Here is a 112,813-nt window from a genome sequence, read left to right on the forward strand (position 1 = left end):
GCAATACGTCGCCGAGGTCTGGGAATACCTGCGTCAGTTCATGGACCACGGCCCGGACAATCTCCCTCCACCCGGCCCAGCCAACTGGTGGCACAAACCCCTTCACGCGATCTGCCTGACCCCGGCTGAAGCCTGGCGCCATTACGCACCCTGGCGCACCGGCGAGCCTGGCGAAATGCAAGGCAAAAAGAATTGGCAACTGCCGTTCTGGGCGGTGCTGTTTCCCTACAACCTTGCCGTCGCGATCTGCTGGTACGGGGTCTGCAAGCTGTTCAACGTCAAAGCCGCGCCGCCGCCGCCAGAAGCGCTTGAGGAACTGTCGACCCCAAAAAACGGCGGCAGAATGAAATGAGCGTCTGGGCCTACTCCGTACATCCCAACAAGTTGGCATCGTTTGCCAGATGCTCAAACCAGAATGCATCGCGCTATCCAGCCCGGGCGGATGTAGCCCAATCACCGCCGCAACCAGTTAATCGCTTGAGGAAGGTCGCACTCACCAAGCCTGAAAATTACCTGGTTAGCGCCTAAATGATTCTTCATTTTTTCGCCACAACATCAAACCAAAGAGATGCCTCTCTATGCCTCAGCTACAACGCCAATCAAAGGCAGGCCGAAGACAAGGCTATATTTTCAAACTTTCCACTGGAGCGTTAAAATGGCTACGCTATGGATGTTCAATTCACATTCGGACGCTGGTAGAAAACCGGCGATTAAAGGGCAGGTTTCAACCCTAGCCAATAACACCATGCTGCTTAACAACCCATGGGTCATTGATTCGGTTTTCATGGGCAAGCTGTACTGCGCTGCAATCTTGTTCTTAATGATCCCTGCTTGCCCATACATATTCTCAGGCGAGAACTGGATAGCCCGGGCACCTGAGATAACTCTCATGTTACTCATGATATCGTTCCCGCTCATACCACTGCCGTTTCTTATCTATAGAATTTGGCTAATCAAGGGTCTTTCTTCCGTTTACTTCAACCGCTCCACTCGAAAAGTCTACTACAGGCGCTTCCGCAAACTATATATCTTCGACTGGGACAACACTGCAGGCGGTTTAATGCGAACAACCGAGTTCGGCGGCTCATCCTTCAGCACCTCCTACGCCCTAGCCTTCGCCCCTTACCGCGAAGACGGCACCCTCCACCAGAAAGACTGCCTCTGGGTCGACAGCAACGAACCCACCGAATCCGACGTGCAATACGTCGCCGAAGTCTGGGAATACCTGCGTCAGGTCATGGACCACGGCCCGGACAACCTACCTCCACCCGGCCCCGCCAACTGGTGGCACAAACCCCTTCACGCCATCTGCCTGACCCCGGCCGAAGCATGGCGCCATTACGCGCCCTGGCGCACCGGCGAGCCTGGCGAAATGCAGGGTAAAAAGAATTGGCAACTGCCGTTCTGGGCGGTGCTGTTTCCCTACAACCTCACCGTCGCCATCTGCTGGTATGGGGTCTGCAAGCTGTTCAACGTCAAAGCCGCGCCGCCGCCGCAAGAAGCACTTGAGCCGGTAGCTCTCGAACGCACGGAGGGCTCGCGTCCATGAAACCCATCGTACTGGTCGGGCATGCGCACAGCTGTCCGATTCACGGCGCAGGCACCGTCGAGACAGGCTCCGGCGCCACGCTGGTTGATGACAGGCCCGTTGCACGTGCAGGCGACCGCATCAGTTGTGGTGCCGTGATCGAAACCGGCGCTGCCTGCACGATCATCGAAGGTCGAGCGGTTGCTCGAGAGGGCGATACCACCAGCCATGGGGGCACGTTGGTGGAAGGAGACTCAGGTTGGCTCGTGGACTAACGAAAAAGAGAAAGCATCGCTCATGACTAGACAATCCAACCTGCGCTACAGCTTTCAGCCGTTGCAGGGTAACGCTCAATTCGAAGTGGTGTCGTTCGAACTTCATGAGGCGATCAGCACACCCTTCCAATTGCAGTTGAAACTGATCAGCTTCGAGAACGACATCGACTTTGCGCAACTGCTCGATAAACCTGTGTTGTTTACGATCTTGGATGGCGCGCGACCGCTGCGCTATGTGCATGGTCTGGTAAGCCAGTTCAGCCAGGGCGAGAGCGGCTTTCATCGAACGTATTACCATGCGCTGATCGAGCCGCAGTTGGCCCGTGCCGAGCTACGCTCGAACTGGCGCATCTTCCAGCACAAGACGGTTGTGCAGATTCTCGAGCTGATGCTGCAACGCCAAGGTATCAGCCACTATGAAGTGCGCGCCAGCATGCCCCACCAAAGCCGTGAGTTCTGTGTGCAGGCCGGCGAAACGGACCTTGCCTTCATCGCGCGTCTGGCTGCCGAGGAAGGCTTCGTTTACCGCTTCGCGCACAGCGCCACGCAGCACACGCTGATCCTCACCGATCGCCTGCAATCGCTGGGACTGATCAGTCTGGGCGCCATCAAACACCCAGGTGAAGAGCAGGATGCGTTCGACCAGGACCCTGAGTTCGATCCGAACAGCGTGCTGTATCACGCCAACAGGGGTGGCGATCAGGTTCAGCCCTGCCTGCATCGCCTGCACTACAGCGAACAGGTGCGCACCGCCCGCCAGGTGCAACGCGACTACACCTTCACTCACCCGGCCTATCGTCAGGAGCACAACGCCGTAGGTCACGGCCTGGAGCATCAGTCCAGCGACTACGAGCGCTTCGATTATCCCGGCCGTTACAAACGTGATGCTGTCGGTAAGCCGTTTACCGAAAACCGCATCACCGCCCTACGTCATGACGTGCGTATCGCGCAGGTGCAAGGGGATGACGTGCGTTTGCAACCGGGCCTGAGTTTCAACCTCACCGGCCACCCGCGACACGACCTCAACACCCACTGGCGGGTGGACAGGGTCAGCCACGAAGGCAGTCAGCTCACCAGCCTGGAGGAAGAAGCCACAGGCCTTGATCGCGGCACGCGCTACGCGCAGAGCGCACACCTGGTACCCGGCAGAATCGAGTGGCGCCCTGCTCCACTGCCCAGGCCGCGGGTCGACGGGCCGCACATGGCCACCGTGGTCGGTCCGCCTGGTGAAGAGATCTATTGCGATGAGTGGGGCCGGGTCAAGGTCAGCTTTCCGTGGGACCGCGAGAGCCGCGACAACCAGTTCAGTTCTTGCTGGATAAGAGTGTCACAGGGTTGGGCTGGTGGTAGCTGGGGGGCGATGGCCATTCCGCGGATAGGTCAGGACGTGATCATCCACTACGTCAACGGCGATCCCGACCAACCCATGATCACCGGGCGGACCTATTGCGGCAATCAGCTACCGCCCTATGACCTGCCCGAGCACAAGACCCGCATGACCATCAAGAGCCAGACCCACAAAGGGCCTGGATTCAATGAGCTGCGTTTCGACGATGAGCTGGGCCGCCAAGAGGTGTTCATCCATGCCGAGCGGGATCAGAACAATGTCGTCAAGCATGATGAAACCACTCAGATCGGCAATGACCGCACCGAGCAAGTGGGCAACGACGAGTCCATCACCATCGGCAACGACCGCGACAAGATCGTTGGCAACGACGAACGCATCACCATCAGGCACGACGCCTTTGTCGATGTAGAGCGAAATCAGACGATCAACATCGGCAAGGATCGCATCGAGTCGATCGGCAATCATCGCCATGACAGCATCACCGCCAATCACCACAGCCGCGTCGGCGGCAACTTGCAACAGCAGGTGGAAGGTTACGCCGAGCTCAACGCCAAAGCCGAGATCCGCAGACAGACGCGCCACTACGCGTTGCGTTGCGGCGAATCCTTCACTGTCCATGGACCAGGCGGCTCGATCCGCATAGACGAAGCGGGCATTACTCTGGACGGCCCAACGATTCGCATCAACGGGCAACTGCTCAAGTCAGCCAGCGGTTCGGCCAACTCACTGGCCATCACCAGCGCGCCAACCTCGGGCAAGCTTGTCGATCCGCAGTGCGGACTGCGCGCCGACGGTACTTGTCCGTTGTCCGACTGTCATTGCATCAAGAGGGCGAAGAAATGACCCCACACCCTCTGCAACACCACTGCGCGCTAGGCCTCGCAAACGAATGCCGGTATCTGCTGCTGATGACCGAAACGCTGGAATACCTGGCCTATCGACCGACGGCCTTGGTGGACGGCGAATGGAAGCTCGCCTACGTTCCCAGCGTGCTCGATCTGGCCAAGGATGTGAGCAGCGACTTCTGGCACGCATGGCCGTGGAAACGCAGCGTGCTGGATGAGCAGCATGACTTTGGCCCGGTGCTGATCGATACCGCCCGCGCGCCCGAACTGCGTGCTCACGCGCTCAACACCTGGATGCCGATCAACGGTGCGATCGCGTTGGACGCTGAGGTCGAGCTTGACGTGTTGAACGAGCACCTCACCAGCCTGGTACAGATCACCCTCGCCGATCAGAGCGATGGCATCCATCACCTCAATCCCAACCACCTCAGCGCGTGGCTGGATGCGCTGGATGAACCCAATCGAGATCGCTGGCTGGGGCCGATTTCACGGCTGGTGTGGCGCACCAATTGGGGACCTGCGCACCAGTGGCACTCGCTGCAACGGGCGCCTACGACAACCCGCGCGCTGAACGATCCTGCTTGGTGCCTGAGTGCACAGGAGCAGCAGCGTTTGGACGACCATCTCCACGAGCACTTCGTGTTGACCTTGATCCACGACATTCTGGCCGTGCCACACCCTGCAGAGGATGAACGCAGCGCTGTGCGTCGGTGGGTCGAAGAACTGTTACCCCAGCTCAAGGCGCTCAACTTCCATAGCGAGGAAACCGCGGGTTCATTCATCCGCCTCGCTGCACAGCACAAGTGGTTGCTCAGCGATAAACGGGCGGCAGAGATCTTCACCAACGTCAAAGAAGCCCCGGAAAGCCGTCTGTACCAGTTGCAGGAATTGGTCGACAGCCGGGAGATCCGCCATGACTGACGCCCGCGTAAGCAGCGCAACCTCCAAACGCGCCTGCAGCGTGCGCGTGCCGATTCTTCCGGTGCGCTACGCCATCGTTCCACGCAGCGGCGATGCCCCCGCAGTGCGTTACGCCGAGGCCGGTTTTGCCCTCGAACGACAGTTTCCATCCCTGAAGCATTCTGCCTACACCCTGCGTGCCCTTCGCCATGGCTACATCTACGTCTTCATGAAGGGCACAGAAGGCAACAAGCTGCTCGTCCACGAGTACGACGGTGAGGGCAACTACAAGGAACTGCGCTACCGCGGCCTGGAAAACTACGACCAGCGCAGCAGCTACCTGCCCGGCCGTGCCATGGGCTGGGTCTGGGCCGAGACCGACAAGGACATCGCCAGCGAGGTGTGGATCGGCTACAGCCCTCACTTGTGGACCAATGCCGTCACCGCCCGCATCAGCGAATCGCTGACACTGCGCAAACGGCACATGCGCCAGTTGAACATCGCCGAGCTGATCGACGGCAAACCGGATCACTCCAGCCAGCCTCACGTGCTGCCAGTCACTGCCCTGCAGCGCTGGGTGGAAGACTTCAAACCCACCGATCAACGTATGCCATTGAGCTGGAGCAGCCATGCGCCAGCCGATACGTTGCACATCGGCAACCTTATGGGCATGGCCAAGGCCTACCCCTAGACCCGCCCGAAGGTGCCGGCCGTAGTGGTACTAACCGATGCCGAAGGCATGGCAATGGACCTGAGCCTCTCAGCATCAGCCTTCCAGCATCAACTGCGCGACCTGATACCCAACGAGCAGCTGGAACACACCGTGCCTGCGCGCAGCGCCGAGAACGAGCAGGTGCCGATGTGCTATCGGCAAGATGTGGAGCGCATCAGCCAAAAGAGCCAGGACTTCCACCACCGAAACCTCATCGCCCTGCTACTCAACAAAACCCTGGAGAGCCTCTACCCACCCAAATCACAACCCCCGCAACTGGCAAGCCGCAGACTCAAACCGACCCACGACAACCCCATGCACTCCCCCGCCGCAGCACGCTACCGCGCCCTTACCGATGAAGACTGCTCACCCGATGGCGCACGCCTCGGGCTGCGCATCGACACGGCCAAATATCTGGCCTATCTCGATGAGCGCGACGCACTGGAGGCGCAGTTAGCGGCCCTGCGCACACGGGCCCTGGAAGCCAGTCGTGACCACGACCTGTGGCTGGCCACCGCCGAGCCACGCTACATCGACAACCCGTACAGCCTGGCAGCAGCGCTGGCCAGCTACGACCGCGACAACCAGCGCTCGGCCCTGGGCCTGGAAATCACGTTGTCGCTGATGATTCTGCCCATGAGCCAACCCGCCATCGGCACCGAAGAGCAGGACAGCCGCTTCAAACGGCTCGAACAATGGCTCGACCAACACGACAGCCCGCTGTACACCGCCGTCGCACCCTTCAACCCGTTCAAGGACAAGGCCGATGCCGTGGGAAGCCTGCTGGGCGCGACCGACAGCCTGATCGCAAGCCTGGCCGGACGTTTCCCCGCCCATGCCGGAGTCACCGATCTCACCGCACAAGCAGTCAATACCGTGATCTCCAAGCGCCTCAAGGGCAAGACGCGCTGGGACAAAAGCCAGGGGTTGAAAAATCGGGTGCTGGCCGCTGCTGCCGAAGCCAACTCCGAAAAAATCATAGGGTTGCTGGCTGCGCGCTATCGCATCACCGATCAGGCCATCAAAGCCGATGCCTTCAGTCAGGAAGTTGAGGAATTCCTGAAAAAGGGTATGACCGAGGTTGAAGAGCTGAAACAGGTGCGTGTGACGGGGAGCAGGAAGGTCGCCGTGGAAACTACCACGACGACACGGGTGAAGCCCAAGTTCATTGCGCTGCTGACCTCAGGGGCGGGTAGCGCGCTGAATGCAGGGATGTTGTGGTTCAACCTCATCTCTTTGAGAGTCGCATACGAGAACTTGCAGAATGAAAGGTCATTTGAAACTGGAGCTGGTTTTGCCGCATCAGTCTTCGGAGTAATCGGTGCAACGGCGGCCGCTTTGGTGAGTGGGCGGGCCATGCATAAGGTCGTGATGCTGAAGCTTAGACCAGCGGCGCCAGGAATCGCGTTTGGTAATGGGATCGTCAAGTTTTTGGGAAGTAATTTATTCGCCCGAATAATGGGGTATGGGTCAATATTTTTCGGAATCATATACGATGCGACTAAAGTTTGGCGCCAAGGTAGAAATGGCGGAGGAACGGAAGCTAACTACACAGCGCTGGGGGGCATCCTCAGTGCTCTAGGATCATTCATCATCCTCCGGACGACGTTAAGTGCAGCAGGATCTGTACTAAGAGCTTTGGGGGGAGGAGTAATCATAGCAGCGATAATAACGGGTGCAACACTCATTGCCGGCGGCATGTATTTTTCTTTCAAAGCCCAAGAAAGAATTCACAGCCCAATCGAGCTATGGGCTGCACGTGGCATATTCGGCAACAAACGCAATGACGGTGAAAGTCGCGCTGGCGTCGAGCTGAACAAAAACGGAGAACTTCCTGATCTCCCTTCCTATATCGAAGAGATTAAATCTTGGCACCAGGAATACTATCGACCGAGATTACTCGCAACGCGAGATGCGGTAGCGATGGGTGCTGAGTCAGCTAAAACTCAACGGGCTAACCTATCGCCCCCAATACATGCCCCTCTGACATCTATAATCTATTACGCAGACACAACATCTTCAACAACAGTAGATTTAGCCGTCTTCCTACCTGGTTTTGTGATAGGCCTAAGTCAATGGTCAGCAAGCCTAGTTGACCTTAGAGAAAATACAACTGGGATTATTGCTGAACTGCCTAGCGTGCATGCGGCCGGGACTGGCTTGATCGTGCACTTCAAGTATCGATTCAAAAATCAAAATCGCAGCGTGCTCAGAGTTTCCTACACCGCCAATCAAGGGATAGTCGAGAGCCATACGATCGATGAAAATTTCGGTCTGGAGCAAATATAATGACAACGCTATGGCTGCTGTATCCGGGCAAGCGAACCGTCTATAATCCGAGAATCAATGGACAAGTCTTTGCTTTCTCTCAGAACTCTCTAATTTTACGCAACCCAGTGATTACAGACTCCGTATTCATGGGGAAAATGTACTGCGCCATGATGCTGGGCTTCCTCATTAGTCTTGCCATGATCATTGACCCTCAAGAGGCTCAGGAGTTTTTCATATACGCTCCAATAGCACTAATCCTTATATTATTCTTACCTTTCATCCCGCTGCCTTTTCTTCTGCTGGATATCTGGCTGATCAAATCCCTTTCTGGCATATGCTTCAACCGCTCCACCCAAAAAATCTACTACCAACGCTTCAGCCAAGTCCTCATCTTCGACTGGAAAAACACCGCCGGCGGTTTGTTCAAGCGCAGAGAGTTCAGCGGGTCATCCTTCAGCACGTCCTATGCCCTAGCCTTCGCCCCCTACCGCGAAGACGGCACTCTCCACCAAAAGGACGCCCTCTGGATCGACAGCAACGAACCCACCGAATCCGATATCCAATACGTCGCCGAAGTCTGGGAGTACCTCCGTCAGTTCATGGACCACGGCCCGGACAACCTCCCACCACCTGGCCCTGCCAACTGGTGGCACAAACCCCTTCACGCCATCTGCCTGACCCCGGCCGAAGCCTGGCGCCATTACGCACCTTGGCGCACCGGCGAGCCTGGCGAAATGCAAGGCAAGAAGAACTGGCAACTGCCGTTCTGGGCGGTGCTGTTTCCCTACAACCTTACCGTTGCCATCTGCTGGTACGGGGTCTGCAAGCTGTTCAACGTCAGGGCTGCACCCCCGCCGGCTGAGGCGCTTGAGGAAATTTCTATCCCAAACAAGGGCGGCAGAAGGAAATGAGCGCCGGCACATACTCGGCAAATCCCGACAAGTTGCTATCGCTTGGCAGATGCTAAAACGCGCTTGCATCACGCTATGCACCGCTCGCGGATGTACCCCTACCGTAATAGCAACAGTTGACTGCTTGAAAGTTGAGTACCTCAAGGCCAGTACACATTGAAACAAAAACCAGTGACCGAAAATCGAGTGCTGCCGGCTACCGCCCAATTCAATTCCGAAAAAGGCTTGCGATTACTGGCTGCGCGCTATCGCATCACCGAGCAGGCCATCAAAGCCGATGCCTTCAGTCAGGAAGTGGAGGAATTCCTGAAAAAAGGTATGGCCGGGGTTGAAGAGCTGAAACAGGTGCGGGTGACGGGGAGCAGGAAGGTCGCCGTGGAAACTACCACGACGACACGGGTGAAGCCCAAGTTCATTGCACTGCTGACCTCAGGGGCAGGTAGCGCGCTGAATGCAGGGATGTTGTGGTTCAACTTAATTTCTTTGAACGTTGCATACAAAAACTTGCAGAACGATCGTTCGTTGGAGACAGGCACGGGGTTTGCTGCATCGTTTCTTGGATTGGCAGGTGCAACGGCCGCCACGTTAGTGAGCGTTCGGGCTGCACATAAATTAGTGATATTGAGATATAGACAAGCGGCGCCGGGAATGGCATTTGGCAATGGAATTATGAAGTTCCTAGACAGTGATATTTTTGCGCGAGCTGCGGGTTACCCAGCAACTGTGCTTGGATTCATTTCAGACAGGTCCAGAGCTCTAAATCAAGAGACAAATGGCGATCAGACTAGAGCTAACTACACTTTTACCGGAGGTCTAGCAACAGCCACTGGATCAATCATTACCCTTGAGACAGCACTTGCGCTGGCTGGACCTACAGTAGTTGTGCCATTCGCTGGGTGGGCCGCGATGGCACTGATTGTGGTGGGCGTAGCAGTGATTGCAGGAGGGGTGTATCTTCATGCAAAAGCGAATGAACGCGTTCATAGTCCGATAGAGCTCTGGGCCGCACGAAGCATTTTTGGCAATCGTCGAAATGATGGGGAGGCCCGCCGCGGTATAACATTGGATCACAATTACATGCTACCTGCATTTGCATCATTACAATCTGAAGTTAAGGAGTGGCACTCTGACAACTATCGACCAAGACTAATCACGGCCAAAGAGGCTTTGCATTTGGGGGTGCCTTCGATAGGCACTCAGTGGCATAAAGATACCGATTGGTCGTATGTGGCCCCAGAGACGATAACTCCCTCCGGCACCGCGAAGTCTAACTCGAAAGTCGAACTATCTATACTTTTACCGGGTTTTATTTTAGGGGCCAGCCAGTGGTCAGCAAAGCGAGCAAGCAAGATCGAGCCTCACGAACTTGATATTTCTTCAATCATGCCTACCCCACACCTGATCAGCGCGGGTTTAATCCTTCATTTTGAGGCCATCACATCTCACTATCAGCATGCATCGCTACACCTTGTTTACACTGTACATCACCGTTTATCTGAAACTACTGAAATCAACTCAACCTTCCGACTGGAGCGTTGAAATGGCAACTCACTGGCTATTCAAACCGACCTCGACCTCTGGATATAAACCTGCAATCAAGGGTCAAGCCTCAAGCATATCCGAAAACACTTTACACCTCCACAATCCGTGGGTAATAGCATCTGTATTTATGAGCAAAATGTATTGCGCCATGATTATCATCTCGACAATCACACTATACCCATTTTTATCATCAGGCGAACTCATCAACAAGCTTACAACCCATCCGACATTCACGATTGGAATTATAACTTCCCCTCTTATATTTCTCCCCTTCCTGATCTACAGGATTTGGCTAATCAAAGGTTTATCAGAGTTCAACCTAAACCGTTCCACCCGAAAGATTTACTACAAACGCTTGCGCAAATTATTCATTTTCGACTGGGACAGCATCGCCGGCGGCCTGATGAAGCGCACCGAATCCGGCGGCTCCTCCTTCAGCACGATGTACTCACTCGCCTTGGCCCCATACCGCGGAGACGGCACCTTGCACCAGAAAGACTGCCTTTGGATCGACAGCAACGAACCCACCGAATCCGACATTCAATACGTCGCCGAGGTCTGGGAATACCTGCGTCAGTTCATGGACCACGGCCCGGACAGCCTACCTCCACCCGGCCCCGCCAACTGGTGGCACAAACCCCTTCATGCGATCTGCCTGACCCCGGCCGAAGCCTGGCGCCATTACGCGCCCTGGCGCACCGGCGAGCCTGGCGAAATGCAAGGTAAAAAGAATTGGCAACTGCCGTTCTGGGCGGTGCTGTTTCCCTACAACCTCACCGTCGCCTTCTGCTGGTACGGGGTCTGCAAGCTGTTCAACGTCAGGGCCGCGCCGCCTCCGCCAGAGGCGCTTGAGTCGGTAGCGCTCGAACGCACGGAGGGCTCGCGCCCATGAAACCCATCGTACTGGTCGGTCATGCGCACAGCCGTCCGCTTCACGGCCAAATGGATGAAAGCGATACCATCAGAAAAACTCTACAAATGGCGCATACATGATGGCAATCTCTTGGCTATTTCGCTCGAGCACACCTTCACCCCATACACCAGCGATAGTTGGACAGTTGCTAAAGCTCGACGGAATCACGCTGCACCTGCGAAACCCCATACTCACGGACTCGGTATTCATGGGAAAAATGCACTGCGCAATGACTCTTTTACTAGCAGCAGGTCTGTACTCAAATCTAACAACCGAGAGCATACTCAGGAATTTTTCATATGCGCCCGAGCTGATTATATTTAAGCTACTCATGCCATACATGCTCATCCCATTTTTACTTTATGAAGTTTGGCTAATCAAGCGCCTATCAAACATTTGCTTCAACCGCTCCACCCAAAAAATCTATTACCAACGTTTCAGCCAAGTCCTGGTCTTCGACTGGAAAAACACCGCCGGCGGCCTATTCATGCGTAGGGAATTCGGCGGCTCATCCTTCAGCACCTCCTACGCCCTAGCCTTCGCCCCCTACAGCGAAGACGGCACCCTCCACCAAAAAGACGCCCTCTGGATCGACAGCAACGAACCCACCGAATCCGACATTCAATACGTCGCCGAAGTCTGGGAATACCTGCGTCAGTTCATGGACCACGGCCCGGACAACCTCCCTCCACCTGGCCCCGCCAACTGGTGGCACAAACCCCTTCATGCGATCTGCCTGACTCCGGCCGAAGCCTGGCGCCATTACGCGCCCTGGCGCACCGGCGAGCCTGGCGAAATGCAGGGTAAAAGGAATTGGCAACTGCCGTTCTGGGCGGTGCTGTTTCCCTACAACCTCACCGTCGCCATCTGCTGGTACGGGGTCTGCAAGCTGTTCGACGTCAGGGCTGCACCACCGCCGGCTGAGGCACTTCAGGAAGGGTCTGTTCAGCCGGACGGTCGTGAGGGTAAAGGCGGTCGTCGGGGCTGACAGAGGTCTGGGCCTTGCGCGGTGTTTGATACACCGCGCACGCCGAGGGTGGAACGCACCGTGCTGCGCAGCCGGATCGATGTTGCGCGATCAGAGCGTTGCCTAAGGAGTGTAAGGCGTTCAAGCGAGCGGAAACGAAAAAAGACGCCGAAGCGTCTTTTTTCGATGGCGTACAGACTTCGATGAAATCTGTACGCCTGTAACTGGAGCGGGAAACGAGACTCGAACTCGCGACCCCGACCTTGGCAAGGTCGTGCTCTACCAACTGAGCTATTCCCGCGTCGTGATGGGTTGCCATTCTAGCGATCTCGCTGCTGACGTCAACCCCTTGATTCAAAAAACCTTTATTTGGATTCGCTGCCTTCGCGCAAGTGCGGCCAGGCGGCGACGAGGTAGTGGACCATCGACCACAAGGTCAACGCCGCAGACACCAGCAGCAAGCCATAGCCGAGCACGACCCAGACGCTGAGCACCGGTGGATTACCCAGCAGGATGACCAGCGCAAGCATTTGCGCTGCGGTCTTCCACTTACCCAGGTTGGAGACGGCGACGTGGGCGCGCGCACCGATTTCCGCCATCCACTCGCGCAGGGCCGAGACCACGATTTCGCGGCAAATGATGATCGCAGCAGGCAAGGTCAGCCAGAAGTTGGCGTGCACCTGCACCAGCAATACCAGCGCCACCGCAACCATCAGTTTGTCGGCCACCGGGTCGAGAAACGCGCCGAACGGCGTGCTCTGTTGCAAGCGGCGGGCAAGATAACCGTCGAGCCAGTCGGTTGCGGCGGCGATGGCGAACACCGTACTCGCTGCGCTGTAGCTCCAGTGATAGGGCATATAGAACAGCAGGATGAAGATCGGGATGAGCAGAACCCGTAGGACGGTGAGCAGGTTTGGAATATTCATCGGTACGACTGGCTGCGAGTTGAACCCGGCATTCTACTCGCTATGCAGGCTGGCATAAATCGACTCGGCGAGCTTTTTACTGATGCCCGGCGCTTTGGCAATTTCCTCGACGCTGGCGCGGTTGAGCTCCTGCAGGCCGCCGAAGTGCTTGAGCAGTTCTCGGCGACGCTTTGGCCCCACGCCCGCAACGTCTTCCAGGCTCGAGGTGCGCCGGGCCTTGCCACGCCGGGCGCGGTGGCCGGTGATGGCGAACCGGTGCGCTTCATCGCGGATCTGCTGAATCAAGTGCAGCGCCGGCGAATCGCCCTTGAGGGTGAATTCGTTGGTGGTGTCGTTCAGATAAAGGGTTTCAAAACCGGCCTTACGGGTGACGCCCTTGGCCACACCAAGCAAGGTCAGGTCGCTGAATGCCAGCTCCTGCATGACCTCGCGGGCCATGTTCAGCTGACCCTTGCCGCCGTCGACCAGCAACACGTCGGGTAACTTGCCCTCGCCGTCCTTGATCCGCGAGAAGCGTCGAGTCAGGGCCTGCTGCATGGCGGCGTAGTCGTCGCCGGCGACCACGCCTTCGATGTTGAAGCGGCGGTAGTCGGACTTGATCGGCCCCTCGGGACCGAACACCACGCAGGACGCCACGGTAGCCTCGCCGCTGGAGTGACTGATGTCGTAGCACTCCAGGCGTTGCGGCACTTCATCGAGATCGAGCACCTGTGCAAGGGCCTCGAAGCGCGCTGCCATGTGCTGACGGTTGGCCAGGCGCGCATTGAGCGCCAGCTCGGCGTTGGTCACCGCCATCTGCTGCCAGCGCGCGCGGGTGCCACGCACTCGATGACTGATTGCCAACTCGCGCCCGCGCAGGCTGTCGATGGCCTCGATAAGGGTCGGAAAGTCCTCGTGCACGACGTTGACGATCAGCTCGTTTGGCAGCTCGCGCTCCGGATTGCCGACATAGTACTGGGCGAGAAACGCCTGCATGACCTCGGTCACGTCTTCCTCAATGCCCACCTGCGGGAAGAAATTCTTGCTCCCCAGCACTCGCCCACCGCGCACGCTGATCAGGTGCACGCAGGCGCCACCGGGGTTGACGAACGCGGCGATCACATCGACATCACTGGAGCCGCCCTCCATGTGTTGCTGATCCTGCACGCGGCGCAACAGTCCGATCTGGTCGCGTAACTCGGCGGCCTTCTCGAAGTTGAGGCTCATCGCCGCTTGTTCCATTTCAGCGTTCAGCTCGTTACCCAACTGCTGGCTACGCCCCTCGAGAAACATCACCGAGTGCCGCACGTCCTCGGCATATTCCTCCTGGCTGACCAGCCCGGTGCAGGGTCCTTTGCAGCGTTTGATCTGGTACTGCAGGCACGGCCGGGTGCGGTTGGCGTAGTAGCTGTCTTCGCACTGGCGCACCGAGAACGTCTTCTGCAGCACGCTCAGGCTCTCACGTATCGCCCCGGCACTGGGATAGGGGCCAAAGTAGCGGCCTTTGGCTTTTTTTGCGCCACGATGAATGCCCAGACGCGGGAAAGGCCCGTCAGACAGAAACACGTATGGGTAGGATTTATCGTCACGCAGCAGAATGTTGTACGGCGGGCGCCATTGCTTGATCAGGTTCTGCTCGAGCAGCAGCGCCTCGGTTTCGTTGCTGGTGACCGTGGTCTCGACCTGAGCGATACGCGCGACAAGGGCCGAGGTCTTCGGAGCCAGACCGGTCTTGCGGAAATAACTGGCCAGGCGCTTCTTGAGGTTCTTGGCCTTGCCCACGTAAAGCAGGCGCGACTCGGCGTCGAACATACGGTACACGCCCGGACGACCACTACAGGTCGCCAGGAACGCGCTGGCATCGAAGGTGTGAGGCATCAGGGTACTTCGCAAGCGGGCGGCTAAAGGCTGGCGTCGACCATTCCGTGGCGGACGGCGAGTAATGTGAGTTCGACGTCACTGGTGACGGAAAGTTTTTCCAAGATGCGGTAGCGGTAGGTGTTCACCGTCTTCGGTGACAGGCACAGTTTGTCGGAGATGATCTGCACCTTCTGGCAACCGACGATCATCAGGGCGATCTGGATTTCGCGCTCAGACAAGCTATCGAAGGGCGAGGCCTGGGGCTGGAACGATTTGAGCGCCAGTTGTTGAGCGATCTGCGGGCTGATGTAGCGCTGCCCGGCGAAGGCCAGGCGAATCGCCTGGACCATTTCGTCGAGCGCGGCGCCCTTGGTCAGGTAGCCTGCGGCGCCGGCTTGCAGCAAGCGGGTGGGGAATGGGTCTTCCTCGCACACGGTGACTGCCACCACTTTGATGTCCGGGTAGCTGCGCAACAGTTTGCGGGTCGCCTCAAGGCCGCCGATGCCGGGCATCTTCACGTCCATCAGCACCACGTCTGGCTTAAGCTCACGGGCCTGTTTGAGCGCCGACTCGCCAGAATCTGCCTCACCCACCACCTGCAAGCCCTCGATGTCGCTGAGCATGCGGGTGATACCTGTGCGTACCAGATCGTGATCGTCGACCACCAGGACCCTAATCAAGCAGATACCTCGTCATTGGGGCGATGTTGGATGACGCCACCTTATCAAAATTTTTCAACGCCAGCCTAACGTTACGCGCCACAGAGGTTGCTGACGTGTCGCGCTAACCGGCCAGACGGCTGAGTACATGCCACAGCGCCGCTCGGTCGGCCTCGGGCAGCCGGCGAAATGCCGCAAGCAGGCGGTCTTCGTCGCCGCTGAGGCTGTCGAGCGGCAGCGGCGTGGGCAAGCCGGTCAGCACATACAGCGGATCCACACCCTTGGCCGCGACCGCGGCCAGATAATCAAGGCGGGGTGTGCGATCGCCGTTTTCATACTTGCCCTGGGCGTTGGGCTCGACGCCGCCGATATCCCCAAACACGCGCTGGGTGAGGCCCAAACGCTCACGCTCCTGGCGCAGGCGCATGCCGAATCCTTTCATCTGGCTTCCTTCCTGTAAGCATTATCAAACAAGGATGTATCCCACATCCGCAGATGAAATCACTCCTGCAATCACGGCACTATGCCGATTGCCTCAAGGGCAGGCAAGCCTGAACTGGCGTGCATCTGGCGCAGTGCGACACATGCCGAGCGACGCCCCTCATTGGCTTGGGCCAAGCGTGCGTTGCATGCGCACGAAACAGCCGTCGCTGCCCATCTCTACGAAGCCGGCGCGCTGATACAGTTGCCGCGCAGGGTTGCTGCTGAAGACCATCAGACGCAGCAGTGGAAGATTGCGCTGCGCAGCCCATAGCGCCAGCTGCTCCAGCACCCAGCCACCGACACCCTGCCCGCGTCGCTCGGGCAGCAGGTGCAGCTCACGGATGAACAATGCCTGACGATCCTGGCTGAGGCTGCAATAGCCCAGTCGCTCGCTGCCAGCCATCACCCGCCATTGCTCGCGCCAGCCCCAGGCTTCGTCGAAAGCCGCTTCCACCCAGCGCAGACTGAACTGCTGGTAGTAGCCCAGCATGGCGCGTCGGGTCAGGTCGCGGGCGAAGGGCAAATCTTCACCGCTGGCGGGCTGCAGGCTCAGTCGCGGCGCAGCGGTGTCAGCGTGCATGGGCGACCCCGCTCGGCGACGGCAATTGCGGCTTGAACAGGTGCTGCATCGGATCACTCCTGTGAGGGCGAACAGGCTCTGAGCCTAAGGCGATCGCCGAGCCCAGTCACCTCCCCGCCGCCCTCACCCGGCTCGCGGTACTGGATACCCCACGCCAGAGGCTTTACCATGCTGCGTTTTGCGCGACCTTTTGTCGCGCTCTGCCTTGCAAGATACTGCCAAATGCCTTTCGAACTGACCGTAGAGCCGCTCACCCTGCTGATCCTCACGCTGGTGGCCTTCGTCGCCGGTTTCATCGACGCCATCGCCGGCGGCGGCGGCCTGCTCACCACCCCGGCCCTGCTTACTGCGGGCATGCCGCCGCACCTGGTACTGGGCACCAACAAACTGAGTTCGACCTTCGGCTCGGCGACCGCCAGCTTCACCTACTACCGACGCAAACTGTTCCACCCGATGCAGTGGCGCCAGGCGCTGCTCGGCACCCTGATCGGCGCGCTGCTGGGCGCGGTGGTGGCGCACTACTTGCCGGCCGAATGGCTGAACAAGATGCTGCCGGTGGTGGTGTTCGCGTGCGGCATTTACCTGCTGTTCGGCGGCACGCCCAAGGCCCCGCTGGACGCCGATGCGCCGATCAAGAAGACCTGGCAAGCGCCCCAAGGCTTCACCCTGGGCTTCTATGACGGCGTGGCCGGACCAGGCACCGGCGCGTTCTGGACCGTCAGTACCCTGCTGCTCTACCCCATCGACCTGGTGCGCGCCAGCGGCGTGGCACGAACCATGAATTTCGTCAGCAACGCGGCTGCATTGACCGTGTTCATCATCTCCGGCCAGGTCGACTATCTGGTCGGGCTGGCCACGGGCGTAGCGGTGATGTTCGGGGCCTTCTTCGGCGCCCGCACGGCGATCAAGGGCGGCAGCAAGTTCATCCGCCCGGTGTTCATCGCCGTGGTACTGGCGTTGACCGTACGTCTAGCCTGGCAGCACTGGTTCGGCCAGGCCTAAGCGCCGCGCCACATAGAGGTCGATCAGGTAGCGGGCGATGGAACGCGGCGCTGGCAGCGGTGGCAAGTCATGCACGCTGAACCAGCGCGCGTCCTCGATTTCATCAGGCTGCATGACGATCTCACCACCGGCATATTCGGCATGAAAGCCCAGCATCATCGAGTGCGGGAACGGCCAGCACTGGCTGCCCACGTACTCAATGTTGCGCACCTCTACCGCCACCTCCTCGCGCACCTCGCGCACCAGGCACTGCTCGGCCGACTCACCCGGCTCGGCAAACCCGGCCAGCGTGCTGTAGACACCAGTGACGAAGCGCGGCGAGCGTGCCAGAAGAATCTCGTCACCGCGGGTCACCAGCACGATCATGCTCGGTGAAATGCGCGGGTAATTGCGCAGGTCGCAGGCCGCGCAGTGCATCGCGCGCTCCCAGCGAACCTGATTCATGGCCTGCCCACAGCTGCCACAGAAGCGATGCTCACGGGCCCAGGTGCCGATCTGCGCAGCATAGGCCAGCACCGTGTAACGCAGAAAATCCTCTTCCAGCATGAACTGGCGCAGGCCTCGCCAGCTGTAGCCGGGCAGCTGTGCGGCGCTGCGCAACTCGTAGAGAAACACAGGCTGCCCGTCCAGGTAGCCGATGCCATGCTCTGCCAGCACCTCGAAATCTTGCCGAGCCAACCACTGCCGGGGAAACATCACCCCGTGCTCATCGGCCAGGAAGCCCTCCGGGCTACGGGCGATGGCAAGGCCGCCCGGGGTGTTGGGATCAAGTACTGCTGTGGTCCAGCGTGCTGACATAGCGAGCTTCCTTCACACGTTCGGCAACTGCGTCAGTCGGCGAACGTCGGTTTCTGTTTGCCCAGGTGCGCGGCCATGGCGATGCGCAGGTCTTCGGACTGCAGCATGGCGGCGTTCCAGGTGGCGATGTAGTCCAGGCCGTCATCGACACGGTGATCGCGCATGTAGGCCAGCATGGCCTTGGTGCCGCTGACCGCAATCGGCGATTTGCCCGCAATGTCGGCCGCGATCGCCAGCACTCCCTGGCGCAACGCCTGTGGGTCGTCGTACACCCGATTCACCAGGCCCAGGCGCAACGCTTCGCTGGCCTCGAACATCCGCCCGGTGTAGGCCAGTTCGCGCAGCGGACCGTCGCCGATGATCCGCGGCAGGCGCTGCAAGGTGCCCACATCGGCAGCCATACCCATGTCGACCTCTTTGATCGAGAACTGTGCGTCCAGGCTGCAATAACGCATGTCGCAGGCGGCGATCAGGTCCACTGCGCCACCGATGCAATAACCCTGAATCGCTGCCAGCACCGGCTTGCGGCAGCTGTCGACGGCATTGAACGAGGCCTGCATGCGCGTGATGGTGCGCTTGAGCAGGCGCGCATTGCGACCCACATCGGCGCCCAGTTGCCCGGCGATGGAGGCCAGCAGGGCGAGGTCGATACCGGCCGAGAAATGCTTGCCGGCGCCACTGATGACCACCACGCGCACGGCGTCGGTGTCGTCGATCCAACGGAAAATGTCGACGATCTCTTCCCAGAACGCCGCATTCATCGCGTTGGCTTTTTCCGGGCGATTGATCTGCACGTGGGCAATGTGCTCGGTCAGTTCGACCGTGAAGGCACTGTAGTCGGACACAGGCGGTGCTCCATCAGGCGGGGTCAGCGCCGAACTATAGCGCAGCCTGGCGGGCAAAATCCGCACAGCACGACGCCGCCAGGCTTACGCGAGGCGGCGTCGTGGCGGGCGGCGAACGACTCAGGCCGGCGCCGAGGTGCGGATCAGGTGATCGAAGGCAGCCAGCGAGGCCTTGGCGCCCTCGCCCACGGCGATGACGATCTGCTTGTATGGCACAGTGGTCACATCACCTGCGGCGAACACGCCAGGGATGTTGGTCTGACCCTTGGCGTCGACGATGATCTCGCCACGCGGCGACAGCTCCACCGTACCCTTGAGCCAATCGGTGTTGGGCAGCAGGCCGATCTGCACGAAGATTCCTTCAAGGGCCAGCTCGTGCTCGGTATCGCTGGTGCGGTCCTGGTAACGCAGACCGGTGACTTTCTCGCCATCGCCAAGCACTTCGCGGGTCAGTGCGCTGGTGATGACCTTGACGTTGACCAGGCTGTGCAGCTTGCGCTGCAGCACCGCATCGGCGCGCAACTGGCTGTCGAACTCGATCAAGGTCACGTGGGCAACGATGCCCGCCAGATCGATCGCCGCCTCGACGCCCGAGTTGCCGCCACCAATCACCGCCACGCGCTTGCCCTTGAACAGCGGGCCATCGCAGTGCGGGCAGTAGGCAACGCCCCTGTTGCGGTACTGCTGCTCGCCAGGCACGTTCATTTCGCGCCAGCGCGCACCGGTCGCCAGGACCACGGTCTTGGCGCGCAGCGTCGCGCCGCTGGCCAGGCGCACCTGGTGCAGGCCGCCGTCGGTGGCGGGCAGCAAGGCCTCGCCGCGCTGCAGGTTCATGATGTCGACGTCGTACTGTTTGACGTGCTCTTCCAAGGCGGTGGCAAGCTTCGGCCCTTCGGTTTCCTGCACCGAGATGAAGTTCTCGATGGCCAGGGTATCGAGCACCTGACCGCCGAAGCGCTCAGCTGCCACGCCGGTACGAATGCCCTTGCGCGCCGCGTAGATCGCTGCGGCAGCGCCTGCAGGACCACCGCCAACCACCAGCATGTCGAACGCTTGCTTGGCATCGAGCTTTTGCGCCTGACGGCTACCGGCATTGGTGTCGAGTTTGTTGACGATCTCTTCCAGGCCCATGCGGCCCTGGCCGAACGGTTCACCGTTGAGGTAGATGCTCGGCACCGCCATGATCTGCCGCGCCTCGACCTCGGCCTGGAACAGCGCGCCATCGATGGCGACATGGCGCACGTTGGGGTTGAGCAACGCCATCAGGTTCAGCGCCTGGACCACGTCCGGGCAGTTCTGGCACGACAGCGAGAAGTAGGTCTCGAAGACGAAATCACCCTCCAGCCCCTGAATCTGTTCGATCAGTTCGGCACCGGCCTTGGAGGGATGGCCGCCTACTTGCAGCAGCGCCAGCACCAGGGAGGTGAATTCATGGCCCATGGGGATACCGGCAAAGCGCAGGCCGATGTCAGCCCCGGGGCGATTGAGCGAGAACGATGGGCGACGGGCATCTTCGCCGTCTGCGCGCAGCGTGATCAGCTCGGACAGGCTGGCGATTTCCACCAGCAGGTCGTGAAGTTCGCGGGATTTTGCGCCGTCGTCGAGGGACGCAACGATCTCGATCGGCTGGCTGACTCGCTGCAGATAAGTGTTGAGTTGCGATTTGAGGGTGGCGTCCAACATACGGGCGTTTCCTTTATTGACTCGGTAGTAAGTTCACACGCTGTAAATGAAAACGCCCAGGCAGGTTCGCCCGGGCGCTTCAACGGGACGGGGCAACACTAGAAGTGGCGGTGGTGCACCGCCCGCGTCCGACTCACGGATTCAGATCTTGCCGACCAGGTCCAGCGACGGGGCCAGAGTGGCTTCGCCTTCTTTCCACTTGGCTGGGCAGACTTCACCTGGGTGAGCTGCAACGTACTGGGCGGCCTTGACCTTGCGCAGCAGTTCGCTGGCGTCACGGCCTACACCACCGTCGTTGATTTCAACGATCTTGATCTGACCTTCGGGGTTGATCACGAAGGTGCCACGATCCGCCAGACCGGCCTCTTCGATCAGCACGTCGAAGTTGCGCGAGATGACGTGGGTCGGGTCACCGATCAGCGGGTACTTGATCTTGCCGATGGTGTCGGAAGTGTCGTGCCAGGCTTTGTGGGTGAAGTGCGTGTCGGTAGACACGCCGTAGATTTCCACGCCCAGTTTCTGGAACTCGGTGTAGTTGTCAGCCAGGTCGCCCAGCTCGGTGGGGCAGACGAAGGTGAAGTCTGCTGGGTAGAAGAACACCACGGACCACTTGCCGTGCAGGTCGGCTTCGCTCACTGGAACGAACTCGCCGTTGTGGTAGGCGGTGGCGTTGAACGGTTTGACCTGGCTATTGATGATAGGCATTAGAGGTTTCCTCGGATGGGTTGAAATCAGTTGACGGAGGGAATCCTATCCAAGGCAGGCGCAGAACGCTCATTGGCAAAGCTGATTCGAGCAATTGGTTTTCGCTATAAAGCGGTTGATAGATAGAAGAGATGACGATGACGGCGCGGTTTGCGCCAACAGGTCGCGCCGGACCGGCACGACCTGTTGCGGGTGAGCGCAAGCTCAGCGGGTGGGGGTACGCAGGGTGACGAATTCTTCGGCAGAAGTGGGATGCACGCCGATTGTCTCGTCGAATTGTTGCTTGGTGGCGCCGGCTTTGAGCGCAATGCCAAGCCCCTGGATGATCTCGCCGGCATCCGGCCCGACCATGTGGCAACCCAGCACGCGATCGTTGTCGGCGTCGACCACCAGCTTCATCAGGGTCTTCTCCTGAATGTCGGTCAGGGTAAGCTTCATCGGCCGGAAGCGGCTTTCGAAAATCTTCACCGAGTGGCCGTTATCGCGCGCCTGCTCTTCGGTGAGGCCAACGGTGCCGATGGGCGGCTGGCTGAACACCGCGGTGGGGATGTTCTGGTAGTCCACCGGGCGGAACTGCTCAGGCTTGAACAGCCTGCGCGCCACGGCCATCCCTTCTGCCAATGCCACGGGCGTTAGCTGTACCCGGCCGATGACGTCACCGATCGCCAGAATCGACGGCTCGGTGGTCTGGTAGTGTTCGTCGACCTTGACGAAGCCACGCTCGTCCAGCTCAACGCCGGTCTGCTCGAGGCCCAGGTCATCGAGCATGGGCCGCCTGCCGGTGGCATAGAACACGCAGTCGGTGATCAGCTCGCGCCCATCCTTGAGGGTGGCCTTGAGGCTGCCATCTTCGAGCTTGTCGAGGCGCTTGATGTCGCTGTTGAACTGCAGGTCGAGGCCGCGCTTTTCCAGCTCGTCCTTGAGGTGCTCGCGTACCGAGCCGTCGAAGCCGCGCAGGAACAGATCGCCGCGATACAGCAACGTGGTGGCGCTGCCCAGGCCTTGGAAGATGCCGGCGAACTCCACTGCGATGTAACCACCGCCGACCACCAGCATGCGCCGCGGCAACTGCTTGAGGTAGAAGGCTTCATTGGAGGTGATGGCCAGCTCCTTGCCGGGAATGTCCGGCACCTGCGGCCAGCCACCGACAGCGATGAGGATGCGCTCGGCGCTGTAGCGCTGCCCTTCGACTTCCACCTCGTTGGGCCCGGTGATACGCGCATGGCCCTGCAGCAGGGTGACCCCACTGTCGACCAGCAGCTTGCGATAGATGCCATTGAGGCGCTGGATTTCACGGTCCTTGTTGGCGATCAAGGTGCCCCAGTCGAAATGCCCCTCTTCCAGGCTCCAGCCAAAGCCGCGTGCCTGCTCGAGCTCATCTGCAACGTGGGCACCGTACACCAGCAATTTCTTCGGCACACAGCCAACGTTGACGCAGGTCCCGCCCAGGTAACGGCTTTCGGCAACCGCCACCTTGGCGCCAAACCCTGCCGCGAACCGAGCGGCGCGCACACCACCGGAACCGGCACCAATTACGAACAGATCAAAATCGTAGGCCACAATCCACACTCCCAAAAAAGCAACCCGGAGGGTTTATGTCGCTAACCAAGCACTTGGGGCCGCCAGGCGACCCATCGCGGCTCAAACCGCGATGGGCTGCCTGGCGGCCCCAATCAATGTTGCGCGCCCGACAATCGACTCAGTAAGCCTTGCCAGACTTGTAGTAGTTCTCGAAGCAGAAGTTGGTCGCGTCGATGTAACCTTCCGCGCCACCGCAGTCGAAGCGCTTGCCTTTGAACTTGTAGGCGATCACGCAGCCGTTCTGGGCCTGCTGCATCAGTGCATCGGTGATCTGCACTTCGCCGCCTTTGCCCGGCTCGGTGTTCTTGATGATGTCGAAGATGTCCGGGGTGAGGATGTAACGACCGATGATCGCCAGGTTGGACGGCGCATCTTCCGGCTTGGGCTTTTCCACCATGTTGGTGACGCGGTAGATATCGTCGCGAATCATGTCGCCAGCGATGACGCCGTACTTGTTGGTTTCCTGCGGGTCGACTTCCTGAATAGCAACGATCGAGCAGCGGAACTGGTTGTACAGCTTGACCATCTGGGTCAGCACGCCGTCACCGTCGGGGTTGACGCACAGGTCGTCCGCCAGCACGACGGCAAAGGGTTCGTCGCCGATCAGCGGGCGACCGGTGAGGATGGCGTGGCCCAGGCCTTTCATTTCGGTCTGACGGGTGTACGAGAACGAACACTCATCGAGCAGACGACGGATGCCGACCAGGTACTTTTCCTTGTCGGTGCCTTTGATCTGGTTTTCCAGCTCGTAGCTGATGTCGAAGTGATCTTCCAGCGCGCGCTTGCCGCGACCGGTGACGATGGAAATCTCACTCAGCCCGGCATCCAGGGCTTCTTCGACGCCGTACTGGATCAGTGGCTTGTTCACCACCGGCAGCATTTCCTTGGGCATGGCTTTGGTAGCGGGCAGGAAGCGGGTGCCGTAACCGGCGGCCGGGAACAAGCATTTCTTGATCATAAACATCCTTAACGAGGGTATGGCCGTTTGGCACTTGGCGAAGTCTAATCAGGCGGCAGTCAGCTTACAATGCCCCGCCCCGTGTCGCTTGACGCCTAGGTAGAGAGTCATCGGAAGGTATAGTTCAACCCCACCCGGGGCGGGGATATTTCAAACCCGTCGCCGCGCGCGTCACGCCCCGGAGATGCACTCGGTGGCGGCGCTGCGTACATCACCTGGGCGCAAGGGGAAGTTGCTCAACCGCTCATGCACTTTGATGGCGCTGCCGTTGCTGCGTTTCTGAATGTCCACCAGCGCCGCCGGCGCCGAGCCTGCGGGCAGTTTCTGTGGCACGATCAGGCGCAGGCCATCGCCTTGCTTCTCTTCCTGCAACTCCCCGCGGCTCTTGGCCAATTGCGCTTTCACGCAATCAGCGTACTCGCGCGGCGACTTGCCTGAAATGACATCCATGGTTTCATGGGACTGTTCCAGGTCGGAAACGCTCGCGCATCCGCCGAGCACTAACGCCAGAGCTGCTATACACCATTTCATCGGCTGATCCTGCGCAGTTGCAAAAAAGCTATTGACCGCCCGCCGGCGGTTTTTGCTCCCACGCTGCCTGCAAATTCCCCGCAGCCGCGCCGGGCAGCGCGGCGCGCATGGCCGACAACGTGATAAAGTCGCGCCTTTGTAGATCGTGACCGTGCGGAGCAACACATGAAATTCGTCCACCAGCGTGAACACTTGAATGAAGACGATATCGTCGTCATCGAGTCTTCCCAGCCGTGCAACATCCGTCTGATGAACGACGCCAACTTCCGCAGTTTCAAGAACGGTGGCCGGCACACCTACCACGGTGGCGCGTTCGACAAGTTTCCGGCCAAGATCACCGTGCCCAGCACCGGTTTCTGGAACATCACCCTCGATACCGTTACCACGCGGGCCATTTCGGTGACGCGCAAACCGAGCTTCACCCACAAGATCAAGATCATTCGACGCTCGTCGTCCTCGCTGAGATAAGCCACCATGACCCAGAACGTGAAATACGTCATCAAGTACAAGCTCGAAGGTGAGCGCCGCTGGGACTTCGCGGTAATGAGCGACGCTTCCCAGGCCCAGGCGCTGGAAGCGCTGCGCAAGATCCACGGCGACGACGTGGGCAAGGTCAGCGACATTCAGGTCAGCAAAGCGCTGTAATCGTTCATTTACGACGTTCGCCTCTACCACGTTCGCCAAAGGAGTCGCCATGCAGCGCTGGCCCGATCGACGCATCCTCGACCTGCTGGGCATCGAGTTACCGATTCTCCAGGCGCCGATGGCCGGGGCCAGTGGTTCGGCGCTGGCCATCGCAGTGGCCAAGGCAGGCGGTCTCGGCGCCCTGCCCTGCGCCATGCTCGATGCGACCCAGGCTGGCAACGAAGTGGCGGCCTTCCGTGAGGCGTGCCACGCACCGCTGAACCTCAATTTCTTCTGCCATACCCCGCCCCTTGCCGACCCTCAACGCGCCGAGCGCTGGAAGCAGGCGCTGCGCGGCTACTACACCGAACTGGGCGCCGACTTCGACGCGCCAACCCCGGTATCCAATCGCCAGCCTTTCGACGAAACCAGCTGCCTGTTGGTCGAAGCATTGCGCCCCGAGGTGGTCAGTTTCCACTTTGGCCTGCCTGAGCCAGCCTTGCTGCAACGGGTGAAAGCCAGCGGCGCCAAGGTGCTGTCCAGCGCCACCACGGTGGCGGAGGCGGTGTGGCTCCAGGCCCACGGCTGCGATGCGATCATCGCCATGGGCTATGAAGCGGGCGGCCATCGCGGCATGTTCCTGCACCACGACATCACCTCGCAGATCGGCACCCTGGCGCTGGTGCCGCAGGTGGTCGATGCGGTCAACGTGCCGGTCATCGCGGCGGGCGGCATCGGCGACCACCGCGGCCTGCTGGCGGCGCTGGCCCTCGGCGCCTCGGCGGTCCAGATCGGCACCGCGTACCTGTTCTGTCCTGAAGCCAAGGTATCAGCGGCCCATCGCCAGGCCTTGCGCAGCGCCAGCGCGGCCGATACCGCACTAACCAACCTGTTCACAGGGCGACCCGCACGCGGCATCAGCACCCGCCTGATGCGCGAACTGGGCCCCATGAGCCCGCTGGCACCCGCGTTTCCCCTGGCCGGCGGTGCGCTGATGCCACTGCGCGCGATCAGCGAAAGCAAAGGCAGCAGCGACTTCAGCAACCTGTGGGCCGGGCAAGGGCTGCGAACCGGTCGCGAGCTACCGGCGCAAACCCTGACCCGTGAAATCGCCGACAAGGCCCTGGCGGCACTCGCCTGTTAGATAACGACACGCCCAACCCTTCACCGAACCCACGTAGGGAAATGCCGCTTCCCCGATGCAGGCCTATCGCTATATAGTCCGCACCACAACGAAAATCCTGCCTGCTGGAGCTGTCCCATGTTCATGCGCCCCACCCTGCTTGCGATTGCCACCCTGCTGACCATCAACACCGCCTGGGCCGACGAAGTCCAGGTCGCCGTGGCTGCCAACTTCACCGCGCCGATCAAGGCGCTTGCAGCGGACTTCCAGAAAGATACCGGCCACACGCTGGTCGCCGCCTATGGCTCCACGGGGCAGTTCTACGCACAGATCAACAACGGTGCACCGTTCGATGTCTTCCTCGCCGCCGACGACACCACCCCGGCCAAGCTCGAGCAGGAAAAGGCCATCGTGCCGGGTTCGCGCTTCACCTACGCCATCGGCACCCTGGCGCTTTGGTCAGCCAAGCCCGACTATGTCGATGCCAAAGGCGACGTGCTCAGCAAAGGCACCTACAAGCACCTGGCCATCGCCAACCCCAAAGCTGCTCCATACGGGCTTGCGGCCACCCAAGTGCTGGAAAAGCTGAAACTCACCGAAGCCACCAAGGCCAAACTGGTCGAAGGCCAGAACATCACCCAGGCCTACCAGTTCGTCTCCACCGGTAACGCCGAGCTGGGCTTCGTTGCCCTGTCGCAGATCTATCAGGACGGCAAAGTCACCCAAGGTTCGGCGTGGATCGTGCCAGCGGCCTTGCACGAGCCGATTCGTCAGGATGCGGTGATCCTCAACAAGGGCAAGGACAACCCGGCAGCCAAGGCCCTGGTCGACTACCTCAAGACGCCGAAAGCCACTGCGCTGATCAAATCCTACGGCTATGAAATCTGATGTTCGATGCCAGTGACCTGGGCGCCATCTGGCTGACCCTGAAACTGGCCAGCGTCACCACGCTGATCCTGCTGCTGGTCGGCACGCCCCTGGCGTGGTGGCTGGCACGCACGCGCTCCTGGTGGCGCGGACCGATCGGGGCAGTGGTGGCGCTACCGCTGGTGTTGCCGCCCACGGTGATCGGCTTCTATCTGCTGCTGGCACTGGGCCCCAATGGCCTGATCGGCCAGACCACCGCAGCGCTCGGCCTGGGCAGCGTGGTGTTCAGCTTCACCGGCCTGGTCATCGGCTCGGTGGTCTATTCGCTGCCGTTCGTGGTTCAGCCCTTGCAGAATGCCTTCGGCGCGATTGGCCAGCGGCCACTGGAGGTCGCTGCCACCTTGCGCGCCAGCCCCTGGGACAGTTTCATCCATGTCGCCCTGCCGCTGGCCAGGCCCGGCTTCATCACCGCCAGCATCCTTGGCTTTGCCCACACCGTGGGTGAGTTCGGCGTGGTGCTGATGATCGGCGGCAACATCCCCGACAAGACCCGCGTGGTGTCGGTGCAGATCTTCGACCATGTCGAGGCGATGGAATATGCCCAGGCGCACTGGCTGGCCGGGGCCATGCTGGTGTTCTCTTTCCTCGTGCTGCTGATGCTGTATGCCGGCCGGCGCGACAAAGCCGGCTGGAGTTGACATGAGCCATACCATCCGCGCCCGCCTGCAACTGCGGCGCGACACTTTTAGCCTGGACGTCGACCTGGAACTGCCGGGGCGCGGCATCAGTGCTCTTTTCGGCCATTCGGGGTCGGGCAAGACCACGTGCCTGCGTTGCCTGGCTGGTCTGGAGCGAGCCAGCCACGGTCGCGTCGAGGTCAACGGCGAGGTCTGGCAGGACGATACGCAACGCACTTTCATCGCCCCGCATCGCCGCCCGCTGGGGTATGTGTTTCAGGAAGCCAGCCTCTTCGCGCACTTATCTGTGCGTGACAACCTGATGTTCGGCTGGCGTCGGGTCGCCAGCGAGCAGCGCAAGGTCAGCCTTGAGCAAGCCTGTGAACTGCTGGGCATTGGGCATTTGCTGACGCGCAGGCCGGCGACGCTCTCAGGTGGCGAAGCGCAGCGGGTAGGCATCGCCCGCGCCTTGCTGAGCAGCCCGCGCCTGTTGTTGATGGACGAACCGCTGGCGGCCCTGGATGGGCCGCGCAAGCGCGAGATCCTACCTTACCTGGAACGCCTGCACCGCGAACTGGACATCCCGCTGGTGTATGTCAGCCACAGTCAGGACGAGGTGGCGCGCCTGGCCGATCACCTGGTGCTTCTCGAGCAAGGCCGCGCCGTGGCCAGCGGGCCCATTGCCGACATGCTGGCCCGACTCGACCTGTCGCTCAGCCAGAGCGAGGACGCAGGCGTTGTGCTCGAAGGCACCGTGAGCGGGCATGATCCGGCCTATCAGTTGCTCGACCTGCGCCTGCCCGGTACCGACGCGCCGCTGCTGCGCATTGCCCATCCCGCCCAGGCGCTGGGTTCGAGCGTGCGGGTCAAGGTTCAGGCGCGCGACGTCAGCCTGAGTCTGGATGCCGACAGCACATCGAGCATCCTCAACCGCATTGCCGTGCGCGTTCGCGAATGCCGCCCCGCAGAAAACCCTGCCCATGTGCTGGTGGCCCTGGACGCTGCCGGCAGCGCCTTGCTGGCGCGCATCACCCGCTATTCGGCCGACCAATTGCAGATCCACCCCGGCCAGGCGCTGTGGGCACAAATCAAGTCAGTGGCGATATTGGGATGAGCATCCGGCAGCGGCGCGCTGTCCACCGTGTAACCCACCACTGGACGCCGCCATGCTCGACTGCCCTCTGCCTGCGTCACTGCATTATGTCGATGACAGCCACGCGGGGCTGACCCGTAAACGCTGGCGTGACCGCTTCATCTACCATGATGCCGATGGCAAGCGCATCACCGATGAGCCCACCTTGAAGCGCATCGCCGCGCTGGCGATTCCTCCGGCCTACACCCAGGTATGGATTTGCGTCGACCCCAAAGGCCATCTGCAGGCCACCGGCCTCGATGCCCGTGGGCGCAAGCAATACCGCTACCACCCCGAATGGCGCGAGTTGCGCGACGCCCACAAGTACGGACGCATGCTGGCCTTCGCCGAAGCCCTGCCAGGCCTGCGCAAAGCCGTGGAACGCGACCTCGCCCGGCCAGGGCTGGACCGCACCAAGTTGCTCGCGCTGGTGGTCAGCCTGATCGATCACACCCTGATCCGGATCGGTAACCAGCGTTACCTCAAGGACAATCAGTCGTATGGTCTGACGACCCTGCGCAATCGCCACGTCAAGGTCAAAGGCAGCACCATTCGCTTCGAATTTCGCGGCAAGCGCGGCGTACAGCACAGCGTTACCCTGCGCGATCGGCGATTGGCCGGACTGGTCAAGCGCTGCCAGGAGTTGCCCGGCCAGGAGCTGTTCCAGTACGTCGACAGCGACGGCGAACGTCACCGCATCGGTTCCACTGACGTCAACCAGTACCTGCAAGAGCTGACCGGTGCCGACTTCACCGCCAAGGACTACCGGACTTGGGCCGGCAGCAGCCTGGCGCTGAGCCTGCTGCGTCCGCTGGCATGGCAGCCGGAAACCCACGCCAAGCGTCACGTCGCCGACATCGTCAAGCAGGTCGCCTCGCGCCTGGGCAATACGCCGGCGGTGTGCCGCAAGTCGTACATCCATCCGGCGGTGCTAGAGCATTTCATTCTCGGCCATCTCGAGGCCATGCCGCGCTCGCGCAAGCGCAAGGGCATGGAGCTCGAAGAAGTAGCGCTGCTTAAGTTTCTGCAAGGCCTGGATGAGGCGGTAGTCGTCGATTGAAAAGGCCTATATCCCCAATCATTCAGAGAAATTTCCCATAGCGGCACAATGCCCCTATTCTGCAATCAACCGACCTTCACCGGTGCGCTGCCTGCCAGTGTCTGCACTGAGCGCAGCGATAAATGGACCAGAGAATGTGTCTGCGGTGGAATTCCCTTCCAATCAGGACGTCTCTTACTAAGAAGGAAGAGGGCCTGATCCCCACTACTGGGCAATTGGCCTGCTGGCTTTAGACACCACCAAGGAGAATTACATGCTGATACTGACCCGCAAGGTTGGCGAAGTCATCGTCATCAACGACGACATCAAGGTCACCATTCTGGGCGTCAAAGGGATGCAAGTGAGGATCGGCATCGATGCGCCAAAAGATATTCAGGTGCACCGCGAAGAGATCTACAATCGGATTCAGGCCGGCAAGCCCGCGCCTGACAAATCCGAAGACCAGCACTGAGCCAGTCTGTGCTCATCATGAGCATTCAACTGCCCGTGCACAGGGTCGATGGCAATTGCGTTGTTCAGTTAGGAATGATGATGCCCGCCAACCATCGCATGCGCGGCCTGCGCGAAGATCTGATGCTCACCGCCGTACAACTCGATGCCATCTGCCAGAGCCTGGATGGGCACACCCGCTACCTACAGCACGCCGCCCGTCACACGCAAGCGTGTGCCATGTCGGGCAGAATCGACGAGCTGCGCTGCTCGGCCAATGCATTGCGCCGGGCGGCAACGAATATAGGCGAATGACCCTGCTGGGTTGACGCGACTATAACAACAGGTTATAAAGCGCGCTTGAATGCAACGCACTTCACCGGGTGCTTGCCGGTCGTCACGACTCATTCAAACGTGCGAGTGTGGTGGAATTGGTATACACAGCAGACTTAAAATCTGTCGGCGTGAGCCTTGCGGGTTCGAGTCCCGCCACTCGTACCAACTGAATCATTGAAAAACGCCCTGAGGGGCGTTTTTTTTCGCCTTCGGCAGCCGCGCGCTGGATCGGTATCGGCATTCAGTCGTCTGGCTGATCCAGCCAACCTGCCGCATCGTCCTCGTCCTCAGCGAACTCGGAATCCTCGTCGTAGTCATCGTCGAAACTGCTGGCTTCAGGCTCAGCAGTCGAGTCGTCATCGAAAAACTCTCGGTCGAGCAAGTGATCGTGCTCAGGTTCGTGCAATTCGTCATCTTCGTGCATGGTCGGCTCCAGTTCAACGCTGCGCCTGTATAAGCCTTGAGCCCTGACAGGTCAATTGGCACGCCGTCGTTAATCCTCAGCTAATCCCCGCACAGGTACAGTAGCCGGGCTCCCTTCAAGCGCTTATGGCCCGCTATCACCGCGGGCTTTTTTTCGCCTTGGTAACGAGCCTTGTGCTCATCACGCTGATACGACGGAATATTCACAAAATTCTGACATCCACTTGGGCACTCTGAAACTGCTTCGTACGTTCTGAATCATTTAACCCGCCGCGCTCCCGGCGGGTTTTCTTTTTTCTGCTGTTTTATCAGGCACCTACGCCGTTCTGCGAAATATTGTAAAAAAACTGAATCTCCTCGCGCGCCCCTCAGTCAAGAACTATGTACGCAGACATAATGACGAGGTGGCAGTAATGACATTCGAAGCCGAAACACTTGTGCAGTTGGCCGCTAAACTGAAGAAACAGGGCCTCAAGCGCATCGCCGATATCATCTTTCTACGCGCGCCCTGCCGCGTCGATCATAAATGGGTGTGTACCGTACTAAGGCGTAAACCTTAATGTACCGCGCGCAAGTTTTTATTGCGATGGACAGCACCGATAAAGCCCGCCTGATAAACCTGGCGGGCTTTTGTTTACCCGTTTGCAAATATGGCCCACTGCATCAATAGTTTTGACACCAACTAACTCGCCGCCGTTATTTATACAGTCGACTTATCTCCTCCCGCTGTTGCGCACCTGAGCGACCTGCTCGTCCAGCACTACCCGCCCTCTTCATTCACAGCCTGCGCGGAACTCCACACACCGACTGAGCTCGAAATGCGCGCGAACCCGCCAGCCTCAACGCTGCAGATCGTTCGTGATAACATCCCGCGTCGCCCGCACCTGGGGCGCCCATGGAACAGTACTCATACCCTCGGGCTATGCAGTTCATTTACAAGGATCACTTCGATGCGTTTCAACCTCTCCCCTATTCCTGCGCTTCTAGCTGCGTTGGCCTGCACCCCAGTCTGGGCCGCGGACGATGTCTCAGGCGTGAAGTTGGGCAGTACCCTCGCCGAAGCCACCGCGGCAATCAGTAAGGTCAATGAGCAGTACAAGGTCTCGCCCCTGAAGTTGCAGGACGGCAGTGAAGCCGGTGTAAGCGCGGTAACCGACGAACAAAGCCAAGGCACAGGCTTCACGGACTTCCGCGGCCCTGTGGACCAGTTCCTGGCATTGCAAAACGATGCAAAGGCTGTCTGGTTCATCGGTCGTGCGCAAGCATTGAAGGAAGGCAGCCGCATGCCGCTCGACACACTCGAGACGGCACTCAAGGAAAAATACGGGCCCTTCTCTGGCGCGGACAACGGCATGGGCAAGCGGTATGTCTGGCAGTACGACCGCAAGGGCAAACTCTACACCGGCATCAACAGTGGTGGCCCATGCGCGGACCTGTACGATTTTCGTAGCAGTGTGCCGGGGGTAGCAATCACTACCCCAGGATCGTTCAATGCCAAGTGCAGCAAACTCATTGTCGTGCAGACCGGGTTCGCTCCCGATGATCTGACTGCGTCGTATACCGTCAGCATCGCGGACATGGCCTCGATGTACGATCAACTGCAAGCAGAACAGCAGGCAGCCAAGGACGCGGAAACCAAGAAGATCGCGGATGAAAAAGCCAAAGGCGTGAAGCCCAATCTCTGAGAATCACCCACCCTGCGGCTGCCTCAGCGGACACTCCTTGAGCGACAGGCAGCCGCAGTCGATGCAGGCACTGAGACTGTCCCTTAACAACAGCAACGACTCGATACGGCTATCGAGCTGAGTTCGCCACTGCCCGGATAGTTGCGCCCATTCCCTGGCATTCGGCGCACGATCGGTAGGCAACTGCGCAAGCCTCTCGGCGATGTCCTTCAAGGGAATTCCCACTTGCTGGGCGATTCTGATCACCGCGACCCGGCGCAGCACATCACTGCGATAACGACGCTGATTGCCCGCATTGCGCTCGGCCGTGATCAGCCCCTCACGCTCGTAAAAATGCAGGGTTGAGATCGCCACACCTGCTGTCTGCGCGACCTGCGAAGGGCTCAACAGCCTTTTACCTTCCCGCATGCGTAAATCCTTGACCTCAAGTTGACTTGAGGTCGCAGACTACCAGCTCTTTTCCCTGGAGCAGCGTCATGTCCGAAGATTCCCGCCCCGCGTTCGAACTGAGCAACCCGCCTGGGCTGTGCGACCCAAGTAATAACGGCTATTCCCACGTCGCAGTGGTGCCAGCCACAACGAAACTGCTGTTCATCGCTGGGCAAGGTGGCGAATACGCTGATGGACAACTGCCTGCAACCTTCTGCGAACAGACCCGCCAGGCACTGGCGAACCTTGAGACCGCGCTGAGGGCACAGGGGAGCAACTTGCAACAGGTATTCAAACTCACCCTGCTGATCGTTGACCATGACGAGCACCGTCTGGGCGAGTGGGTAAAAGAAGCGAACAAGGTGTGGCACAAAGGTGCTTACCCGGTCTGTACCTTGATCCCAGTGCCTCGTCTTGCGTTGGATGGGATGCTTGTAGAGATTGAGGCGGTAGCTGCGTGCCACTAGCGGGCTAATATGGAGTTGGCGGTCGCCGATCACTGCCCTGACTGTCCGCTGCCGACCCGAAGCAGGCGCTAGGTTCTAATTCGCCACACGCGGACGTCAGAGTCGTTCAGAAAAACGCACCTCCCTTTAGCGTTCGTAGCACGTGTTCATTCGCGAAGAACGCTACCGAGAAAACAATGTGCTGATGCGATGCACAACCGTTAAGCGCTTATCGGTCAAGGTACAAGCTGTTCAACTTCATACCGCCGCGCATTTTTTTGACCCCCGGTTCCATGTCCGCAGGGCATGCGCCTTGAAAGACACCATTGACGACGTGGTGCTGCGTTTCGAGTTTCCCGTTCACGTCAAACGAAGTATCGGCCGTCAGTACATAGGATTTAGCAAGATCGCCGCGGAACGAGCCTGACATTTTCGCGTCCGGGCAGCTTGATTTAAACGTGTAGCCGTCGCCTTTGCCGCTTTCCGATTCGATCTTGCATTCTTGCTCGAAACCGGCCCACAGGTCGTCGTCGATTAGCCTGTCCTTTGCCTGATCGACGCAAATCTCCCAGGAAAACGGCGAGGTGGCCGGTGTTATCTTCCACAAACCTGAGGCGCGCTGAAGACGGTGAGTGGGTTCTACGGCCGCGGCCGGCAATGTGATTGCAAGTGCTATAACGGGAACCCACAAGAAAATGGCGGAACACTTCATCACGATTCCTTTCTCTAGAGCATTTAATTGAGGCTCGAAGCAGTGTTTCCACGCATTCAAGCCCCCGAGTGTTTTAGGGTTTTTTGAAACTACTTCGCCCATAAGAGGTTAGCATTTTGAAAGAGTTCCAGGCTCATGGGCGACGGCTTGTGGCCGATTGCGGCTTGCCCGAAAGACGACTATTGGCCGGACGCGACCATTGTCGAAGCATCTGTAGTCGGTACCGGCTTCTACAGGACTATTCCCCGTCTACAGGTTCGCGCCCTACCTGTGCGAGCCGCAGTTGCCTGCGAGGCCTGTATGTCATCGTTGCTCGGGCACGACACGCTCAGAACCTGGCCCGCACTGTCATGTTGAAATTGCGTGGCTCACCATAGAAGTTCCAGTAATTGGTATTCCCCAGCGTCTGGTAGTACTTCTTGTCGAACACGTTATCGAGATTGTACTGAAGCTCAACGTTGCGGTTGATCTCGTAAATCGCATGGAGGTTAGTCAGGTGGTAGGCATCTTGCTGGATCTTGTAATCCTCGCCCAGCTCGGTCTGTGTCATCTTGCTCTGGGCGTAGAAGCTACCGCCGAGCCGTACCTGCTCGAGCGTCCCCGGCAGGCGGTAGTCCGTGGCAACTTTGAACAGATGTCGAGGTGAGGCACCGTTGAAGTCATCGCCTTTCTGCTGGCCACCGATGTACTTCGACTGGGTGTAGGTGTAGCCCGCAGACACGTTCCAGTTCGGTAGAATCTCGCCCGTCAGCTCAAGCTCGATACCCTTGTTGCGAACTTTGTCCGAAGCCCGGTAACAACCGTCAGGGCAGCCACCTGCCATGACCAGCTCGGCGCGGCCGGTCTGGTCTGCCTGAAACAGCGCTACCGAGGCCTGTAGCCGTTTGTCCAGCAATTCGCCCTTGAGGCCGACTTCGTAGTTGGTGCCGGTCATTGGCTTGAGCATGGCAGCATTGCCGTCTTTCACATCCTGCGGCTTGAAGATCTCGGTGTAGCTGGCATAGGCCGACCAGTGCTCGTCCAGGTCCTGCACCAGGCCTGCGTAGGGTGTGATCTCACCACTCTTGGAATAATGGTCGCGGTCTTCGGGGCTACGCACACCGTTGGTGTCATTCAAAGTGTCGTAGCTCACCCAGCTCAGGCGGCTGCCCACGATGAAATGGGTGTTGTCGGTCAGGCTGAAACGGCTCGCCACATACACGCCTTTTTGTTCCTGAGTACGGTTGTACTGCCACTGGTTGACGCTCAGGCTGCTTGGCGAGGGCGGATTGAACTCGGCCAGATCGTTCATATCGACGATGTAGCGGTAGCCTGCATCACGGCCACCGTGGTAGTCGAAGTCGTCCTTGCGCCAATTGCCACCGACAATCAGCTCGTGATGACGGCCCAGCAACTGGAATGGGCCGCTCAGGTAGCCATCGAGGCTGGTCTGGGTGTCGTCATAGCGAAACAGACGCGGGTTCAGCGTGAACAGGTCGGTGCCACCACCAGGGAAGGTGTAGTTGCCCAGAAAGTCCGATTTGGCCCACATCTGGTTCACTGCCACCACCGCCTTCCAATCGTTGGCGAAGCTGTGCTGAATATCGGCGAACACCGTGGTGTTGCGCTTGTCGAGGTGGTTCCAGTTGCCGGTCAGTGACGTGCCGCGCGACATGGGGTAGAAGGCGCCGCTTTCCTGGGTCGGCAGGCCCGACCAGTCGTAACCCGAGTTACGCTCCTTCTGGTAGCTGAAACCGAAGGTGGCCAGGGTCGACTCGCCGAGGTCGGCCTCGAGGATGCCGTAGATCAGCTGGTTCTCTTTTTGCGCAGTGTCCAGGTAGCTGTTGGCATTGTTGTATGAAATCACCGTACGGCCGCGCAGGGTATTGGCTTGATTGAGCGGCGAGGACAGGTCGACCATGGTCTTGTAGTCGTCCCAAGAGCCGGCCGACGTGTCGATCAGGGCCTGGCGCTCGGCGGTCGGACGCTTGCGGATCAGGTTGATCGACGCCGACGGATTGCCAGCGCCTTCCATCAGGCCCGTTGCGCCGCGCACGATCTCGACGCGGTCGTAGATGTCAGTATTGGGCTTGGAGATGGCGTCCATGGAATAGGCGTTACTGATGTTGGTCGGTACGCCATCGATTTGCAGGTTGTCCACCAACTGGCCGCGCGCCTGGTACAGGGAGCGCTCGCCGCCGTTCTTGACGATGGTGATGCCGGTGGCGTTGTGCATCACATCATCGAGGTTCTTCATGGCCTGGTCGTCCATGCGCTGGCGGGTGACCACTGTTACCGACTGCGGCGTTTCACGCAGTGACAGCGGCAATTTGGTGGCGGTGGCAGAGCGGCCGGCCGCGTAGGAATGGGTGCCCTCCGTGACCTCCCCCAGTCCCTGGCCGTTGATTCTGATGCTGTCCAAGCTCAGGGCCGCCCCATCGACTCGTCGCACCAATTGGAACTCACGCTCACCCGTGCGCACCGCTTCCACCCCGCTGCCAGCCAGCATCTGCGCCAGCGCCTGCTCCACGCTGGTGGCGTGCACAGATTGACTCTGCTGGTTTTCAGTGAGCGTGGCATCACCGCCGATCAGAAGGCCGGCCTGGCTGGCCAGCAGGTTCAACTGGCGGGCCAGGGGGCCGGCGGGAATATCGATTGTCTTGCCCTGTGCAACTGCCTGGGTGCCATCGGCCAAGACGCTCGCGCCATGGCTGGACAGTGTCAGGAAAACGGCCAGGACAAGTGGATGGCGGCGCAGGAAGACGGTGTCGCGAGCAAACATGGGGCGGATCCTTTGCAAGTTCGATGAAGTGGCTTCATCCCACCAAGCGAACGAGCGATCCAAAACCGGAAAAAGAATTTCAGATTATTTTCACGCTGCTTCGACCGAGACCCACCATGGCAGCGTGCGAACGACCCGGATCGGCAATGCACGCTCGAGCATCGCCAACGCTCGGTCAGTGTCGAGCAGCGGGTAGGTGCCCACGACACGTAATTCGTCGAGGCCGGGATCGATCCCCAGGTGCCCTTGGCGATAGTCCTTCAACACCCCGATCACTTGGCCGAGCGGCATGTCTTCGGCCACCAGCACGCCACGACTCCAGTCCTGCCGCAGGGGGGTTGCAGCACCAGGCGCAGCGCCTTGCTGCGCATCGAAGACAACCATCTGCCCGGCCTCCGCGCGCAGTGTTCGACCACTGTCTGCGCAGGTGGCCTGTACCGCGCCGGCGAACACGCTCAGGGTCGTGCGCAAGCCCTGATCACGCACGCTGAAGCGTGTGCCAAGCGGTTGCATGCGGCCTGCGCGGGTCACCACTTCGAGCGGCCGGGTATCGGCGCCGGTCTCGATCAGGATTTCGCCGCGATACAGGCGCAGTCGACGAACAGCGCCATCGAACTGCACATCCAGTGCCGTCTGGCCGTTCAACCACACTCGGCTGCCGTCACGAAGGGTCAGCGGCCGCACGTCGGCCAGGCCAGTGCGGTAGGTGGCGAACCAGGCCCGAGGCGAGTCGATCCAACCCTGTCGCCAACTGCCCCAGCCCAGCAAGCCTGCGGTACTGGCAAAGCACAGGCTGCCGAGCACGCTGCGGCGCGAGTGGCGCTCACGGTGTGCCGCGCTGAGCACCTGATGTGCGTGATCGGCGTCGCCGTGCAGGTTGCCGAAACGCTGGTTGATGGCTTCGACGTAGCGCCAGGCCAGACGATGCCGGGCATCCTCGGCTAGCCATGCGTTCCATTGCGCAACGATGGCGGGGTCGCCTGCGGCGCCATGCAGGCGTGCGAACCAGGAAGCAGCGGCTTGCAGCACCGCATGGTCGAGCGGCGTAGTGTTCATCACAGCGACGCGTCCAGTTCCACTTCCAGCAGCAAGCACTGGTACATCGCCTGGGCCAGGTAGTTGTTCACGCTGCGCTCGCTCACTTTCAACTGCTCGGCAATTTCCCGCTGTTTCATGCCTTGCAGTTGTGCCAGACAAAAAGCCTGTGCAACGCGCTTGGGCATGCGGTCGATCATCGCCTGCAGTTGAGCCAGGGTTTCCAGGATGATGGCTTGGTGCTCAAGCGAGGGCAGCAATTGTTCAGGCTGGGCCGCCAACACCTCCATGTAGGCCAGTTCGATTCGCCGGCGACGCCAGAAGTCAACGCAAGCATTGCGCGACATCCGTCCCAGGTAAGCCTTGGCATGCTCGGCATCATTGAACGACCTGGGCTTGCTCAGCAAGCGGACGAACACATCCTGGGCCAGCTCCGCGGCGTCATGGGCATTGCCCAGTTTGCGCTGAAGCCATTGGCGGATCCAACCGTGATGAGCACGATAGAGGTTCTCCAGGTCGGAGCCAGCGGTGCCGGGAGAAACGGTCATGGGGTGCCGAGCCTTGATTGCTAATGCGAATAATTAGCAATTCTAGCGTTGGTGTGAAGTTTTGGGCAATTGGCCATATGGCCGCCGCAGGCGAACGGACGCTATCGACCCGTAGCTGCGGTTCGCAAGCGCCACGATAGCCTGCATTCGCTTGTAGGCACCGCTCCAGGGTCAACAGCCTCTTGTACAAGGGGGTGCTAGCGACCTGGACGGTCCCGAACAGATGTTTCCTGACACAGCGGTGGTGCCCACTCCCGTTATTCTCAGAACGTTGCACGCAGGGTCAGCATGTAATTGCGTGGAGCCCCGTACCAGTTGCCGCCGTCGCTGGCGTCCACTGTCTGATAGTAGGTCTTGTCGAAAAGGTTATTGGCGTTGACCTGTGCGGTCCAGTGCTCGTCGATCTTGTATTCGACCATGCTATTCCACACGGCATAGCCGGCTTGCTCGAAGGAATACGCTTCGCCTTCGCTCAGGCTGCCATCACCAAGGCGTCGCTGGACGGTGCCGCTTTTGTAGGTATCGCTCTGGATGGTCGCGCCAAGGCCAACTTTCCAGCGTTCGAACTCACCCGGCAACTGATAGGTAGTAAAGAACTTGAACAAATGCTTGGGCGTCTGCGAACTCATCGGTTTGCCAGTGTTGCTTGGGTTACCGGCGGTGCGCTGCTTGTTGATGTTCAGCGTATAGCCAACGATGGCCTGCCAGCCAGGGGCCAGCTCACCGGAGATCTCGGTGTCGATACCTTTGCTCACCACTTCGCCGGTGGCCGCGTAGTAACCACCACCAACGCTAACCGCTTCGTTCTCGCGCTTGGTGTAGTAGAGGGCTGAGGAAATGTTGAGACCACCCTCGAACAGCTCGCCCTTGGTGCCGAACTCATAGGTCTGACCCTCGATCGGGTCCAGCGGATGGGCGTCGATCGACTTGTAGGCCGTCTGCGGGTTGAATATCTCGGCATAGCTGGTGTACAGCGACCACTGGTCCGTGACATCCAGCACCAGTGCGCCAAACGGTGTGACCTCGCCGCGGTTGCTTTCCTTGACCGGTGTATTCATGTTGAAGCGAGGCACGACGGTTCGTACGTAGTCGCGGTAGTCAGAGTAGCGGGCGCCAAGAGTCAGATGCAGTGGTTCGGCCAGTTGGGCCTTGAACGTCACGTAGGCGCCGCTTTTGCGCTGGTTCCAGTCGGGGCTGTAGTAGTAGATGTCCGGCCTGGCAGGCTTGGCAATGGCGCCTGCGTCATCATCGATGACATCGAAAGGCACCGTGGCATCGCTGTGATCGGAGTAGAAGCGCGTCACTTCGGAATAGTCAGCGCCGACCAGCAGTTCGTGGGTCAGGCCAAAGGCTTGGAAATTACCCGCGAGGTTCACATCGAACAGGTCCTGCTCGTTGGTGTAGCCGCGTATCAGACGGCCGAACACCGAGCCATCGGGCGAGCGCGGATTCTCGGGGTCAGCGGCCCAAGCCACTTCGCCAATGTCCTGGGTTGAGTCGAACTTGGTCTTGGTGTAGCTGCTGTTGACCCTCCAGTTTTCATCCAAAGCGTGTTCGAGCTTGGCGAAGTACTCGGTACGCTTGTAGTTGTTCGACGACCAATCCGCGGCGAACGATTTACTGCGCGACGTGCTGATGTCCCGTCCATCCTTGTAGCGCACCAGGCCGCGATCCCAGTAGCCGTCCATGTCACGCCACTCATAGCTGCCACCTACGGCCAGCAGCGTTTCGGGTGTCAGGTCGGCTTCAAGGGTGCCGAAGATGACGTGTCTTTCGCTGTCGGCACGATCATAGAAGTAGTCCTTGTCCTCGTAGGACATGGCCACGCGACCGCGTAGCGCGCCGTCGAAGCCCAATGGACCGGTGAGGTCCACTTCGGTGCGGTAGTTGTTCCAGCTGCCTGCAGATTGACTGACCTTGAACTGGTTATAAGGCAGTGCACGCTTGCGCACCAGGTTGATGCTGCCGCCCGGATCGCCAGTGCCGCCGTACAGACCGTCGGAACCACGCAACACTTCGACATGGTCATAAGCCGTCATGTCCGGCAGAGAGTCGTAGGTCTCGTTACGGAACAGTGGCGCGCCGCTGTCGGTCTGGATACTGCGAATGACGAAACCGCGCGAGTAGAATTCGTTTTTCGAATCGTTTCCGCCCACTACGGTGATGCCGGTGGTCTGGTCCAGCACTTGGGTCAGGCTGGTAAGATTCTGGTCTTCCATGCGCTGCTTGGTCATGACCGAGACCGACTGTGGCGTTTCTCGCACGGTCTTCGGAGTCTTGCCGCCGATGCTGGTGGTAGAGGTGGTGTAAGAGCCTGTGCCTTCGGTGGTGTTGTCGAGTCGAGCGCCCACCACATCTGTCGGGTCCAGTGCCACGGCGCCGTTGTCAGGTGTATCCGGGATAGGCACCAGGTGATATCCAGCATTGTGCTGCGCTACGGCATGCAGGCCGCTGCCGGCCAGCAGCTGTCGCAGCGCCTGCTCGTTGCTGAAGCGGCCTTGCAGCCCCGCCGTGTACTTGCCAGCCATGTCACCTTGGACGAACGTGATGTTCAAGCCAGTGGCACGGCTGAGCGCGCTCAGCGCGGTATCCAGGGATCCGGCTGGCACTGTCAGATCATGGCTCAGATCGGCCTGGCCGGCTGCAGCCGCCTGAGCCAGCGAGGGAATGGCACCGAGCCCGAGGCTGGCGCAAAGTGCGGCATGGCAAATGGCGATGCGAATGGGGGACAGTTGGGGCACGTGAAAGTCTCGCTGGCAATTGAGTTGTTCTGAGGGGTATGCCGGGCGAGAAAGGAAATCCCTTCACATCACACAAAATGATTTTCTGTAGATGTAAAAACCGTCTTTTCAGACAGCGTCAAACGCTGAAACGCATCCAATAGCGAGTCAGGGTCTGCAAGCGAAGATCGTGGGTCTGAGCGATGAAAGCCAGCGTTGCATCTATATCATCAAGGTTGAAATTACCGCTGATTATGCGTTGCGCTATGCGCGGGTCGCACCCCAGGTAGCCGTTACGGTAGCGGCCAAGCTCACCGACCAGAGTCCCCAGCGGCATCGAACGTGCGATCAACATTCCATCGCGCCAGGCTGGTTCCTGTGCTCTGGCGGCTAGGCGCTGCACGCCGTTGTGCAGAATTGCCCAGGTTTCGCCCGCTTGGGCAATCGACCCCTTGCCGCCAAGGGATATCAACTGAACGGCGCCCTCGTTCACCTCCAGCTTGCAGCTGTGCGGGTACTGCCGCACACCGAACCGGGTGCCGAGCGCTTCGAAGCTACCGAAAGGGTTGATGACTCGCAGGGGGCGGTGACGGGCGCTGGCGCCATCGGCGCTGCTGGTCAGGTAAAGCTCTCCCCGCAACAGCTCAATCACGCGCGCATCGGCGCTGAAATGCAGGCGTACCGCGGTGTCGGTGTTGAGCTCCAGCACGCTGCCGTCGCTCAGTGTCCAACGCCGACGCTCGCCAACGCGGGTACTGTAGTCGGCAAGCAGTCGCTGCCAAGGCGCGGCGTCGCGCGCGGTCCATACTGCCGTTGCGGATACGCCGCACAGTGCCAGCAAATTGAGCATCTGCCTGCGTCGAAGCCGAGTCTCCGGTAGTTTTTCAAGCGCCTGGCGCCCCATTGCGGCGGGCACGCCTTCGAAGCGACCGCTCAAGCCCTGCAAACGAGTCCAGGCAAGCCGGTGAGATTCGTCAATGCTCAGCCAGATCGCGAAAGCCTTGCATGTCTCCGGGTCGGGCCGATTGTAGGTCATCCGGATGGACCACTGGATGGCCTGTTCGAGCGTCTCATCGGGCAGACTGTGCAGCCCGGAAGTGGTCATGGTTGCGGCTCGTAGGCTAGCTGGTAGCAATGGCGCAGTGCCTTGGCCAGATCGCGCTCGATGGTCGACAGCGACACGCCCAGTCGTTCGGCGATACGCGGGCATGGCAGCCCATCGAGCTGGGCCATCAGGAAGATGGTGCGCATGCGTGCAGGGAGCGCATCAAGCATACGGTCGATGCTGATCAACGCCTCGATGGCCAAAGCACTGACCTCCGGTGAAGGCATCTGTGCCTCAGGCAGCCCTGCCACGGTTTCCAGCCATGCTTGTTCGATGTCGCGATGCCGCCAAAGATCGATTACCAGGCCGCGAGCGATGGTGCGCAGGTACGCACGTGGCTCGACCATGACGGGCGCTTGACGACGCTGCAAGATACGCAGGAACGTGTCATGAGCAAGATCTGCGGCATCCGTCGCGTTATTCAGGCGGGTGCGCAGCCAGCCTTGCAGCCAGCTGTGGTGCTCAACGTAGAGCTGCTCGATAGGGGGCGTGGCGGGCATGGCGAAGCTTCCATTTCGCTGTTTATGATAATAAGTCTCATTAGATCACAGTAACCTCGATGCTTTCGAGTACCTGCACCGCAAATGGCCAAAGCCAGCGGTATCGGACGGATGTATGCCTACACGCTGGACGATTTCAATCACACGCTATTTTGATCGCGTCGAGCCCACGGCCATGAACAGGACGCTTATGAAATCAAGCGACTAAGGGCTTGAACGAGCATTGGGAGCATATGGACTGGAGCATGCTGCGGAGCCGATGGAGTGAGGCACGGCGTCCGTCTGGGCATTCGAAGGAAGCGATCACCGGGGAGGTTTACCGTGGTGTCGGCGAGGTGGTCAGTCCCATAAAATAAGGTGGGCTGCGGAACACCTGTAGAAAGTTGCGGAACACTTCGCCTTTTCTACAGGCAAAGAAAAACCCCGCAGACCTGAATCTGCGGGGCTTTCGAATATGGAGGCCGAGGTCGGAATCGAACCGGCGTAGACGGATTTGCAATCCGGAGCATAACCACTTTGCTACTCGGCCTCAAAGTTCGGATCAAGCCATACCTGCTTGGCTATCTCCTTGAAAGCAAACGACTTTTTAAAGCTGCCTGCGTTTCAATGGTCGCCATTATGTCTGCATTCAAATCACCTTGCAAGCCCATGGTTGAAAAAATTTCCATGGCACTCAAGGTGTTAGCGAAGCCTGCCAAGTTTGCTCCACAGCGATACCAGGCCGCTCTCCAACGCGCCGCTGGCGCTCATGCCGATGCGCTGGGGCAGGCTCTTGTGTTCGGCGTAGTGCAGGTGGAACAGGTTGGCTTCGCGGGCGCAGGTGCTGAGGTATTCGTCGCTGGTACCGAGCTCATCGACCAGTTGCCGGTTCAGCGCTGCGACGCCCAGCCAGACTTCGCCGGTGGCGACTTCGTCGATATGCAACTGGGGGCGGTAGCGGCCGACGAAGTCTTTGAACAGTTGATGCGTGACATCAAGGTCTTCCTGAAACTTTTCCCGGCCCTTTTCGGTGTTCTCGCCCAATACCGTGAGGGTACGCTTGTATTCACCGGCAGTGAGCACTTCGACATCGATGTCGTGTTTCTTCAACAGGCGATGGACGTTGGGCAACTGCGCCACCACACCAATCGAGCCGATCACGGCGAACGGGGCACTGACGATCTTCTCGCCGATGCAGGCCATCATGTAGCCGCCGCTGGCGGCGACCTTGTCGATGCACACCGTCAGTGGAATACCGGCCTGGCGAATGCGAGCCAGTTGCGAGGAGGCCAGGCCATAGCTGTGCACCAGCCCACCGCCGCTTTCCAGGCGCAGAACCACTTCATCCTGCGGCGTGGCGAGGGTCAGCAGCGCGGTGATTTCGTGGCGCAAGTTGTCGGTGGCCGAGGCCTTGATATCGCCGTCGAAATCCAGCACGAACACCCGGCGCTTGTCCGCAGGCTTGGCCTTTTTCGACTTCTTGTCTGCCTTTGCCTGTTGCTTGCGCAGCAGCTTGAGCTGCGCCTTTTCCAGAAGGCCCGACTCCAGCCGCTCGCGCAGCTCTTTATAGAAGTCATTCAGGCGGGTGACCTGCAATTGCCCGCCAGCCTTGCGTCGCCCTTTGCCACGCAAGCCGGCGAAGGCCGACAACACGACCAGGACGGCAATGACCAAGGTGGCGGTTTTGGCGAGAAAGCTCGCGTACTCGGCAAGAAACTCCACAGTGCCCTCTACATTCGAAAATAAAGAGCCATCGTACCTAAGGGATCGTTCATTGGGTACGGCTTCGTCGACCCGCACCTTGGCGCCCGGGCACAAGACGGTCGCGACATGAATAACCTTGACGATACGGTCAACAAACGACGCAATAATCCATACGTGTGGTTACATTGAATGGCTGGTCAATAATGATGGCAATGTGTAATCATTTTGCCGGAGTTTTCCAGAGGTGAGGATCACCTCGCACCCCACGCAGCGCTGCTGGAGCCAGATACCAGGGGTGGCGTGTCCACTCCAGGCTTTGGCGAGCTGCAGGCCAACGTTCAGGAGCAACCCATGCAGTTTCGCAACATGAAGATCGGTAGACGGGCCGCCAGCGTATTCGCATTACTTGGGGCGCTGGTGCTGATGATGGGGCTTGTGGCGCTCTATGAAACCCAGCAGATGGACAAAGCCACCGACGAAATTCGCCTGACCTGGACCCCCGCGGTGCTGGCGCTCAGCGGTGTCGGTACCGACATCGGCCGCGTACGCGCGCTGACCTTGCGCGCCATGCTCGATGATGATGCCGGTGAACGCAGCCGCAACCTGGCCGAGACCGAGCGGGTCAACACTGCACTGCTGGGGCAAATTCAGCGCTACGCTGAAACCCTTGACGAAGCGGACGAAAAAGCCCTGTTCACCGCCTTCCAAAGCGCCTGGCAGCGCTACAGCGAGCTGCAGACGCAAGTGCTGCCGTTGATTGCCAGCGCTCAGGATACCCAGGCCAAGGCGCTGATTACCGGCCCACTGGCAGCGGACGCCGATGCCATGATGAGCGCCTTGCAGGCACTGATCGCTTTCAACGGCAAGGGCGCCCAGGATGCCTCGCAATACTCGAGCGATGTGGCCGACGAGGCCTTCACCGCGCTGATCGCGGCGCTGGTGCTGATCATGCTGGCTCTGGCCGCCATCGCTACCCTGCTCACCCGCAGCATCGTCGTGCCCCTGGCCGATGCCGTTGCGGTGGCCGAGCGCGTCGCCACCGGCGACCTCACCCAAGACATCCAGGTGCATGGTCGCGACGAGCCGGCGTTGCTGCTGCGCGCCTTGAGCGGCATGCAACACAACCTGCGCGAGACTTTGCGGCAGATCGCCGCGTCCTCCGATCAGTTGGCCTCGGCCTCCGAAGAACTGCACACCGTCACCGAAGACACCAGCCGCGGCCTGCATCAACAAAGCGCGGAAATCGACCAGGCCGCTACGGCGGTCAATCAGATGACCGCAGCGGTCGAGGAAGTGGCGAGCAATGCGGTCAGCACCGCCGATGCCTCCAAGGGTGCCGACCAGAACACCCGCGACGGCCGCGACCAGGTCAATCAGGCGCTGGCCTCGATCGAGCATCTGGTCAGTGACGTGGCCGGTACCGCACGAGAAATCGAGCAACTGGCCGGGCACGCCAACGAGATCAGCCGGGTGCTCGATGTAATTGGCGCGATTGCCGGGCAGACCAACCTGCTGGCATTGAACGCCGCCATCGAGGCCGCCCGCGCCGGTGAAGCCGGGCGCGGTTTCGCCGTGGTGGCGGACGAAGTGCGGGCCCTGGCCCATCGTACCCAGCAGTCGACCGAAGAAATCGAAGCGATGATCGCCGGCATCCAGACCGGCACCGGGCGCGCGGTCAGCGCCATGCAAAGCAGCCAGGGCCGCGCCAACGGCACCCTGGAGGTGGCCCAGGGTGCTGGGCAGGCGCTGGAAGTGATCGCCGAGGCCATTACCTCGATCAACCAGCGCAACCTGGTGATTGCCAGCGCCTCCGAAGAGCAGGCGCAGGTGGCACGCGAAGTCGACCGCAACCTGGTGAACATCCGTGACCTGGCGATGCAGACCTCTGCCGGCGCCAACCAGACCAGCGCCGCCGCCCAGGACCTCTCGCGCCTTGCGCTCGACCTCAACGGCCTGGTCGCCAAGTTCAAGGTCTGACCCCAGGCACGCAACGACCACAATGAAAAAGGGCCGCATAGTGCGGCCCTTCTTGTTTCACTGGTGCTGCGCCGATCAGTTGCCGACGGTGACTGGCTTGGGCGCCTTGGCTGCCTTGGCTGCCTTGGCGCGGGTGGCCAGGCAGTAGTAGAGCGGCGCGGTCACCAGCAGGCCGAACAGCCAGGACAGGTCTGCACCCTCGATCAGGTTCGAATACGGACCGACATACAGCGCAGTGTTGGCGAACGGCAGCTGCACCAGGATGCCGCAGGCGTAAGCGATGATCGCGTGGTGGTTGAAGCGGCCGTAGATACCGCCGTCGGCGCTGAAGATCGAGGCGATGTCGTACTGGCCTTTCTTGATCAAATAGAAGTCGATCAGGTTGATCGCCGCCCAGGGCACCAGCACCACCAGCAATGCCAGGATCAGGCCGATGAACTGGCTGATGAAGTTGGCCGAGGCATTCAGCGCGACCGCACCACAGGCCAGCAGGATCACCGCCGCCAGCACCACGCGCACCTTCACGCTGGGGGTCCAGGTGGCGAAGAAAGTCTGGATCGCGGTGACTATCGACAGCACGGCGCCATACAGGTTGAGGGCGTTGTGACTGATGATGTTGAGCAGGAACAGCACCATCAGGATCGGGCCCAGCCAGCCGGTGGCCTGCTTCACTGCATCCATGGCCTCGACCCCTTCCGGCACGCTCAGCACCGCGATGGCACCGAAGCTGAAGCACAGGATGGTGCCCAGGGTGGCGCCAAAATAAGTGGCCCAGAACGGTTTGGCGATGCCGATTTCACGCGGCAGGTAGCGCGAATAGTCCGAGGTATAGGGCGAGAAGCTGATCTGCCAGATGGTGCCCAGCGACACCGTGGCGATGAAGCCCGACAGGTTGAAGGCGCCACGGCTGAAGAAGTCGGCCGGCAGCTCCTGGGTGAACATCATGATGAAGCCTGCCAGCAGCGCCGAACCCATGACCCAGGTCCCGATGCGGTTGAGGCTATGGATGAAGCGGTAGCCGATCACGCCGATGGCCGTGGCGCTGAGGGCGCCCACCACGATCGCAGTAGGCATCGGCACGCTGGGCGCGATGCCATGGATCGACTTGCCCGCCAGCACGATGTTGGAAATGAAGAAGCCGACATAGATGAGCGCGGTGAAGAACACGATCAGCAAGGCGCCGTAGCGACCGAACTGGCCGCGGCTCTGCACCATCTGCGGAATGCCCAGCTGTGGCCCCTGGGCCGACGCCAGGGCGAGTACCACACCGCCCAGCAGATGACCCAGGGCGATAGCGATCAGGCCCCAGAGCAGATTCAGATGGAACACCTGAACCACCATGGCTCCGGTGACGATGGGCAGCGGTGCGATGTTGGTACTGAACCAGAGGGTGAACAGGTCGCGCGCCTTCCCGTGGCGCTCGGCAGGTGGAACGTAATCGACCGTGTGATTCTCGACAAACTGCTTTTGCGAAGACGGCTGGGACATAGGATTTGAGCTCGGAGATCATTTTTATCGTTGTAGGAAACCGCATCGGGGCGGCCTCTCTGCTGAAGACCATATTATGGTATTCCAAGCTTTTGACAACACTGATCCGCATCTGAAATGCGCCTCTGATCCGCTTGCCGCATGTGCTGAATGGGCTGAAGAAACGCTTCAGCACCCCGTATTCATTGGGTTTTTACCACTCATCATGTGGAACTTGGCAAAGAAATTTCCGCTTGCAAATTAGGTATTACGGTATACCATCAGACACATCAACGATAAAAAGCGGCCTACCGCTCTCCCCTGCGAGGACCCCGTCATGATCGACGCAACTGTCTATAAGCACGTCCTGGGCTCTTTCCCCTCCGGCGTCACGGTCATCACCACTCTGGATGACGACGGCGCAATCGTCGGCCTGACCGCCAGTGCCTTTTCCTCCCTGTCGATGGACCCGCCGCTGGTGCTGTTCTGCCCCAACTACAGCTCCGAATCCTATCCTGTCCTGATTCAGAAGAAGCGCTTCGCCATTCACCTCCTGTCAGGTGAACAGCAGGCCGAGGCCTATGCCTTCGCCCGCAAAGGCAAAGACAAGGCAGCCGGTATCCAATGGAGCCTGAGCGAGCTGGGCAATCCGATTCTGGCTGGCGCCACGGCAGTCATCGAATGCGAGTTGTGGCGCGAATACGAAGGCGGTGATCACGCCATCATGGTCGGCAAGGTGCAGAACCTGATCGTCCCTGAGCAGGCCCCGCAGCCGCTGGTGTACTGCCACGGCAAAATGGCCAGCCTGCCCGCCCTGGCCTGAATCTCCTTTATTAGTGCGACGGTCGCCGACGGCGTCCGTCCTTCGATCTGCCGCTGGCCCAGCCAGGCGACACCTTTCACGCGTCGAGGAAATGCCCCATGAAATTTTCGCTGTTCGTGCACATGGAACGTTGGGATGACCAGGTCAGCCACCGCCAGTTGTTCGAAGACCTCACCGAACTGACCCTGATGGCCGAAGCAGGCGGGTTCAGCACGGTATGGATCGGCGAGCACCACGCTATGGAATACACCATTTCGCCAAGCCCCATGCCGCTGCTGGCCTACCTGGCCGCGCGCACCGAGACCATCCACCTGGGTGCCGGCACCATCATTGCGCCGTTCTGGAACCCGATCCGGGTTGCCGGTGAATGCGCCCTGCTCGACGTCATTAGCAACGGTCGCATGGAAGTGGGCCTGGCCCGTGGCGCCTACCAGTTCGAGTTCGACCGCATGGCCAACGGCATGCCGGCCACCGACGGTGGCAAGGCCCTGCGGGAAATGGTGCCAGTGGTACGCAAGCTGTGGGAAGGCGACTACGCCTTCGAAGGCGAGGTGTACAAATTCCCCACCTCCACCAGCGTACCCAAGCCCGTGCAAGCCGGCATGCCGCCGATGTGGATCGCCGCCCGCGACCCTGACTCGCACAATTTCGCGGTGAAGAACGGCTGCAACGTGATGGTCACGCCGCTGATGAAGGGCGATGAAGAAGTGCTCGACCTGAAGAACAAGTTCCAGGCCGCACTGGACAACAACCCCGAGGTGCCGCGCCCGCAATTGATGGTGCTGCGTCACACCCACGTGCACAGCGCCGATGAGCCCGATGGCTGGAAGATCGGTGCCCAGGCGATCTCGCGCTTCTACCGCACCTTCGATGCCTGGTTCGGCAACAAGACCACCCCGGTCAACGGCTTCCTTGAGCCGAGCCCGGAATCGAAGTTCGCCGAAGTGCCGGCCTTCGACCTGAACAACATCCGCAAGAACACCATGATCGGCACCCCCGAAGAGGTCATCGCGCGGATCAAGTACTACCAAGAACTGGGCGTCGATGAGTTCAGCTTCTGGTGCGACAACAGCTTGCCCCACGCCGAGAAGAAAAAATCCCTTGAGCTGTTCATCAAGGAAGTGGTGCCGGCGTTCGCCTGAATTCCCATTACCTGAATGATTGCGGGATCGGCCCGCTTGCAAAGGCCCGCACGGGCCCTGTAAGCGGGCTTTTTTTTGCGTCGCAGGGCAGCGGTTTGCAGGCTCGATGATGGTCATTCAGCACAGTCGACCGGCAATTGTGAGGATCAGCAAACCCTTCGTCCCCCACTGCGGGGATTTTTGCAGGCAGGCCTTGCAGAACAAATATTATGGTATACCATCAGACAACAAGACCCCATAACCTCCCCAGGAGCCGCTCATGAGTTTCGAAATCCGCAAGATCGTCACCTACTCCGAAGAAACCCGCATCGAAGGTTTCAAAGCCACTGACAAGCCTGTAACCATGGTCGGTCTGGCCGTGGTGATCAAGAACCCATGGGCGGGCCGCGGCTTCGTTGATGATCTGAAGCCGGAAATCCGCGCCAACTGCTCCGAGCTGGGCGAGCTGATGGTCGAGCGTCTGGTGGCTGCCATCGGCGGCGCCGACAAGATCGAAGCCTACGGCAAAGCCGCTGTGGTCGGCGCCGATGGCGAGATCGAGCACGCCTCGGCGGTGATCCACACCCTGCGCTTCGGCAACCACTACCGCGAAGCGGTACAGGCCAAGAGCTACCTGAGCTTCACCAACAAGCGTGGTGGCCCAGGCACGTCGATCCAGATCCCGATGATGCAGAAAGACGACGAAGGCCTGCGCTCGCACTACATCACTCTGGAAATGCAGATCGAAGACGCGCCGCGTGCCGACGAGATCGTCGTGGTCCTGGGCGCTGCCGACGGTGGCCGCCTGCACCCGCGCATCGGCAACCGTTACATCGACCTGGAAGAACTGGCTGCCGAGAAAGCCAACGCTCAATAACAACAACCAGATGGGAAGGAGCGCCGTGCGCGCTCCATCCCGCAAGGAGCGTCATCCATGATTCAGCCTGTCGCTGAACGTACTCCGGCCGGGACCAGCTATTTCAGCCAAGGCCAGGGGCAACCTGTGGTGCTGATCCACGGCGTGGGTCTGAACAAGGAAATGTGGGGTGGCCAGGTGGTCGGTCTTGCGGCCGATTACCGGGTCATCTGCTACGACATGCTCGGCCATGGCCAGAGCCGCGTGCCGGCCGCCGACACACCCCTGCAAGGCTACGCTGACCAGCTCGCCGAATTGCTCGACCACCTGCAGATCCCGCAGGCCACGGTCATCGGCTTCTCCATGGGCGGCCTGGTTGCCCGCGCCTTCGCCCTCGCCTACGCGCAGCGCGTCTCGGCGCTGGTCGTGCTCAACAGCGTGTTCAACCGCTCGCCCGAGCAGAGCGCCGGGGTCATCGCCCGCGCCGCCCAGGCAGCCGAACTGGGCCCCGACGCCAACGTCGACGCGGCCCTCGAACGCTGGTTCAGCCGCGAGTACAAGGCCGCCAACCCGGCGCAGGTCGCGGCCATCCGCCAGGTGCTGGCCAACAACGACCCGCAGGGCTATCACACCACCTATTCGCTGTTCGCCACCCAGGACATGTACCGCGCCGATGACCTCGGCCGCATCCAGGTGCCGACCTTGATCGCCACCGGCGAGCTCGACGCCGGTTCGACCCCGGCCATGGCCCGCCAGTTGGCCGCGCGCATCCCCAATGCGCAATGCGCAGTGCTTGCCGAACAACGCCACATGATGCCCGTGGAAGCGCCGCGTGAAGTCAACAAGATGCTGCTGGACTTCCTCCGGCAAGCCCGTACTCTCACCGAATCCGCCAAGGGAATAGTTGCATGACCCTCGTACGTTTCCAGATGTGCATCGACGGCCAATGGGTCGACGCCCAGAATGGCAAGACCTTCGACAGTCTCAATCCGGCCACCGCGCAAGCCTGGTCGCAACTGCCCGACGCCGATGAAGCGGACGTCGAGCTGGCCGTGCAGGCGGCCCAGCGCGCCTTCGACAGCAGCGCCTGGCGCGGCCTCACCGCCACCGCCCGCGGCAAGCTGCTGCGGCGTCTTGGCGAGCTGATCGCTGAAAACAAAGAGCACCTCGCGCAGCTCGAAAGCCGTGACAACGGCAAGCTGATTCGCGAAACCCGCGGCCAGGTCGGTTACCTGCCCGAGTTCTTCCATTACACCGCAGGCCTTGCCGACAAGCTCGAGGGCGGCACGCTGCCGCTGGATAAACCCGACCTGTTCGCCTACACCGTGCACGAGCCGATCGGTGTGGTGGCTGGCATCATTCCGTGGAACAGCCCGCTGTACCTCACGGCGATCAAACTGGCCCCGGCCCTGGCGGCCGGCAACACGATCGTGCTCAAGCCCTCCGAACACGCCTCGGCGACCATTCTTGAACTGGCCCGCCTGGCCCTGGAAGCCGGCTTCCCGGCCGGTGTGGTCAATGTCGTGACCGGCTACGGCCCAAGCGCCGGCGCCGCCCTCACCCGCCACCCGCTGGTACGCAAGATCGCCTTCACCGGCGGCGCCGCGACCGCGCGCCATGTGGTGCGCAGCAGCGCCGAGAACTTCGCCAAGCTGTCGCTGGAACTAGGTGGCAAGTCGCCCAACATCATCTTCGCCGACGCCGACCTGGACAGCGCCATCAACGGTGCGGTTGCCGGCATCTATGCCGCCTCCGGGCAAAGCTGCGTGGCCGGCTCACGGCTGCTGGTGCAGGATGAAATCTTCGATGAGTTCGTCAGCCGCCTGATCGAGCGCGCCAAGCGTATTCGCATCGGCAACCCGGCCGACGACGCCAGCGAAATGGGCCCGATGGCCACCGCCCAGCAACTGGCGGTGGTCGAAGGTCTGGTCGCTGCGGCCAAGGCCGAAGGCGCCAAGCTGCACTTGGGCGGCAAGCGTGCCCAGGTCGAGGGTGACGGCTGGTTCTACGAGCCGACCTTGTTCGAATGCGACAGCAACTCGATGACCATCATGCAGGAAGAGGTGTTCGGCCCGGTCGCTGCGGTGATCCGCTTCAAGACCGAGCAAGAAGCGCTGGAGATGGCCAACGACTCGCAGTTCGGCCTGGCCGCCGGCATCTGGACCCGCGACCTGGGCCGCGCCCACCGCTTGGCGCGCGACGTGCGTTCGGGGATCATCTGGGTCAATACCTATCGCGCCGTCTCGGCCATGGCGCCGATCGGTGGTTTCAAGAACAGCGGCTACGGCCGCGAGAGCGGCATCGATTCGGTGCTTGCCTATACCGAGCTGAAGACCGTGTGGATCAACCTGTCCACCGCGCCGATGCCCGATCCATTCGTGATGCGCTGAAGAGGTAACGCCAAGATGATCGAACCTGGCATCTATAAAGAAGTGATGGGCTCGTTCCCGTCAGGTGTCACGGTGGTGACTACCCTGGACGCCGACGGCGCCCTCGTCGGCATCACCGCCAGCGCTTTCAGCGCGCTGTCGATCGACCCGGCACTGGTGTTGTTCTGCCCCAACTATGCATCGGACACCTATCCGATCCTGCGTGACAGCAAGCGCTTCGCCATTCACCTGCTGTCGGCTGGGCAGACCGCCGAGGCCTACGCCTTCGCTGGCAAAGGCAAAGACAAGGCGCAAGGCATCGAGTGGCAACTGAGCGAGCTGGGCAACCCGCTGCTGAGCAATGCCACCGCGATCATCGAGTGCGAACTGTGGCGCGAGTACGACGGCGGCGACCACGCCATCATCGTCGGCGCCGTGAAAAACCTGGTGCTGCCGGCAGAGCCTGTGACACCGATGGTCTATCATCGCGGCAAGCTTGGCGCCCTTCCAGCGCTGGGCTGATCCGCCCTCTGCAGACCTGGCCTGCGCCAGGTCTGGCAGAGCCTTTTTTGGGGGCCGCGCCCACTCACCCTCGGTTGTGGCCCCCGTTTTCATTCGGAGCATGCAGATGAGCAACGAGAAGTACGAAAAAGGCCTGGCGATCCGCACGCAAGTGCTGGGCGAGGCTTACGTCAATCGCTCGATCGAGAACGCCGACGATTTCAACAAGCCGTTGCAGGATCTGGTCACCGAGTACTGCTGGGGCCATGTCTGGGGCCGTGACGGCTTGTCGCTCAAAGAGCGCAGCATGATAAACTTGGCCATGATTTCCGCCCTCAACCGGCCGCACGAACTCAAGTTGCACATCCGCGGCGCACTGCGCAACGGCCTGAGCCGTGAACAGATTCGCGAGATCCTTCTGCAGGTCGGCATCTATTGCGGCGTACCCGCGGCGGTGGACAGTTTCCGCCTGGCCCGCGAAGCGTTCGCCGAGGCCGACGCAGAGTCAACCCGATAACAACGGGCTGTTCGAACCACTGCAGGAAGCGCCTCGGTTCGCGGTGCTTCCCTGATATGGGCGCACAGCCTCTATTAGAGCGCACCCGATGAAACGCCAGCCCCTCGACGACAGCTTCAAGGTCAACCGCAACCCCGTTACCCTGCGCGAAATCGTGCTCGACAAGCTGCGCAGCGCGATCATGAATTTCCACCTGCTGCCAGGCGACCGCCTGGTCGAGCGCGACCTGTGCGATCGTCTCGGGGTCAGCCGCACCTCGGTGCGCGAGGCGCTGCGTCACCTGGAGTCCGAGGGGCTGGTGGAATTCGCCGACGCCAAGGGGCCGAGGGTCGCCATCATCACCCTGGAAGATGCCCGCGACATCTATGAACTGCGTTGCGTGCTCGAAGGCCTGATCGTCCAGCTGTTCACCCTCAATGCCAAGAGCAAGGACATCCGCGCCTTGGAACGGGCGCTGGAAGAAAACCGCGAGTCGCTCGAGCAGGGCGAACTGCAGCAGGTGCTCGAATCGGTGCAAGGCTTCTATGACGTGCTGCTCGAAGGCTCGGGCAACCGCGTCGCCGCCCAGCAACTGCGCCAATTGCAGGCACGCATCAGCTACCTGCGGGCCACCTCGGTATCGCAGCACAATCGTCGTGGCGCCAGTAACCGGGAAATGGAAAAAATGGTCGAAGCGATCAAGAGCGGCGACCCGCACGCCGCGCACCAGGCCTCGGTAGACCACGTTCGCGCCGCCGCCGCCGTTGCCCTCGAGTACCTGCGCCAGAAGCAGGAAGACGACACCCCGGTGCGCCCGATCGCCGAGCCATTGACCCAGAAAGACCCGCGCATAGGTCGCTGATCATGGCCATCGCCCCGCGCTACTGCCCGCAGTGCACCCAGGCACTCGTTCGGGGCATCCCCAGCGGCGACACCCATGAACGCCTGTTCTGCGCGTGTGGCTACATTCACTATGTGAACCCCAAGATCATCGCCGGATGCATCATCGAGCGCGAAGGCCGCTACCTGCTGTGCCAGCGCGCCATTCCACCCAAGCCCGGTACCTGGACCTTGCCCGCAGGCTTCATGGAGGCCGGGGAAACCACCGAAGACGCCGCCCTGCGCGAGGTCTGGGAAGAAACCGGAGTACGCGCCGACATCGTCTCGCCCTACTCGATCTTCAGCGTGCCGAAGATCAGTGAGGTGTACATCATCTTCCGCGCCCTGGCTGTGGAAGAAACCGGCGAGCACGGTCCGGAGACCCTCGCCTATCGCTTCTTCGACCCGGACGAGATCCCCTGGGACGAAATCTATTACCCCGCGATCCGGCAGATCCTCGAACGCTACATCCTCGAGCGCAAGGCCGGGGTGTACGGCATGTACATGGGCAACGACGACACCGGCAAAGTGCACTTCATGCGCTGAGCCGCAGTTGCGCAAAGGCTGGCGTTGAAATACTGTACGCACATACAGCCACCCAGGAAGCCGATCCATGGCCAGCACCGCCGCCACGACCCCAAGCAGCTACGCGCAGTTGGGCGTCCGCATCCAGAAAATCATCAACGGTACCGCCGCGCAGCGCAGCAAAACGGCGCTGATCTTCCGCCTTGAGCACGAAACCGTGGATGACTGGGAAACGCTGCTTGAAGAGATCGCCGAAAACGACAACGTCACCCTCGCCCACCGCGACGATGGCGGCGTGCAGATTTTCTGGACGGTGCCGAAGGAGGATTGATGGGCGCTGCTCAGGCCAACGCTTGCAGGTAGGCGCTGGCCTGGCGATAACGACTGAGGCGTTGCAAGTCGGCGGGGCCAGGTGTGGGGATGCGCGTCATGTCGCTGTTGTCGGCCAGATCGGCCAGCTTCACCGCGCGCGCCAGCGGATCGCTGCCCAGGCGCTGGACGAACGATTCATAGGGCTCATCGCCGCGCCGGCTCAGCGCCAGCAGGGCCGCCAGAATCTTCAGGTTGAAGCCTTCTCGCGCCAGGTCCGAAACCGTCAACGCAGTGTCTTCGAGCACATCGTGCAACACGGCAACGATGCGTTCCTCCTGGGTGTGCATGCGCCGCATCACCCGCAGCGGATGCAGAATGTACGGCGAGCCACCTTTGTCGAACTGCCCGTCATGGGCGATGGCGGCGATGACAATGGCCTTTTCCAACGTAGACATGAGGCCTCCCCGCTTCAGCGTCTGCCGGCACAAGCTTAGTCGTGAACGCGCCCGAGTGACAGGCGCGACAGGCTTGAACGCGGGCTTCCTAGCCTATTGGAGTAGCACAGGCGCTCAGCGTTCCACTCCGTGCTGAATGACCACCGAGTCAGTGCCCAGGCGCGCCATTACATCTGCCTTGCGCGCATCGGCTTCGGCTTTGCTTGGGAACGGCCCCATCAGCACCACCGGCTTGCCGGAGCGGTACTCGACCCAGGAAGGAATCCCTTTCTCAATGAGGCGGGCGGTCATGTCGCTCAGCGCGCCCATGTTGGCCCCCTGGATCACTTCCACATCCCAGCCATCGGGAGCGGGCTGGTCGGCCACGGCATCGGCGCGGCGCTGCAGATCGGCACCGCCGCACAGTTCACGGATCGGCAGGTTGTTGCCGGTGTCGTCCACCAGAATCTGGTACTGGCCATCACGCTTGACGGCGACGTAGCTGCGATAGGCTTCGAATTGGCCGTTGTCGTCCTTGCCGCGGACCTGGCCGCACACCATGCCTTGGGTGTCGATTCGCACGTTGGCGAATTTGGCGGTCTTGGGGTTGTGCAGGTGCTCGGCAACTTGCTTGTGGATGCCTTCGACCTCGTTCTCACAGCCAGCCAAGGCCAGCACTGCCATTACCACTGCCAGTTTGCGCACGCGTGTACCTCCTGTTTCGAAGGGGCGGATTCTAGCACGCCCCACTGTTCGAGCCGGGGCGCCGAGTCCAACCTGCCTGGCTGTGAGCGAGCGCGTAAACGGCTTAGCCAGCGCAGCGCGACACAACGCCGCAGGGTGTTGCACGCCGTCCACCTTACGATCCTGGCCAAAGGCGCAAACGAAAAAGGGCGACCCTTGCGGATCGCCCTTTCACTGCCTGGAAACCAGGACTTTATTTGGTAGGCACAATTGGACTCGAACCAACGACCCCCACCATGTCAAGGTGGTGCTCTAACCAACTGAGCTATGTGCCTGTCGTGTGGGGCGCATATTAGAGAGCTAACAGTTCCCTGTAAAGCGCTTTTTCTTCAAAGTAATCAAAAATTTGCGTAAGCCGCAGGCAAAGCACGCCGATGCGAAAAACCACTGACGGGAAACCCGAATGCAAAAAAGGCGATCCTTTCGGATCGCCTTTCTAGCGTGTTTGGTAGGCACAATTGGACTCGAACCAACGACCCCCACCATGTCAAGGTGGTGCTCTAACCAACTGAGCTATGTGCCTGTCGTGTGGGGCGCATTCTACGCAGAAAAAAACCCCTGTCAACACTTATTTAAAGGGTAAGCCACTGAATCCTAATCACTTTCTGTACCAGCACGGGCGCTCCCGTGCCGTGTAGGATTTTTTACGCATGACTAGCAGGTGTTCATTATTGTTGATAGCATCCGCACATCCGTTAAAAATATAAAACACGAGGTCTTCCCCGCCATGGCTGACACCCGCTACCCACAGTCCTACTACGCCGCCTCGGCCAACCCGGTGCCAGCTCGTCCAGCGCTGCAAGGGCAGGTGGAAACCGATGTGTGCATCATCGGCGCCGGCTATACCGGCCTTTCAAGCGCGCTGTTCCTGCTGGAGAACGGCTTCAAGGTTACCGTGCTGGAAGCGGCCAAGGTCGGCTTCGGCGCCTCCGGGCGCAACGGCGGGCAGATCGTCAACAGCTATAGCCGCGACATCGATGTCATCGAACGCACGGTCGGCGCCCGTCAGGCGCAGCTGCTGGGGGAAATGGCGTTCGAGGGCGGCCGTATCATCCGCGAGCGCATCGCCACCTACGGCATCGATTGTGACCTTAAAGATGGCGGCGTCTTCGCAGCGCTGACCCCCAAGCAGATGGGCCACCTGGAAGCGCAAAAACGCCTGTGGGAGCGCTATGGCCACACTCAGCTGGAACTGATGGACCAGTCGCGTATTCGCCAAGTGGTCGCCTGTGACAACTACCTGGGCGGCATGCTCGACATGAGCGGTGGGCATATCCACCCGCTCAACCTGGCCCTCGGCGAAGCCGCCGCGGTGGAGTCGCTGGGCGGCGTCATCTACGAGCAAAGCCCGGCGATTCGTATCGAGCGCGGCGCAAGCCCCGTGGTGCATACCCCGCAAGGCAGCGTTCGCAGCAAGTTCATCATCGTCGCCGGCAACGCCTATCTGGGCAATCTGGTGCCAGAGCTGGCGGCCAAGTCGATGCCGTGCGGCACGCAGGTCATCACCACCGAACCGCTGGGTGAAGAACTGGCGCGCAGCTTGCTTCCGCAGGACTACTGCGTCGAAGACTGCAACTACCTGCTCGACTACTACCGCCTGACCCAGGACAAGCGGCTGATCTTCGGCGGCGGTGTGGTGTACGGCGCGCGTGACCCGCAGAACATCGAAGCCATCATCCGGCCGAAGATGCTCAAGGCCTTCCCGCAACTGAAGAACGTCAAGATCGACTACGCCTGGACCGGCAACTTCCTGCTGACGCTGTCGCGCCTGCCGCAGGTCGGCCGGATCGGCGACAACATCTATTACTCTCAAGGCTGCTCGGGCCATGGCGTCACCTACACGCACCTGGCGGGCAAGGTGCTGGCCGAGGCCCTGCGCGGCCAGGCCGAACGTTTCGACGCCTTCGCCGGCCTGCCGCACTACCCGTTCCCAGGTGGGCAACTGCTGCGCGTGCCTTTCAGCGCCCTGGGCGCCTGGTACTACAGCCTGCGCGACCGCCTCGGCTTCTGACCCGACCTGGCCGGGGCAACTACTGCCCCGGCCCCCTCCCCATCATTCCTGCAGGCGGCGCACGGCTTGTCGTGCAGCCACTTCCTGACCATCACGGGCCAGATCTTCGGCGCCTTTGAGCCAGCGCTCGCGGTCGACATTGGCGGGCAACTGCCGCGGCGGTTGCAGCAATACCGCCCAGCTGCCCTCCTGACGCCAGGCCTTGTCGAAATCGGCGAAGTCGACCAGACGCCTGCGATCCATGCCTGCGCGCAGCAGCACGCGCTTCTTGTAGCGGTCGTAGCCGACCAGCACCGCATAGCGCGGCTCGGACCAGAAGCTCGAGCCTTCCTGATAGCGCAGCAGCACCGGGTTACCCGCGGCCACCTGCACCAGCAAGGCTTCCAGGCGTTTGTCCAACGGATACACCACCAGGCCGTATTCACGGGCCACGCGGGGAATGGCGGTTTGCAACTGATCGACCTGCTCCGGCAGGCCGAGGGGTTTGTCCAGCAGGCCCGGGGTAATGTTCACCCCTTGCTGGGACAGCAGGGTCGCCAGGGCCAAGGCGCCACCGTGGTAGGCGTTGCCGCGGAAGAACGGCACGCCGCTGATCTCGACGCGCTGCGCCAGGTCTTTGGGCAGGGCCGGTGGTGCGCTGGAGCAGCCCGCCAGGCTGGTGGCCAGCAAGGCTGCCGCCAGGCCAAGGCGCAGGTGGCGGGCGATGAATGAACGCTGCGGCATGGTTTCTCGCTTGTCTCAACGCCTGGCCGACGGTGCTCAGGCTCGGTCCACGATCATAGGCGGCGCAAGCGCCACGGTATACCCCGCAGCGCACGCGCAACGAGGCGTCGGCGTCATAGGACCATCGGTCAATTGAACGTCATCAACGGCAGGCTAGACTTCAGGTGTATCAGCGCTGCACGCCCGGGCAGCGAAGCCGAGGAGCCGACCATGAGTCTGACGATGGCAATCATTCTGCTGATAGGCATGTGGACCAGTGTTGCGCTGGCGATGCTGTGGGGCGTACTGCGCATCCTGCGCCGTCATTCACCTACCCCCACCCGTCCTGCCGCCCTACCCCGCACGCAGCGCGTGCGCTTGAAGAAAGCTGGGGTGTAGGTTCAAACCTGTGAGGTGTTAACGGACCTTTCGCGGCTCAAGCCGCTCCTGCAAAGGCCGTGCAGGAGCGGCCTGGGCCGCGATATGCCTCGCTCAACCTTCGCTGGCTTCGCGCTTGAGACGGGCGCGTCGGGCCATGATGTTGAGCACCTCGATCAGCGTCGAGAACGCCATCGCCGCGTACACGTAGCCTTTAGGCACATGAGCACCAAAGCCCTCGGCGATCAGGGTCATGCCGATCATGATCAAGAAGCCCAGGGCCAACATCACCACGGTCGGGTTGTCGTTGATGAACTTGGCCAGCGGGTCGGCGGCGACCAGCATCACGATCACCGCACTGATCACCGCGATGATCATGATCGGCAGGTGTTGGGTCATGCCCACGGCGGTGATGATGCTGTCGATGGAGAAGACGATGTCGAGCAGCAGGATCTGGAAGATCGCCGCACCAAAGCCCAGGGTAACCGTCGAACCGACTTTGGATTCTTCCTTGGCGCCGTGCGGGTCGACGTTCTCGTGAATCTCTTTGGTCGCCTTCCACAACAGGAACAGGCCACCGGCGATGAGGATCATGTCCTTCCAGGAGAACGCGTTGCCCAGCACCTCGAACACCGGCTCGGTCAGCTGTACGATCCACGCCACGGTGCTGAGCAGCGCCAGGCGCATCACCAGCGCCATGCTGATACCCACCCGCCGCGCCTTGGAACGGTAGGCCTCAGGCAACTTGTTGGTGAGGATGGAAATGAAGATCAGGTTGTCGATACCCAGGACGATTTCCATCGCCACCAGCGTGGCGAGGGCAACCCAGGCAGCTGGGCTTGAAGCGAGTTGCAGCAAGTAATCCATCAATCGAATCTCGGAGTAGTAGTCGGGCGCACTGGCAGGCGCGTGATCACCGGGCATCCTAGCCTGACAAAAACATCAGGAAAATTCGTTTTTTCAGCGGCTATACTTCGCTTTTTACGAACTGTTACATCGACCATGCTCAATTACCGTCAACTGCACTACTTCTGGGTGGTCGCCAAGACCGGCAGCATCGCCCGCGCCAGCGAACAGCTGAACCTTACCCCGCAAACCATCAGCGGGCAGATCAGCCTGTTCGAACAAACTTACAACATCGAGCTGTTTCAGCGCGTCGGTCGGCAACTGGAACTGACCGAAAGCGGTCGGCAGACGCTGGGTTACGCCGAGCAGATGTTCCAGATCGCCAGCGAGCTGGAAACCGTGCTTCGCGCGCAACCTGAAGAGCAGCAGATTGTATTTCGTGTTGGGGTGGCAGACATGGTGCCCAAGTCGATCGTCTATCGCCTGCTGGCACCGGCAATGGCGCTGGAGGGCGTACTGCGCATCAGTTGCCGGGAAGACAAACTCGAACGCTTGCTCGCCGATCTTGCGATCCAGCGCCTTGACCTGGTCATCTCCGACAGCCCGATGCCCAGCCACCTGGACATCAAAGGCTTCAGCCAGAAACTCGGCGAATGCGGCCTGAGCTTCTTCGCCGCGCCGGCGCTGGCCGCGCGCTTGTGCGGCGACTTCCCGGCGTGCCTGCACAACGCCCCGCTGCTGATTCCGGGGCAGGACACCATGCTGCGCAGCCGCCTGCTGCGCTGGCTGGCCGAGCAGCAATTGCAGCCGCGGATCATCGGTGAGTTCGACGACAGCGCACTGATGCAGGCCTTTGGGCAATCGGGCAGCGGCCTGTTCGTCGCGCCCAGCGTCATCGCCGAGGAAGTCTGCCAGCGCTGCGCGGTGCAATTGATCGGGCAGACCGACGCGGTCACCGAAGCCTTCTATGCAATTTCAGTGGAACGCAAGGTCAAGCACCCCGGCATCGTCGCCATCACCGAGAGCGCGCGGCATCAGCTGTTTCAGTGGTAGCACTGCCCGGTCACGGGGCAAACGCTGTGGTAGAGTCCGCCGCCTATTTCCGAGGCCTCGAGGCACCGCTGCACATGTCTGCTGTATTTCGCCTGCTGAACCGCACAAGCCTGGTCACCCAGATCGTCATCGGCCTGCTCGCCGGCATCCTCCTGGCCGTGCTGGCGCCCAGCGTCGCGGTCAACCTGACCCTGCCCGGCACCGTGTTCATCTCGGCGCTCAAGGCGGTGGCGCCGATTCTGGTGTTCGTGCTGGTGATCGCCTCAATCGCCAACCACCAGCAGGGTCAGCAGACGCACATCCGGCCGATCCTCTGGCTGTACCTGCTCGGTACGTTTTCCGCAGCCGTAGTGGCAGTGGTTGCCAGCATGCACTTCCCCTCGACCCTGGTGCTCAATGCCGGTGACGCCGGCCTGAGCGCCCCAGGCGGCATCAACGAGGTGCTGCAGGGCTTGCTGATGAGCGCAGTGGACAACCCGGTCAGCGCGCTGGTCAACGCCAACTTCATCGGCATTCTGACCTGGGCAATCGGCCTGGGCGTGCTGCTGCGCAAGGCCGGCAAGGCCACCCGCGGCGTCGCCGATGACCTGTCCAAGGCCATTACCGACATCGTGCGAGTGGTGATTCGCTTCGCCCCGCTGGGCATCTTCGGCCTGGTCAGCTCGACCCTGGCCCAGGCCGGCTTGCAGGCGCTGCTGGGCTACCTGCACCTGCTCGGCGTACTGCTCGGCTGCATGCTGTTCGTGGCCCTGGTGGTCAACCCGTTGATCACCTGGTGCATGATTCGCCGCAATCCGTACCCGCTGGTGCTGCTGTGCCTGCGCGAAAGTGGCATCACCGCGTTCTTCACCCGCAGCTCGGCGGCCAACATCCCCGTGAACCTGGCGCTGTCGGAAAAGCTCGGCCTGCACGAAGACACCTACGCCGTATCGATCCCGCTGGGCGCGACCATCAACATGGCCGGCGCTGCCATCACCATCACCGTGCTGACCCTTGCAGCGGTGCATACCCTGGGCATCGCGGTCGACCTGCCGACCGCTGTGTTGCTCAGCGTGGTGGCATCGATCTGTGCCTGCGGCGCCTCGGGCGTTGCAGGCGGCTCGCTGCTTTTGATTCCTCTGGCCTGCGGGCTGTTCGGCATCCCCAACGAGGTGGCCATGCAGGTGGTGGCGGTCGGCTTCATCATCGGCGTGGTGCAGGATTCGGCAGAAACCGCGCTGAACTCCTCAACCGACGTGGTCTTCACCGCCGCCGCCTGCGAAGCCATGGCCCGGCGCAGCGCCTGACGCCCCGCTGCCCGCGCTCGGCATTTGCCTGGGCGCGCGGCGCGTCCTACCCTAGTGGCCTTTTCATTGCAGAGAACGCGCCATGACCGACCAGCCCGTCACCGACGCCGCACGCCTCACTGACATCGAAATCCGCGTACTCGGCGCCTTGATCGAGAAGCAGGCGAGCAGCCCGGAAAGCTACCCACTGACGCTCAATGCCCTGGTGCTGGCCTGCAACCAGAAAACCAGCCGCGAGCCTGTGATGAATCTGTCGCCCGGCCAGGTCGGCCAGGCTTTGCGCGCCCTTGAAGCGCAAGACATGGCGCGCTTGCAGATGGGCAGCCGCGCAGATCGCTGGGAACATCGCCTCGACAAGGGCCTGGAGCTGGTGCCGGCGCAGCTGACGCTGATGGGCCTGATGTTCCTGCGCGGGCCGCAGACCCTCAACGAACTGCTCAGCCGCAGCAGCCGCCTGCACGCCTTCGAAGACCTCGATCAGGTCCAGCATCAGCTCGAGCGACTGGTCACCCGCGAACTGGCCCTGCACCTGCCACGCCAGGCCGGCCAGCGTGAAGACCGCTATACCCACGCACTGGGCGACCCGGCGCAGATCGAAGCGATCATCGCCGCGCGCCAGCATGGCGCAGGTGAAGGCCGCAGCGCTTCAGGCGTGTCCGAAGATCGCCTGGAAGCGCTGGAGGCGCGTATCGCCGCACTGGAGGAGCGTCTGGCCCTGCTGGAGGGCTGAGACACCCCTCACTCGCTGCGACTGGCGCGGTCGCGCACCGGGCAGCGTGCCTGCAGGTTGAGCGCGGTGTTGATGATGCCGATGTGGCTGAACGCTTGGGGGAAGTTGCCGAGCATGCGTTTGGCCTTGGGGTCGTACTGCTCGGCCAGCAGGCCGACATCGTTGCACAACCCCAGCAGGCGCTCGTACAGGGCCTGGGCCTCGTCGCGGCGCCCGAGCAGCACGTAGACATCGCACAGCCAGAAGGTGCAGACGAGGAACGTGCCCTCGCCCGCAGTCAGTCCGTCGGCACCGCTGTCGGTGTCATAGCGCATCACCAGGCCTTCGTGCAGCAGGCGCTGCTCGATCTGCTCGAGGGTGCGCAAGAAGCGTGAGTCATCGGCCGGCAAGAAACCCGTCAAGGCGATCTGCAACAGGCTGGCGTCCATTTCCTTGGAGTCATACGCCTGGACGAAGAACTGCCCGGTCGGGTCCAGGCCGCGCTCGCAGACCTCGCGACGAATCTCGTCGGCCACGTTGCGGTAATGCTGACTCTGCTCGGTGTCCTGCTCAGTGTCTTGTTCGGTACTTTCCGCCAGCAGCGCGGCGCGGTCGAAGGCGACCCAGGCCATGACCTTGGAATGCACGAAGTGTTGCTGACCTCCGCGGACTTCCCAGATACCTTCATCGGGGTCGCGCCAGATGGTTTCCAGATACGGCAGGATCAGCCGCGAAATCGCCGCACTGCGCGGGTGCCGCGGCAGGCCGGCCTTGATCGCCTGGGCCATGGCATCGGCCACCTCGCCATAGATGTCGAGCTGGTGCTGGTTGGCGGCGGCATTGCCGACCCTTACCGGCTGCGAATGCTCGTAACCGGCCAACCATGGCAGCGTGTATTCCTGCAAGTCGCGCTCACCGGCCAGGCCATACATGATCTGCATCTGCTCGGGGTTGCCGGCCACCGAGCGCAGCAGCCATTCACGCCAGGCCTGAGCCTCTTCGATGTAGCCCAGGTTCATGAAGGCGAACAGCGTCATGGTCGCGTCGCGCAGCCAGCAATAGCGGTAGTCCCAGTTGCGTTCACCGCCGAGGCGTTCGGGCAGCGAGGTGGTCACCGCTGCGACGATGCCGCCGGTGGGCGCGTAGGTCATGGCCTTGAGGGTGATCAGCGAACGCCGCACCTGGGCGCTGTAGGGGCCCACCTCCGGGCAGCGACTGGCGAAGGTCTGCCACTGGTCGATGGTTTCTTTCAGCGCCGCCTCGACATTGCAGTCTGGCTCGATGGGCAGGTGTGAGCGCTGATGGCGCAGGCTGAATGTCTCGCGCTGGCCGGCACTGACGCGAAAACGCGCCACGGTGTGGTGGTCGGCGGCATGCGGCGCCACGCTGCTGCACAGAATCACCCGATCAGGCCCGGCCACCGCGCTCAGCGTGTGTGGGTCGAGCATCTCCACCCAGGGGACGCTGCGGCCATAGTCGAAACGCAGCACCAGGTCCATTTCGAAGTTCACCTCGCCGCTCAGCCCCTCGACGATACGCACCACCGAATTGGTTTCGGTGAGCGGCATGAGGTCGAGTACGCGGGCGCTGCCAGTGGCGGTGACATAGGTGGTTTCCAGCACCAAGGTGTCGTCCAGGTAACGCCGTTCGCTGTGCTCGACCGAGTCGCACGGGGCGATCCGCCAGCGGCCGTTCTCTTCGTTGCCGAGCAGGCTGGCGAATACCGCCGGGGCGTCGAAACGCGGCAGTGACAGCCAGTCCAGCGAACCATTGCGATTGACCAGGGCAGCGCTACGGCAGTTGCCCAGCAGGGCATAGTCTTCGATCAAAGCGGGCATCTCATGTCCTTGGTAGCGGTCAATTGGGAATCGCGGTTGTTCCAGGCTCACATTCGGTACTCACCCCGAATGCTGTGAACGGCATGGGTGGGGACTGCTTCGCAGTTCATCGCGGCTAAAGCCGCTTGTACAAGATGTGCACCACCCGTAGCGATTGGGCCGCCCAGCGCCCCGATTGCCTGAACGGTGCTCAACCGAGGGTATGCCACTCACGGTGATCGCGGCCAAGCAGGTCGTTGCCGGCCTCCGGTCCATCCTCCCCCGCCGGGTACTCGTGAACCTCGCCGCCGCTGGCCCAGGCATCGAGGAACGGCTGCACTGCGCGCCAGCCGTTTTCGATGTTGTCGGCGCGCTGGAACAGGGTTTGGTCACCGGTCAGGCAGTCGTAGATCAACGTCTCGTAGCCGGTGGCCGGGCTCATCTTGAAAAAATCCTTGTAGGCAAAGCCCAGCTCGACGTTCTCCATCACCAGCTCCGGCCCAGGACGCTTGGCTTGCAGGTCGAACCACATGCCTTCGTTCGGCTGGATCTGGATCTTCAAATAGTTGGGCTTGGGCTGGGCCAGCTCCATGTCGCGGAACTGCGCGTAGGGCGCCGGTTTGAAGCAGATGGCGATTTCCGTGTCGCGCACGCTCATGCGCTTGCCGGTACGCAGGTAGAACGGCACGCCGGCCCAGCGCCAGTTATCGATCATCACCTTGAGCGCGACGTAGGTTTCGGTCTGGCTGTCTGGGTCGACATTGGCCTCGTCGCGGTAGCCCGGCAGGCGTTTGCCGGCGACGTACTGCCCGCGCACCGAGTTCTTCAGCGCAAGCTTGGGCGTCCACGGGCGGATGGCCCCCACCACTTTGGCTTTCTCACCGCGCACCGCATCGGCGCCGAAGGCTGCGGGCGGCTCCATGGCCACCATCGCCAGCAACTGGAACAGATGGTTGGGGACCATGTCGCGCAAGGCCCCGGTGTTGTCGTAGAAGGCGCCGCGGGTTTCCACGCCGACGGTTTCCGCGGCGGTGATCTGTACGTGATCGATGTAGTGGTTGTTCCAGAACGACTCGAACAGCCCGTTGGAGAAACGGCTGACGAGGATGTTCTGCACCGTTTCCTTGCCCAGGTAATGATCGATGCGGTAGATCTGCCGCTCGTCCATGACCTTCAGCAAGCGGGCGTTGAGCGCCTGGGCACTGGCCAGATCGGTGCCGAACGGTTTTTCCACCACCACCCGGCGAAAACCGCCGGATGACTCATCGAGCAACCCCGCCTCGCCCAGACGCTGGGCGACTTCGGGAAAGAAGCGCGGCGAGGTGGCGAGGTAGAAGATGGCATTGCCGTGGGAGGTCTTGGCGATGCGCTGGGCGATCGCCTGGTAGGTGGCCGGGTCGAGGAAATCACCGGTCTGGTAGTCAAGACGCTTGGCAAGCTTGGCCCACAGCGCTTCGTCGAGGGTCTTCGGCGCGCCCTCACCGCCCTTGTCGCGCTCGGTGAGGAAATCGTGCAGACGCTCGGCGAAGCCTTCGGCGCTGACCTCGTTGTGGTCGACGCCGACGATGCGCAGGTTGCGGTCGAGCAAGCCATCGCGGCTCAGGTTGTACAGCGCGGGCATCAACAGGCGTTTGACCAAATCACCGTTGGCGCCAAACAAGAACAGCGTGCAGGGCGGAGCAGCAGGCGTCTTGGTTTTTTTCATCAGCTTTTCTTCTCGACATGACCACCGAAGCCCAGGCGCATGGCCGACAGCACCTTGTCGCCGTACGTGCCCTGCTGCTGACGCGAACGGAAGCGGGCGAACAGGGCGCTGGAAAGCACCGGCACCGGGGTCGCCTGCTCGACGGCAGCATCGACCGTCCAGCGCCCTTCACCGCTGTCGGACACCGAGCCGCTGAACTGCGACAGCTGCGGATCGGCTGCCATGGCATCGGCGGTGAGGTCGAGCAGCCACGAGGTGATGACGCTGCCACGACGCCAGACTTCGGCGATTTCCGGCAAGTTGAGGTCGAAGCGCTGCGCCTCTGGCAGTTCATCGCTGCCCTTGCTGCGCAGCAGGTCGAAGCCCTCGGCGTAGGCCTGCATCAGACCATACTCGATACCGTTGTGAACCATCTTCACGTAGTGCCCGGCGCCGGGTGGGCCGGCGTGGATGTAGCCGTGTTCGGCGCGCTGGTGCTCGCCTTGCAGGCCATGGGTACGTGGAATGTCGCCGACGCCTGGGGCCAGCGCTGCGAACAACGGCTCGAGACGCTCGAACACATCACGCTCGCCGCCGATCATCATGCAGTAGCCACGTTCCAGCCCCCACACGCCGCCGGAAGTGCCGACGTCCAGGTAATGCAGGCCACGCTTGGCCAGCTCGGCAGCGCGGCGCATGTCGTCTTTGTAGAAGGTGTTGCCGCCATCGATGATAGAGTCACCAGGCTCGAGCAGATCGGCCAGTTGCGCGATGGTCTGCTCGGTCGGCTCACCGGCCGGCAGCATGACCCACACCGCACGCGGCGCCTGCAACTGTTGCACCACGGCGGCAAGATCGGCAGCGCTGAGCGCGCCTTCGCCGGCCAGGGTGTTGACTGCGTTGTGGTCGCGATCGTGTGCGACCACTTCATGCCCAGCGCGCATAAGCCGTCTTGCGATGTTGCCGCCCATGCGGCCCAAGCCGACGATTCCTAATTGCATGTGCTGGTTGCTCCTACGTGATTTGAATGACAAGACCATGAAACCTTTGCAGATTAGTCCAGCGCGCTGGCCGAGGGTTCAGCAGGCGCCGATGTTTGCTTGATGAAGAATGATACGAGTGAGATCAGGATGGCTTGACCGTGAAGTGCTGAGCCACCGCCTGGGAAAAGTGCGTGCAGTTGATGCGCGCATAGCGCTGGTAGTCACGCCCCACGGCGAACGCCGAGCCGGGCATGAGCAGTATCTTCTGTTGTTCGAGGCGCGCGATCAGCGCTTGCAGGTTGGCAAGCTCGGGGTGATAGGCCCAGATGAACATGCCGCCCTGGGGCTCGATGTCGAAGCGCCAGCCGCGTTCGAGTAGCAGCTTCTGCGTCTGTACCTGCTGGCTGATCAGGCGCTGCTGGACATCCTTCATGTGCCGGGCGTAGGTGCCGTCGGACAGAATCGTGTTGACGAAGCGTTCGCAGAACGCCGGCACCGCCACGCAGGTGAGCAGTTTCAGGCGCGTCAGTGGCTCGATCAACTCCTGCGCGCAGGCGATGTAGCCGACCCGCAGCGAAGCCGACAGGCATTTGGAAAAACTGCCGATGTAGATCACCCGTTCCAGGTTGTCCAGCTCGGCGAAGGTCTGCCGTACGCCTGGGCTGAAGTCGCCATAGACATCGTCTTCGACCACATAGAACTCATGCTCGATGGCCAGACGCAGCACCTTGAAGGCGTTGTGCGGGCTGATGTTGCCGCCGGTGGGGTTATGGAAGGTGCTGTTGCAGAAGAACGCCTTGATCTTGTGCGTGGCCAGGTGCGCCTGCATGGCTTCGATATCAGGCCCGTCCTGGGTGCGCGGAATGCCGATGACCTGGCCGCCAGCCAGTTGAATCAGGCGAATCAGATTGCCGTTGCCCGGCTCGTCGACGAACACCTGATCGCCGGGCTTGAGCAGCAAGCGGGCGATGAGGTCGAGCGCCTGGGTGGCGCCCAGGGTGGTGATGACCTGGCTGGGCCGGGCATCGACGCGGGTCTGACGCTTCATGTGCACGCACAACTGCTTGCGCATCGGCAGGTGACCCAGGATATCGCCGTACTCGGCCAGCGAGCTCTGCTCTAGCCGCGCGGTGCGGCGAATCGCCTTGGCCAGCGAGTCGGTGTCGCGCCATTCAGGCGGCAGCCAGCCGCAGCCGAGCTTGGTGTAGTGCTGGCCGCCTTGCAGCAGCTTGAACAGCGGGTCGCCGTCCATGCTCTGCGGGTCGTGGCTGACGGCGATCTGCGCCGCGCGGCTGGTGACGAAGTAACCGCGCCCGGCAAAGGCGGTCAGCTCTCCCTCGCTGACCAGCCGCGCATAGGCGGAAACGGCGTCGTGATAACTGTGCCCGGCGGCTGCCAACTTGCGAATCGATGGCATGCGCTGCCCGGCCAGCCACTCGCCATCGGCCAGACGCTGCTTGAGGGAATCGTAGAGGGCGTTGGTGCTCATCGCGGGGTCTGTCAGCCGTTAGGAAATAAAGCCTAACAGTTACCTGGAAACGATGTCGACTGTTCGTTTTCATCCGCAGGAATAGTGCCATTATTTCTTTCGTACTGAACGCCAAGTTCAACAACTTCCGCGCACCACGCCAAACAACCAGACCACTGGAAAGCGAAACTATGGCCCATATGGACATACAGACTTCTGCGACCGCTCGACTTCCAGTTCATTACGAGCAGGAGTCATTCAAACTGGTCAGAAACTTGCTCACTGCGGCACTTCTGGAATGTTGTTCGCCGCAGGAATATTCCCTGTTCGCCGACACAGACATGCTTGAAGTGGTGGCCGACCAGTGCCATGACGACTTGCTCGCCTTTGCCGCGAAAGATCCGGCAGCCGGTTTCGATCCGGTGTTCATCGCCCGCACTTACACCTCTTATGCCGCCGTGTTGCATTACCGCCTGGCGCATCAGATCACCCAGACCGGCGGCAACTCGGCTGCCTACGAGCGCAGCCTGGCGGCGATCATCTCGCGCCGCGGCAAGATGCTCTCGGGCGCTGAAATCCACTGCCGCGCTCGCATCGGCGCACGCTTCATCATCGACCACGGCGTGGGCACGGTGATCGGCGAAACCTCGGTCATCGGCGATGACTGCTACATCCTCGGCGGCGTCACCCTGGGCGCCCGCGGCATCAGCCAGAACCCTTGCGGGGCCAGGCATCCGCGCATCGGCGACCGGGTCCAGATCGGCGCCTTCAGCAGCGTTCTGGGCCCGGTACAGGTCGGCAACGATGCCTTCATCGGTCCCGGCTGCATCATCAGCAAAGATGTACCGGCACGCGCCAAAGTTCACGTTAAAACCGCCTTACAGATGGTATTAGAACAATGAACGACTTACTCAACCATGAAGTACTGCGCACTACCGAGAAACTCTATTATCAGGATCAATACCTGACTGCCGCTGACACTCATGTGACCCGCGTACATGCCGACGCACTGGAACTCGATAGTACCGTCGCCTATCCCGAAGGCGGTGGCCAGGAAGCCGACTTCGGCGCTATTGAATTGCCCATCGGCACGTTGCGCTTTATCTGGGCGAAAAAACTGTATGGCACACCGATTCGCCTGGAAGGCTTCAAGGGCGGCAAGTTGGGCGGAATCATATTGCACATGATTCACCCCGAAGACCTGCACTTGCTCGAACAGGTCACTGCAGGCATGCCGGCCCGCGTGTGTATCGACGCCGAACGCCGTGATCGACTGACGGTGTCGCACAGCGCCAGCCACTTCCTCTACGCCGCCGCCATCGCCGTGCGCCAGGAACTGGAACAGTGGACCATCGGTTGCCATATCAAGGAAGACGGCGCGCGCTTCGATTTCCTCGTCGAAGAGCCGTTCAGCGCCGAAGACGTGCGCGAAATCGAGCGCCGCGCCAATGAGCTGATCGCCTGGCAGGACGCCATCGAGAACACCGCCGTGCAGGGTTTCGAAGACGCCCGCCTGTGGTCGTACCGTGGCATCGAGATTCCCTGCGGAGGCACGCACCTCAACTCGCCGCAGCGCATCGGCCGCCTGCACGTGCGGCGCAAGCGCCTGGGCAAGAGCAAGGAACGCCTGATGTGCGAATTCCCCGACGCCGCGATTGATCTGTCGGCCTACCGGGAGCACCGCGCATGAGCCAGACATTGCCCCGCCGCACCTACCTGTATTTCACCGCGCAGTCGATCAACCTCACCACTGCGGTCATGTCGGTGACCATGGCGGCGATCGTCGGCTCGGCGCTGGCCCCTGCCGCGCAATGGTCCACCCTGCCCTACGGTGTGCAGTTTCTCTGCGTGATGCTCGCCACCTATCCTGCGGCGAAGCTGATGAGCCGCATTGGCCGCAGGCCCGCATTCATCCTCGGCGCCCTGCCGCTGATCGTTTCTGGGGTGAGCGGCTTCTTCGCCGTCGAACACCAGCAATTCGCCCTCTTGGTGCTCAGCCACGCGGCGCTTGGGGTGTACATCGCCTTCGCCAACTTCAACCGCTTCGCCGCCACCGACAACCTGCCCGCGCTGCTCAAGCCCAAGGCACTGTCGCTGGTGGTCGCCGGCGGGGTGGTCGCGGCGGTGGTCGGGCCGACGCTCACCGAACTGCTGCGTGAGGTCGCGGGGTATTCGCTGTTTTCTCTGTGCTACGCCGCCTTCGTCGGCCTGGCCATGCTGTCGCTGCTGATCGCCCTGTGCCTGCCTGACAGCGCCCCGAGCGAGCCGGCCGCACAGCCCACGGCGAACGCCACGCCGGTTGCAGCCCCAGCGCTCAACCCTACGCTGCTCACGGCAATGGCCGTGGCTGCGGTGGGCTACGGGGTGATGAACCTGCTGATGATCCAGGCCTCGATGCACATGCAGCACATGCATGAGGATTTCTCTGACGTGCGCCTGGCGATCCAGTGGCACGTGATCGCCATGTTCGCGCCGTCGTTCTTCACCGGGGCGATCATCGAGCGACTGGGGTTGCGCACCACCATTTGCAGCGGCCTGGCGATGCTCATCGGTTGCGCGCTACTGAACATGACCAGCCAAGGCTATGCCGCCATGACCGTGTCGCTTGTCATCCTCGGCCTTGGCTGGAACCTCACCTACGTCGGCGGCGGCGCGCTGCTGGCGCAAGCCCTGCAGAACGCCCCCGGCGCCATGCAGATGCAAGGCAAGAACGACCTTGCCATCGCCATCTTCGCCACCCTCGGCGCCTTCACCCCGGCCGTGCTGCTCAGCAGCATCGGCTGGGTCGGCACCAACGTCCTGTGCCTGGTGCTCTGCGCCGTGCTGCTGATTGCCGCAGTGCTGGTGCTGCAAGCCAGGCCACAGCCCCATTACGCCTCGATGAGCAGCGGCAAATGAGCAAGCTGATCCGCACCCGTGAACGCCTGCTGACCAAGCTGGAACTGCACAACCCTGGCGGCAGCCACAAGTACCGCGCTGCCCGGCACATCATCGACAGCGCAGTGCGCAACGGCGATATCGTGCCAGGCCAGACCACGGTGATCGAAAAGACCGGCGGCAACTTCGGCTTCGGCCTGATCGCCGCCTGCCACCGCTACGACATTGCCGTGGAACTGGCGGTCGGGTTGGGCTTCAGCAAGACCAAACGCGAACTGCTGGAATGCTTCGGCGCCACCCTGATCGGCAAGGACATGCTGCTCGAAGGCGCCTCGCCCAAAGAGGTGGTGCAGCACCATCTGCAGCATCAGGCCAACCACGGCAAGTCGTACTTCTATACCGACCAGTTCAACAACCCGGTGGGCATCGATGCCCACCGCCACCAGACGGCCACGGAACTGGCCTGTCAGTTGATCAAGGCTCAGGCCGGCAAAGAGATCGTTTTCGTCGGTTGTGCCGGCACCGGCGCCAGCTTCACCGGTGTCACCCTCGGCCTGCGTGACCAAGGCTTCGATGTCGAAACCGTGCTGGTCGACCCGGCAGGCAGCGATTCGAAGGCCGGAACCTTCACCGATCATCGCTTCGAGGGCATGGCGGTCGGCGTCAGCCCACCGTTTCTGGAGTGGTCGCTGGTCGACCAGCACTGCACCGTGCAGCATGCGGAAATGCTCATGGCCCAGCGCCAGTTCTACATGCAAAGCGGCGTGTACGTCGGCAATACCGCAGCGGCCTGCCTGGCTGCCGCGCATCGCCTGATGCAGCAACCGCAGTATGCCGACACCACCGTGGTGACCCTCGCCTACGATGCCGGGCTGTGGTACCAGGACTTGCAGCAGTCGGTGGCCGAGGGTGTCGGCGGCCCCTGCGACCCGCGCTGCAGCTGATTGGCCTGGATGCGTGAGGGACCACGCGCCTAAAACAGGTTAAGGAATAAGAATATGAATTCTTATTCTTTTTTTGATAGCGCCAGTTTGGTTATAACTTCCCCCACTGCCTGACAGCCAACAGCTCAGCCGCTGTCTGCAGCGCAACAGTCGATCAACAGGTGTCGCTCAAGCAGCACCACAGCTTGTCCGCAGACGCCGCCAAGCCGTTGATATTCAGGAAGATTGCACAACGGCACGACGATTGCTCAAGCAAAGTCCCCTGCTCGATAGACCGGAGACTTGCCCATGAGCCCCCTGCTGAACCCTGCCCCCCAATCCCCCGGCATTGATCGCCCTCACCCTGCTCGCCTGGCTCGCCCAGCCTTCACCTGCCTGGGGAACTGCCAATGACTGCACCCTTGAACGCCACACGCCCGGCCCTTGCGGTGGCGCAGGAACTGGCCTCGCAGTTTGCCCAGACCGCGGTGGAGCGTGACGAGCGCGGCGGCACGCCGAAACTCGAACGCGACGCACTGCGCGCCAGCGGCTTGCTATCGCTGGCCATTCCCCGGGCCTTCGGTGGCCAGGGCGCTAATTGGCAGGAAACCTTCGAGGTGGTGCGCGAACTGGCCCGGGTCGACAGCTCCATTGCCCACGTCTTTGGTTTTCACCACCTGATGCTCGCCACCGTGCGGCTGTTCTCGCGCCCCGAGCAGTGGCAGCCCTGGTTCGAGCAGACCGCGCGCAAGCAGTGGTTCTGGGGCAACGCGCTGAACCCGCTGGACACCCGCACGGTGGTGCGCCACCACGACGGCTGGTATGAGTTTTCCGGGAAGAAGAGCTTCTGCTCAGGCGCCACCGACTCGGAAATGCTCATCGCCTCGGCGGTCGACGAACGCGCCGGCGGCAAGCTGTTGATCGCCGCCATTCCGAGCGGGCGCAGCGGCATCAGCCTGCACGATGACTGGCACAACATCGGCCAACGCCAGACCGACAGCGGCAGCGCCACCTTCGAGCGGGTGCGCGTCGAGCACAACGAACTGCTGCTCGACCCCGGCCCCTTGAGCACGCCGTTCGCAGCATTACGCCCGCTGATCGCGCAGCTGCATTTCGCCAACCTGTTTCTCGGAATCGCCGAAGGCGCGTTCGCCGAGGCCCGCCAGTACAGCCTCAAGGAGAGCCGTCCGTGGTTTCGCTCGGCAGCCAGCCAGAGCGCCGAAGATCCCTACCTGCTGCGCCATTACGGCGAGTTCTGGGTCGGCCTGGAAAGTACCCGCGCCCTCGTGGAACGCGCCGCGCAGCGTCTGGACCAGGCCTGGGCCAAGGAGCATGCGCTGAGCGCCGAAGAGCGCGGTGACCTGGCCGTAGCGGTCGGCACGGCCAAGGTCGCCGCCACCCGGCATGGCCTGGACCTGTGCAGCCGGCTGTTCGAAGTCACCGGCGCGCGCGCCACCCATGCCTCGCTGCGCTTCGACCGTCACTGGCGCAACCTGAGGACCCAAACCCTGCACGACCCCGTGGACTACCGCATCCACGAGCTCGGCGAATGGGCCCTGGCCGACAGGCGCCCTACCCCGTCCTTCTATTCCTGAGGAATGCCCATGCAACTGCTCACCTTGCCCCCGTCGCCGTCGCTGGCGACCTCGATCAGGGCCACCGCCCAGGTGTTCGAAGACCCGCGCTCACAGGCCTTGCTGGCGCACCTGCAACAGGTCGCACCGAGCGAAGCCAGCGTGCTGGTGATCGGCGAGACTGGCACCGGCAAGGAGCTGGTCGCCCGTCACATCCATAACCTCAGCGGCCGGCGCAATGGCCCGTTCATCGCGGTCAACTGCGGCGCGTTTTCCGAGTCGCTGGTGGAAGCCGAGCTGTTCGGCCACGAAAAAGGCGCCTTCACCGGCGCGCTGGCGGCCAAGGCCGGCTGGTTCGAGGAAGCCAACGGCGGCACGCTGTTTCTCGATGAAATCGGCGACCTGCCGTTGCCGATCCAGGTCAAGCTGCTGCGCGTGTTGCAGGAGCGCGAGGTGGTGCGCCTGGGCTCGCGCAAGAGCATCAAGATCAACGTGCGGGTGCTGGCGGCCACCAACGTGCTGCTGGAAAAAGCCATCAACGCCGGGCACTTTCGCGAAGACCTCTACTACCGCCTGAACGTCGTGACATTGCAGCTGCACCCGCTGCGCGACCGTCCCGGCGACATCCTGCCCCTGGCCCGGCACTTCATCCGCAGCTACAGCGAGCGCCTGGGCTATGGCCCGGTGGAGTTGAGTCAACGCGCCCAGGCCAAGCTTGTCGACTACAGCTGGCCGGGCAATATCCGTGAGCTTGAGAACGTCATTCACCACAGCCTGCTGACCTGCGGCGAAGGCCAGGTGCAGGCCGAGGATTTGCGGCTGTCGCACCTGCGCCTGGAGCGCCAGGAACAAACGCCCGCGCCACAGGGCGCCGAAGCCCTGCTGCAACAGGCCTTCAGCAGGCTCTATGAAGAGCAGCCCGGTGCCCTGTACGAAACGGTCGAGAACGCCCTGCTGCGCTCGGCCTACCATTTCTGCCATTACAACCAGGTGCACACCGCGCAACTGCTGGGGCTGTCGCGCAACGTCACCCGCACCCGGCTGATCGCCATTGGCGAACTGTTGGTGAACAAGCGTCGCGGGCCGCTGCCGCAGGTGGTCGATGAGCGCGTGGTGCGCCTGTCGATCTGAACGACGCGGTCGCGCTCAGGCGTGCAGACGGCGAAACACCGCCGCCGACAGCGCGCACAGGCACGCGCAGGTGAGCATCACCACGGCCACATCGGCCACCGACGTTTCGCTGCGCCCGTGCCACTGCGCCAGGCTCGCCAGCAGTACCCCGGCCAGGCTCACCGACATGGCCATGCTCAGCTGTACGGCCATCGCTGAAAGCGTACTGGCCGCCGCCGAGCGCTCCGCCGGCACGTCCTGATAACTGGCAGCGCCCATGGTCGAGAACTGCAGCGAGCGTGCCAGGCCGCTGGCAAACAGTACGCAGGCCATCAACCAGATCGGCGTATCGGCGGCAAAGCCTGCGCACAGGGCGATGCCCAGCGCGCTCAGCAGCGCATTGCCACTGAGCACCCGCCGGTAGCCGAAGCGGCGCACCAGCGGCACCGCCAGCAGCTTCATCAGCAGCGCCCCGACCCCGCCACTGACCACCAGCGCACCGGCCATCAGCGGGCTCATGCCCAGGCAGTTCTGCAACAGCAACACCAGCAGAAACGGCTGCGCCGCCGAGCCAAGCCTGAACAGTGCACCTGCCGCCTGCACCACGCCGAAACTGCGCAGGCGCAGCAACGACAGCTCCAGCAGTGGAGCAGGATGACGCCGCGCGTGCAGCAGATACGCCGCAGCGCCCAGTACACCCGCCGTCAACAGCGCCAACGACCAGATCGCAGGCAGTTGCACCAGCGATTCCAGGCCGAACACCAGCAGCGCCAGGGCACCACCGCTGAGCAGCAGGCCGCGCACATCCAGCGCCGGCACCGGGCGCGGGGGATAGTCCGGCACATAACGCACGATCAGCCAGGCCCCGACCAGACAGATCGGCAGGTTGATCAGAAAGATCCAGTGCCACGACAACAGCGTCACCAGCAAGCCGCCGAGCAATGGCCCGAGCAGCGGCCCCACGAGTGCCGGCAGGGCCAGCCAGGACATCGCCTGCAAGAGTTGCTCGCGGCTCGACCCGCGCAGGATGATCACCTGCCCCACCGGGGTCATCAGGGCCCCCGCGGCGCCTTGCAGCATGCGTCCCAGGCACAGTTGCCACAGGTTTTCGGCCAGGGCGCAGGCCAGCGAGGCAGCGGTGAACAGGGCCATGGCGCAGAGCATCACCTGGCGCGGACGGAAGCGCTCGGCGGCCCAGCCGCTGATCGGCAGGCACAGAGCCAGCGCCAGCATGTACAGCGACACCACCCAGTTCATGCGCAGGCTGGGCTCGGCAAAATCGGCGGCCATCTGCGGCAGCGCGGTCAGCACCGCGGTGCCGTCGACCAGCTCCATGAACAACACGGCGCCGATGATCAGCGGCACTGTCCGTGGATGGCGTCGAGCGTGTTCATGCACCTGGGCTGGGGCCTGCACTGGCGCTGGGGTTGGCACTGGCAGAACGCTCAAAACAGCCCCGAGACAGGGGGCCGGGTGCCCTTGAGGTGCCAGGCGCCGACCACTGCCGCCTTCCATTGCCGCGGGTTGTGGTTGGCCACCGTGCGTGCGTTGCGCCAGTGTCGGTCGAGGTTGTGCTGGCGCCCGGTGGTCGAGGCCCCGCCGACCTCGAACAGGTTTTCTGCGGCCTTGAGCGCCAGCTCGGCGGCCAGGTACTGGGCCTGCGCCACTTCGAGGGCGGCCTGCTCCACCGCAGCCTCGGCAAGGCCGCTGGCCCAGGCCCGGTCGATGGCCGCGGCGGCCTTGAGCACCAGCGCCTCGGCGGCATAGGCGCGGGCGGCGATATCGCCCACGGCAAGTTCCACATAAGGGTCATCCACCGAGCGGCTGGCGCTGCTGTGCTTGATCGGCCGCGCGTGCTCGCGGGCAAAGGCGCTGGCATCGCTCAGCGCATTGCGGGCGATACCGGCCAGCACGGTGCCGAGAAACAGCTGCAGAAACGGCGTGACCACGGTGCGCGAACCTTCCTCGACGGTGCGCGGGCGAATTTCGTCGGCCTTGACCCGAACATTGTGCAAATGCGTGGTGCCGCTGGCGGTCAGGCGCTGGCCCATGGCGTCGAAATCATCCAGCAGCTCCAGGCCCTCGCGCCCCCGCGGCAGGATGAACGACACCGGCAGCTCGTGCTCATCCAGCGCCACCGCACTGACGTAGTCGGCGAACAACGCGCCGGTGCTATAGAACTTGCTGCCGCTGGCGCGAAAATCCTCGCCCTCGCGCACCAGCCGCGCGGCGATGGCGCCATTGGCGCCGCCCAGCTCCCAGCCGGCATTGCCGATCACCGCGCCTTCGAGCAGGCGGGCGAACCAGCGCTCGCGCTCGGCCTCGGCGTTGGCGTCGGTGGACGCCAGCAAACCCTCGACGAAGGCCAGCCCCGGGCGCAGCGCCTGGGCGACGTTGGAATCGACCGCGGCAATGCCCAGCAGCAGCTCGATGACATCACTGACGCTGCCGCCCGGACCGCCATGGCGAGCCGGAATGCGCACCGTGTAGACCCCGGCCGCAGCCAGTTGGGCAATCGCCGCATGGGGCAGCTGGCGTTCACGTTCACGTTGCGCGGCGCCAGCGCCAATGGCCGGCAACAGTGCGCTGACGCGCGCCTTCAGCGTGGCGACATCGGCAGCCGGTGGCTGGCTGGGAAAGCGTTGAAAAGTGCTCATGTTTCAGTCCTTTGCTCAGGGCATCGAGGGCGGCGCCAACAGCGCTGCAGGGTTCGCCCGCCCGGTGTATTCAGATGGCGATCTTCCATAGCCGCGACTCGTCGAACAGGTCGAACGCCTCGTGCTCCAGGTCCAGCGGCGGCACCACCAGCTCGCTGCCGGTGCCCGGCAGATGCGGCACCGCGCCGAGCAGGCGTTGTGTGTATTCGTGGGCCGGATGGGCGAACAGTTGCTCGACTGGCGCGTGCTCCACCACCCGCCCATGGCGCATCACCAGCACTTGGTCGCTGACGTGGCGAATCACCCCCAGATCGTGGGAAATGAACAAGTAGGCCAGGCCCAGTTGCTCTTGCAGGTCGGCAAGCAGGTCGAGCACCTGCGCCTGCACCGACACGTCCAGCGCCGACACCGGCTCGTCGCAGATGATCAGCTTCGGTTCGCTGGCAATCGCCCGGGCAATCGCCACCCGCTGGCGCTGGCCGCCCGAGAGCTGCAACGGCCGGCGCTGGGCGAGCGCGGCGGGCAGCCGCACCTGCTCCAGCAGCACGGCGATACGTGCCGGCCGCGCGGCGGCGTCGAGCCCGGCCACGTGCAGGGCATCGTCGAGAATCTGCGCCACGCTCCAGCGCGGGTCGAACGAGCCGAGTGGGTCTTGGTAGATGACGCTGATCTCGCCACGCAGCGGGCGCCGCCGGGCTTCGCTGACGGCATCGCCGGGGCCGTTCCAGGGCTGTCCGCGGTAGAGCACTTCGCCCTGATCGGGCGCCAGCAGCCCCAGGGCGATGCGCGCCACGGTGGTCTTGCCCGAACCGGATTCGCCGACGATGCCCAGGGTCTGCCCGGCGCGCAGGGTGAAGTCGACATCCTCCAGCACCTGGCGCAACAGGCCATCCGGGCCGAGGTAGCGCTTGCCCAGGCCACGCCCGGCAAGCAGCACCTCGCCGGGGCCGCGGGGCGCCGCAATGGCAGGCTGAACAGCGCGCTCAGGTGACAAGCGCTGCCCGCGCGGGTGCGCCGAAGGCACTGCCGCCAGCAGCGCCTGGGTGTAGGCATGCCGCGGTTGGCGCAGCACCTGCTGCATCGGCCCCTGCTCGACCACCTCGCCATGGCGCAGCACCACCACCTCATCGGCCAGCTGCGCCACCACCGCCAGGTCGTGGCTTATGATCAGCAGCGCCGCGCCGCGCGCCTTGATCTCGCGGAACACCGCCAGAATCTGCGCTTGTACGGTGGCATCCAGCGCGGTGGTCGGCTCGTCGGCAATCACCAGCGCAGGGTCCAGGGCCAGGGCGCTGGCGATCAGTGCGCGCTGGCGCAGACCACCGGACAACTGCCCCGAGCGCTGCCGCGCGCGCAGCGCTACATCAGGCACGCCGACCCGTTCGAGCAATTCATGTACACGGGCGCTGCGGCTGTGGCGGTCGCCATAACCGTGGGTCTGCAGCACCTCGAGAATCTCCTTGCCCACCGGGCGCAGCGGGTCGAGCGAAACCAAGGCATCCTGCAACACGAAGCCGATGTCCTTGCCGCGCACCGCGCGCCACTGCCGTTCGCTGAGGCTGAGCAAATCCTGCCCGGCAAAACTCAGGCGCCGCGCGCTGACCTGCGCGCCGCTCCCGGCCAGGCCCACCAGGCTGCGCGCGCTGACGCTCTTGCCCGAGCCGGATTCGCCCACCAGCGCCACACAGCGACCCGGGCTCAAGGTGAACGACAGGTCGCGCACCACATCGACGCCGGCGAAGGCCACCTGCAGGGCTTCGACGATCAAGGTCTTGTCGCTCATGGCCGGCGGCCCTCCAGTCGGTGTTGGATATAGCGCCCGGTCACCGTGGTGGCCAGGGTAGTGAGGACGATGAACAGGCCGGGGAAGAAGGTCAGCCACCAGGCGCTGGCGATGAAGTCGCGGCCCATCGACAGCATGGTTCCCCACTCCGGCGCCGGCGGCCTCGCGCCGAGGCCGAGAAAGCTCAACGCCGAGGCCCAGACGATGGCCTGGCCGACGCCCATGGTCAGGGTCACCACCAGCGGGCGCATGGCGTTGGGCAGCAACTGGCGCAGTATGATGCGCGAGGTCGGATGGCCCAGCGCGCGCGCCGCTTCGATATAGCCGGCGTTGCGCACCGCCAGCACCTGGCCACGGACCATGCGCGCATAGCCCGGCGCACCGCCCAGGCCGGTGGCGATGATCAGCGGCCCCACGCCACTGCCAAATACCGCGACGAACAGCAGCGCCAGTACCAGGCTGGGGAAGGCGAACAGCACCTCCAGCAGCCAGCCCACGCCACGGTCCAGGCGCGCGCCACCAAGCCCGCCGAGCAGGCCCAGGGCAATGGCGATGGTCATCGACAAGGCGGTCGCCGCCACGCCGATCGACAGGCTCTGCCGCGCGCCATGGATGATCCGCGCGAAGATGTCGCGCCCCGACTGGTCGGTGCCCAGCCAGTGCGCCCAGCTCGGTGGCTGGAAGGCGTCACGCGGCACGATGGCCAGCGGGTCGGTGGCGGTGAACAGCCCTGGCGCCAGCGCTGCCAGCAGCAATGCGGCAAGGAAGCCAATGGCCAGGGTCGCGCCCAGCGGTGGCAGGTTGAAGCTGCGCTGGCGGCGCAGCGCGGCGTGGCTGCGTTGCAGAATCAGATCGCTCATGCTGTGACTTCCTGTTGCCGAGGGTCGATCCACTGGTACAGCAGGTCGACCAGAATGTTGGCCAGCACGTAGCTGGCGGCCACCACCAGGCTGATGCCGATCACCAGCGGCATGTCCTGGGTCTGCACCGCCTGGTACAGCTGGCGGCCCACGCCCTTGCGGGAAAAGATCACCTCGCACACCACCGCGCCGCTGATCAGCGCGCCAATCGCCCATCCCGACAGCGACACCCCAGGCAACAGCGCGTGGCGCAGCACATGGCGAAAGCGCACCGCCAGATCACTCAGGCCACGGGTGCGGGCGGTGAGCACGAAGGGTTGCTCCAGGGTCAGCTCCAGCGACTCGCGGGTAACCTGGGCGATGAACCCGGCCAGCGGAATGGCCAGGGCGAAGGCCGGCAGCACCAGGCTGGCCAGGCCATCGCTGCCGGCCGGCGGGAACCAGCGCAGGCCGAAGGCGAACACTGCCAGCAGCACCACGCCGAGCCAGAAATGCGGCAACGAGGCGCTGAAGGTTTCCGCAAGCGAGGCCAGCCCGCCGACCAACCGCCCGCGTCCGGCGGTGACCACGGTGAGCAGCAGCACCAGCAGCCAGGCCAGCAGCAGCGCGGCGAAGGTCAGTTGCAGGGTCGCCCCGCCTTGCTCGGCCAGCACCCGCGTCACTGGCAGGTGCTGGCCGTAGGACACGCCCAGGTCACCCTGCAGCAGCCGCCACAAGTACAGCAGGTATTGCACCGCCACGGGCTTGTCCAGGCCGTATTCGATGCGCGCCGCTTCGATCGCTTCAGGGGTCGGGTTACTGCTCGGGCCGCCGAGAATCGCCAGCACCGGGTCGCCGGGCATCAGACGCATGGCGAAGAAGGTCAGTGTCGCCACCGCCCACAGCACCAGAGCGCCGCCGCCAAGCCGCACAGCGGCGCGCCGGCCAAGGGCTGCCCAACGCTCGCGGCGTGGGTCGGTCACAGCAAGGGAAGTCGGTTTCATTTGTTCACCCAAGCGTCGTAAAGGTAGGTGACCGCCAATGAAGCCTCCACAGCCACACCATGGGCGGTCTTGTACAGGCCCAGGCGCGTGCTCTGCGGGTAGGTGGTCAGTTGCAGGTACTGCGCGGCCGCCTGTTGCTGCGCCTGGTAGTAGAACTGCCGGCGCTGCTCGGGCTCCTGGGTGGCCAGGGCGCTGTCGAGCAGCGCGTCGTAGGCTGGGTCGGCATAGCCAGAGGAGTTCTGGTGATAGCCGCCAACCCCGGCCGGCTGCACGAAGGCGCTGGTGAAGATGATGCGCAGCACGTCCGGGGTGTTGGTGTTCCAGTAGCCCAGGCGGATGTCGTAGTCCCAGGCGGCTTGGCGTGCAGTGACCTGGGCATCGCTCATCTGCTCGAGCACCAGCTCCAGCCCGACTTGGCGCGTGGTGGCCTGTACCTGCTCCCACAGGGTCAGCTCCGAAGGCGTGGTGCGCGCGCCGACCAGCACCACGGCGCGCAGGCGCTGGCCGTTCTTGCTGCGGTAGCCTTCAGCGTCACGCGCAGTCCAGCCGGCGTCGTCGAGCAGCTTGGCTGCGCGTGCCGGGTCGTAGTCCTGGCTGCGTTCGAAGTCGGCACTGTAGAACGGCGTGGCGCTGCTCAGCGGCCCGCCGGCACGGGCGAACTCGCCGAAGTACACGCTTTTCAGCGCGCCTTCCACATCAGCGCTGCGCACGAAGGCCTCGCGCACGCGAATGTCATCGAACGGCTCGCGGCGCAGGTTGAAGGTGCCGTTGGTGGGGTTGCCGGGGCGCTGGGCGATGATCAGGTCGACATCCGGGTTGCGCCGCGCCGCTTCGTGCGACTCGGGCGGCAGGGTTTCGATCACATCGACCTCGCCTGCTTGCAACGAAGCGAAGCGCACCGACGGCTCTTGGATGAACTTCCAGACGATCCGCTCGAGGTAGGCCGGCCCCTGGTGCCGCGCGGTCGGCGGCGCCCAGTTGTAGTCCGGGTTGCGCACCAGTTCGACCTGGCTCTGTCGGTCCCAGCGCTGCACCTTGAACGGGCCGCTGCCGACCGGCGATTCACAGTTTTCATCACGGCTGCGCTGCAACGCCGTCGGCGATTGCATGCCGAGAAAGCCCTGGGCGAGCACTTCGAGGAACGCGGCGTAGGGCGTGGCCAAGGTCACTTCGGCGGTGTACTCGTCGATGATCCGGGTGCCGCGGTACTGGCGAATGTAACCACCGGCGGTGCTCGACTGGGTCTTGGGGTTGACGATGTGCTCGAGGTTGGCCTTGACCGCCTCGGCATTGAACGGCGTGCCGTCGGTGAAACGCACGTCGCGGCGCAGGTGGAAGGTGTAGTGCAGGCCATCGTCGGACACCTGCCAGTGCGTGGCCAGCCACGGGCCGATCTGCCCGTCGCTGTTCATCGACACCAGCGAGTCGAGGTACTGCTGGCCGACGAACACCTGGGGCATGTCGCCGGCCACGTGCGGGTCGAGGCAGGTCGGTTCACGATCAGTGGCGTACACCAGGGTGCCACCATGGATCGGCTCGGCGCTGTGCTGCGCCTGTTGCTCGGCGCGCTCGCAGCCCAACAGGGCCAGCGCGGCGCCGAGTGGAATCAGAAGAGAAGGAATACGGTTCAAGGGCGCTCCTGCAATGGCTGGGCTTCGACAAGGTCATTGCAGGACCCGTGCCGTTTTCAACTGCTTGATTTCGTTGAGGTTTGCCGGGCTTGGGCTGGTGACGCCGGGGCAAACTGTCGGGCGAGTGTTGGGCGCGCAACAGTTGCCCTGCGGCAGTGGCGCTCGAGGGTTATGGCGAGGGATTGGGCAAACGCCGATGCACCGCCGCAAGCGCGTTCAGCACCTCATCGCTCAGTTGCACCTCGAGTGCGCCGAGGTTCTCCTGCAACTGCGCAAGGCTGGTCTGCCCGGTGATTGCGCTGGCAACGAACGGCTGGCGAATGACGAAGGCCAGGGCCAGTTGCGCCGGGGTCAGGCCATGGGCACTGGCAATCTGCACATACTCGCCAATGGCCTGCTGGGCCTGCTCGCTGCCATAGCGGTTGAAGGTGCGGTACACCGAGGTCAGGCGTGAGCCTTCAGGGCGCGCCCCATTGAGGTACTTGCCAGTGAGGCTGCCGAAGGCCAGCGGCGAATAGGCCAGCAGGCTGACGCCCTCGCGGTGGGTGAATTCCGAGAGGCCGTTTTCGTAGGTGCGATTGAGCAGGCTGTAGGGGTTCTGGATGCTGGCGATGCGTGGCAGCCCACGCTCCTGGCTATGGCGCAGAAACTGCGCGACGCCCCAAGGGGTCTCGTTGGACACGCCGATGTGGCGGATCTTGCCGGCCTTGACCTGTTCGTCGAGCACCGCCAGGGTCTCGTCGATGGCGGCGGTCTGTGGGTGGTCGTCGATGTAGGGGTAGTCGCGGGCGCCGAAGAAATTGCTGGCGCGGTCGGGCCAGTGCAACTGGTACAGGTCGAGGTAGTCGGTTCGCAGCCGGCGCAGGCTACCGTCCAGGGCTGCGACGATGTTCTTGCGGTCGTGATGGCTCAGGCCATCACGGATGTGCGTCTGGCTGCCCGGCTCACGGGCTGGGCCGGCGATCTTGCTGGCCAGCAGCAGTTGATCTCGCCGGCCACGGGCCGCCAGCCAATTGCCCAGGTAGCGTTCGGTGGTGGTCCAGGTTTCAGCGCGGGTGGGCGTGGGATACATCTCGGCGGTGTCGATGAAATTGACCCCGGCTGCCACTGCGGCATCGAGCTGCTGGTGGGCGTCCTGTTCGCTGTTCTGGTGGCCCCAGGTCATCGTGCCGAGGCTGAGCAGGCTGACGTTGAGGTCGGTGTGGCCAAGTAAGCGGTAGCGCATGGTGTCGAGCGTCCTTGAAGTGTCCTTGAAGTGGCGAAGCGGCAATGCCGTTCAAACGGCGCGAGCCGTGCGCTGCCGGGCTTCGGTGAACTGGTTGACGGCCTTGGGTAGGCCGAGGTGCTCGCGCAGGGTAGTGCCGCTGTACTCGCGGCGGAACACGCCGCGCTGTTGCAGCAGCGGCACCACCTCTTCGACGAACACTTGGGCGCCGGAGGGGAACATGTCGGGCATGATGTTGAAGCCGTCGCCGGCACCTGCGAGGAACCACTCGGTGAGGGTGTCGGCGACCTGCTCCGGGGTGCCGACCGCCAGCCGGTGGCCGACCAGAATGCGCCGCGACAACTGGCGGATGGTGAGGTTTTCCCGCCGCGCCAGGTTCAACTGAGCCTCGAGAAAACCTTGCGAACCACGCTCGAATTCGGCCACGGCGCCGATGCGTTGCCAGGGCAGCGGCGCGTCCGGGTCCAGTTCACTGGCATCGATGCCGATGCGCCCGGCCACCTGCTGCAACAGGCCGTGCTCGCCATGCCAGGCGTTGAGCTCGTCGAAGCGCGCGTGGGCTTCGGCTTCACTGCTGGCGATCACCGTCGACAGCCCAGGCATGATTTTCAGGTGCTGCGGGTCGCGGCCCCAGGCGCGGGCACGGGCTTTCATCTCCTGATAGAAAGCCTGACCGTCGGCCAGGGTGGTCTGGGTGGTGAAAATCGCATCGGCGAAGCGCGAGCCCAATGCCTTGCCACCTTCCGACGACCCGGCCTGCACCAGCACCGGCCGACCCTGGGGCGAGCGCGGCAGGTTGAGTGGGCCCTTGACCTGAAAATGCTTGCCGACAAAATCCAGCGTGTGCACCTTGCCCGGGTCGGCGAAACGCCCGCTGCGGCGGTCACCGATGACTGCGTCCTCCTCCCAGCTGTCCCACAGCTTCAGGGTCACGTCGACGAACTCTTCGGCGCGCCCGTAGCGATCGACATGCAGCGGCGCACCGCTGAGGCCGAAGTTCTGTGCGGCGGCGTCGGCGGCGTTGGTGACGATGTTCCACGCCGCACGCCCGCCGCTGATGTGGTCGAGCGAGGCAATACGCCGGGCCAGGTTGAACGGCTCGTTATAGGTGCTCGAGCAGGTGGCGATCACGCCGATGCGTTCGGTGGCCGCGGCGACGGCGGTGAGCAGCACGGTCGGCTCCAGCCGCCCGCCCGGCTGCGCGGCGACATCCGGCGGCAGCGCCGGGCCGTCGGCGAGGAAGATCGCGTCCAGGCAGCCGCGTTCGGATAAACGCGCGATATCGCGGTAGTAGTTGACGTCGATATAGGCATCGAGCGCCGCCTCGCCCTGGCGCCAGGCGCCGGAGTGCGAGCCGAAGCCGAGGATGTTCATGCCCAGGCTCATTTGTTTGGTGCTCATGTCAGGCTCCTGATCAGACTGCGCTGGCTTCATCGCCGCTGCCTTGGCCTTCGCTGGCCGCGGCATGACGGGCACGCCAGGCCTGGGCCGGGCTGATGCCGTTGAGGTAGTAGTCGCCCAGCGCCTGCTCGCGGTAGATCGCCGGGTTGTGCGAGGCCAAGGTGCGGGCATTGCGCCAGTGGCGGTCGAGCCGGCGGCTGTTGCTGGTGGCCGAGGCACCGCCCACTTCGAACAGCAAGGTGCTGGCCTCCAGCACCTGGGCAAGGACGATCTGCTGGGCCTGGAAGGTGTGGATTTCCGCATCGGTGTACAGCTGCTCGGGCACCTCGCCCTGCTGACCGGCCTCGTACACCGCTTGCAGGCTCTGCGCGACCGCCGCGACCTGCGCCTGGGCAGAGAACGCCAGGCTCGACAGACGACCGATCACCGCCTGCACCAGTGGATCGGCGCTGGGCCGCGACTGCCCCGGCACACCGAACGCGCGGGTGCGGCCCTGAACGAAGGCCACCGCATCGGCCAGCACCGCATGGGCGATCCCGGCCAGGGTGGCCAGGTGCACCGCTTGGTAGAACGCTGTGAGGTACGACTCGGCGCGCAACTCGCCTTTGGCGAAGCGCCGCAGCACGTGTTGCTCCGGCACCGCGACCTGCTCGAAGCGGGTGGTGCCGCTGCCAGTCAGGCGCTGACCGAAGCCATCCCAGTCATCGATGCGCTGCACGCCGGCGGCGTCGGTCGGCACCGCCAGGCTGACGAAGCCATCGCCATGGTTGGCCACCGCCGCCACCCAGTCGGCGTACAAGGTGCCGGTGCAGTAGTACTTCTCGCCATCGAGGCGGTAGCCGTCGGCACTGTCGCTCAACTGCACGGTATTGCTGGTGCTGTCGCTGCGCTCGGCCATGGCCGCGCCCCACAGCTCACCGGCGCTGACGCGGGCGAACCAGTAGTCCTGCGAGGCACTGTCGTTGCTTGCCAGGCGGCCTTCGACGAAGCCGAAGTGGGCGCGGAAGATCTGCGGCAGGTTGGAGTCGGCCTGGCCCAAGCGCTGCAACTGGCGCAGCAGCTGCGGCAGGCTGGCGCCCAGGCCGCCATGGCTGCGTGGCACCCGCAACGCGCCGAAGCCTGCGTCGCGCAACCACGCCACCGGTTCATGGGCCAGGCTGCGCTGCTGCTCGCGGGCGAGCGCGCCCTCGGCGATGCGTGCATGGATCGGCGCGAAGCGAGCGTCGAGTTCGGCGTCGGTAAGAGGGGGTGAAGTCATGAACGGGTCCTTTCGAGGCGGCTCGGGAAAGCGTGATGAAGCTGCTCGAAGGGCTATTGCAGGGGACGTGCCAGGGGTTGGACCGCCTGTTTGCGGGGGATGGCGGAGCTTGAAGTTGTGCCTGCCAGGCAAACTGTTCGAGCGCTGTTGCGCCGCCAACAGTGTGCGCAAGGCACAGCGCCGAGGGTGCTGTGCAGACCTCGTCTCGCCGGGCGACGCCTGCATCTGTTGCAGCAGCAACAGTGGCGCAACAAAACGTCGTGTTCAGGCCATTGGACACGCCCTGGAACGCCGCTTTGCGCGGCTCTGGCGGGGTCTGGCCGGTGGCACGGAAACTGCTCTGACCGCTACTGGCAGGCCTGACTATTCCCATAGAACGCCGAGGACCTACGATGACTTTGAAGGAATACGACAATGCGTGCGATCCATCCCCACCCCCTGCGCGTGGCCATCCGCCACGCCGCCCTGGCCACCGCCACCGCCGCCTGGCTCACCCCGGCAACGTTGCTGGCCGCCGACCAAACACTCGGTACCGTCACGGTACAAGCCGCCAAGCAATCTGAAGTGCAGAGCGCTGCCAGTGCCCTGGCCGAAGTGCCAGGCGGCACTAGCGTGGTCGACAGCGAAGAAGTGGCCAAGGGCCGCACCGCGACCCTGCAAGACACCCTCGCCTACCAGCCCGGAGTGTTCGTGCAGTCCACCGGCGGCAACGATGCGGCGAAGATTTCCATCCGCGGTTCGGGCGCCAACACAGCGCCGGGCTATTTCCGCGAAGGCATCAAGTTTCTCTTCGACGGCCTGCCGCTGACCGGCCCCGGCGGCACGCCCTATGAGTTGCTCAACGCCAGCGGGGTCAACTACAGCGAAATCCTGCGCGGCGCCAACGCCTTCCAGTACGGCGCACTGACCCTGGGCGGTGCGGTGAACTTCGTCAATCACAGCGGTTACAGCGCCCCCGGCCTGCGCGTGCGTGCCGAGGCCGGCAGCTACCACTATCAGAAGCAGAGCATCAGCTACGGCGGCGTCGAGGGCGACCTGGACTACTACCTGCAAGCCGACAACTACCGCAACCAGGGCTATCGCGAGCACAGCCTGTCGCAGAGTTCAGGCATCGTCGCCAACGCCGGCTACCGCTTCAGCCCCAAGCTTGAAACGCGCCTGCTGCTGCGTTACCGCGACGAAGTGCACAACGACCCCAGCGCCACCACCCTCGACGCTGCCCTCAAGCACCCGCGCCGAGCCAGCGCCACCGCAGTCACCAGCGGCGCCGGTGCACGCCGTCCGGGCACGATCTGGCTGGGCAGCAAGACGACCTACACCTTCGATGACGATGCGCGGTTGACCTTTGGCCTGACCTACCACGACTACCGCCACACCAACAATCCGCGCAGCCCGAGCAACCCCAGCTACTGGGACTGGCACGACCTGGGCCTACTGCTGAGTTACGACCGTATCGATCAACTGTTCGGTCGCGAAAGCCGCAGCAGCATCGCCTTCACCTCCACTCAGCATCTGCGCGGCGGGGTCAACTCGGCCAACGACGACAAGCAGACCTTGAAACAGGTCGATTACAAGGATTCCTTCGACCGGGTGATCTCGCTGGGCAACGATTTCAACCTGGTCGACAAGCTGTGGCTGACCAGCGGCGTGTCGTTCATCAATGTGCGGCGCAAGGTCGACATCGACCGCGCGGTCAACCCCAACACCACCGACTTCCCGCAGCACGTCGACTACGACAACTGGAGCGCCGCACCGCGCATCGGCCTGCGCTACGAGCTCAACCCCAATCTGCAACTGTTCACCAACTTCAGCCGCAGCATCGACCCGCCAGCGTCTTGGGAATATTCCGGTTCCGGCCCGACCCTGGCCTACGCCCGGCCCCTGGTGGAGCAGAAAGGCAACACTTTCGAGGTCGGCATCAAGGGCTCGCACGGCATTTTCGACGGCAGCCTGGCGCTGTACCGCTCGTGGCTGCGTGACGAACTGCTGAACGTGCAGCTGATTCCTGCCACCGGCAATTCCGTCGCCGTGACCGGCGCCTTCAACGCCTCGCCGACCATTCACCAGGGCGTCGAGGCTGGCCTCAACACCCGTCTGTGGGAAAACGACCAGGGCGATCAGGTGCGCTGGCGTCAGGTGTATACCTACAACGACTTCTACTACCGCCACGATGAAACCTTCGGCAACAACCAGTTGCCCGGCGTACCCAAGCACATCTACCAGGGCGAGGTGCAGTACCAGCACCACAGCGGCTGGTACACCGGCATCAACACCCAGTCCGCCTCGCGTACCTCGGTGGACTACGCCAACAGCCTGTACGCGCCGTCCTACACCATATGGGGTGCGAACGTTGGCTATGAGGCGCCTAAAGGCAACTGGAAAGTCTCGCTGGATCTGAAGAACCTGGCCAACAAGGCCTATGTCACGGCCGTAACGCCGGTGTACAACGCCCGCGGCCAGGACACCGCAGCGTTCTGGCCCGGCGACGGCATCGGCGCCTACGTGGGCATCGAAGCGCGCTACTGAGCAGCGCCTGCATCAGATGCACAAAAGGACCGCCGTGCGGTCCTTTTGCCTTGTTGGAGACCTGCCCGAAACGGCTGGCCCCGGTTCACCCAGGTATCAGAAATCCACCGAAGCGCTGAGCGACAAGGTACGCGGAGCACCCAGCACCAGGTAGTTCTGGCCGGGGTAACCGCCGGTGGAAGCCCAATAGTCGCGGCCGGCGACGTTGTCCAGGCGCGCACGCAGGGTCACGTCCTTGTCGTCGACCTTGAAGCCATAGCGTGCGCCGAGGTCCAGACGCGTCCACGACGGGATGTCCAGGGTGTTGGCGGTGTTCACGTACTGACGGCCGGTGTAGATGACTCGGCTGGTCAAGGTTAGGCCATCGACACCCGGCACGTCCAACTCGCCACCGATATTGGCCTGGACCTTGGGCACACCGATCGCCCGGTTGCCATCATCGACGCCATTCTGGGTCTTGGTCAGCTTGGCATCGAGCAAGGTCACCCCGCCCAGCAGGCGTACGCCCTGGGTCGGCTCGCCGAACATCGACAGCTCGACGCCGCGGTTACGTTGCTCGCCGCCATCCTTGAACACCAGGTTGTCGACGATAGCCACCGGCTTGCGCGTTTCGAACACCGCCAGGCTGCCACCCAAGCCACCGCCGTCGTACTTGAGGCCGAATTCGGTCTGTTTGGCGACGTAGGGGGCGAGTGAGGCGCCTGGGTTGAGGATTGGCGCGGTGGAGCCATCCGGCAGTGTCGTAGTGGCCCCGGCGGTATCGCCCTTGGTCAGGCCCTCGATGTAGTTGCCGTAGACCGACCACTGCTCATCCAGCTGATAGACCACACCGGCGACCGGAGTGGTTTCGTAGCGGTTGTACTTGGAGGTCTTGTTGCCAGTGTCGTAGTCATAACCGGTGACATCCAGCCCCTGTCGGCGTGCGCCCAAGGTGACTTGCAACTGGTCGTCGAAGAACCCCAGGGTGTCGGCGATGGCGAGGCTTTGGGTGTGGGTGCGAGCAACAATTTTAGGGTCGGAAAGCGATCCACTGAATCTCACATTATCGGGTTTGGCAAAACCAACCGGGTTGTACAGATCATCGGTGAAGCCGCCGAAGTTACCGGCCCAGGCATTGCGCTCCTTGGTGTCGTACATCGATCCGGAAACCACCCACTGATGAGAGACAGGCCCGGTTCGCACGTTGTAGCGCATACCGACTTCTCCTGTGGTGACAGTGTCTTCGCGGTAGTTGTCGAAGCGGTTGGCTCGGGTTACGCCCGCAGCGTCGGACGACGGGTTGGCCAGCACGTTCTTCTCTTCGCCCTTGCGCATGCCGACGGCAGCCCAAGTGGTGACCGCTTCGGTAAGGTCGTACTCGGCGCGCAGCGTGCCGAATGCCTGTTTCTCCTTCGAGTAGGTCCACGACTGGCCGTAGTTCTTGTCGGCATCGGGTGGGCTAGGCACCCCACCACGCGGCGTTACGCTCGGCTGCGGCGTATCGATGAAGTGGTACTGCTGGCCGATGTCACCCGACAAGCGCAGACGATCGCCCTGGTAGTCCAGACCCAGCGCGAACATATCCAGGTTGCGGTCCTGATCCTCTACCGCCGTCTCACCACCGCGCTTGGCCGCGTTGACCCGCACACCAAAACGATCGCCTTCGCCAAAGCGCCGCGCCACGTCCGCCGACACCGTGCCGAAGCCACGGTTTTCCGCACCGACGGTCAGGCGCGTCAACGGCTCGTTGGGCGCCCGCTTGGGCAGAATGTTGATTGCCCCACCGATGCCGGTGCCACCCGGCGCCGCACCATTGAGGAAGGCACTGGCGCCGCGGAACACCTCGACCCGCTCGATGAACTCCGCCGCAACATACTGGCGAGGCAGCAATCCGTACAAACCGTTGTAGGCAATGTCATCGGAGTACAGCGGAAAACCGCGCACTACGTACAGCTCCTGAAAATTGCCGAAGCCCCGCGCCGTGCGCACCGACGGGTCGTTCTGCAAGATGTCCGCAACGCTGTGCGCCTGCTGGTCCTGAATCAGCTGGTTGGTATACGACGTCGAAGTGAACGGCGTCTCCATGTAATCCTTGTTGCCAAGAATACCGACCCGCCCACCGCGAGCGACCTGCCCGCCCTCGTACTCCGGCACCAGCCCGTCCCGCGACGCATCGGCACTGGCCGAAATCGCCGTTTCCTCCAACTCCATCACCACCCCACCACCCTGGCTGGCAGCTCGCTCAGCCGGCTGCGCCTCCTCCACCGGAATCTCCAGCGCCGCCTGCGCCGCCAGCACCAGCGGCGAGCTGAAACTGGCGATCAAGCCAATGGGCAACCAAATCGAAGTCAGAGCGTTTCTGCGAGGAAAATGGGGAATGGGCATGGGCAAACCTGTTGATCGTTATGAACATGCACTCCGAAGAGCACTCAGCGGAAGACCCGCATCATAGCGAATAGGAATCTTTCTCGTATTGTTTTTATTTTCGCTGTGTGTACCACCGCAACGTCGCCCTAGGCGAAACCGATGGCTGTGGGCCTCGGCGTGGTGGCTGTTGAGGGGAAAGGAATTCTCGGCTCCATGCTCGTTGGATGCCTCCTGTGTGCGGCTTGGTTGAATCCCAAGACTACGTGGAAACCAGAGAGAAACCCGTTTGGACCAGAACTCGGGGCGCTGTTTTTTGCCACCCTCAGAAACGCAAAAACCCCTGATCACTCAGGGGTTTGAATGTGGCGGAAGCGTAGAGATTCGAACTCATCAAATGGCTCAGCGCCTGGCTGGAACCCTTGATTTCCGTGGGCTTGCGGACGTGTGTGTGCGTGCTTTTGTTCCCAAGATATTCCCAGTGCTTGTGCGTGAGTCGTTCGCCTAGAAGGTAGCCGGTAGGGAAAACGCCATTTCAGGTTGACCCATCAAAAAAAGGTAATTTTGGTAATCGGGATTCGAAAAACCGCTGTAGGCCCCGCAGATCAAGGCTTGTAGAGGAGTACGGATAGGTAATTTTTTGGTAATTGAAAGGTAACTGGATTACCCAAAGAACAGGTTGATTGGTCATGTAAATAAATCGTTTAAAATCAAATAGATAGCAGAAAATTACCTTTCTGCTTACCTGAGATTACCTAGTTGGGTAATCGTCGAAACCCTTTAGATATAAGGCCTCCAGAGCGATCCGCACCTCTCCTAACCGAAATTACCTTTTTTGGATGGGTCCGGCTGAAAACGCTCTGGCTGCCCCTTTAAGGGATCACTGGACGTACTCTCGTCGCAGGGATTTGCAGGTGGGCTTGCGGCATTCCTGAGCCGTCCCAAGCCAGGGCCAACGCCATGGCCCCGCAGCGCCGAGGTGCGGAAATACCGACACGTTTAGCCCGCAGGCGTGGCGGGGGGACGATTGCGCGCCAGCTGATCTTAGTGCCTCTGAGCGATCCGCAAAGGTACCAATCGGCTGCGTCGATTACGATTCCACCTCCCAAATCCAGCGCTAACCCCGATCCACCGCTGGACTCGGAGATGGCTCTTCGCTAGCATCCCAAACAGCTATATCGACATTGAGAACGCAAAGGATACTGCGATGGTTGACTTCCGATCACGACTCAAAAATAAGACGGCAGAACGTAAAACTCATCCGATAGAGATTTATGATTCTCTGGACAGGCGCAGCGAAGCAGGGCCTCTCCGCCCATCTCAACATGCGATCTTGGATGCTTGGCACAACGACCACAGATCGAAGCGAGACAATATAATCAAGTTGCATACAGGCGAGGGCAAGACATTAATAGGCCTCCTATTGCTTCAAGCAAAGCTAAATGAAACGCAAGAACCCAGCCTATTTGTGTGCCCTAATATTTATCTTGCGAACCAAGTAAGGTTAGAGGCTAGAAAATTCGGGATCCCTTTTTGCGAGATAGGGAGCGATGGCGAAGTACCTGATGACTTCGTGGTAGGGAAAAGCATTCTAATCACACATGTGCAAAAACTTTTCAACGGGAAAACCAAGTTTGGGCTATTTAATAAGTCGATAGCCGTAGGCTCTGTTGTATTAGACGACTCCCACGCATGCATTGACTCAATCCGATCATCACTCACTGTAACAATTCCTAAAGACCACGAAATCTATAAAAAACTTCTTCAAATATTTGAGTCTGATCTCCGTGAGCAGGGTGAAGGAAGCTACCTCGAAATAGAGAACGGCACCTACAATACGATGCTTCCAGTGCCATACTGGAGCTGGATCGAACGAAAAGACGAAATCACTCGGCTACTGCTAGAATATAGAGAATATAAAAAAATAGCATTCGCCTGGGAGCTTATAAAAAATCAACTAAATCACTGCCAAGCTTTCTTCTCCGGGAACCATCTAGAGATTTCCCCAATACTCATGCCCATTGGAGCATTCGGGTCATTTGCAAAGGCGAAGCAGCGAATTTTAATGTCTGCTACTACGCAGGATGACTCTTTCGCAATCAAAGGTCTCGGTTTCGATATCAAGGCCGTTGAGCAACCACTGACCAATCCAACGCTCCGCTGGTCTGGCGAAAAAATGATCTTGATTCCGTCATTAATCGATACCACTCTAGATCGAGAATTCATCGTAGACTGGCTAGCAAGACCTTTGACAAAGAAAAAGTTTGGAATCGTGTTTCTAACTCCAGACTTCAGCAAAGAAGCACAATACTCTAAGCTCGGCGCGCAGGTAGCAAAAACGGAAACTATATTCAGCATTGTCCAAGATCTAAAAAATGGAAAAGTTGAAAATTCAGTTGTTTTCGCCAACAGATATGACGGAATCGATCTACCTGATGATGCTTGCCGTATATTGGTACTTGATTCGAAGCCATATTTTGACTCACTACTAGATCGATATGAAGAGGAGTGCCGCATTGAAAGCGACATCATCAACATAAAGGTTGCCCAAAAAGTTGAGCAGGGGCTTGGGCGAAGTGTACGCGGTGAAAAAGACTACAGCATCATTATCATTACAGGTGGAAACCTTACAAAATTCATAAAAAGCCAGTCCACCAAAAGATATTTTTCAAGTCAAACACAAAAACAAATTGACATAGGTTTACAAATCGCATCATTTGCCAAAGAAGAAACTGAGAAAGAAGCTGACCTGAAAAAAATACTCTTCAGCACCATCAACCAGTGTTTACAGAGGGATGATGCCTGGAAAGAGTTTTACGTTGAAGAGATGGAAGGAATCGACGACGCTAGTCGCCGAGAAGCCCTATATGACGTTTTGAAAATTGAGTATGATGCGGAAGTTTTGTATGCAGCAGGGAAGTTTGACAAGGCATGTGAAATCATGCAAAACCTCAGCGATCGCTTCAGCTCGAATCCAACCGAGAAAGCGTGGTATTTGCAACAGCTCGCCAGATACAAATTCAGCACTAGCAAGATTGAATCAAATACAATTCAGGCAACAGCGTTCGGCTTGAACACACACTTGCTCAAGCCGAAAAGTGGGATTACGTACAAAAAAATTAACTACATTAATGAGAATAGACTTAGCAGAATTAAAGACTGGCTTAAAAGCTTCAAGTCCAGCGAAGAGTTCCAGCTTACAATTAGCGACATCCTTGACAACTTAGCCTTTGGTGTCGCGTCTGAAAAATTTGAGGCTGCAATCAAACAAGTTGGCGAGGCACTTGGATTTATCAGTCAGCGGCCTGACAAAGAAATCAAAAAAGGCCCAGACAATCTGTGGTGCGTAGCGCCTAATAGCTACATCATGCTGGAAAGCAAAAACGAAGTAGAGAGTAACCGCGTCGAAATCAATAAGCACGAAGCGGGCCAGATGAACACTCACTGCGGATGGTTTACTGAAAATTATGGGGACGCCAGCTGTAAAAGAATACTGATAATCCCGACCAAGAAGCTGTCCTACCACGCAAACTTTACTCATGAAGTTGAGATAATGCGCAGGACTTCCCTCAACAAACTCAGAGATAACTTCAAAAGCTTTACCACAGAGCTGATCAGTTACGACTTGGAAACTATCAGCGATGGAAAACTCAACAAACTCATAGACTATTATAAGCTGGACGTTGAAAGCTTACTATCCGATTACTCAGTGAAGCACACTAAATCCGCCAGCTAGACCTAGCCCGCTATAGGCGGGCCAACCCACACAGCCCATTCGAAAGCCATTGTGCTCGCAATGGCTCTAAAATGCAAAGCTGGTGAGAGCTTCTTAACTGTCGCTTACTTTCGCTTGAATGAGAGCTCGCCGTATTTGACACTTTGGTACGACGCCATCTAAGGTGCCCGAATGGTCCAGGACTTCATTAAGAGAGATTGCAATGACCGATCTGTGGAACCCTACTAATGGGATATATACGGCCACAGCGCCGCTACTACCTGTAATCACGAATTTTCCGAGCTTAGACATAGGAGTATGGAGTAGCGCTCTCATTAGCGCCGGGTTTGGCGCTGGATTTGGTGCTTGGATGGCGGGCCGTATAGCCAGAAATGCGAAACTCAGAGACGAATTACTCAGCGAGCTTAGGGCTATTGACGTCGCATTGACTCTGTCCTTCTCAGCTCTCAATGTGGCAGGGTCGCTTAAAAAGCAATTCATTTCCGCAATTTGTGAAAAGCATAAATCTGACCTAGAACAATTTGAAGCTTACAAAGCAGAAAAAAACAAAAACATTCCCTTTAGTCTAAATATAGAAAATCTAAGAATTCAAAAAATCACACCACCTATCTCTGAGCTACAGTCCCTCATCTTCGGAAGCATGAATGTTTCGCCGAATGGGGTCAGGTCATTGACAGCGCTCGCAGATTCAGTTTCATGCTTGAATAACTTCATTGATGAGTACAATGCCATTCTTGAAAAGTTTAAGAATTCAGAATTACCTGAAGGATTCACCTCGTACCACTTTTACCTCGGCATACCCGTGAAAGGAGTGGTTAACAACGAGTACGGTACCTCAGTCCAAGGAATGGCAGTTTACGTAAATGACATTCTATTCTTCGCACGTAAACTCGCAGACTGCCTCACAACCCAAGGCTTCAACGTTCGCGACCGCTTCAAGAAGTTAACCGGCGAGAAGCGCCTAATTCGCCGACTAGCTGTTATCGATGATGAAGGCAGCCTCATACCTCCCGATAGTGATTACGAAGGCTGGATGAGAGGTTGGGAAGAAGATTCTAACGAGAATGCTATGACGTCCAAATTTTGGCATCGGAAAAAGACTTAATTTCCTCACCTTCTATAAGGCATTCGCTGCTCATTTCGCGAGACATCTCCACACCTAGGCTAGCTTGCGAAGTTTCCAAAGCGCAAAACTTCTTCGCCGATCCAGTGATTGATTTGGGCTAGGCGTGCTTGGATCGGCTCCAACTCATTCACCCCCCAAATCTCCGCCGCCTCCTTAATGGACCCAAACCCCCCAGCATTCTGCGGCACCACCCCCATCAACTGCGGCGGTATCCTCAACGCCGCCAGCAAATCATCCCGACTAATATTCTTGATCGCCCCAAAGTCATCTTTAGCCGCCACCTCACTAATCGGCAACAACTGAATCCCATCCTTCTTCCCATTCGGCGCATACATGAACAGGTTACGGAAATTCCCCGGCCCCTTGGAATTCTTCATCGCATCCCGCAGATCATCGACAAACTGCTCACTGTGCGCAGGGTCAGTCATGTACAAGATAAACCCCGCATGACTGCCATTCTGGTAATACTTACGCCGAAACAGCGTAGCGCTTTCATTCAACAACGCACTCTGTAACGCCGGCAACCATTCCGGCAAACCGTACACTTCCTGGTTGATATCAGCCTCGCGCAAGTGGCAGATGCTGCCAGCCTTGAACACATGTTCATCATTCCAGCCGCGTACCTGGTAGTAAGTCTGCAAGTCGATCCCGCGGCGCATGTACTTCGCCAGGCACGGTTGCAGGCCGAGGGCCTGGCGCAGCATGTTGTCTTTCTTCTCCAGGTACAGGTTGCCGCACCATCCCCAATCCATGACGATCTGCTCGAACGCTTGCCTGCTCAGCAGTCGGTGGGGAATGAAACTGCGCACCAGCATGTTGCGTTTGAAGGTCAGCCCTGATTGCAGATACACGCTGGCGCGGGTGGATCGGGCCAGGCCGTCGAGGTTGACCGGCGGTTCATACCAGCGGCCATTAGACCAACACTCCAGGTAGTCGAGTATTTCCCGGCCATCGAGCACGGGCACCGGTTCGCCAAAGGTAAAGGCCATGGCCTCGCCTGCCCTGCCCTTTGCAGCCAGCTCGCCGTGTTGAATCGGCTTGTCACTATCGCTCATGCATAAATCTCCATAAATCCGGTATTGGCCGTGGTCTGCCCTTCCAACGGCTCGTTGTGCAGGGCGTGAAACAGCGCCCACGCCAGATCGGCGTGGCCGGTGGATTCGGTGCGGCCTGCGGTGTAAGTGAATTGCCGCCCGCCGGCGGTCAGGGTCTTGCGGATCGCCATGAGCGACTGGGCGACGTCGGTCCAGCCGGCGTCGAACTCCAGGCGGCCTTTACTGATGACGTCGACGGCCTTCATCACCAGGCGCGACTTCACCTCTGGGCTGTAGGAAAAGGTCCGCAGCCCAGGAAAGAACTGCCGCACCAACTGCGCCACCGCCGACCCCATCCCCGTGGTGTCGATGCCGATGTAGGTGACCCAGTAGCGCTGCGTGACCTTGCGGATGGTCTCGGCCTGGGCGTTGAAGTCCATGCCGCGGAACTGGTGGCGCTCGAGCACGCGAAACGTGCCCCCCGGCACCAGCGGTGGGGCTACCACCACCAGTCCGGCGCTGTCAGTCGTTTCTGCCGGGTCATAGCCGACCCACACCTGACGGTCGGCAAAGGGTCGGGCGGCGAACGGCTTGTAGTCGCTCCACACCGCCCAGCTGTCGACCATGCATGGCTGCAACATCGCCAGAGGGAAGATGCTCGCGCCGTCGTCGACGAATTCGCACATCAGCAGGTTCTGGAATGCGGCGGCGTCGTATTCGATGCGCAGGTCATCAAGCTCGAACAGGTCGCAGCCCCGCGCCTCTGCGTCGAGAATGGTCACGATCTGCCGCCAGATCCTGTCCTCGCACAACCGGCCCTGTTGCAGCGCTCGGTGGCTCACATCCAGCTTGAGGTGTTTGGCGGTCGGCTTGCCCTTGTTCAGCCGCTCGCCCGTCCACCAGGTATACGCCGGGTGCGCCATGCTGCTGGGGGTCGAGAAATAGGTCTTGCGAAAGCGCTTTTGCAGGGCCATGGCCGAGGCGGCCTTTTCGACTTCTTTGAAGCCGTGGACCCAGAAAAACTCATCGAAGTAGAAATTGCCTGTGCGGCCCTGGGCCGTGCGGAAGTTGGTGCCAAGAAAGTGCAGCTCGGCGTTGTTCCACAGCACGATGGGATCGCCGGTCAGCTTCACGCCCAGCACTTCGTTGAGGAACGCCTGCATGTAGGTCTTGAACTGGTGCGCCTGGGCCTTGCTGGCAGAGAGAAAGATCTGATTGCGCCCGGTGGTGATGGCGTCGATCAGCGCCTCGCGGGCGAAGTAGAACGTTGCGCCGATCTGCCGGCTCTTGAGCAGCATGCGCGTGCGCTGGTTGCCGGCGCGATACCAGTCGAGCTGGTAATCGAAACACTGATCGCGGAAGGCCTCGACCAATGTTTCGATCTGCTGCTCATCCAGCGCGTTGCGCACTGCCGTCTTCTTTGGTGCTTCGTTGCGCCTGGCGATGTTGGGGTTCAGGTCTGTTTCACTGCCGCCGCCCTGGTAGCGCTGAATCCGCGCCTGACGTTCCAGTTGCCGGTGCAGCAGGTCGATTTCCTTGAAGTCGCCGCCGTTCTTGCCGTCCTTGAGGATCAGTTGCACCAGGCGCGCCTCCAACGCCCCGCCGATGCGCTCGACGCTGTCAGCCCGGTCCCAGCCGTCGCGGGCCTTCCAGCTGTGCACGGTCTTTTCCTTCTCGTGCAGGTAGTCGGCGATATCGGTGATGCGCCAGCCGGTCCAGTAAAGGAATTTGGCGTGGCGACGGGCGTCGGTGGCGGGCTGGGCGGTGGTGTTCATGGCGCCGATGCTGCCGGTCGCGGGCGCGAACCCCTATCGCGCCCGCCTGTAGCCCGCTGCCCTACAGCCAGCGCACGTTGCCGGCCAGCGCCCTGCTGCCGACCATGGCCCTCATCGCACGGCACAACGCCACTGCCTCGAGGACACCGCCCATGGCCGGCAAGACCGACACCCCCACCAAGAAACACCGCAGCAAGTTCTTCCGCGTCGCCGTGGAAGGTGCCACCACCGACGGCCGTACTATCGAACGCCAGTGGCTGGTCGATGCGGCGGAAACCTACAGCCCCAACACCTACGCCGCTCGCGTCTGGCTGGAGCACCTGCGCAGCCTGCTCCCCGACGGCCCGTTCAAGGCCTATGGCGATGTCGTGGCGTTGAAAACCGACGAGGTGGAAGTCGCCGGCAAGCGCAAACTGGCGCTGTTTGCCCAGATCGAGCCGACCGCCGAACTGATCCAGCTGAACAAGGCGCGGCAAAAGCTCTACACCAGCATCGAGATCCGCCCGAAGTTCGCCGACACCGGTCGCGCCTATCTCGACGGCATCGCCGTCACCGATACCCCCGCCAGCCTTGGCACGGAAATGCTCACCTTCAGCGCCCAGCACCCCGATGCCAACCCCTTGCAGGCGCGCAAGCAAGACCCCGGCAACCTGTTCAGCGAGGCGGTCGAGGTCGAGCTGGAGTTCGACGAAGTGGGCGACGCCGAAGGCCGCGTCGCCGGCCTGTTCGCACGAGTGCTGGAGGCCTTGGGCAAGCACCGCCACGACAACAGCCAACACGCCTTGCAGTTCACCGAACTGACCGAAGCAATAGAAGCGCTGGCCGAGCACGCCCGCGAACAGTTAACCGCCGCGGCCGTCGAGCAGGCCGAGCGCAGCACCCTCGCGACTCGCCTGCACACCCTGCAAACGCACTTCGACGACCTGGTGCAACGCCTCGGCACCACCCAGGACCGCACCCAGCAAGATCGCCCGCCCGTTTCCGGTGGCAGCGGTCGCGACCTCACCGACTGCTGAACCCCGCGCTCACGACTACCCGGAGACTTCCATGCGTAACGAAACCCGCCTGCTGTACAACGAATACCTGACGCAACTGGCGAAGCTGCACGGCGTGCCAGACGTCACCACCAAATTCGCCGCTGCCCCCGCCGTCGCGCAAAAGCTGGAAAGCCGGATTCAGGAATCCAGCCAGTTCCTCAGCATGATCAACACCTATCCGGTCACCGACCAAATGGGCGAAAAGATCGGCCTGGGCGTCAACGGCAACATCGCCAGCACCACCGACACCGATGCCAAAGCCCGCGAAACTCGCGACCCGACCGGCTTGGATAACCGCGGCTACATCTGTACCCAGACCAACTACGACACCCACCTCAAGTATCCGAAGCTCGATGCCTGGGCCAAATTCCCCAACTTCCAGGCGCGCATCCGTGACGCCATCATCAAGCTGATGGCGCTCAACCGCATCTGCATTGGCTGGAACGGCACCACCCGTGCCGCCACCTCCAACCCGGCGACCCACCCGCTGCTGCAAGACGTCAACGTCGGCTGGCTGGAAAAAATGCGCCAGGAAAACGCAGCCCGGGTGATGTCGGAAGTCGTCGCCGAGAGCGGCAAGATCGCCATTGGCGCCGGCCAGGACTTCGAGAACATCGACGCCCTGGTGTTCGCCATGGTCAGCGAGCTGATCGAGCCGTGGTATCAGGAGGACACCGAACTGGTGGTGATCTGCGGGCGCAAGATCCTTGCCGACAAGTACTTCCCCATCATCAACAGGCCCAACGCCCCCAGCGAAATGCTGGCGGCCGACCTGGTCACCAGCCAGAAACGCATCGGCAACCTGCCCGCCGTCCGCGTGCCGCACTTCCCCGCCCACGGCCTGTTCGTCACCCGTCTCGATAACCTGTCGGTGTACTGGCAGGAAGGCAGCCGCCGGCGCACGGTGGTCGACAACGCGGCGCGCGACCGGGTCGAGAACTTCGAGTCGGTCAACGAGGCTTATGTGATTGAAGACCTCGGCTGCGCGGCGCTGGCGGAAAACATCGAGATCGTTTGAGGAAACCGCCATGACTAACCCCTGCCGACGCCACTACCAGCGCGTCACCGCGGCGCAGGCTGCGGCGGCCATCGCCCCCGAACAGAGTATGGAAGGCGCCACCCAGTACGAGCTGCAGCTCGCCCAGTTGCATCAGGATCGCCAGCGCCTGTCGGGCATCCAGTCGCAGGAAGGCAAAGGCAAACTCAAGGCCGAGCTGCTGCCGGCGTATGAGGCCTATGTCGCCGGCGTCGTCGAGGCCGGCCGCGGTGCCCAGGATGACGTACTGACCACGGTGATGATCTGGCGCTTCGACGCGGGTGACTGGACCGGCGGCCTGGAGTTGGCCGCCTACGTGTTGCACCACGGGCTGCGCATGTCGGACCGCTTCGAGCGCAGCAGCGGTTGCCTGATCGCCGAGGAAATCGCTGAGGCAGCGCTCAAGGCGCAGAAAACCGGCGACAGCTTCCCCCTCGAGCTGTTGACCCTCACCGCCGAACTGACCGACGACCAGGACATGCCCGACCAGGTCCGCGCCAAGCTCAATCTGGCCTTGGGCAAAGCCACCCTCGCCGGCCTGGATGACGCCAACCCTGGCAAGCCCGGACAGATCAAGGCCGGCATCGACCTGCTGCGCCGCGCCATCGAGCTGCATGACAGCTGCGGCGGCAAGAAAGACCTGGAGCGCGCCGAGCGCATGCACAAGAAACATGCCGGCACTGCCGGCTGACCGAGCGTCCCACGCACCCGGCGGCTCGGCAGCGAATGAGGGCACACCCCAGGCCCAACAATGACCTGCCGACCACCGCCGACTTATTCGGAGCACCCGCCATGAGCGCATTCATTGCGAACGGCGCCGTCACCGGCGGCCTGATCGACAGCCATCCGTTCTGGCCGTCGATTGACCTGGACGACGTCAGAACCCGCCTGCGCATTGACTCAAGCGTTACCACGGCGCGCCTGGAAACCGCCGTGGTGGCCGCGCTGATCGAGGTCAACCGCGAGCTGACGGCCTGGCGTCAGGCCCGCCAGGCCGAAGGCTTCGAGCATCTAAATGAGGTGCCCAGCGAGCCACTGAACGGCAAGCCCCGCCAAGTGCACCTGTACCTGCGTGCGGTGCTGTCCTCGGTCGCCGCGCAGATCTGCGAGCGCTATCGCGGTTACGACAGCACCGCCAACGGCGGCAAGCGCGCCGAAGACGACGCGCCCAGCATCGACGATTACCGCCGCGACCAGCGCTGGGCCATCCGCGACTTCCTCGGCAGCTCCCGCACCACGGTCGAGCTGCTGTGATGAACGAGCCGCTGCGCACCCAGCAGCACGACACCGTCGACGCGCTGTGCTGGCGCCATTACGGCCGCACCGCCGGACTGGTCGAGGCTGTTCTGGCCGCCAACCCGGGCCTGGCCGAGCACGGCCCTGTGCTGCCGGCTGGCGTGTTGGTCAGCCTGCCGACGTTGCCGCCTGCGGCGCCAGAGCGGGCGATGGTGAACCTGTGGTCATGACCTCAACCCCCATTCGGTACCAGCGGAATGAAAACGATGCCTGAACGCCCCGACACCTGGGCCTGGCTGGCCGCCTGGCTCGAACAGCACTGGCCGAGCTTGTATTCCGGTTTGCTCGCCGTGGTCATCGCCGCGCTGCGAATCATGTACGGCGGTGGCACCTGGCGCCGCATCGCCATCGAAGCGCCGTTGTGCGGCGCCCTGGCGCTGGCTGCGAGCCATGGTCTGTCGCTGCTGGGCATCGCCACCTCGACCGCACCGTTCTTCGGCGGGGTCATCGGCTTGCTTGGCGTCGAGGGCACCCGCTCGCTGGCTAAACGCTTTTTCAACCACAAGGTAGGTTCCCCATGACCACTACGCTTCGCCACGGCGACCGCTCACAAGCAGTGCACGACCTGCAACGGCTGCTCAACCAGCAGGGGGCCAACCTGACCGTCAACGGCTACTTTGGCGACACCACTGAGGCCGCCGTGCGCGCCTACCAGCTGCGCGTCGGCCTGGTGGCGGACGGCATCGCCGGTGCCAAGACGCTGACCAGCCTGCAAGGCGGTGATTGCACTGCGCTGCTGCGCAACGCCGACCTGCTCGCCGCCGCCGAGCGCTTGGACGTGCCGGCCGCCAGCGTGCAGGCGCTAAATGAGGTGGAGTCCAAGGGCCAAGGTTTTCTGGCCAACGGCAAGCCGACCATCCTCTACGAGCGCCACATCATGTACCGGCGCCTGCAGGCGGCAGCGGCCAACGAGCAAGATCCGGACGCATCACGCCAGCGTGCCGAGCAGCTTGCGCGTGAGCAGCCGGCACTGGTCAACCCCAAGCCCGGTGGCTATGCCGGCGGCACCGCCGAGCATCAGCGCCTGGCCCATGCCCGGCTTATCGATGACACTTGCGCGCTGGAAGCCACATCCTGGGGCGCCTTCCAGATCATGGGCTTTCACTGGCAGCGCCTGGGTTACGTCAGCGTGCAGGCATTCGTCGCGGCCATGCACGCCAGCGAGTCGCAGCAATTCGAGGCCTTCGTGCGCTTCATCGAAACCGATGCCGCCTTGCACAAGGCACTCAAGGCCCGGCAATGGGCCAAGGTCGCCGCGCTGTACAACGGGCCGGATTACCAACGCAACCTGTACGACATCAAGCTGCAACGCGCCTACCAACGACACGCCGACTGCGCCCATGAGGCGGGCGTCGCGTGAACCTGCTGCCGCGCGTCTGGCTCAGCTTGCTGCTGGCGGCGACCGTGCTGGCCGGCTTGTGGGCGGCCAACATGCGCCTGCGCCTCGACAGCGCCAACGCGACGCTGCAACACAGCCAGGCCCAGCTCGAACAGGCGCAGGCCACCACCGAGCGCTACCAACTTAGCCTTGCCCAGCTCAACAAACTGCTGGAGCGCGAGCGCGCCGAGCAGGCCAGCCTGCGTCTGATGCAGCAGCAACTGCGCCAGGGGCTGGCACAACGGCAACGCCAGATCGAGAACCTTCGCCATGAAAACACCGCGCTTCGCACTTGGGCTGCCCAGCCTCTGCCTGACCTTGCTCGCCGGCTGCGCGAGCGCCCCACCCTCAGCAGCGCCGCCGCCTACCATCAGTGGCTGTCCAGCAGTGGTGCCGTGCCAGCTACCAGCGACCCGGCCGACGCGCAACGGTGAACTGCTCGACGATCTGGATCGCATCGAACAGGCCTGGGCCGAATGCGCCGCGCAAATCGATAGCCTTTACCGCCAACAGGTGAACCATGAACAAACCCGATAGCCTGCGTGCGCACTTGCTGGCCGCCGTGCCAGGCCTGGAGCACAACCCCGACCGGCTGCTGCTGTTCATCGACAAGGGCCGGGTGCGCTGTACCGCGGCGAGCAGCCTGTCGTTCGAATACAGCTACGAGCTGCAACTGATTCTGACCGACTTCGCCGGCCACCCTGATAGCGTGATGCTGCCGATCCTCGGCTGGCTGCGCACCCATCAGTCGGAGCTGCTGGTAAACCTCGACAAGTCCAACGACGGCGTGCAGTTCGAGGCCGACATTCTCGACCGCGGCAAGGTCGACCTGAGCCTGACCCTGCCACTGACCGAACGCGTCCTGGTCAAGCGCCAGGCCGACGACAGCTTCGATGTCAGCCATCCCGAAGACCCAGGCTACGCGCCTTATTCCGACTGCGGCCGCATCGAGCTGCATGCCGGCGGGGAATTGCTCGCCGCCTGGCAGCCACCGCCCGCGCCGGACGGCATGGCGCTGGTCACTCCAACGCCGAAGCGTGACCGCCATGGCTGACCTGCAAGCGCTCGAAAACTGGCTTACGCCCTTGTTGCAGCGCCTTGAACCGGCGGCGCGCCGCACGCTTGCCCGCGACCTGGCGCAACAGCTGCGCCGCAGCCAGCAACAACGCATTGGCGCCCAGCGCAACACCGACGGCAGCACCTATGCGCCGCGCAAGCAACCGGCGCTGCGCGATAAACGCGGTCGCGTACGCAACAAGGCCAAGATGTTCAGGAAGCTACGCACGACCACCCACTTGAAGGCACGCGGTGATGCGACCAGCGCCACCGTGGGCTTCGCCGGTCGGGTGGCGAGAATCGCCAAGGTTCACCAGCGAGGCTTGAGAGATCGGCCGCGGCCTGGCTCGCCGGCCGTCAAATACCCGCGGCGAGAATTGCTGGGGCTTACCGAGCGTGATGTGGAAATCATCCGCAACACCTTGCTCGATGCGTTGGCTGTTTAGGGGCCGGGTCTGGTTAGGAATGGGCCAGGCCCTGTGCTAACCTGCGCTCGGTTTGGCCAACTTTGACAACGGTCTGCTAATCTGACTGGCAGGTCCTCAGGTCAAACCTGAGACACAGGAGAATGATCGTGAGCGATAAAAATTTCTGGGAAAAGGTGTTGCAGGCGGTCTGGAAACCTTCCGAAGAGTCGCTTGCCATCGCCAGACAGCTCAATGAAGTCGCTGAGCAAGTGCAGGTCAGTGACCACGGCGCTGTTTCGATTTCCGCTTCCACCGCCTTTCGCGACGCAGAGTTCGTCAAAGCCTGTCAGGCCGCGAAGGCCGCCATCTCCAATTCACACTGAGTAAGGGCCGCCCGGTAGCGCAATGGGTTTTCTTCTCGTCCTCCCCATCCTGATCTGCGGCTTCATCTACTGCAAATACAACTTCTACGACAAAACGCTCATCGCCAAATATGAAGGGCAGTCGCTGTACCTTCATATTGCGATGCGTGGCATCGTGCTCACGTTGCCGTGGGTAGTGGTGATATTCCTGCTGGAGTGGGCCAGCGGTGGATTCTGGGGATTGTCAGACCTGCTGGCCGAACGTGGTTTCGCCAAAGATACCGAGCAGCACATGTTCACCACGCTGATCATGGCGATCGTGTTCGGCCCGCTGTATGCCTATCTAGCCGCAAAGCTGTCTTTCAAGATCACGCGCTATCGTCACGGCCTGAAAACCGACTACCTGACACGCTCGTTCATTCTCAAGACCATGCTGCCCACCAGCACCCACCAGGCGCTGCTGCTCGATTCGCTGTTCAACAAACGCCTGTACCTGTTCAGCATGGAGGACCGCAAGGTCTACATCGGCTGGGTTGAGAACTTCGGCAACCTTCAGGACCACGACTCCAACATCGATGAAGGCTTTTCGATCATTCCGATCTACAGCGGCTTTCGCGACAAAGACCGCCTGACCGTATCGTTCACCACGCCCTACGAAAAAGTGTACGAAGCCATCAAGGCTGAGCAGGCGAACGGCCCTGGTATCGGTAATGGCCTCGAAGACCGCTGCATCGGTAAAGACAGCCGCCCCGATGAAATCGGCAGTCTCTTCACCATCAGCCTTCTGCAAAAACACATCGTCTCGATGACCTTCTTCGACGGCGCGGTGTGGGAGCAATTCAAGAAGAACGAAATCCCCGCCAAGGACGCGACGCCGGCCGTAGACGCGCCTGTAGAGCAGGCTCCGACAGGTCAGTGATGCTGTAAACGGCCGCGGCGCCCGCGATCATCAGCGGCATGACCGAACTCGCAACGCTACACCGCCTTCTGGAAAACCTCATCCGCCTCGGCACCATCGCCGAGGTGCAGCACCGTCCGCCCAGAGTGACGGTCAGCACTGGCGATCTCATTACTACTTGGCTGCCCTGGATCGCCGGCCGTGCTGGCGCCGACCAGGAATGGGACCCGCCCACCGCAGGTGAACAGGTACTGCTGCTCTCCCCCAGCGGCCAGTTGGCTAATGGTTTCGTCATCACCGGCCTGTTCAGCGACGCCTTGCCGGCCAACGGCGAGCGCGCCGGCCTGCACCGGCGCAGCTACGCAGACGGCGCGGTGATTGAGTACGACAGCCTCGCCCATCACCTCAGCGCCGTACTGCCCGAAGGCGGCACCACCCACCTGACCAGCAGCGGCGGCCTGCATATCGTCGGCCCCATCACCCATGTAGGTGACTACACCCAGACCGGCAACCAGACCATCACCGGCCAAGTCAACGTCAGCGACGATGTGGTCGCCGCCGGCATCAGCCTGGTCGAACACCGGCACGGTGAGGTCAAGCAAGGCAATGACCTGAGCGGGGCGCCGCAATGAACCGGCTCGATGGCTCGTCGCTCGACCTGCGCAGCCATATCGCGCAGTCATGCCAGGACATCCTCACCACCCCCATCGGCACGCGACTGGCCCGCCGCGAGTACGGCAGCCTGCTGCCGGAGCTGATCGACCAACCACAGAACGACGCAACCCGCCTGCGCGTCTACGCCGCCACGGTCATGGCGTTGATGCGCTGGGAGCCGCGCATCCGCCTGGCGCACGTGCACCTAAGCACACCGGGGCTGCATGGCGCTGCGCTGCTGGAACTGACCGGTGTACTGGTCGACGACAACCAGCCCCTGAGCCTGCGCGTGGCGCTGAACCTGGGGGGCCGCGCATGAACACCTTCACCCCTATCGACCTCGGCCAGTTGCCCGCGCCGCAGGTGGTCGAGCAGATCGACTTCGAGCAGATCCTCAGCGAGCGCAAGGCCTACGCCATCAGCCTGTGGCCTGCCGACCAGCAGGCCGAGATCGCCCGCCGCCTGGCCTTGGAGTCCGAGCCGATCACCAAGCTGCTGGAAGAAAACGCCTACCGCGAAATGATCTGGCGGCAACGGGTCAACGAGGCGTCGCTGGCCGTGCTGCTCAGCTCGGCACGGGGCAGCGATCTGGACCAGGTTGCGGCCAACTTCAATGTCGCCCGACTGGAGATCCGCCCGGCGCAGGCGGACGCGACCCCACCGGTCATGCGCGTGATGGAAAGCGACGACGCCCTGCGCGAGCGTGCGCAAATGGCCTTCGAAGGCCTGAGCACCGCCGGTCCGCGCAACGCTTACGTGTTCCATGCCCGCGGCGCCGATGGCCAGGTGGCCGATGCCACCGCGCACAGTCCGTCGCCGGCGGTGGCCGTGGTCACCGTACAGTCAGCCCTGGGCGATGGCAGTGCCAGCGCTGAACTGCTGGAGACCGTGCGCCGCTACCTGGACGACGAGAACCGCCGGCCAGTGGCAGACCGACTGCATGTGCAAGGCGCCGAAGTGCTGCCGTATCAGGTCAAGGCGCGGCTGTTCCTGAAAAGCGCCGGGCCGGAAGCGGAGCCAATTTTGGCCGCGGCCAAGCAGCGCTTGCTGGCGTTCGTCCATCAACGGCGCCGGCTGGGCATGCGCGTGGCGACCTCGGCGCTGCATGCCGCCCTGCACGTCGAGGGGGTGCGCCATGTCGCGCTGCAAGACTGGTGCGACATTCAGGCAACCGAGGCGCAGGCGCCGTACTGCACGCACATCGAACTGAGCCTGGCGGGTGAGGCATGAGCCTGCTGCCGGGCAATGCCACGCCCTTGGAGCGCCAGGCCGGGCAAGCCTTGGCCCAGATTCAACGGGTGCCGGTGCCGATTCGCCATTTGCTCGACCCCGCGCGCTGCCCGCTAGCCCTGCTGCCGTACCTGGCCTGGGCCTTCTCCGTCGACCGCTGGGACAGCCGCTGGCCGGAAGCGGCCAAGCGTGCGGCCATCCGCGCATCGTGGTTCATCCATGCGCACAAGGGCACCCTCGGCGCGCTGCGCAGGGTGGTCGAGCCGCTGGGGTATCTGATCGAGGTGGTGGAATGGTTTGAAACCGAGCCGCCCGGCGTGCCCGGCACCTTCGCGCTGAAAATCGGTGTGCTCGACGAAGGCATCACCGAAGCCATGTACCAGGAACTGAGCTGGCTGATCGACGACGCCAAGCCCCTCACCCGCCACCTGACCGGGCTGGCGATCACCCTCTCGACCAACGGCCGCGTGCGCATCGGTGCAGCGCTGTGCGACGGCGATGCGCTCAGCATCTACCCACCCGCACAACGCGACATCGAGGTCGGTGGCGTCATCGCCGGCGGCGGCCGCACCCACTCCATAGACGCTCTGGACATTCACCCATGACCGATCAGACCTCGCAGTTCTTCGCCGTGCTGACCGACCTCGGCGCGGCTAAGTTGGCCCGTGCCAACGCCCTCGGCCTGCCCTGGACGGTAGCGCAGATGGCCGTCGGCGACGCCAACGGCACGCAGCCCCTGCCCGACCCCACACAGACCCGCCTGATCAACGAGCGCCGGCGAGCACCGCTCAATCAGCTCAGCATCGACCCGCGCAATGCCGCGATCATCATCGCCGAGCAGGTCTTGCCCGAAGAAGTCGGCGGGTTCTGGATTCGTGAGCTGGCGTTGTTCGACAGCGAGGGCGACATGGTCGCCGTCGCCAACTGCCCGCCCTCATTCAAGCCGCTGCTGGCGCAAGGCTCCGGGCGCACCCAGGTGTTGCGCATTCATCTGTTAGTAAGCAACACCGCCAATATCGAACTGCGCATCGATCCGGCGGTGGTGCTGGCGACGCGGGACTATGTCGACCAGCGCCTAATCGAGGTGCTGCCCGCCACCCGGCCAGCAGGCAGTTATACCCGCGTCGAGATCGACCGACGCGGCGTGGTCATCGCGGGCAGCAACCCTTCCACGCTGGCCGACTACGGCATTACTGATGCCTATACCCGCAAGCAAACCGATGCTCGCCTGGCGACCAAGGTCGAGGCTGACTGGGTCGATGTCATCGGCCTGGTCAGCAACAACACCAGCATTCCTTACATGCGCGCCAGAACTGGTGAGATGGTGCACCTGGTCACTACCCAGGACCTGCCGCGCAACACCTGCAAACGCGGCACCCCAGGCTGGTGGCGCTGCGCCGATACCGGCCTGCTACGCCAGCGCGTAGCCGTGCACATTGGCGACGTGGCGCTGGCCTGGACCGGGGCTGTGGTCTGGCCCATTGCGTTCCCCAACCATGCCGACTCTGTACTGATCGGCATTGCCTTGAGTGACGACAGCCCTGGCACCCTTTCGGCCTCCTATAGCGACCTGACCAAGACCGGTTGCACGCTGCGTGTGGATGAGTGGGACGTCAACCTGCAGTACGGGCTGACGTTGTTCGTCGTGGTGGAGGGCTACTGAATGGCGATCTACTTCCATACCCAGACAACCGGTTTCTACCTCGATGAAGTGCACGGGCCGCGCATGCTATCGATGCCAGATCCTGCCTGGGAGGCGCCTGCCCTCACCGCCGGCGAAACTGAACCCCACGACAACGACGAGCTGCTCTTGCATGCCACCGCTAACGCTGCACCTGTGGAGCAGATAGAAGTACCCAACCCCGACTGCACGCTTCCGCCGCAACATGAGCTGATTGAGGTGAGTACCGAGCGCTACCAGCAGTTGCTGGAGGCGCAAGCTGCAGGGCTGATGATCGGCGCTGATGCCGACGGCGCGCCGGTTGCCGTGTCACCGCCCCCGGTGCCGCCGCAGGAACTGGAACGGCGCGAACGCCTATGGCGTGATCGCATGCTGGAGGCGACTGACAGCCTGGTCGCACGCCACCGTGATGAACTCG

The 112,813-nt window shown here is 61.7% G+C and carries 108 protein-coding genes, 5 tRNA genes and 2 pseudogenes (1 of these 115 running past the window's edge); 68 read left to right on the forward strand and 47 right to left on the reverse strand.

Features of this window, described 5'->3' with window-relative positions:
- The 11 genes and pseudogenes from H618_RS23495 to H618_RS0116060 all read left to right on the forward strand — a co-directional run.
- A pseudogene (locus H618_RS23495) lies at positions 1–352 on the forward strand (hypothetical protein); the annotation flags it as partial.
- A 303-nt stretch (positions 353–655) separates the two neighbouring features.
- Entirely contained in the window at positions 656–1,549 is an 894-nt protein-coding gene (locus H618_RS22590; RefSeq protein ID WP_081673797.1) for a hypothetical protein, read from the forward strand.
- A complete protein-coding gene (locus tag H618_RS0116030) occupies positions 1,546–1,803 on the forward strand; it encodes a PAAR domain-containing protein (protein WP_028696037.1) in 258 nt (85 codons plus the stop codon). The genes H618_RS22590 and H618_RS0116030 overlap by 4 nt, the downstream gene beginning before the upstream one ends.
- Before the next feature lie 22 nt (positions 1,804–1,825).
- Complete coding sequence (locus H618_RS0116035) at positions 1,826–3,994, forward strand: type VI secretion system Vgr family protein (protein ID WP_028696038.1); 2,169 nt, start codon at positions 1,826–1,828, stop codon at positions 3,992–3,994.
- Entirely contained in the window at positions 3,991–4,917 is a 927-nt protein-coding gene (locus H618_RS0116040) for a DUF4123 domain-containing protein (protein WP_050577326.1), read from the forward strand. The genes H618_RS0116035 and H618_RS0116040 overlap by 4 nt, the downstream gene beginning before the upstream one ends.
- The gene (locus tag H618_RS23335; RefSeq protein ID WP_342663841.1) at positions 4,910–5,587 is read left to right on the forward strand and encodes a toxin VasX; all 678 of its coding nucleotides are present in this window, start codon (positions 4,910–4,912) and stop codon (positions 5,585–5,587) included. Before H618_RS0116040 ends, H618_RS23335 begins: the two co-directional genes overlap by 8 nt.
- Positions 5,588–5,599: 12 nt before the next feature.
- On the forward strand, positions 5,600–7,897 hold the full coding sequence (locus H618_RS21780; RefSeq protein ID WP_342663842.1) for a T6SS effector BTH_I2691 family protein: 2,298 nt from the start codon (positions 5,600–5,602) through the stop codon (positions 7,895–7,897).
- Positions 7,897–8,790: a DUF6708 domain-containing protein gene (locus H618_RS0116050; protein WP_028696040.1), complete on the forward strand. Its 894-nt coding sequence runs from the start codon at positions 7,897–7,899 to the stop codon at positions 8,788–8,790. The genes H618_RS21780 and H618_RS0116050 overlap by 1 nt, the downstream gene beginning before the upstream one ends.
- 156 nt (positions 8,791–8,946) lie before the next feature.
- Positions 8,947–10,329: a hypothetical protein gene (locus H618_RS22815; protein ID WP_154660678.1), complete on the forward strand. Its 1,383-nt coding sequence runs from the start codon at positions 8,947–8,949 to the stop codon at positions 10,327–10,329.
- A 1-nt stretch (position 10,330) separates the two neighbouring features.
- A complete protein-coding gene (locus H618_RS22595; RefSeq protein WP_081673798.1) occupies positions 10,331–11,224 on the forward strand; it encodes a DUF6708 domain-containing protein in 894 nt (297 codons plus the stop codon).
- A 100-nt stretch (positions 11,225–11,324) separates the two neighbouring features.
- Positions 11,325–12,233, forward strand: coding sequence for a DUF6708 domain-containing protein (locus H618_RS0116060; RefSeq protein ID WP_028696042.1), 909 nt, complete (start codon positions 11,325–11,327; stop codon positions 12,231–12,233).
- Between the two features lie 204 nt (positions 12,234–12,437).
- Here H618_RS0116060 and H618_RS0116065 read toward each other — a convergent pair.
- The 6 genes from H618_RS0116065 to H618_RS0116090 all read right to left on the reverse strand — a co-directional run bounded on the left by H618_RS0116065 (position 12,438) and on the right by H618_RS0116090 (position 16,699).
- A tRNA-Gly gene (locus H618_RS0116065) sits at positions 12,438–12,513 on the reverse strand.
- A 64-nt stretch (positions 12,514–12,577) separates the two neighbouring features.
- Positions 12,578–13,138 (reverse strand): CDP-diacylglycerol--glycerol-3-phosphate 3-phosphatidyltransferase, encoded by a 561-nt coding sequence (gene pgsA / locus H618_RS0116070; RefSeq protein ID WP_028696043.1) that lies wholly within the window; start codon positions 13,136–13,138, stop codon positions 12,578–12,580.
- 33 nt (positions 13,139–13,171) lie between these two features.
- Positions 13,172–14,995, reverse strand: a complete 1,824-nt coding sequence (gene uvrC / locus H618_RS0116075) for an excinuclease ABC subunit UvrC (protein WP_028696044.1) — start codon at positions 14,993–14,995, stop codon at positions 13,172–13,174.
- Between the two features lie 23 nt (positions 14,996–15,018).
- Entirely contained in the window at positions 15,019–15,657 is a 639-nt protein-coding gene (gene gacA, locus H618_RS0116080; protein ID WP_028696045.1) for a response regulator transcription factor GacA, read from the reverse strand.
- Between the two features lie 103 nt (positions 15,658–15,760).
- The gene (locus H618_RS21790; RefSeq protein ID WP_033727737.1) at positions 15,761–16,078 is read right to left on the reverse strand and encodes a helix-turn-helix domain-containing protein; all 318 of its coding nucleotides are present in this window, start codon (positions 16,076–16,078) and stop codon (positions 15,761–15,763) included.
- 159 nt (positions 16,079–16,237) lie between these two features.
- Entirely contained in the window at positions 16,238–16,699 is a 462-nt protein-coding gene (locus tag H618_RS0116090; protein ID WP_033727726.1) for a GNAT family N-acetyltransferase, read from the reverse strand.
- A gap of 222 nt (positions 16,700–16,921) precedes the next feature.
- On the opposite strand from H618_RS0116090, the gene H618_RS0116095 reads away from it, so the two are divergent.
- On the forward strand, positions 16,922–17,701 hold the full coding sequence (locus H618_RS0116095) for a TSUP family transporter (RefSeq protein WP_028696047.1): 780 nt from the start codon (positions 16,922–16,924) through the stop codon (positions 17,699–17,701).
- Here the strand turns inward: H618_RS0116095 and nudC are convergent.
- From nudC to H618_RS0116130, 7 genes are all read right to left on the reverse strand, one after another.
- On the reverse strand, positions 17,669–18,499 hold the full coding sequence (gene nudC / locus H618_RS0116100; protein WP_028696048.1) for an NAD(+) diphosphatase: 831 nt from the start codon (positions 18,497–18,499) through the stop codon (positions 17,669–17,671). The genes H618_RS0116095 and nudC overlap by 33 nt on opposite strands.
- 32 nt (positions 18,500–18,531) lie before the next feature.
- Positions 18,532–19,344, reverse strand: coding sequence for a crotonase/enoyl-CoA hydratase family protein (locus tag H618_RS0116105; RefSeq protein WP_028696049.1), 813 nt, complete (start codon positions 19,342–19,344; stop codon positions 18,532–18,534).
- 120 nt (positions 19,345–19,464) lie between these two features.
- Complete coding sequence (gene ahpF / locus H618_RS0116110) at positions 19,465–21,027, reverse strand: alkyl hydroperoxide reductase subunit F (RefSeq protein ID WP_028696050.1); 1,563 nt, start codon at positions 21,025–21,027, stop codon at positions 19,465–19,467.
- A gap of 141 nt (positions 21,028–21,168) precedes the next feature.
- Positions 21,169–21,732, reverse strand: coding sequence for an alkyl hydroperoxide reductase subunit C (gene ahpC, locus H618_RS0116115; protein ID WP_028696051.1), 564 nt, complete (start codon positions 21,730–21,732; stop codon positions 21,169–21,171).
- 204 nt (positions 21,733–21,936) lie between these two features.
- Complete coding sequence (gene gorA, locus H618_RS0116120) at positions 21,937–23,292, reverse strand: glutathione-disulfide reductase (protein ID WP_028696052.1); 1,356 nt, start codon at positions 23,290–23,292, stop codon at positions 21,937–21,939.
- A 139-nt stretch (positions 23,293–23,431) separates the two neighbouring features.
- Positions 23,432–24,271: a UTP--glucose-1-phosphate uridylyltransferase GalU gene (galU, locus tag H618_RS0116125; RefSeq protein WP_028696053.1), complete on the reverse strand. Its 840-nt coding sequence runs from the start codon at positions 24,269–24,271 to the stop codon at positions 23,432–23,434.
- A 171-nt stretch (positions 24,272–24,442) separates the two neighbouring features.
- Positions 24,443–24,802, reverse strand: a complete 360-nt coding sequence (locus H618_RS0116130; protein ID WP_028696054.1) for a hypothetical protein — start codon at positions 24,800–24,802, stop codon at positions 24,443–24,445.
- A 165-nt stretch (positions 24,803–24,967) separates the two neighbouring features.
- On the opposite strand from H618_RS0116130, the gene H618_RS0116135 reads away from it, so the two are divergent.
- The 10 genes from H618_RS0116135 (at position 24,968) to H618_RS0116180 (ending at position 31,215) form a co-directional block, all read left to right on the forward strand.
- Positions 24,968–25,270 carry a DUF1883 domain-containing protein gene (locus H618_RS0116135; RefSeq protein ID WP_028696055.1) on the forward strand — a complete coding sequence of 101 codons (303 nt, stop codon included), beginning with the start codon at positions 24,968–24,970 and terminating at the stop codon, positions 25,268–25,270.
- Positions 25,271–25,276: 6 nt separating this feature from the next.
- The gene (locus H618_RS22960; protein WP_169338837.1) at positions 25,277–25,447 is read left to right on the forward strand and encodes a hypothetical protein; all 171 of its coding nucleotides are present in this window, start codon (positions 25,277–25,279) and stop codon (positions 25,445–25,447) included.
- Between the two features lie 49 nt (positions 25,448–25,496).
- Positions 25,497–26,570: an NAD(P)H-dependent flavin oxidoreductase gene (locus H618_RS0116145; RefSeq protein ID WP_028696056.1), complete on the forward strand. Its 1,074-nt coding sequence runs from the start codon at positions 25,497–25,499 to the stop codon at positions 26,568–26,570.
- A 117-nt stretch (positions 26,571–26,687) separates the two neighbouring features.
- Positions 26,688–27,437 (forward strand): molybdate ABC transporter substrate-binding protein, encoded by a 750-nt coding sequence (modA, locus tag H618_RS0116150; RefSeq protein WP_028696057.1) that lies wholly within the window; start codon positions 26,688–26,690, stop codon positions 27,435–27,437.
- Positions 27,437–28,114 carry a molybdate ABC transporter permease subunit gene (modB, locus tag H618_RS0116155; RefSeq protein WP_033727727.1) on the forward strand — a complete coding sequence of 226 codons (678 nt, stop codon included), beginning with the start codon at positions 27,437–27,439 and terminating at the stop codon, positions 28,112–28,114. Before modA ends, modB begins: the two co-directional genes overlap by 1 nt.
- A gap of 1 nt (position 28,115) precedes the next feature.
- A complete protein-coding gene (modC, locus tag H618_RS0116160) occupies positions 28,116–29,207 on the forward strand; it encodes a molybdenum ABC transporter ATP-binding protein (protein WP_028696059.1) in 1,092 nt (363 codons plus the stop codon).
- A 52-nt stretch (positions 29,208–29,259) separates the two neighbouring features.
- Complete coding sequence (locus H618_RS0116165; RefSeq protein ID WP_028696060.1) at positions 29,260–30,285, forward strand: DNA topoisomerase IB; 1,026 nt, start codon at positions 29,260–29,262, stop codon at positions 30,283–30,285.
- A 253-nt stretch (positions 30,286–30,538) separates the two neighbouring features.
- Positions 30,539–30,736, forward strand: coding sequence for a carbon storage regulator CsrA (gene csrA / locus H618_RS0116170; protein WP_028696061.1), 198 nt, complete (start codon positions 30,539–30,541; stop codon positions 30,734–30,736).
- An 80-nt stretch (positions 30,737–30,816) separates the two neighbouring features.
- A complete protein-coding gene (locus H618_RS0116175) occupies positions 30,817–31,029 on the forward strand; it encodes a hypothetical protein (RefSeq protein ID WP_028696062.1) in 213 nt (70 codons plus the stop codon).
- Between the two features lie 101 nt (positions 31,030–31,130).
- Positions 31,131–31,215 (forward strand) — tRNA-Leu (locus tag H618_RS0116180).
- 76 nt (positions 31,216–31,291) lie between these two features.
- Here the strand turns inward: H618_RS0116180 and H618_RS0116185 are convergent.
- Positions 31,292–31,474 (reverse strand): hypothetical protein, encoded by a 183-nt coding sequence (locus H618_RS0116185; protein WP_028696063.1) that lies wholly within the window; start codon positions 31,472–31,474, stop codon positions 31,292–31,294.
- Positions 31,475–32,423: 949 nt separating this feature from the next.
- Between H618_RS0116185 and H618_RS0116190 the strand changes: the two genes are divergently transcribed.
- Positions 32,424–33,158 (forward strand): hypothetical protein, encoded by a 735-nt coding sequence (locus H618_RS0116190; RefSeq protein WP_028696064.1) that lies wholly within the window; start codon positions 32,424–32,426, stop codon positions 33,156–33,158.
- A 3-nt stretch (positions 33,159–33,161) separates the two neighbouring features.
- Here H618_RS0116190 and soxR read toward each other — a convergent pair whose 3' ends face one another.
- On the reverse strand, positions 33,162–33,566 hold the full coding sequence (soxR, locus tag H618_RS21795; protein WP_050577327.1) for a redox-sensitive transcriptional activator SoxR: 405 nt from the start codon (positions 33,564–33,566) through the stop codon (positions 33,162–33,164).
- A gap of 68 nt (positions 33,567–33,634) precedes the next feature.
- On the opposite strand from soxR, the gene H618_RS0116200 reads away from it, so the two are divergent.
- Positions 33,635–34,054 carry a RidA family protein gene (locus H618_RS0116200; protein WP_028696065.1) on the forward strand — a complete coding sequence of 140 codons (420 nt, stop codon included), beginning with the start codon at positions 33,635–33,637 and terminating at the stop codon, positions 34,052–34,054.
- Positions 34,055–34,262: 208 nt separating this feature from the next.
- Here the strand turns inward: H618_RS0116200 and H618_RS0116205 are convergent, their stop codons facing one another.
- The 9 genes from H618_RS0116205 to sohB all read right to left on the reverse strand — a co-directional run bounded on the left by H618_RS0116205 (position 34,263) and on the right by sohB (position 45,115).
- Positions 34,263–34,847, reverse strand: coding sequence for a DUF3617 domain-containing protein (locus H618_RS0116205; RefSeq protein ID WP_245586788.1), 585 nt, complete (start codon positions 34,845–34,847; stop codon positions 34,263–34,265).
- 226 nt (positions 34,848–35,073) lie between these two features.
- Positions 35,074–37,506: a TonB-dependent siderophore receptor gene (locus H618_RS0116210; RefSeq protein WP_028696067.1), complete on the reverse strand. Its 2,433-nt coding sequence runs from the start codon at positions 37,504–37,506 to the stop codon at positions 35,074–35,076.
- Positions 37,507–37,596: 90 nt separating this feature from the next.
- Positions 37,597–38,562, reverse strand: a complete 966-nt coding sequence (locus H618_RS0116215) for a FecR domain-containing protein (protein ID WP_028696068.1) — start codon at positions 38,560–38,562, stop codon at positions 37,597–37,599.
- A complete protein-coding gene (locus H618_RS0116220) occupies positions 38,562–39,089 on the reverse strand; it encodes a sigma-70 family RNA polymerase sigma factor (RefSeq protein WP_028696069.1) in 528 nt (175 codons plus the stop codon). Before H618_RS0116220 ends, H618_RS0116215 begins: the two co-directional genes overlap by 1 nt.
- A gap of 263 nt (positions 39,090–39,352) precedes the next feature.
- Positions 39,353–41,830, reverse strand: a complete 2,478-nt coding sequence (locus H618_RS0116225; RefSeq protein WP_050577328.1) for a TonB-dependent siderophore receptor — start codon at positions 41,828–41,830, stop codon at positions 39,353–39,355.
- Between the two features lie 118 nt (positions 41,831–41,948).
- On the reverse strand, positions 41,949–42,914 hold the full coding sequence (locus H618_RS0116230) for a FecR domain-containing protein (protein WP_028696071.1): 966 nt from the start codon (positions 42,912–42,914) through the stop codon (positions 41,949–41,951).
- Entirely contained in the window at positions 42,911–43,414 is a 504-nt protein-coding gene (locus tag H618_RS0116235) for a sigma-70 family RNA polymerase sigma factor (protein ID WP_028696072.1), read from the reverse strand. Before H618_RS0116235 ends, H618_RS0116230 begins: the two co-directional genes overlap by 4 nt.
- Positions 43,415–43,869: 455 nt before the next feature.
- Positions 43,870–43,943, reverse strand: a tRNA-Cys gene (locus H618_RS0116240).
- 152 nt (positions 43,944–44,095) lie between these two features.
- The gene (gene sohB / locus H618_RS0116245) at positions 44,096–45,115 is read right to left on the reverse strand and encodes a protease SohB (RefSeq protein ID WP_028696073.1); all 1,020 of its coding nucleotides are present in this window, start codon (positions 45,113–45,115) and stop codon (positions 44,096–44,098) included.
- Between the two features lie 405 nt (positions 45,116–45,520).
- Between sohB and H618_RS0116250 the strand changes: the two genes are divergently transcribed.
- A complete protein-coding gene (locus H618_RS0116250; protein WP_425414203.1) occupies positions 45,521–47,074 on the forward strand; it encodes a methyl-accepting chemotaxis protein in 1,554 nt (517 codons plus the stop codon).
- A gap of 75 nt (positions 47,075–47,149) precedes the next feature.
- Here the strand turns inward: H618_RS0116250 and H618_RS0116255 are convergent, their stop codons facing one another.
- Positions 47,150–48,562: a purine-cytosine permease family protein gene (locus H618_RS0116255; RefSeq protein WP_028696075.1), complete on the reverse strand. Its 1,413-nt coding sequence runs from the start codon at positions 48,560–48,562 to the stop codon at positions 47,150–47,152.
- Between the two features lie 316 nt (positions 48,563–48,878).
- Here H618_RS0116255 and H618_RS0116260 point away from each other — a divergent pair, with 316 nt between their 5' ends.
- From H618_RS0116260 to H618_RS0116305, 10 genes are all read left to right on the forward strand, one after another.
- Entirely contained in the window at positions 48,879–49,364 is a 486-nt protein-coding gene (locus H618_RS0116260; protein WP_028696076.1) for a flavin reductase family protein, read from the forward strand.
- A gap of 98 nt (positions 49,365–49,462) precedes the next feature.
- Positions 49,463–50,506, forward strand: coding sequence for an LLM class flavin-dependent oxidoreductase (locus H618_RS0116265; protein WP_028696077.1), 1,044 nt, complete (start codon positions 49,463–49,465; stop codon positions 50,504–50,506).
- Between the two features lie 259 nt (positions 50,507–50,765).
- On the forward strand, positions 50,766–51,362 hold the full coding sequence (locus H618_RS0116270; RefSeq protein WP_028696078.1) for an amino acid synthesis family protein: 597 nt from the start codon (positions 50,766–50,768) through the stop codon (positions 51,360–51,362).
- A 57-nt stretch (positions 51,363–51,419) separates the two neighbouring features.
- The gene (locus H618_RS0116275; RefSeq protein WP_028696079.1) at positions 51,420–52,253 is read left to right on the forward strand and encodes an alpha/beta fold hydrolase; all 834 of its coding nucleotides are present in this window, start codon (positions 51,420–51,422) and stop codon (positions 52,251–52,253) included.
- Complete coding sequence (locus H618_RS0116280) at positions 52,250–53,731, forward strand: aldehyde dehydrogenase (protein WP_028696080.1); 1,482 nt, start codon at positions 52,250–52,252, stop codon at positions 53,729–53,731. Before H618_RS0116275 ends, H618_RS0116280 begins: the two co-directional genes overlap by 4 nt.
- Positions 53,732–53,746: 15 nt before the next feature.
- A complete protein-coding gene (locus tag H618_RS21800; protein ID WP_033727728.1) occupies positions 53,747–54,232 on the forward strand; it encodes a flavin reductase family protein in 486 nt (161 codons plus the stop codon).
- A 106-nt stretch (positions 54,233–54,338) separates the two neighbouring features.
- Positions 54,339–54,728 (forward strand): carboxymuconolactone decarboxylase family protein, encoded by a 390-nt coding sequence (locus H618_RS0116290; RefSeq protein WP_028696081.1) that lies wholly within the window; start codon positions 54,339–54,341, stop codon positions 54,726–54,728.
- A gap of 88 nt (positions 54,729–54,816) precedes the next feature.
- Positions 54,817–55,569, forward strand: coding sequence for a GntR family transcriptional regulator (locus H618_RS0116295; RefSeq protein ID WP_028696082.1), 753 nt, complete (start codon positions 54,817–54,819; stop codon positions 55,567–55,569).
- 2 nt (positions 55,570–55,571) lie between these two features.
- Complete coding sequence (locus H618_RS0116300; RefSeq protein ID WP_028696083.1) at positions 55,572–56,132, forward strand: NUDIX hydrolase; 561 nt, start codon at positions 55,572–55,574, stop codon at positions 56,130–56,132.
- A gap of 67 nt (positions 56,133–56,199) precedes the next feature.
- Positions 56,200–56,442, forward strand: a complete 243-nt coding sequence (locus H618_RS0116305; protein ID WP_028696084.1) for a DUF1654 domain-containing protein — start codon at positions 56,200–56,202, stop codon at positions 56,440–56,442.
- A 10-nt stretch (positions 56,443–56,452) separates the two neighbouring features.
- Here the strand turns inward: H618_RS0116305 and H618_RS0116310 are convergent, their stop codons facing one another.
- The 4 genes from H618_RS0116310 to H618_RS0116325 all read right to left on the reverse strand — a co-directional run bounded on the left by H618_RS0116310 (position 56,453) and on the right by H618_RS0116325 (position 58,124).
- Positions 56,453–56,878 (reverse strand): GTP pyrophosphokinase, encoded by a 426-nt coding sequence (locus tag H618_RS0116310; protein ID WP_028696085.1) that lies wholly within the window; start codon positions 56,876–56,878, stop codon positions 56,453–56,455.
- Between the two features lie 114 nt (positions 56,879–56,992).
- Entirely contained in the window at positions 56,993–57,562 is a 570-nt protein-coding gene (locus tag H618_RS0116315) for an SPOR domain-containing protein (protein WP_028696086.1), read from the reverse strand.
- Positions 57,563–57,799: 237 nt separating this feature from the next.
- Positions 57,800–57,876, reverse strand: a tRNA-Val gene (locus tag H618_RS0116320).
- Positions 57,877–58,047: 171 nt separating this feature from the next.
- Positions 58,048–58,124, reverse strand: a tRNA-Val gene (locus H618_RS0116325).
- Between the two features lie 204 nt (positions 58,125–58,328).
- On the opposite strand from H618_RS0116325, the gene H618_RS0116330 reads away from it, so the two are divergent.
- Entirely contained in the window at positions 58,329–59,612 is a 1,284-nt protein-coding gene (locus H618_RS0116330; RefSeq protein ID WP_028696087.1) for an NAD(P)/FAD-dependent oxidoreductase, read from the forward strand.
- Positions 59,613–59,654: 42 nt separating this feature from the next.
- On the opposite strand, the gene H618_RS0116335 is transcribed toward H618_RS0116330, so the two are convergent.
- Positions 59,655–60,335, reverse strand: coding sequence for a hypothetical protein (locus H618_RS0116335; RefSeq protein ID WP_028696088.1), 681 nt, complete (start codon positions 60,333–60,335; stop codon positions 59,655–59,657).
- A 210-nt stretch (positions 60,336–60,545) separates the two neighbouring features.
- On the opposite strand from H618_RS0116335, the gene H618_RS22965 reads away from it, so the two are divergent.
- The gene (locus H618_RS22965) at positions 60,546–60,713 is read left to right on the forward strand and encodes a hypothetical protein (protein WP_169338838.1); all 168 of its coding nucleotides are present in this window, start codon (positions 60,546–60,548) and stop codon (positions 60,711–60,713) included.
- A gap of 93 nt (positions 60,714–60,806) precedes the next feature.
- On the opposite strand, the gene H618_RS0116345 is transcribed toward H618_RS22965, so the two are convergent.
- Complete coding sequence (locus tag H618_RS0116345) at positions 60,807–61,559, reverse strand: TerC family protein (RefSeq protein ID WP_028696089.1); 753 nt, start codon at positions 61,557–61,559, stop codon at positions 60,807–60,809.
- A 135-nt stretch (positions 61,560–61,694) separates the two neighbouring features.
- Here H618_RS0116345 and nhaR point away from each other — a divergent pair, with 135 nt between their 5' ends.
- From nhaR to H618_RS0116360, 3 genes are all read left to right on the forward strand, one after another.
- A complete protein-coding gene (gene nhaR / locus H618_RS0116350) occupies positions 61,695–62,591 on the forward strand; it encodes a transcriptional activator NhaR (RefSeq protein ID WP_028696090.1) in 897 nt (298 codons plus the stop codon).
- 74 nt (positions 62,592–62,665) lie between these two features.
- Positions 62,666–63,877, forward strand: a complete 1,212-nt coding sequence (sstT, locus tag H618_RS0116355; RefSeq protein WP_028696091.1) for a serine/threonine transporter SstT — start codon at positions 62,666–62,668, stop codon at positions 63,875–63,877.
- Between the two features lie 82 nt (positions 63,878–63,959).
- Entirely contained in the window at positions 63,960–64,607 is a 648-nt protein-coding gene (locus H618_RS0116360) for a YceH family protein (protein WP_028696092.1), read from the forward strand.
- A gap of 8 nt (positions 64,608–64,615) precedes the next feature.
- Here the strand turns inward: H618_RS0116360 and H618_RS0116365 are convergent, their stop codons facing one another.
- The 4 genes from H618_RS0116365 to H618_RS0116380 form a co-directional block, all read right to left on the reverse strand.
- Positions 64,616–66,424 (reverse strand): glycoside hydrolase family 15 protein, encoded by a 1,809-nt coding sequence (locus H618_RS0116365; protein ID WP_028696093.1) that lies wholly within the window; start codon positions 66,422–66,424, stop codon positions 64,616–64,618.
- Between the two features lie 190 nt (positions 66,425–66,614).
- Positions 66,615–68,108, reverse strand: coding sequence for a glucose-6-phosphate dehydrogenase (gene zwf, locus H618_RS0116370; protein WP_028696094.1), 1,494 nt, complete (start codon positions 68,106–68,108; stop codon positions 66,615–66,617).
- A complete protein-coding gene (gnd, locus tag H618_RS0116375) occupies positions 68,108–69,127 on the reverse strand; it encodes a phosphogluconate dehydrogenase (NAD(+)-dependent, decarboxylating) (protein ID WP_281169478.1) in 1,020 nt (339 codons plus the stop codon). Before gnd ends, zwf begins: the two co-directional genes overlap by 1 nt.
- 85 nt (positions 69,128–69,212) lie before the next feature.
- Positions 69,213–70,559, reverse strand: a complete 1,347-nt coding sequence (locus tag H618_RS0116380) for an aminotransferase-like domain-containing protein (protein WP_028696096.1) — start codon at positions 70,557–70,559, stop codon at positions 69,213–69,215.
- A gap of 170 nt (positions 70,560–70,729) precedes the next feature.
- On the opposite strand from H618_RS0116380, the gene H618_RS0116385 reads away from it, so the two are divergent.
- The 6 genes from H618_RS0116385 to H618_RS0116410 all read left to right on the forward strand — a co-directional run bounded on the left by H618_RS0116385 (position 70,730) and on the right by H618_RS0116410 (position 77,043).
- Positions 70,730–71,440, forward strand: a complete 711-nt coding sequence (locus H618_RS0116385) for a serine O-acetyltransferase (RefSeq protein ID WP_028696097.1) — start codon at positions 70,730–70,732, stop codon at positions 71,438–71,440.
- Positions 71,437–72,228, forward strand: a complete 792-nt coding sequence (locus H618_RS0116390; RefSeq protein ID WP_028696098.1) for an alanyl-tRNA editing protein — start codon at positions 71,437–71,439, stop codon at positions 72,226–72,228. Before H618_RS0116385 ends, H618_RS0116390 begins: the two co-directional genes overlap by 4 nt.
- Positions 72,225–73,436, forward strand: coding sequence for an MFS transporter (locus H618_RS0116395; RefSeq protein ID WP_028696099.1), 1,212 nt, complete (start codon positions 72,225–72,227; stop codon positions 73,434–73,436). The genes H618_RS0116390 and H618_RS0116395 overlap by 4 nt, the downstream gene beginning before the upstream one ends.
- Complete coding sequence (locus tag H618_RS21805; RefSeq protein WP_050577329.1) at positions 73,433–74,359, forward strand: pyridoxal-phosphate dependent enzyme; 927 nt, start codon at positions 73,433–73,435, stop codon at positions 74,357–74,359. The genes H618_RS0116395 and H618_RS21805 overlap by 4 nt, the downstream gene beginning before the upstream one ends.
- Positions 74,360–74,760: 401 nt before the next feature.
- Entirely contained in the window at positions 74,761–75,933 is a 1,173-nt protein-coding gene (locus H618_RS0116405; RefSeq protein WP_161628455.1) for an acyl-CoA dehydrogenase family protein, read from the forward strand.
- 9 nt (positions 75,934–75,942) lie between these two features.
- Positions 75,943–77,043, forward strand: a complete 1,101-nt coding sequence (locus H618_RS0116410; protein ID WP_028696101.1) for a sigma-54 interaction domain-containing protein — start codon at positions 75,943–75,945, stop codon at positions 77,041–77,043.
- 15 nt (positions 77,044–77,058) lie between these two features.
- On the opposite strand, the gene H618_RS0116415 is transcribed toward H618_RS0116410, so the two are convergent.
- The 9 genes from H618_RS0116415 to H618_RS0116455 all read right to left on the reverse strand — a co-directional run bounded on the left by H618_RS0116415 (position 77,059) and on the right by H618_RS0116455 (position 88,820).
- A complete protein-coding gene (locus tag H618_RS0116415) occupies positions 77,059–78,471 on the reverse strand; it encodes an MFS transporter (RefSeq protein WP_342663843.1) in 1,413 nt (470 codons plus the stop codon).
- Complete coding sequence (locus H618_RS0116420; RefSeq protein WP_028696103.1) at positions 78,468–79,679, reverse strand: acyl-CoA dehydrogenase family protein; 1,212 nt, start codon at positions 79,677–79,679, stop codon at positions 78,468–78,470. The genes H618_RS0116415 and H618_RS0116420 overlap by 4 nt, the downstream gene beginning before the upstream one ends.
- 70 nt (positions 79,680–79,749) lie before the next feature.
- On the reverse strand, positions 79,750–81,462 hold the full coding sequence (locus tag H618_RS0116425) for a dipeptide ABC transporter ATP-binding protein (RefSeq protein WP_028696104.1): 1,713 nt from the start codon (positions 81,460–81,462) through the stop codon (positions 79,750–79,752).
- A complete protein-coding gene (locus tag H618_RS0116430; protein WP_028696105.1) occupies positions 81,459–82,322 on the reverse strand; it encodes an ABC transporter permease in 864 nt (287 codons plus the stop codon). The genes H618_RS0116425 and H618_RS0116430 overlap by 4 nt, the downstream gene beginning before the upstream one ends.
- Complete coding sequence (locus tag H618_RS0116435; protein ID WP_028696106.1) at positions 82,319–83,305, reverse strand: ABC transporter permease; 987 nt, start codon at positions 83,303–83,305, stop codon at positions 82,319–82,321. Before H618_RS0116435 ends, H618_RS0116430 begins: the two co-directional genes overlap by 4 nt.
- Entirely contained in the window at positions 83,302–84,936 is a 1,635-nt protein-coding gene (locus H618_RS0116440) for an ABC transporter substrate-binding protein (protein WP_050577331.1), read from the reverse strand. Before H618_RS0116440 ends, H618_RS0116435 begins: the two co-directional genes overlap by 4 nt.
- A 169-nt stretch (positions 84,937–85,105) precedes the next feature.
- Positions 85,106–86,161 (reverse strand): NADP(H)-dependent aldo-keto reductase, encoded by a 1,056-nt coding sequence (locus H618_RS0116445; protein ID WP_028696108.1) that lies wholly within the window; start codon positions 86,159–86,161, stop codon positions 85,106–85,108.
- Positions 86,162–86,212: 51 nt separating this feature from the next.
- Positions 86,213–87,562 carry an LLM class flavin-dependent oxidoreductase gene (locus H618_RS0116450; protein ID WP_028696109.1) on the reverse strand — a complete coding sequence of 450 codons (1,350 nt, stop codon included), beginning with the start codon at positions 87,560–87,562 and terminating at the stop codon, positions 86,213–86,215.
- Between the two features lie 13 nt (positions 87,563–87,575).
- Positions 87,576–88,820: an acyl-CoA dehydrogenase family protein gene (locus H618_RS0116455; protein ID WP_028696110.1), complete on the reverse strand. Its 1,245-nt coding sequence runs from the start codon at positions 88,818–88,820 to the stop codon at positions 87,576–87,578.
- A gap of 414 nt (positions 88,821–89,234) precedes the next feature.
- Here H618_RS0116455 and H618_RS0116460 point away from each other — a divergent pair, with 414 nt between their 5' ends.
- On the forward strand, positions 89,235–91,346 hold the full coding sequence (locus tag H618_RS0116460; RefSeq protein WP_028696111.1) for a TonB-dependent receptor family protein: 2,112 nt from the start codon (positions 89,235–89,237) through the stop codon (positions 91,344–91,346).
- A gap of 96 nt (positions 91,347–91,442) precedes the next feature.
- On the opposite strand, the gene H618_RS0116465 is transcribed toward H618_RS0116460, so the two are convergent.
- Complete coding sequence (locus H618_RS0116465; RefSeq protein WP_028696112.1) at positions 91,443–93,710, reverse strand: TonB-dependent receptor; 2,268 nt, start codon at positions 93,708–93,710, stop codon at positions 91,443–91,445.
- A 1,186-nt stretch (positions 93,711–94,896) separates the two neighbouring features.
- Here H618_RS0116465 and H618_RS0116470 point away from each other — a divergent pair.
- Both H618_RS0116470 and H618_RS22820 read left to right on the forward strand, forming a co-directional pair.
- A complete protein-coding gene (locus H618_RS0116470; protein ID WP_028696113.1) occupies positions 94,897–97,425 on the forward strand; it encodes a DEAD/DEAH box helicase family protein in 2,529 nt (842 codons plus the stop codon).
- A 202-nt stretch (positions 97,426–97,627) separates the two neighbouring features.
- The gene (locus H618_RS22820) at positions 97,628–98,530 is read left to right on the forward strand and encodes a hypothetical protein (protein WP_154660679.1); all 903 of its coding nucleotides are present in this window, start codon (positions 97,628–97,630) and stop codon (positions 98,528–98,530) included.
- A 59-nt stretch (positions 98,531–98,589) separates the two neighbouring features.
- Here the strand turns inward: H618_RS22820 and H618_RS0116475 are convergent, their stop codons facing one another.
- Both H618_RS0116475 and H618_RS0116480 read right to left on the reverse strand, forming a co-directional pair.
- On the reverse strand, positions 98,590–99,606 hold the full coding sequence (locus H618_RS0116475; protein ID WP_028696114.1) for a phage portal protein: 1,017 nt from the start codon (positions 99,604–99,606) through the stop codon (positions 98,590–98,592).
- Positions 99,603–101,360 carry a terminase ATPase subunit family protein gene (locus H618_RS0116480; RefSeq protein WP_028696115.1) on the reverse strand — a complete coding sequence of 586 codons (1,758 nt, stop codon included), beginning with the start codon at positions 101,358–101,360 and terminating at the stop codon, positions 99,603–99,605. Before H618_RS0116480 ends, H618_RS0116475 begins: the two co-directional genes overlap by 4 nt.
- Positions 101,361–101,512: 152 nt before the next feature.
- Between H618_RS0116480 and H618_RS0116485 the strand changes: the two genes are divergently transcribed.
- The 19 genes and pseudogenes from H618_RS0116485 to H618_RS0116575 form a co-directional block, all read left to right on the forward strand.
- Complete coding sequence (locus H618_RS0116485; protein WP_028696116.1) at positions 101,513–102,376, forward strand: GPO family capsid scaffolding protein; 864 nt, start codon at positions 101,513–101,515, stop codon at positions 102,374–102,376.
- Between the two features lie 31 nt (positions 102,377–102,407).
- A complete protein-coding gene (locus H618_RS0116490) occupies positions 102,408–103,415 on the forward strand; it encodes a phage major capsid protein, P2 family (RefSeq protein ID WP_028696117.1) in 1,008 nt (335 codons plus the stop codon).
- Between the two features lie 10 nt (positions 103,416–103,425).
- Positions 103,426–104,124 carry a phage terminase small subunit gene (gpM, locus tag H618_RS0116495; protein ID WP_028696118.1) on the forward strand — a complete coding sequence of 233 codons (699 nt, stop codon included), beginning with the start codon at positions 103,426–103,428 and terminating at the stop codon, positions 104,122–104,124.
- Between the two features lie 101 nt (positions 104,125–104,225).
- On the forward strand, positions 104,226–104,687 hold the full coding sequence (locus H618_RS0116500; protein WP_028696119.1) for a head completion/stabilization protein: 462 nt from the start codon (positions 104,226–104,228) through the stop codon (positions 104,685–104,687).
- Complete coding sequence (locus H618_RS0116505) at positions 104,687–104,899, forward strand: tail protein X (protein WP_028696120.1); 213 nt, start codon at positions 104,687–104,689, stop codon at positions 104,897–104,899. Before H618_RS0116500 ends, H618_RS0116505 begins: the two co-directional genes overlap by 1 nt.
- A 27-nt stretch (positions 104,900–104,926) precedes the next feature.
- Entirely contained in the window at positions 104,927–105,250 is a 324-nt protein-coding gene (locus H618_RS0116510) for a phage holin, lambda family (protein WP_211232367.1), read from the forward strand.
- Positions 105,247–106,089, forward strand: a complete 843-nt coding sequence (locus H618_RS0116515) for an N-acetylmuramidase domain-containing protein (RefSeq protein WP_028696122.1) — start codon at positions 105,247–105,249, stop codon at positions 106,087–106,089. The genes H618_RS0116510 and H618_RS0116515 overlap by 4 nt, the downstream gene beginning before the upstream one ends.
- Before the next feature lie 71 nt (positions 106,090–106,160).
- Positions 106,161–106,454 (forward strand): annotated as a pseudogene (locus H618_RS0116520) (Rz-like lysis system protein LysB); the annotation flags it as partial.
- Positions 106,378–106,644 (forward strand): Rz1-like lysis system protein LysC, encoded by a 267-nt coding sequence (lysC, locus tag H618_RS23220; RefSeq protein ID WP_245586789.1) that lies wholly within the window; start codon positions 106,378–106,380, stop codon positions 106,642–106,644. The pseudogene H618_RS0116520 and the gene lysC, both read left to right, overlap by 77 nt.
- Positions 106,628–107,161 (forward strand): phage tail protein, encoded by a 534-nt coding sequence (locus tag H618_RS0116530; protein ID WP_028696124.1) that lies wholly within the window; start codon positions 106,628–106,630, stop codon positions 107,159–107,161. The genes lysC and H618_RS0116530 overlap by 17 nt, the downstream gene beginning before the upstream one ends.
- Positions 107,154–107,609 carry a phage virion morphogenesis protein gene (locus H618_RS0116535; RefSeq protein ID WP_028696125.1) on the forward strand — a complete coding sequence of 152 codons (456 nt, stop codon included), beginning with the start codon at positions 107,154–107,156 and terminating at the stop codon, positions 107,607–107,609. Before H618_RS0116530 ends, H618_RS0116535 begins: the two co-directional genes overlap by 8 nt.
- 128 nt (positions 107,610–107,737) lie before the next feature.
- Positions 107,738–107,953, forward strand: a complete 216-nt coding sequence (locus H618_RS0116540) for a hypothetical protein (protein ID WP_154660680.1) — start codon at positions 107,738–107,740, stop codon at positions 107,951–107,953.
- A gap of 22 nt (positions 107,954–107,975) precedes the next feature.
- Positions 107,976–108,851 (forward strand): hypothetical protein, encoded by an 876-nt coding sequence (locus H618_RS0116545; RefSeq protein ID WP_028696127.1) that lies wholly within the window; start codon positions 107,976–107,978, stop codon positions 108,849–108,851.
- Positions 108,852–108,889: 38 nt separating this feature from the next.
- Complete coding sequence (locus H618_RS0116550) at positions 108,890–109,462, forward strand: phage baseplate assembly protein V (RefSeq protein WP_028696128.1); 573 nt, start codon at positions 108,890–108,892, stop codon at positions 109,460–109,462.
- Positions 109,459–109,803 (forward strand): GPW/gp25 family protein, encoded by a 345-nt coding sequence (locus H618_RS0116555; protein WP_028696129.1) that lies wholly within the window; start codon positions 109,459–109,461, stop codon positions 109,801–109,803. Before H618_RS0116550 ends, H618_RS0116555 begins: the two co-directional genes overlap by 4 nt.
- Positions 109,800–110,714, forward strand: a complete 915-nt coding sequence (locus H618_RS0116560; protein ID WP_028696130.1) for a baseplate J/gp47 family protein — start codon at positions 109,800–109,802, stop codon at positions 110,712–110,714. Before H618_RS0116555 ends, H618_RS0116560 begins: the two co-directional genes overlap by 4 nt.
- Positions 110,711–111,319, forward strand: coding sequence for a phage tail protein I (locus tag H618_RS0116565; RefSeq protein ID WP_028696131.1), 609 nt, complete (start codon positions 110,711–110,713; stop codon positions 111,317–111,319). Before H618_RS0116560 ends, H618_RS0116565 begins: the two co-directional genes overlap by 4 nt.
- Complete coding sequence (locus H618_RS22130) at positions 111,316–112,377, forward strand: phage tail protein (RefSeq protein ID WP_050577332.1); 1,062 nt, start codon at positions 111,316–111,318, stop codon at positions 112,375–112,377. The genes H618_RS0116565 and H618_RS22130 overlap by 4 nt, the downstream gene beginning before the upstream one ends.
- On the forward strand, positions 112,378–112,813 hold the 5' portion of the coding sequence (locus H618_RS0116575) for a phage tail assembly chaperone (protein ID WP_028696132.1). The gene runs 137 nt beyond the window's last position; 436 of the gene's 573 nt are visible here — the first part of the coding sequence; the start codon lies at positions 112,378–112,380; its stop codon lies off the right edge, out of view. It begins immediately after the preceding gene.

Source organism: Pseudomonas cremoricolorata DSM 17059 = NBRC 16634, from assembly GCF_000425745.1.
Taxonomy (GTDB): domain Bacteria; phylum Pseudomonadota; class Gammaproteobacteria; order Pseudomonadales; family Pseudomonadaceae; genus Aquipseudomonas; species Aquipseudomonas cremoricolorata.

Excerpts from the sequence above, each read along its gene's own strand:
- H618_RS22590 (WP_081673797.1), top strand. The coding sequence starts at position 656 with ATGGCTACGCTATGGATGTTCAATTCACATTCGGACGCTGGTAGAAAA.
- H618_RS0116030 (WP_028696037.1), top strand. The coding sequence starts at position 1,546 with ATGAAACCCATCGTACTGGTCGGGCATGCGCACAGCTGTCCGATTCAC.
- H618_RS0116035 (WP_028696038.1), top strand. The coding sequence starts at position 1,826 with ATGACTAGACAATCCAACCTGCGCTACAGCTTTCAGCCGTTGCAGGGT.
- H618_RS0116040 (WP_050577326.1), top strand. The coding sequence starts at position 3,991 with ATGACCCCACACCCTCTGCAACACCACTGCGCGCTAGGCCTCGCAAAC.
- H618_RS23335 (WP_342663841.1), top strand. The coding sequence starts at position 4,910 with ATGACTGACGCCCGCGTAAGCAGCGCAACCTCCAAACGCGCCTGCAGC.
- H618_RS0116050 (WP_028696040.1), top strand. The coding sequence starts at position 7,897 with ATGACAACGCTATGGCTGCTGTATCCGGGCAAGCGAACCGTCTATAAT.
- H618_RS22595 (WP_081673798.1), top strand. The coding sequence starts at position 10,331 with ATGGCAACTCACTGGCTATTCAAACCGACCTCGACCTCTGGATATAAA.
- H618_RS0116060 (WP_028696042.1), top strand. The coding sequence starts at position 11,325 with ATGGCAATCTCTTGGCTATTTCGCTCGAGCACACCTTCACCCCATACA.
- pgsA (WP_028696043.1), bottom strand. The coding sequence starts at position 13,138 with ATGAATATTCCAAACCTGCTCACCGTCCTACGGGTTCTGCTCATCCCG.
- uvrC (WP_028696044.1), bottom strand. The coding sequence starts at position 14,995 with ATGCCTCACACCTTCGATGCCAGCGCGTTCCTGGCGACCTGTAGTGGT.
- H618_RS21790 (WP_033727737.1), bottom strand. The coding sequence starts at position 16,078 with ATGAAAGGATTCGGCATGCGCCTGCGCCAGGAGCGTGAGCGTTTGGGC.
- H618_RS0116090 (WP_033727726.1), bottom strand. The coding sequence starts at position 16,699 with ATGCACGCTGACACCGCTGCGCCGCGACTGAGCCTGCAGCCCGCCAGC.
- H618_RS0116095 (WP_028696047.1), top strand. The coding sequence starts at position 16,922 with ATGCCTTTCGAACTGACCGTAGAGCCGCTCACCCTGCTGATCCTCACG.
- nudC (WP_028696048.1), bottom strand. The coding sequence starts at position 18,499 with ATGTCAGCACGCTGGACCACAGCAGTACTTGATCCCAACACCCCGGGC.
- ahpF (WP_028696050.1), bottom strand. The coding sequence starts at position 21,027 with ATGTTGGACGCCACCCTCAAATCGCAACTCAACACTTATCTGCAGCGA.
- ahpC (WP_028696051.1), bottom strand. The coding sequence starts at position 21,732 with ATGCCTATCATCAATAGCCAGGTCAAACCGTTCAACGCCACCGCCTAC.
- galU (WP_028696053.1), bottom strand. The coding sequence starts at position 24,271 with ATGATCAAGAAATGCTTGTTCCCGGCCGCCGGTTACGGCACCCGCTTC.
- H618_RS0116130 (WP_028696054.1), bottom strand. The coding sequence starts at position 24,802 with ATGAAATGGTGTATAGCAGCTCTGGCGTTAGTGCTCGGCGGATGCGCG.
- H618_RS0116135 (WP_028696055.1), top strand. The coding sequence starts at position 24,968 with ATGAAATTCGTCCACCAGCGTGAACACTTGAATGAAGACGATATCGTC.
- H618_RS22960 (WP_169338837.1), top strand. The coding sequence starts at position 25,277 with ATGACCCAGAACGTGAAATACGTCATCAAGTACAAGCTCGAAGGTGAG.
- H618_RS0116145 (WP_028696056.1), top strand. The coding sequence starts at position 25,497 with ATGCAGCGCTGGCCCGATCGACGCATCCTCGACCTGCTGGGCATCGAG.
- modA (WP_028696057.1), top strand. The coding sequence starts at position 26,688 with ATGTTCATGCGCCCCACCCTGCTTGCGATTGCCACCCTGCTGACCATC.
- modB (WP_033727727.1), top strand. The coding sequence starts at position 27,437 with ATGTTCGATGCCAGTGACCTGGGCGCCATCTGGCTGACCCTGAAACTG.
- modC (WP_028696059.1), top strand. The coding sequence starts at position 28,116 with ATGAGCCATACCATCCGCGCCCGCCTGCAACTGCGGCGCGACACTTTT.
- H618_RS0116165 (WP_028696060.1), top strand. The coding sequence starts at position 29,260 with ATGCTCGACTGCCCTCTGCCTGCGTCACTGCATTATGTCGATGACAGC.
- csrA (WP_028696061.1), top strand. The coding sequence starts at position 30,539 with ATGCTGATACTGACCCGCAAGGTTGGCGAAGTCATCGTCATCAACGAC.
- H618_RS0116175 (WP_028696062.1), top strand. The coding sequence starts at position 30,817 with ATGCCCGCCAACCATCGCATGCGCGGCCTGCGCGAAGATCTGATGCTC.
- H618_RS0116185 (WP_028696063.1), bottom strand. The coding sequence starts at position 31,474 with ATGCACGAAGATGACGAATTGCACGAACCTGAGCACGATCACTTGCTC.
- H618_RS0116190 (WP_028696064.1), top strand. The coding sequence starts at position 32,424 with ATGCGTTTCAACCTCTCCCCTATTCCTGCGCTTCTAGCTGCGTTGGCC.
- soxR (WP_050577327.1), bottom strand. The coding sequence starts at position 33,566 with ATGCGGGAAGGTAAAAGGCTGTTGAGCCCTTCGCAGGTCGCGCAGACA.
- H618_RS0116200 (WP_028696065.1), top strand. The coding sequence starts at position 33,635 with ATGTCCGAAGATTCCCGCCCCGCGTTCGAACTGAGCAACCCGCCTGGG.
- H618_RS0116205 (WP_245586788.1), bottom strand. The coding sequence starts at position 34,847 with ATGGGCGAAGTAGTTTCAAAAAACCCTAAAACACTCGGGGGCTTGAAT.
- H618_RS0116210 (WP_028696067.1), bottom strand. The coding sequence starts at position 37,506 with ATGTTTGCTCGCGACACCGTCTTCCTGCGCCGCCATCCACTTGTCCTG.
- H618_RS0116215 (WP_028696068.1), bottom strand. The coding sequence starts at position 38,562 with ATGAACACTACGCCGCTCGACCATGCGGTGCTGCAAGCCGCTGCTTCC.
- H618_RS0116220 (WP_028696069.1), bottom strand. The coding sequence starts at position 39,089 with ATGACCGTTTCTCCCGGCACCGCTGGCTCCGACCTGGAGAACCTCTAT.
- H618_RS0116230 (WP_028696071.1), bottom strand. The coding sequence starts at position 42,914 with ATGACCACTTCCGGGCTGCACAGTCTGCCCGATGAGACGCTCGAACAG.
- H618_RS0116235 (WP_028696072.1), bottom strand. The coding sequence starts at position 43,414 with ATGCCCGCCACGCCCCCTATCGAGCAGCTCTACGTTGAGCACCACAGC.
- H618_RS0116250 (WP_425414203.1), top strand. The coding sequence starts at position 45,521 with ATGATGGGGCTTGTGGCGCTCTATGAAACCCAGCAGATGGACAAAGCC.
- H618_RS0116255 (WP_028696075.1), bottom strand. The coding sequence starts at position 48,562 with ATGTCCCAGCCGTCTTCGCAAAAGCAGTTTGTCGAGAATCACACGGTC.
- H618_RS0116260 (WP_028696076.1), top strand. The coding sequence starts at position 48,879 with ATGATCGACGCAACTGTCTATAAGCACGTCCTGGGCTCTTTCCCCTCC.
- H618_RS0116265 (WP_028696077.1), top strand. The coding sequence starts at position 49,463 with ATGAAATTTTCGCTGTTCGTGCACATGGAACGTTGGGATGACCAGGTC.
- H618_RS0116270 (WP_028696078.1), top strand. The coding sequence starts at position 50,766 with ATGAGTTTCGAAATCCGCAAGATCGTCACCTACTCCGAAGAAACCCGC.
- H618_RS0116275 (WP_028696079.1), top strand. The coding sequence starts at position 51,420 with ATGATTCAGCCTGTCGCTGAACGTACTCCGGCCGGGACCAGCTATTTC.
- H618_RS0116280 (WP_028696080.1), top strand. The coding sequence starts at position 52,250 with ATGACCCTCGTACGTTTCCAGATGTGCATCGACGGCCAATGGGTCGAC.
- H618_RS21800 (WP_033727728.1), top strand. The coding sequence starts at position 53,747 with ATGATCGAACCTGGCATCTATAAAGAAGTGATGGGCTCGTTCCCGTCA.
- H618_RS0116290 (WP_028696081.1), top strand. The coding sequence starts at position 54,339 with ATGAGCAACGAGAAGTACGAAAAAGGCCTGGCGATCCGCACGCAAGTG.
- H618_RS0116295 (WP_028696082.1), top strand. The coding sequence starts at position 54,817 with ATGAAACGCCAGCCCCTCGACGACAGCTTCAAGGTCAACCGCAACCCC.
- H618_RS0116300 (WP_028696083.1), top strand. The coding sequence starts at position 55,572 with ATGGCCATCGCCCCGCGCTACTGCCCGCAGTGCACCCAGGCACTCGTT.
- H618_RS0116305 (WP_028696084.1), top strand. The coding sequence starts at position 56,200 with ATGGCCAGCACCGCCGCCACGACCCCAAGCAGCTACGCGCAGTTGGGC.
- H618_RS0116310 (WP_028696085.1), bottom strand. The coding sequence starts at position 56,878 with ATGTCTACGTTGGAAAAGGCCATTGTCATCGCCGCCATCGCCCATGAC.
- H618_RS0116330 (WP_028696087.1), top strand. The coding sequence starts at position 58,329 with ATGGCTGACACCCGCTACCCACAGTCCTACTACGCCGCCTCGGCCAAC.
- H618_RS0116335 (WP_028696088.1), bottom strand. The coding sequence starts at position 60,335 with ATGCCGCAGCGTTCATTCATCGCCCGCCACCTGCGCCTTGGCCTGGCG.
- H618_RS22965 (WP_169338838.1), top strand. The coding sequence starts at position 60,546 with ATGAGTCTGACGATGGCAATCATTCTGCTGATAGGCATGTGGACCAGT.
- H618_RS0116345 (WP_028696089.1), bottom strand. The coding sequence starts at position 61,559 with ATGGATTACTTGCTGCAACTCGCTTCAAGCCCAGCTGCCTGGGTTGCC.
- nhaR (WP_028696090.1), top strand. The coding sequence starts at position 61,695 with ATGCTCAATTACCGTCAACTGCACTACTTCTGGGTGGTCGCCAAGACC.
- sstT (WP_028696091.1), top strand. The coding sequence starts at position 62,666 with ATGTCTGCTGTATTTCGCCTGCTGAACCGCACAAGCCTGGTCACCCAG.
- H618_RS0116360 (WP_028696092.1), top strand. The coding sequence starts at position 63,960 with ATGACCGACCAGCCCGTCACCGACGCCGCACGCCTCACTGACATCGAA.
- H618_RS0116365 (WP_028696093.1), bottom strand. The coding sequence starts at position 66,424 with ATGCCCGCTTTGATCGAAGACTATGCCCTGCTGGGCAACTGCCGTAGC.
- zwf (WP_028696094.1), bottom strand. The coding sequence starts at position 68,108 with ATGAAAAAAACCAAGACGCCTGCTGCTCCGCCCTGCACGCTGTTCTTG.
- gnd (WP_281169478.1), bottom strand. The coding sequence starts at position 69,127 with ATGGTCTTGTCATTCAAATCACGTAGGAGCAACCAGCACATGCAATTA.
- H618_RS0116380 (WP_028696096.1), bottom strand. The coding sequence starts at position 70,559 with ATGAGCACCAACGCCCTCTACGATTCCCTCAAGCAGCGTCTGGCCGAT.
- H618_RS0116385 (WP_028696097.1), top strand. The coding sequence starts at position 70,730 with ATGGCCCATATGGACATACAGACTTCTGCGACCGCTCGACTTCCAGTT.
- H618_RS0116390 (WP_028696098.1), top strand. The coding sequence starts at position 71,437 with ATGAACGACTTACTCAACCATGAAGTACTGCGCACTACCGAGAAACTC.
- H618_RS0116395 (WP_028696099.1), top strand. The coding sequence starts at position 72,225 with ATGAGCCAGACATTGCCCCGCCGCACCTACCTGTATTTCACCGCGCAG.
- H618_RS21805 (WP_050577329.1), top strand. The coding sequence starts at position 73,433 with ATGAGCAAGCTGATCCGCACCCGTGAACGCCTGCTGACCAAGCTGGAA.
- H618_RS0116410 (WP_028696101.1), top strand. The coding sequence starts at position 75,943 with ATGCAACTGCTCACCTTGCCCCCGTCGCCGTCGCTGGCGACCTCGATC.
- H618_RS0116420 (WP_028696103.1), bottom strand. The coding sequence starts at position 79,679 with ATGAGCACTTTTCAACGCTTTCCCAGCCAGCCACCGGCTGCCGATGTC.
- H618_RS0116425 (WP_028696104.1), bottom strand. The coding sequence starts at position 81,462 with ATGAGCGACAAGACCTTGATCGTCGAAGCCCTGCAGGTGGCCTTCGCC.
- H618_RS0116430 (WP_028696105.1), bottom strand. The coding sequence starts at position 82,322 with ATGAGCGATCTGATTCTGCAACGCAGCCACGCCGCGCTGCGCCGCCAG.
- H618_RS0116435 (WP_028696106.1), bottom strand. The coding sequence starts at position 83,305 with ATGAAACCGACTTCCCTTGCTGTGACCGACCCACGCCGCGAGCGTTGG.
- H618_RS0116445 (WP_028696108.1), bottom strand. The coding sequence starts at position 86,161 with ATGCGCTACCGCTTACTTGGCCACACCGACCTCAACGTCAGCCTGCTC.
- H618_RS0116450 (WP_028696109.1), bottom strand. The coding sequence starts at position 87,562 with ATGAGCACCAAACAAATGAGCCTGGGCATGAACATCCTCGGCTTCGGC.
- H618_RS0116455 (WP_028696110.1), bottom strand. The coding sequence starts at position 88,820 with ATGACTTCACCCCCTCTTACCGACGCCGAACTCGACGCTCGCTTCGCG.
- H618_RS0116460 (WP_028696111.1), top strand. The coding sequence starts at position 89,235 with ATGCGTGCGATCCATCCCCACCCCCTGCGCGTGGCCATCCGCCACGCC.
- H618_RS0116465 (WP_028696112.1), bottom strand. The coding sequence starts at position 93,710 with ATGCCCATTCCCCATTTTCCTCGCAGAAACGCTCTGACTTCGATTTGG.
- H618_RS0116470 (WP_028696113.1), top strand. The coding sequence starts at position 94,897 with ATGGTTGACTTCCGATCACGACTCAAAAATAAGACGGCAGAACGTAAA.
- H618_RS22820 (WP_154660679.1), top strand. The coding sequence starts at position 97,628 with ATGACCGATCTGTGGAACCCTACTAATGGGATATATACGGCCACAGCG.
- H618_RS0116475 (WP_028696114.1), bottom strand. The coding sequence starts at position 99,606 with ATGAGCGATAGTGACAAGCCGATTCAACACGGCGAGCTGGCTGCAAAG.
- H618_RS0116480 (WP_028696115.1), bottom strand. The coding sequence starts at position 101,360 with ATGAACACCACCGCCCAGCCCGCCACCGACGCCCGTCGCCACGCCAAA.
- H618_RS0116485 (WP_028696116.1), top strand. The coding sequence starts at position 101,513 with ATGGCCGGCAAGACCGACACCCCCACCAAGAAACACCGCAGCAAGTTC.
- H618_RS0116490 (WP_028696117.1), top strand. The coding sequence starts at position 102,408 with ATGCGTAACGAAACCCGCCTGCTGTACAACGAATACCTGACGCAACTG.
- gpM (WP_028696118.1), top strand. The coding sequence starts at position 103,426 with ATGACTAACCCCTGCCGACGCCACTACCAGCGCGTCACCGCGGCGCAG.
- H618_RS0116500 (WP_028696119.1), top strand. The coding sequence starts at position 104,226 with ATGAGCGCATTCATTGCGAACGGCGCCGTCACCGGCGGCCTGATCGAC.
- H618_RS0116505 (WP_028696120.1), top strand. The coding sequence starts at position 104,687 with ATGAACGAGCCGCTGCGCACCCAGCAGCACGACACCGTCGACGCGCTG.
- H618_RS0116510 (WP_211232367.1), top strand. The coding sequence starts at position 104,927 with ATGAAAACGATGCCTGAACGCCCCGACACCTGGGCCTGGCTGGCCGCC.
- H618_RS0116515 (WP_028696122.1), top strand. The coding sequence starts at position 105,247 with ATGACCACTACGCTTCGCCACGGCGACCGCTCACAAGCAGTGCACGAC.
- lysC (WP_245586789.1), top strand. The coding sequence starts at position 106,378 with ATGAAAACACCGCGCTTCGCACTTGGGCTGCCCAGCCTCTGCCTGACC.
- H618_RS0116530 (WP_028696124.1), top strand. The coding sequence starts at position 106,628 with ATGAACAAACCCGATAGCCTGCGTGCGCACTTGCTGGCCGCCGTGCCA.
- H618_RS0116535 (WP_028696125.1), top strand. The coding sequence starts at position 107,154 with ATGGCTGACCTGCAAGCGCTCGAAAACTGGCTTACGCCCTTGTTGCAG.
- H618_RS0116545 (WP_028696127.1), top strand. The coding sequence starts at position 107,976 with ATGGGTTTTCTTCTCGTCCTCCCCATCCTGATCTGCGGCTTCATCTAC.
- H618_RS0116550 (WP_028696128.1), top strand. The coding sequence starts at position 108,890 with ATGACCGAACTCGCAACGCTACACCGCCTTCTGGAAAACCTCATCCGC.
- H618_RS0116555 (WP_028696129.1), top strand. The coding sequence starts at position 109,459 with ATGAACCGGCTCGATGGCTCGTCGCTCGACCTGCGCAGCCATATCGCG.
- H618_RS0116560 (WP_028696130.1), top strand. The coding sequence starts at position 109,800 with ATGAACACCTTCACCCCTATCGACCTCGGCCAGTTGCCCGCGCCGCAG.
- H618_RS0116565 (WP_028696131.1), top strand. The coding sequence starts at position 110,711 with ATGAGCCTGCTGCCGGGCAATGCCACGCCCTTGGAGCGCCAGGCCGGG.
- H618_RS22130 (WP_050577332.1), top strand. The coding sequence starts at position 111,316 with ATGACCGATCAGACCTCGCAGTTCTTCGCCGTGCTGACCGACCTCGGC.